This window comes from Microcoleus sp. C2D2 (genome assembly GCF_036702495.1).
Lineage (GTDB): Bacteria > Cyanobacteriota > Cyanobacteriia > Cyanobacteriales > Microcoleaceae > Microcoleus.
Genome location: NZ_JAUBTO010000009.1, coordinates 1 through 111,490, shown reverse-complemented (window position 1 = coordinate 111,490; position 111,490 = coordinate 1). Strand labels below are relative to the sequence as shown.

Genomic DNA, 111,490 nt, shown 5'->3' with positions numbered 1-111,490 from the left:
TGGTTTACCGCTTTGGGTATCTCCACGATGGCTTTCAACTTGAACGGTTTCAACTTCAACCAATCGATTATCGACTCACAAGGTCGCGTCATCAACACTTGGGCTGATGTGATCAACCGCGCTAACTTGGGTATGGAAGTAATGCACGAGCGCAACGCTCACAACTTCCCTCTCGACTTGGCTGCTGGTGAAACAACTCCCGTAGCAATGGTTGCTCCTTCTATCAACGGCTAAGTTTTAGCTTGAGATTGACAAAAAGCGCTCCTAGAAATAGGGGCGCTTTTTGTTTAAAGTATCGCTCCATTATGAGGTCAAGAAGTAAGTAGCTACCAATCGATCAATTGATGGGTGCATCTTGACCCAAACCATAAGATATCTTCTGAATAATATTTGGGTCACTCTCCCACTTGGATTCTATATCTTCAATATTAATTGCTTTGCAAAGCTGAAAGATTTGATGCTCTTGAAATGTGGGTCTGCCTAACTGTTTTTCAAAACTCCTTTTCCTTGCTTTAGGAATAACCGTATAGCAATGAAAATCAGGAGCCTTATATCCAAACAACCCACGTTTTGAACAAAGTGAAAGGTCTGCCATTCGCAGCAAGCCTGAGTAAATACTCGTAGTGCATACCACCTCAAAAGCTGCTTCAATTTGCTGAAATTCTTTGCGGAACCAAATAACATCTATCAGTTGAATAATTTTCTCAGTTTTTTGAGGAAAATCTTGAGGCACTATTAAAGGAAAGGTCTTTGAGCTAAGTTTTCCTAGTTCTTGATTTTTATATTTATTTCGATGGTCATTTCTAGCAATCCATACTGTAAAACCCAAACTTTTTCCCAGCTCAGCTAATATGCCCTGTATTTTTGTGTGCTTAGAAATATTAGCATCTGTAAAATTAAACTCTAGCTGAGTCCAACTGGTGTTTGTTGCTCTCGGTTCAGAGATGGCTAATTTCAGATTTACATTGGTGAGGTAAGCTTCTGTAAAATTCGCCTGTTTTATATATGCTCTTTCAAGATTTGCATCTGTGAGATCCGCTGCTATGAGTTTTGCCCCTTGGAGATTCGCGGATTCAAGATTGGCCTCTGTTAAATCAGCACTACTCAAATCAGCACTACTCAAATCAGCACCGCTTAAATCAGCACTACTCAAATCAGCACCGCTTAAATTAGCACCGCTTAAATCAGCACTACTCAAATCAGCGCCAGATAAATCAGTGTCCGACAAATCAGCACGACATAAGTTAGCACCACTTAAATCAGCACCACATAACCTAGCACCACTCAAATAAGTGACAAACAAATCAGCGCCCGACAAATAAGTGTCCGACAAATCAGCATCACATAAATTAGCACTCCTTAAATTAGAACCAGACAAATCAGTGTCCGACAAATCAGCACCGCTTAAATTAGCACCACTCAAATCAGTGTCCGACAAATTAGCACCGCTTAAATTAGCACAAGTTAAATTAGCACGACTCAAATTAGCACGACTCAAATCGGTATTGCTTAAATTAGCACCGCTTAAATTAGCACGCCTCAAATTAGCACCACTCAAATCGGTATCGCTTAAGTAAATACCAGAGAAATCCCTTTTGCCTGTTTGGTAATGATTTAAAAGTTCATGAGTATCCATATCGTGAGCCTCTACAACCAAATCAAAAATTATCAATATTAACTTAACGTCGGCAGACTTCCAGCAGCGATGGCACTAAATTCTTACAGTTTAGCAGTTGTACGATGCGTCAGGGAAAATAAATCTCCAATTTGAGAACAGGACTTGCCCTGAGGCAGTGTTATCGAACCTTTAGCTAACGATGCCGAGCTTCAATAGCAGAATTAGCCATTTTAACCAGTTTAATCACAAGCTTAGATGTAGGGTGCGTCAAATTGAGATTGATTTTAGATGAAAGAATAATTTTACTTATGACACACCCTACATCTTACAAATGCGATGACCCTACCTCCTCACTGGCTGAAATCCCTGCACAAAACTCACCCAGCGTGGTACTTTATCACCTGTAATATCTAGGATGGGAATGTTGAAACTTCTGAGAGCGGGGCGACCGACTTCACCAGCCGAAAAAGTCACATTCGTAGGTTCCGACTTACCTAAACCATAGGCACTAGCTATTTGATTAGCAAGTCGGCAGGTTATTTCAAAACTTCCCATATTAATCCTGCCACCTCCAGCCGCGTAATTCCAAGTAATACCGGGTGTTAAATTTTCTTGTTGACACATAAAGTGGGTGACTTCAAACATTTTGGCAATGTGAACGTCATATCGCCTTAAGCGTCCTCCATACGCCGATGCTGTGGTATCGCTTTCTGGTACTACAATCGAGCCAAATCCTTCGTCAAAACCAAGCTCCATCGGGAGTGCTGTGGAACTTGCTAGCGGTTGACTCGTTTGGGGTTGTACGCGAGTCGGTGACATCTGTACTGGTTTGACAAATTGACTATTAGCGCGAACGAAACAACCTTGCGCTGCACCAGCAGCGTAGCTTTTTCCTACAAAAAGCCAAGGTAAACCCCTGGTATCGTTGAAAGTACCAGCAGCATTACTAGGAAAGCTTTCAAAACGCTGTCCCTGTTTTAAGACACCAACTAAAGACCAATTAAAAAACTCAAATGGAGTGCGGTTGTCAGCACGCATAAGTTCTTCAAAAGAAGAATTTGTCATGCGACAATTTAACCCATTTGGGTCTGGATCTACTACTTCCCAATAAGTATGATAAGCTCTTCCCATATAATCCCCTTGATTATTAGGAGTAGGGAGAGGTGCAGTAGAACCCAGTGTAGCTGTTCCTAACGCCAGAAGAGTGGAAAGAGTAAGGGTTTTTAATTTTTTTAACATGAGTATCACTTTTCAAACACTACATCTCTTGGCAATCAAATAGCGATCGCACTTCTTCAACAATCTCGACCCCCCCTCACGGGATGAAAAGCCGATTCACACCCATATAGCCATTAATATTAAGCACAATCTCAATTAGACGTTCAACACAAAGTTCTCGATATTCCGAATCATTCATTAATCTATCAGCATTGCCAACCGTAATCACAGGAAGTGAATTAGAAGTATTTTCCTCGCGCATTACTTGTTCCAAGGAATCCTTGCCTTTCATGCTACGATTAGCTGTGAGCAAAATCATCTGATTTTCTTGAGCAAGTCGCCAAACTACCCTGTCATCGCTATCGATTGGCAATTCCATTTGTGCAAAGGTGACAAAACGAATTGGGATGATATCAAGCCAACCTTGATTAGCAATAGAGCCAAAGAAAATTATGGCGTGTCCATTGAGATTATGATCTATCAAAAAAATCATGCTTTAGCCTCACGTTTTGCCTTGGCGGCTCGAAGCTTTTCCCATGCAGCTTCCGTTCCAGGTCTTGGTGGCTGGGCGGCAATTCTGGCAATCAGATCGCGATTTTTTTCTTCGTAGTACAGCCGCAGTTCTTCAGCTTCCTTAAGAACTATTTGATACTCAGCTTCAACAGTAGCGCGATTTTCCTCAATATAAGCTAAAGCTGCGTTAATTTGTTCCTCTGTAAGGTCAAATAATCCTCTGATAAACTTAGGCGGATATTGATCCGTCACATAGTCCATGATGTCGTAGATAGTGATGCGCGTACCTGCGATAGTCAGTCCTCTTTCTGTACGGATAATCGCTGTTTCTTCGTTAGGTATGGTTGTCATGTTTATAGCCTCCTAGAAGGGATGTTTATATTGAATTGGTTGAAAACCCTGCACAAAATTCATCCAGCGCGGGACTTGATTACCTGTAATATCTAAAATTGGGAGAGAACGACTCCTCGATATTGGCGGCCCAGCTTCTTCCTGAGAATATTCGATCGCACTACGCTCTGGTTTGCCTAAACCGTAACTGTTAGCAATATCACCAGCCAACTGACAAGTAATTCAGAATTCCCCCATGCCAATTCTACAATTTCCGGCCCTGTACTGCCAAGTCCTACCGCCAGCGTCAGGTATCTGCATTTTAGGCTTAATTTAACAGCAATGGGTGCAGTGCACACCCTACAGATAGAATGTCTGCTTCCAAGACTTTTTAATTGGGTTGAACCGCCACGAGAATTTGTCCGGCTGTTACCGTTTGCCCCTTTTCACAAAACAACTGGGCAACAGTGCCCGCAACATCAGCAGTAATAGCAATTTCCATTTTCATCGCTTCCAAAATTAACAGGCGATCGCCCTCTGCAACCGCATCTCCAACATTAACCAGCACCTGCCAAACATTGGCCGAAACGTGAGCGACAACTGCCTCACAACCGATCGGCAAAGTAACCTCCGCCGCTGTTTCAGAAGCCACATCCGCCGGGGCTTCTGCGCCAGATTCAGCTTCAAATTCCCCGGATGCGGCCCAGCGATCGCGCTCTGCATTAAATGCGGCCTGCTGCTGCGCTTTAAACTCAGCCGCACTGTTAGCAATAGAATGCAAAAACTCATTGTATTCTCTCAAATTAAAAGTGATTTCCTCAACCTTTAATTTAAACTTCCCTTCGATAAATGCTTCCCGACAGCGGTGCAATTCCTCATGGGAAACCGGATAAAATCGGATTTGGTCAAAAAAGCGCAAAAGCCAAGGTTTACCAGACACGAAATCCGCCGTTTGTTTGAAGCGATTCCACATTTGCACCGTGCGGCCGACAAATTGATAACCTCCCGGCCCTTCCATCCCGTAAACGCACAAATACGCGCCGCCAATGCCAACTGCATTTTCAGGAGTCCAAGTGCGGGCGGGATTGTATTTAGTAGTAACCAAACGGTGGCGCGGATCGAGGGGAGTTGCGACGGGCGCGCCTAAATAAACGTCTCCCAAACCCATCACTAAATAGCTAGCATTAAATACAATTTCTCTGACTTGTTCGATGCTGTCAAGCCCGTTTATGCGGCGAATAAACTCAATATTGCTGGGACACCAAGGTGCATCCGATCGCACAGACTGCATATATTTTTCAATGGCCAACAGCGTCGATTCATCTTCCCAAGATAAAGGCAAGTGCACAATTCGCGCCGGCACTTCCAAATCCTCGATCGCCGGAAGTTCCGCCTCCGCCGCAATCAGCGCCTGCATTAGCTGCTGTTGCGAAATCTGGCGGCCCTCAAAGTGAATTTGGAGCGATCGCATTCCCGGCACTAATTCGATCACACCCGGCAACGGATTTGCTTTCAACTGTGCCATCAATGCGTGCGCCCGAAAACGCAAATTTAAATCCAGCACCAAAGGGCCGTATTCAACTAGAATATATTTATCCCCAGCTTGACGGTAAGTAACAGCAACCTGTCCCGGAGATTCGGGAATTTCGTGCAAAATTGGAGAGGCGGGAACTGCGGGCAATTCCTCCGCATTTTCCCCAAAAACAGACAAACAAAAAATAGTAAGTTGCCTATTTTGTGCTAATTCCCGCTGCAAAGCCTCAGCAAAACTCAAACAGTGAAAGCGAATGCTGTCCCCCGGTTTCAGTTGCCCGATTTTCCACAATTCCGACTGCACAATAGTAGCAGGACACACAAAACCTCCCAAACTCGGGCCGTCAAGACCGAGAATTACAGGCATATCGCCCGTAAAATCGATCGTGCCGATCGCGTAAGCATTATCGTGAATGTTAGACGGGTGCAAACCCGCTTCTCCTCCGTCTTGACGCGCCCAGGTGGGCTTCGGACCGATCAGCCGAATGCCCGTCCGCGTCGAGTTGTAATGCACCTGCCATTCTGTGGAGAAAAACATTTCGATGTCTGACTCAGTAAAGAAATCCGGCGCGCCGTGAGGCCCGTACAAAACGCCGATTTCCCAATTATTGCTGTAGGTGGGAATTAGTTCCGGAGGCAAAGATAATTCCGCTTCCAGAGTGGCAGTTTGAAGCAGTTTAAGCACATCTCCCGGACGCAGCGTGCGGCCCGCGTGTCCGCCAAATTTGCCCAGTACAAAAGTTGATTTGCTGCCCAAATAATCGGGGACATTAAAGCCGTGTTTGACTGCTAAATAAGTGCGGTAGCCGTCGCCTTGAATGGCTTTTAACTTGAGAATGCTGCCAGCTTTTACGGGAATAGCTGTCCAAAACGGCACCGGTTCGCCGTTTAGCGTTCCCTTCATAGTTGCACCAGTCAAACTAATAACTGTATCGGCATTAAAGCGCAGAGTTGGACCTGTAGCTGTGAATTCCAATCCTGCTGTCGATTCGGGATTTCCTACTAAACGATTTGCCGATCGAAATGCCAGATGATCCATCGGCCCAGAAGGCGGCACGCCAACATCCCAATAGCCAATCCGCCCCGGATAATCTTGAATGCTGCTGTAGGTTCCCCCATCCAATACATCGATCGTTAAAGGTGCGTATTCAAAAGAGTTTAAAAAGCGCGTGCTCAGTTCGCCCCGGCTGAATCGGGAATCGTCCAAAATCTGGCGGAGGTAATCTAAATTAGTTTCAATTCCCGCTATTTCACTGGCATCTAAAGCAGCTTTTAGTTTTACGATCGCCTGGGTTCGATTATCCCCGCAAACGATTACTTTGGCTAGCAGCGGATCGTAAAAAGGAGTAACCTCCGTCCCGGTTTCTATCCAACTGTCGCAGCGGACGTTTTCGGGAAACGCAACTTGATTCAGCAACCCGGAACTCGGCTGAAAATTCTTGCCGGCATCTTCCGCATAAATTCGCACCTCAATTGAGTGTCCCTGCGGCCGATAGCGGTACTCTTCCAGGGGGAACAAATCCCCAGAAGCCTGTTTTACCATCCACTCAACGAGGTCGATGTTGTTGACAGCTTCAGTAACGCCGTGTTCGACTTGCAAGCGCGTGTTGACTTCCAAAAAATAAAACTGTTTCGCATCGACATCAAATACAAATTCAACAGTACCGGCTGACTGGTAATTTACGGCTTTTCCCAGCCGCACTGCTGCACCGTACAACAGATTTCGCTGTTCGTCGCTAATAGCAGGGGCGGGGGTTTCTTCAATTACTTTTTGATTGCGCCGCTGCACCGAACAATCTCGCTCGCCCAAGGCTATGACGTTTCCTTTGCCATCTCCAAAAATTTGGACTTCAATGTGCCTGGCTGTTTGAATGTATTTCTCTAAAAAAACGCCGCTTTGTTTAAAATTGCTTTGACTCAAACGCTGTACTTTTTCAAATGCTTCTGCCAAATCTCGATCGCCAAAACAAGCCTGCAAACCAATGCCGCCGCCGCCTGCGGTACTTTTGAGCATCACCGGATAGCCGATCGCCCCAGCCGCTTTTTCCGCATCCTCCAAACTTGCTAAAAGTTCGCTTCCGGGAGTTAGCGGCACTTGATTTGCAGCGGCTATTTCCCGGGCGGTGTGCTTCAATCCGAAGCAGCGCAACTGACTCGGAGTCGGGCCGATAAATGCAATATTTTCGCTTGCACAAGCTTCGGCAAATTCAGCATTTTCGCTCAAAAAGCCGTAACCCGGATGGATAGCTTGAGCTTTTGTTTGGCGCGCAACTTCGAGAATGCGATCGAACCGCAAATAACTCTCGGCTGCGGCGGCTGCACCGATACAAACGGCTTCGCTGGCGGCGAAAACGTGCTTGGCGCGGGCGTCGGCTTCAGAATATACTGCTACCGAAGCAATTCCGAGGCGATCGAGGGTGCGGATAATTCGGCAGGCAATTTCACCGCGATTTGCAATCAAAACTTTGTTAAACATTTGGGTAATTGGGAATTGGGAATTGCATTGGTGTCTGCTTACATCTTGTACTATCCTGAAGAACAGGCAGGATGCCTGTTCCACAAAAAGTGAATTTTCTTGTGGGCCCAACAGGCAGGATGCCTGTTCCACAAAGAGTGAATTTTCTTGTGGGCCCAACAGGCAGGATGCCTGTTCCACAAACATTAAATTTTCTTGTGGGCCGTTGCTCCTAGCCCGCCCCTAAAACTATCCTGAAGAACAGGCAAGATGCCTGTTCCACAAAGAGTGAATTTTCTTGTGGGCCGTTGCTCCTAGCCCGCCCCTAAGCCCCTAAAACTATCCTGAAGAACAGGCAAGATGCCTGTTCCCCAAAGAGTGAATTTTCTTGTGGGCCGTTGCTCCTAGCCCGCCTAAAAAGATTGCGGAGGGAGTGCCCAACCTACATTTACACCGCATCCCAAACAATCAACTGAATCGGCGTAGGATTGTAAGCATTGCAAGGATTGTTCATTTGGGGGCAGTTAGAAATAGCAACCAGTGCGTTCATTTCGGCTCGCAAATCAACTGTACTTCCCGGATCGGAGATGCCGTCAACAATTTCAAGCGTGCCATCTTCGCTAACCGGAACATTCATAAAGAAGTTGATATTGCTGACTAAATCTCGCTTGCCCAAACCGTGGGGAAGAATTGCGGCGAGGAAATTTTCTACACAGGCGTGCTGGTATTTTTTATCTAGCCCAAACCGCACCGAATTGCTCTCGCAGCTACAGGCGCCGCCGGAGGTGTCGTGCCGCCCGCAGGAGTCAGCAATTATGGTCATCATGGCTCGCCCTTCGTTGGAAATGAGTTGGCTGTTTGTAGTGACAAAGATGTTGCCTTGATTGACGATCGTATCGGGGGCGCTGTAGCGTTCGGAAGGGTCATCGGCATTGTAAACTAAAAAATCTACTGCTTGATTTCCGCCTAAATCTACAATACGAAGAATCTGTCCTTTTTTGATGACACGAGACCAGGGATGTCTGGCGGGTAAAACTTCGTTATAAATTGCTGTTTCTGGAGCTAGGATTTGTTGAGTAGTTGCAGTCATGGTTCACTTTTTGTAATGAAATTGCAGAATTTTTACCGCCGATTGGTGCGGACAAGATTGAGTTGTGGAATCGAGTCTATTGCAGGAACAAAGCATCGGTGTTGATGAAGCCGCGCACGGCTTCCGGGTTGGCGGTGCGGCACAGGTCGTCTGGTGCGGGTGCGGGGGTTTTCACAATCTGAATTTGGATGGGTTTGGGGTCGTAAATTGAACCCGGATGCAGGATGTGGGGGCAGTTAGAGATAATGGTCAATACGTTCATTTCGGCTCGCAAATCTATAAAACTACCCGGTTTTTCGCAGCCTTCGCGAAACTCCATCGTGCCGTCTGGTTTGACGGCAATGCGAGTAAATAAGTTGAGGTTGGGCATGATATCTTTTTTGCCCAATCCCCACCGACTTAGGGCTTTGAGGAAGTTGTCGCGGGAGTTTTTCCAGTCTCCTTCGCCGTATTTTTTGGCATTGCTAATGGCGTTGCTGCATCCTCCTAGCAAATCGTGACAGCCGGAGGTGTCTTGGGTGATGGAAAATAGGATGCGTCCCATGTCTGTGTAGATCACCATGCCTTGTTTGAGAAAGGCGTTGAATTGAATTTTGGCGGTGTCTGCTGCGTTGAAACGTTCGATCGCATTGTCGGCGTTGTAGCACAGCATGGAAACGCCGCGAGAGCCTTCTAAATCGGTGATTCGCAGGGTGTTTCCCCGCTTGATGACTCCCGACCAGTACGCGCCGCCCGGTACGGTTTCTTCGATTAATACGAGGCTTGAATCGATTTGTGAGTTTGGGTCGATCGATGATAGTTGCACCATAAGTTCCTCTTGATGTATTTGGGTAGGTCAGCGAAATAAAACAATAGTATTTTGTAGCGGCAAAACCCGCCCTCTCCCAAAGTAATATTTATTTCCACTGATATCTTGCACCATTCTCAAGAACGGGCAAGATGCCCGTTCCACAAAACTCAATTTAATTGTGGAACGGGCATCTTGCCCGTTCCTAAATAGGTAATTGACAATGGTGCAAGATGTTAAGTTTCCACTTACTTAGGTTGGCCGTTGTACTGTTGGCGCGGGTGCAAAAAGTGCAACTATTAACCTATTTTTATTTAAGCAGCCATTGCAACTGCTTCCTGTCCGTTGACATCTTGCACCATTCTCAAGAACGGGCAAGATGCCCGTTCCACAAAAAGTGAGTTTTCTTGTGGGGTGGGCATCCTGCCCGCCCAAAAAGTGCAACTACAAACCTATTTTTATTTAAGCAGCCATTGCAACTGCTTCCTGTCCGTTTACATCTTGCACCATTCTCAACAACGGGCAAGATGCCCGTTCCACAAAGAGTGAGTTTTCTTGTGGGGTGGGCATCCTGCCCGCCCAAAAAGTGCAAATACAAACCTATTTTTATTTAAGCAGCCATTGCAACTGCTTCCTGTCCGTGTTTCCGCATCAAATCCATGAGTTCGTCGCGGTAATCGTGGAATTTGGCGTGCCGTTTAACGCTGGGAGTGCGATCGGGCAAATTAATCGACATTTCCTTTCTCACTGTACCGGGACGAGCGCCCAAAGCATAAATCCGATTGGAAAGAAACACCGCTTCTTCGACATCGTGGGTAATCATAAAGATTGTAATCTGAGTGCGGCGCCACAAATCCAGCATGAATTCGTGCATCGATTCTTTAGTGTGGATATCCAAGGCGCCGAAAGGTTCATCCATTAATAACACTTTAGGTTCAGAAGCGAGGGCGCGGGCGATCGCCACCCGCTGTTTCATCCCGCCCGACAATTCCTTCGGTAGCGACGAAGCAAACTGCGTCAATCCTACCACACTCAAATAATAGCTCGCTTGTTCGCGCCGCTTTTTCTTGGACAGGCCTTGAAGTTTGAGGCCAAACTCGGCATTTTCCTGCACGTTCATCCAAGGATAAAGAGTGTAATGCTGAAATACCATACCTCGATCCGGCCCAGGCGAAACAACTTCCTTGCCGTCAATTTTCACTTCTCCTGCTGTCGGCTTGTCCAATCCCGCAATCTGCCTCAACAGAGTAGATTTGCCCGAACCGGATGCGCCTACCGCGCAGATAAATTCGCCTTGCTTGATGCTCATATTGATGTCCTTGAGGACAACTAATTTACCGTTTTTCGTTTCAAAGTTCTTGTGCAGGTTGTTGATTTGTAGAAACATGAGTTTATCCTCTGTATTGTAGTAAAAACTTGATTTTTTCATTCCCAAAATCTGTAAATTTTAGGACTAAAAACGATATCGATCGTGGGTTTTAATTTGAGGTTGATAGCACTGCCTTCTTCCATCTTCCTTCCATCCGTTACATCCGTTACATAATCCGTTGCCGAACTTCCTTCTTCCTTCAACATCTGCTTACTGTTTCTGGCTTGACCATTTACAAGAAACCCGCAGCAGATATTGAAAAAGCAAGTCAAAAGTCAGTCCGATCGCCCCAATGACAATCAGCCCCACAAAAATTTCATCGGTTCGGAGAAATCGACCGGCGACGCTGATCCGGCGGCCTAAGCCTTCGGTTGCCGCAATCAATTCGGAGACGATTACCAATTGCCAAGCCGCCGCTAGGTTGATGCGGCTAGCATCAAGAATTCCCGGCAAAACGTGGGGAAAAATAACTTGAGTTAGGATTTCCCAGCGATTCCCGCCCAACATATAAGTAGATTCGATCAAGTCTTTGGGAACAAATTTGACTGTATCCATCACCATCAGCGAATTGAAGAAAAAGACGCCGATAAATATCAGCATTATTTTGGGTTCTTCGCCGATTCCCAAGTAGAGAATTAGCAGGGGAATGAACGCTGGTGCGGGCATATATCGCATCAAGCCGAACATGGGTTCCAGCAAGGCGCGAATACTGGGAAAACTGCCCATCAGCACGCCAATTGGTATGGAAAAAACCAAGGCGAACAGAAAGCCCACTCCCACCCGCCACAAACTCGCTACCGTGTCTTTCAAAAGTTCGCGAGTGTTCCACAGCCGACCAAATGCCTCTAAAACTTTGCCGGGGGAAGGCAAAAATTTGGGGTCTACGTTGGCGAAGGTTGTTACTAGCCACCACAGCAGCAGCGGCAGTGCGATCGATGTTACCGTTAAGCCAATATTGAGGGGTTGTGGTATCTCTTCTGCAATCCGCCAGAAAACGGTGGGATTTAGGCTTTTTTGCTTGAGGTGGGATTGGAGCGATCGCGGATCGGGATTTGGTGGCATGATTTAATTGCGGAACGGTTTGTCGAGTAATTGGAGTAGATGTTGGGGATTATAAAAAGTATTTTTTTTAAGGTTTTTTGTGTCTGCACAATCCTAAATTATGCCTTTTAGCTTTTACCTTCGGCATAAGCTTTTATAAAACGATCGTCAAATAATGTGCTGATATCTGGTTGGGTTTTTGCTAAATTTACATCGACGAGAAATTTAGTCATTTCGGCCGCCGCAAATGGCAATGATGTCATGTCATTTCCGGGTTGAAAGGCTTTCAAGTTTTCCTCGACAGTAAATATCTTAGTGCCGTTTTCATATTCTTTGTATTCCTCTACGCTGACTCCGGCGCGGTTTGCTAGAATTTGGTAAGATTTGTCTTGATTTGATTTCATGTATTCCAATGTTGCAAACCATGAATTGACTAGGGATTGCACTCGATCTGGGTGTTCGCCGATAAACTTTCGGGTGAATACCAAATGGTCGGAAATCGCCCCCGGAAAATCTTTGGAACTAAACAGTTCCTTGCTGTTCGAGCGTTTTAATGCCTGCGTGGTAAACGGCGCAAATACTGCCACCGCATCGACTTTTCCTCCGACGAAAGCCGCCGCAGCTTTCCCGGTTTCCAGCGGTACAAATTGAATGTCCCGCACTGATAAACCTGCTTTTCTCAGCCCTAACAGCAATAGAAAGTGATCGACTGTACCTTCCTCGGCAGCCACTTTTTTACCTTTCAAATCGGCAACCGAATTGATGCCTTCAGCGACAATCACTTTGTCATTTCCAGTCGAGTTGTCGTTGACTAAAACGATTACTTGATCGGCACCGCCTGATATAGAGTTTACGGTATCGCCGAGGGTTTGGCTGTTAGCATTTATCTGTCCTGCTGTGAGGGTGCCGATCGATTCTAAGTAGCCGTCAAACCATTTTAAGTCTACAGCAACATTGTTGGCTTCAAATATCTTTTGTTCTTTGGCAATTTGCCAAGGAAACCAGCCGGGCCACGCGCTGAATCCGAGGCTAACGGCATCAGCACTTACTGAAGAAGCTGCTTCGCTTTCTGTCGTCGTTTTGATATAAATTGCCGGGTTGACGCAGCCGACAGCGAAAAACAAAGTGATGAAAAATAGGGCGCAGTAAGATAAGGGCGATCGCGTTATTTTTGGGGAGCAATATCGGATATTCATAGCATATTCTGGTTGCTGGTTAGAGGTGAATATGTCGATCGAGCTTTTGCATCTTCTTTCGCTTCCTTAGCTGCCGCAAACCCCCTTGATATACAAGGATAAAGCCCGAGAGCTAACGAACCGAGTCTTGATGACCGATCGCGTTTCTCCCGGGCTTTTATCCCGCCGTGTAACTGGCTAGTGTTTCCCTCAAATTAATAAAATATTGGGATGACCAGTCTGCTTCTCTCGGACCAGCACTTGAACTTTCTAAGCTGACTTATAAACTGATTCAAATCGGAACCCTAGAAGCGGTTAAATTTTTCGTTTTTTGTCTGTATAAGTCCTGTTTGCAACCCAAGGAGTTATTCGAGACTGTTGGTAACAGCAATGCACTTAGCTTTTTGAAAGGTAAGCATACTGTAGCGTGCAATCCTACTAGATTGCTACGTTTCAAACCGTAACAGCAAACTTGATGCGAAAATGTGTAAAATGTTACAAAAAACCGTTTTTCTCGGATTTGTCAAATTAAAGTTTTGGGAAGATTAAACCGGGCGATGAAACGGGGTGATTGGAAATGGCGAAGTTTCCCTGCACAAAAAGACGAAACCCGCAAGGCCAGGGTTGAATATTTATCGAGAAATACTTCGATCGCCCGCTAACTGGATGCGAGTACGATCGACAATGCGGTAAACTAATTTTCTATTTGTAATAACTGAGATGTTCCACCATTCTCAATAAGCCTTTTATGGGCGGGCTCTCCTGCCCACCCCACAAGAAGAAAGAAATACACTCTTTGTGAAACAGGCATCTTGCCTGTTAAGCGAGAATGGTACTCTTCGGTGAGTAATAACGCTCGCCAAACACAGCCTGTGAAGTCATTTCTTCAATCTGAAATCGAAAATCTAAAATCGAAAGCTCGCCAAACACAGCCTGTGAAGTCATTTCTTCAATCTAAAATCGAAAATCTAAAATCGAAAGCTCGCCAAACACAGCCTGTGAAGTCATTTCTTCAATCTAAAATCTAAAATCGAAAATCTAAAATCGACTGACGGTGCATTATGGCAAAAGTTAACTACAGTCAGAGTCTCGACATTCATTCGCTGCTCGATCGCTACCGCGCCGGCTCGATCGCGCCTGCAGATGCGATCGCGAGCGTGTACGATCGGATCGAACGCTATGCCGATCCGGCAGTATGGATTTATTTAGCACCGCAGGCGGAAACCCTCGAACGCGCTAAAGCTTTGGAAAACCTAGACCCCCAACAATTGCCGCTCTACGGAATACCTTTTGCGCTCAAAGATAATCTCGATTGGGCGGGCGTTCCGACTACCGCGGGATGTCCTGCGTTTGCTCGCACTCCAGCGCGATCGTCCGCAGTCGTAGAGCGCCTGTGCGCGGCAGGTGCGATCGCGATCGGCAAAACAAACATGGATCAGTTTGCCACAGGATTAGTGGGAACCCGCACGCCCTATGGAGTTTGTCGCAATCCGTTCGATCGGCGCTACATCCCGGGCGGATCGAGTTCCGGTTCCGCAGCAGCAGTCTCCGCCGGATTGGTGAGTTTTGCTCTGGGTACCGATACCGCAGGCTCGGGGCGGGTTCCCGCTGCTTTTACCAACATTGTCGGGCTGAAGCCAAGTTGCGGCTCCCTCAGCACTCGCGGCCTGCTGCCGGCGGTGCGATCGCTCGATTGCGTTTCTGTGTTCGCTCTCACCTGTGCCGATGCGGCCTCCGTGCTGCAAGTAGCCAGCGGTTTTGACGCTGAGGATGCGTTTTCTCGTCGCCCAGAAACGAAAGTTTTGCCGGATTTATCCAGCTTGCGGGTGGGAGTTCCCGCAGACGGCGAACTCGAATTTTTCGGGAATGCAGAAGCCGAACAGCGCTACCGAGAGGCTCTGGCGCGCTTGCAATCATTGGGCTGCACGATCGCACCTATTGACTTCAAACCCTTTGCGGACGCTGCCGAACTGCTCTACGGCGGGCCTTGGGTAGCAGAAAGGTTGGCCGCGATCGGCGATTTCCTCGACGCGCACCCAGAGGATATCGATCCGATCGTCTACCAAATTATCAGCGGCGGCAAACGCTACGATGCCGTTGCGGCTTACCGGGCGTCCTATCGGTTGGCAGAGCTCCGCCATTCGGCAGAAATTCAGTGGCAGTCAATGGATGTGTTGGCGGTACCGACGACAGGTACGATTTATACTGTCGCAGAAGTTGCAGCCGAGCCGATCGCGCCGGGCACCAATCTCGGGCGCTACACGAACTTTGCGAATTTGCTCGATTTGTGCGCGATCGCAGTTCCCAGCGGGTTTCAAAGCAGCGGATTGCCCGCAGGATTGACACTAATGGCTCCTGCGTGGCACGATCTATCGCTCTGCAGCCTGGGATCTGCTTTCCACGATCGCTTGGGGGGAACTTTGGGCGCAACCGGCCAGGCGCTGCCAACCCTCCCGGAACCCGCCATCGCAGCCAAACCTTCCTCAGAAGAACGAGTCAAAATAGCCGTAGTTGGCGCTCATTTGAGCGGTGAGCCGCTGAATTATCAACTAATCGAGGGGGGAGGCATTTTAGTTCGCGCCTGCCGTACCAGCCCGATTTACAAGCTGTACGCTTTGACGGGTACTGCTCTGGGCAAGCCGGGATTGGTGCGTCAGATAGAGGGCGGTAGCGCGATCGAGGTGGAAGTTTGGGAGTTGTCGATCTCCGCTTTCGGCGGATTTGTCGCTAAAATTCCCCCGCCGCTGGGAATTGGTACGCTGGTGTTGGAGGACGGCTCGACGGTGCAGGGCTTTTTGTGCGAACCTTATGCTGTGGCGGATGCGATCGATATTTCTCATCTCGGCGGTTGGCAAGCTTATAACTTCCGCTTTTAAGTTAAGTTAGAATTGCAAATTTATACCCATCTTCAGAATCATGCCATCAGCAGTGCCATCTCAACCAATTCCCATCCCAACCCCAACCCCCACCGGCGGTACCACTACCGGAGGGGCTGCTGGCGGCAGGAGGGGCACAAGCGGCCCCGACTCCCTCAGTGGTAGTGGGGGCGCTGACTTGATATTTGGTTTGGGTGGCCCTGACAGCATTTTGGGCTTAGGGGGAAGCGATTCCCTCTACGGCGGTGGCGGCAGCGACAGCGTTTTCGGCAGCGCGGGCGACGATAGTATCTACGGCGGCAAAGGTTCTGACTCGGTAAGCGGCGACGACGGCAATGATAGGCTGTTTGGCGACCAAGACAGCGATTCTTTGTTGGGCGGCGCGGGTAATGACACGCTTTTTGGGGGTAGAGGCGATGACTCGCTGTTTGGTGGCATCGGCGATGACTGTTTATCGGGCGATACAGGCCGAGATACTTTAACTGGCGGCGCCGGAAACGATACTTTTGCGATCGGGAGTTCGGCAGATGGTGATGTGATTACAGACTTTACTGATGGTACGGATCGAATTCGCTTGACTGCCGGCCTCACTTTTAGCAAACTCACCATTTCCGCTGGGACCGGAACTTCGCCGAGTACAATTATTCAGCTTACAACCACCAAGGAAACTTTCGCTACTTTATTCGGAGTAGCCCCCTCTTCTATCAGTTCGGCAGACTTTATTTTTTAATTGGGAATTGTTGACGGTTGACGGTTGACGGTTGACTGTTGACTGTTGACTGATACAAAATCCGGGTTGGCCAACCATTTTATGAGACTCGGTGCTTGAAACCGCTTTTGACCTCAAACTACACAAACTGGGAATTGTTGACGGTTGACGGTTGACTGTTGACTGATACAAAATCCGGGTTGGCTAACCATTTTATGAGACTCGGTGCTTGAAACCGCTTTTGACCTCAAACTACACAAACGAAGTCTGCCTCCGCAGACTAAGATATAGAAAGTTATTTAAGCAGGATTTGGTATGACAAATAACAAATAACAAATAACAAATAACAACTGACTAATGACAACTGACTAATGACAACTGACTAATGACTACTGACTAATGACTACTGACTAATGACTACTGACTAATGACTACTGACGGTTTTCTCAATCTCAACAAACCTGCGGGCATGACATCTCACGACTGCGTGGGGCGAGTGCGCCGGCTATTGAAACTCAAGCGAGTCGGGCACGGAGGAACCCTCGATCCTGCTGTGACCGGCGTTTTACCGATCGCCCTGGGCAAAGCAACCAGACTTCTGCAATATCTCCAACACAACAAAGCTTACCGAGGCACGATTCGGTTTGGCTTAACTACTGCTACTGACGATTTAGAAGGAGAAATTATCCATTCTCGACCGGTGCCAGAGTTGAGTTTGGAAAAAGTGCAAGCTGCCGTGCCCAAATTCCTAGGAAAAATCGAGCAATTTCCGCCGAGTTTTAGTGCGGTTCAAGTGGGAGGAAAACGCCTTTATGAGTTAGCTAGAAAAGGCGAAACTGTGTCCGTTGCTGCTAGAAATGTTGAAGTTTTTCGACTGGAAATCTTGGATTGGCGATCTGGGGATTTTCCGGAATTGGATTTGTCGATCGCCTGCGGGGCGGGTACTTACATACGGGCGATAGCGCGGGATTTGGGCGCTGTGTTGAATGCAGGCGGTACTTTGGCTTGTTTGACTCGCACCGAAAGTAGCGGTTTTTCGCTCGACCAAAGTCTAAGTTTTGAAGAATTAGAACTGCAATTGCAGGAGGATAAATTCTGCCCGCTTTTGCCATCGGCGGTTTTGGGACATTTAGGCGCGATCGTCCTTTCCCCTGAATATACCAAACGCTGGTTTCAAGGACAGCGCCTCCCGATTCCCGAAACGCCGATCGGGCCCTATGAGGAAAGTAGCAACCCCATACCCCAACCTCCGTATCCCTTGCAGGTTTACGATCGAGATGGTAAATTTTTAGGTATCGGTCAAGTAGCGAACTCAGAGACAAGTACCATATTATCTCCTCAAATTGTATTTTAGCTATCTTCGAGGCAACACTGAAAATAGGTACCGGACAAGATTTTGCGATTAATCTAATCCAGCGCTGAGGTAAAAATTATGAAAATATTGCTGATCGGATTAATCCGAGGCTACAAAATGGGTATTTCTCCTTACCTGCCTAACGCCTGTAGATTTCAACCCACTTGTTCGCAATACGCGATCGAAGCAATAGAAAGATTTGGGGCCCGCCGCGGCGGGTCCATGGCAGTTAAGCGGATTTTGCGCTGTCATCCTTTTCATCCTGGGGGTTACGATCCAGTACCTCCCAAAGATAGCCAGCCCAGTTAGTTATTAGTTAGAAGCAGTATTTTAGTTATTAGTTAATAGTGCACGCAGGCCTTGCATCCGAGCGGGCTAAAACTCCCGAGGGGAATCGCTCCCTGAGGGGGTTAAATTCGCAGAATTAGTTGTTTTTAGTGACCCAAATTCAGTAATATTACTGTTTTCTTCCCAAACTCAGCAGCTATAATAGTACAAACAGAGTACAGGGGATGCGAGTTGATATGTCTGCTAGCGCAATCGGATACAAAATGTTGTCTCATACTGTGGCAGTCCTGGGCCAGAAAAAAGCAACGGGGAAATTGGTGTTAGAACAAGGGGAACAACAGTGGCAACTTTACTTTTTTCAGGGTTGTTTGGTTTATGCCACAGGAGGAGCGCACAGATCGAGGCGCTGGTATAGGGCGATCGGGCAACACTGTCGAAATTTTCAAGTGGATCTCAGAGACCTCGATGCTGCAGAACTGTGGGAATATCAACTGCTTCAGCGAGGGCTAGCAGCCAGGGAAATGAGTCTGGAACAAGCTAAGGCGATCGTCCACAGCAGCGTTTCTGAAGTGTTCTTTGCTCTGATCGGTCAATCGGGTTTGCGCCGGGAGTGGCGTCCGTCCCACAAATATTTTTCTACAGTTACCTCTTCTTTGCTGCTGTCTGTCACGGAAGTAGAGAAAATGCTGTGTTCTACAGAACAAATTTGGCAGAAGTGGAAAGAAATGGGTTTGTGGCTGGTAGATCCAGAACAAGCACCGCTTTTAAAAGCGTCGGCCCAGTTGCAGGAAAATCGATTTAGTTCTAATTCTTTGATCGCTTTGGCTAACGTATTTAACGGCGAGAATACTCTTTGGGATATTGCAGATAAGAAAAAGCAGTGCGTGACAATCGCAACTCGCGCTTTAGTTAATTACATGAAACAGGGTTTAGTAAATTTCCGAACAGTACCAGACTTGCCGTCGCCTATAGAACAGTGGCGCCTTGCCTCGGTGAGCGCTGGGCCGGGTCGCCCTTTGATTGCCTGTATCGATGACAGTCCGGCAGTATGCGAATTTTTAGAGCAAATTTTATCGCCCCAGGGGTATCGAGTCCTAAAAATTCAAGACCCCATGCAGGGAGTGGGCACGATCGCCAAACACAAGCCTGCTTTAATTTTTATGGAGGTCTTGATGCCGAAGACAAACGGCTTTGCTTTGTGCCATTTTTTGCGGCAGACACCGGCTTTTCGGGAAACTCCGATCGTGTTTTTGACCAGTCAAGACACTATAATTGACCGCACGCGAGCGAAATTTACAGGTGCTACCGATTTTTTGAGCAAGCCGGTCAATCCCGAACAGGTTGTGGAAATAGCTGACAAGTATGTGAAGGTAAAAGGCGAGGGCCAGCCTGCGGCAAATCGCTCCCATGATGTACTGAATTCACAACAGCTTACCTTGGCAAATTCTTGATACCAAATTATGCTCAAAAAGCCTCGCTTATCGCGTGCGTCAGCCTCCGGGGCACCCGATAAGTATTGTCAAATAAAGACTCAACCGCATTTTACCAATACATCTTGTAGGGCGGGTGCATGGTTTTTCTTGATTTCCAAGCCCGGATTTCCGTAAACCAGCCCAGCGGATATTGATTCTAATACCAGTTCAAAAAAATAAAGCAACTGTAGGCCCGCGATCCCAACCAGACGGTCATCAGTCCTTCCCAATTCTCAAATCTAAAATCTCAAATTTAAAATGGTATAATCCATCAAACTTGATATTAATTATGAGCGATAGAAGCCCACAGGTAAGCGTGGTAATTCCGGCTTACAACTGCGCGGATTACGTGTGCCAAGCAGTAGAGAGCGTGCTGCACCAAACAATTGCTGACTGGGAAATTATTGTAGTAGACGACGGCTCCCGAGACCACACCAGATTAGTTTTAGAGAAATATAGCGATCGAATTCGCTACATTTACCAACAAAATAAAGGAGTTTCGATTGCCCGAAATAGCGGTATCGAACTAGCCCGAGGAGAATTCATCGCCTTTCTTGATGCAGATGACTACTTTTTCCCCGACAAAATAGCTGCACAACTTGCTGTATTTGCAGCGCGACCGCATCTAGGAATAGTCCACAGCGGCTGGCGTCTAGTTAATAGTATAGGCGAACCGCTAAAAGATGTCAAGCCCTGGCAAAACGTCCCTAAATTAGACTTAGAAATGTGGCTGCGGTGGAAACCAGTATTACCCAGCGCGATGGTATTTCGCCGCCATTGGTTAGAGCGCGCCGGCGGATTCGATCCTCGATTTCCACCGGCGGAAGATACAGATTTAGTGCTGCGTTTAGCCTTAATGGGATGCGAAGCAGAGTGGCTGCAGCAAGTAACTGTTTGCTACCGCCAGCACGAACAAAGCGCCATGTACAAAGGTTTACCCCAGGCTAAATCCCTCGCCGCAGTCATGGACAATTTTTTTTCCCGCCCCGAATTGCCGGATAAAATACGTTTGTTGGAAAAGCAAATCAAGTACAGTACCTTAGTTTGGATTGCTTGGTATTTGCACCGCACCGGTCATACTGTTGAGATGGTAGAGTTTTTGCAGCGTTCTTGGAATTATACGCCTTATTTGCCTGTGGAAACAGTAATTAATTGGGTGGAATGTTTTGCCGAATTTTCGCAGGATGCAGGAAATGAATTGGATGCAGATTTATTAGCTCAATCTCCCGAGTGGCAGCAGTTAATGCAGTGGACAATTCTCGGTACACCAGCTTGATTTAAATCTTGAAGAGAGGACTTCAGTCCTCACTACAAACCAGCCTTTGGTGAGGCCTGTTGATGAATCAAATAGGATTGCTATATCAACCGCTTCAGTTTCGCTGCCGTAGCCACGATATGTTCTTGGATAATTTCTTGATGCTTATTGACGGCTTCTTTTGATGTAAACTCGTACCCATGTTTTGCTCCCACCCGCACCCAGGCCTTTCCTTCTGCTTCCAGCCGTCTTAACTCCTCAATTTCTGTAAATGTTCTGCCTTCCATGCTGTATATCTCCTAGTCTTCTTTGTAGCCATATAGGGCTTCTAGGTTTGCTTGGGATAGGGCTGTAGCTACCTATTGTTGCAAAGTGGCATCGCTACTAACGGCTGCAAAAAAATCTGCACAAGCTTGTTGACTCATGATTTTTTCATCCTAATGTATTCGGTCATCATCGGTTTTTAGTAAGGACTTTAGTCCTAATTTACTGATACCAAATCCTACTTAAATACCCCCCTCGATCTCGCTTGTCTGTGCAGGCAGACTTCGTTTGTGCAGTCGCTGTTTCAACCGCCTTCCTAAAGTGGGTAGGGAACTACTTAATCTATTGCTGACTCGCTAGCTGGGAGTCGGTGGCAAACCGCCGCGCCCGGTGATGACAAACCTACTTGCTCTTTGGGCGCTAGTTTAACAACCTCGCGCCGGCGGTCCAAGTCCGGGGATTCCTGGCTGATTTAATCCTTTTACGGGGTAAGTATCGGGAGTTGTGAGTTCGACATAGCCGTCAATTCCTAATGCTGAACTGGCGTCGATATCGGTAGTCTTGACCGGGCTCTTTGAAGGTTTTTTGGACTTTTTCTAAGTCTTTGAGTGTTATCCTAGGGATTATTCCTTTACCGAAAAGGAGTTGCCGCAGCTACAGCTTTGGGCGGCATTGGGATTGTGAAATCGGAAACCTCCGCCCATTAAGTCTTCTGAATAATCCAAGGTGAGCTCATTGAGATATTTTAAGTGCTGGGGGTCGATCGCAACGGAAATTCCCTCCGACTCGCATACAGCGTCTTCTGGGGCTGGCGCATCGTCAAATGCCATTGTATAAGACAAACCCGAGCAGCCGCTCGATTCCACGCCCAGACGAAATAAAGCATTGGGGTTCGGATACTTCGACTTGAGGCGCGTTACTTCTATCGCTGCTGTTTTGCTCAGATGAATCATTATGGGTAATTGGTAATTTGTAATTGGAATGTAGGGTGCGCCGGGCCGCGCACCTTACCCGCAGAATCTAGCGCACTTTACTGAGAATGTAGGGTGCGCCAGGCCGCGCACGTTAATTTGAGTGAGTTACTTTGCCTTTTCTGTACGGGCATAATCGTCTTGAAAGCGGACAATATCATCTTCTCCGAGATATTCGCCATTCTGCACTTCAATTAAAATCAGGGGGATAACTCCTGGATTTTCCAGCCGGTGAGAAATGCACTGAGGAACGTAGGTAGACTGATTTGTAAACAGAACTTCTTCTTTTTCGCCGCAAGTAACTTTTGCAGTACCTGAAACCACGATCCAGTGTTCGCTGCGGTGGTGGTGCATTTGCAGGCTGAGGCGGTGTCCGGACTTAACTTCGATCCGCTTAATTTTATATCCGGGGCCTTCTTCTAGAGTCGTAAATGAACCCCAAGGCCGCAATTCTGTAGCGGATATTCCGTTGGGTGCTGCAGGTGCGTGCAGAGTAGATACTTGAGAAATATCTTGAATCTGAACCATGATTTTCACTCCTTGAGGATTCCTTGCGAATCCTTTGGTAAACGACGTTGGATTGTGATATTAACTAATTTATCCTTAAAACCTAAGTCCGATCGCGCGGACCCGTTAGCGGACTGTAGAGTTTTGCACTTTTGTCTGCTCTGCTCGATCGACCCGCCTTGACCACCATAGCAAAATGATCGCAGCGGTTGTTACCCGATATTTGCGATCGCCCAAATCTACATCAAATCTTCATCTACGGCCGTTGGTGCTTGAATATTGATTAAAAGTGAATTCTCATCCAGCTCTTGAGACTGCTGCTGCAAAACTGCTAGCATCTCTTGATAGAAAGGTAGCCCTTGACCCAGGCTATCGCTGGCGGTTGCTAGGATTTGCAAGGTTTCGATCGGCGAGTATCGGGCCGCATCTACAATAAGATCGAGGAGCGGATGAATCCCAGAACCATGCTGCTGTGCTTCTGCGATCGCATCTAGGTAGGCAGCACGCACCTGGTTAGAGATAATGACAATGGGATATCCCGCCCGCAACAGCAGGAGATTCATCAATAGCCGTCCGGTTCGTCCGTTACCATCCCGAAATGGATGAATCGAAACAAAGCGAAGATGTGCTTCGGCTGCAAACTCTAGCGGATGTAACGATCGGATTTTAGCATCGTTGAGCCATTGGATAAATTCCGGCATCAAACCCGAAAGCAAATAATGAGGCGGATAGAGGTATTCGGTACCGGCGGCTTTGACATCTAACTGCCGATAGCGTCCAGCTTCCTCCGGGGCGATCGCCCTTATAATTAAGTTGTGAATTTGTTTAATTTCCCATTCACCGATCTCCGTGTCCGATCGCATGAGCGTTTCAATGTAGTCTATCGCATCTCGATGTCCGATGACTTCTAGGTGTTCTCGCTTTCGTTTTGCCACCGACAGTGATGCCGGTTTCTAGGACTAATTCGGTTTCGCGCGGAGTCAAGGTATTTCCCTCCAGCGCATTGGAGTGATAAGTGAACCGAACGTCGTAGAGTTTTTTCAATTCTGCAACCAGGGTGGGAGAAAGCGGTCGAAAGCTATCTAACCAGGCTTTGAGTCGATCGACTTTTTGCAATTTTTCAGCAATGTTCATCGTGGATGAGAAGGCAAAATACTGGTGGAGAATGTCACCCAGACGCTGAGGATAAAGTCGCCTTAACAGTGCGATAAACTCATTTCTCAAGAACAGGCAAGATGCCTGTGAAGCGAAGAGTAAATTTTCTTGTGGGGTGGGCATCTTGCCCGCCCTTGAAAAGCTTATTAACAAGGGTGCAAGATGTGAGTTGGTACCGGAATTACTCATCTCTCTTCTCTTCCTCTGCGATCTCTGCGGTCTCTGCGGTTGAATAATTCAAAAGATATAACTTCTCCTCTCGTGGCCAACAAGCTGTTTTTCTGCCTCTTCCAGCAACCTAATAACTTGCTCTTTAGTTACGGTTGGAAATCCATCCAAAAAATCATCAATAGATTCTCCTGCTTTCAGATAATCCAGAAGTGTTTGTACCGGAACCCTAGTACAAGCAAATAGCTGGCAAAAGTATAGTCATTTATAGACATGGGAGGCGTTAAGCCCCTCCCCTTTCACTTTTACTTTGAGCGGATCGACCCGCCTCGGCTGAACTACGCAGCTCCCTATCCCATCGCTGAACGCATTTGGGATTGCTTTTCTGAGGATATTGTACGCTGCATTCACATCGGAATTAATTAGCTGACCAGTCGATGTTTTGTACAAACCCCGCTTAATCCGCTTACCAGTAAACACAGGCTCTTTTTCTGTTTTTCCATAAACAGGCATTGAGTCTAAACCCACAAAACTTGCTCTGGACGTGTAAGATTCTTCCTGCACAATCACTGTGATTCCCACCAACCGAGCTTTGTATTCTAACATCTCAATTAATCGAGAGTGAGGGATACTGACAAAATTTTGGTTAGTTTGTTTACCTAGACCGATATCGGTTTTCCACTGTGCATTTTTGCCGATTACTAGCGTTCCAATTTGTTTCGCTACCAAATGGTCAACAATCACACGACTAGCATGATGCAAGTAATTATCAACTTTTTGATTGCGACAGCGAGTTAAGCGCTGAATCCGGGGTGTGGTTTGACGATTTATTTTTAACTGGGATTGTAGTCGTGCTTTTCGCTTGTTATAGAACTGGTTGATCGATTTCAATGGTCGCCCGTTAACCAACAAAGGGATAAATCCCGGTTGATTTGAAGTTAACGCCACTAAATTATCTAATCCTAAATCAATACTAGCTACAGAGTTGGCATTGCTGATTGTGGACTCCGGTTCACTTCGACTACGCTCAGTACAAGCATCATAAATTACCTCCATTACATAGGAATCACATTTCGGAACCACTCTAACTTGACAAATCTGGTTGGGATTGACTTTAGTTTTGATTAAAAAGTCAGTCCCAGAAAGTTTAATAACTCCCTTCTTCAACTGTTTGCTACTAATCGCTTGAATCGTGTAGACGAGAAGGTTTCGCCCTTTGATCTTATCTTTGTACTTTGGTAGTTTCGGGCGACCAGTGAATTTTGAAGAGTCTGCTTTGTAAGCTTTAACGGCTTCAAAAAACGATTTCCAATTCTTGTCTAGCACCATCAAGATTTGCTGACTGACCTTGGCAGGCAAAGCCTTATATGCTTCGTGAGACTTCATCAAACGATTCATTTCGTTGTAATTGACATAGTTCCATCCATAAATAAAGCTCTGACGAATCACGTAATTAGCGGCATTGTAGAGGTTTTTGGACTTGAAAGCTAGTTCGTCAATCTGGGCGAAACGGTGTTCCGTTGATTTAATGATGTGCCTCTCTGTTAGTTGCATTTGGGACTTCCGCTCTTTGGGCTATGCCTATTCCTTGTTCACCACTCACAACATAATACAATTATTGTTTATAATTGCCTATAAACTCAATGAAGTTTTACAATACTGGGATCCCGCCCATAATCTCAGGAGATACGCTAATAATTGAAGAGTGTTCAAGCATAAATCTTTAACCTCCGGGTTCCATAGTTAATTTATCGGCTTTAACTATTATTTTACTCGGATATAAAAAAATTTGATTTTTTGGTGGATCTACCTAATTGAGTAGATCCACTTATAATACATGATACTAGAGCGATCGTCATCCCATCCTCTACTCTAGATCGAAATCTTTTCACCACTTTGAGAGACACATCAAAATGAACCACAACGGACTGCCACAAAAGCAAGGCCTGTACGATCCGCAGTTCGAGCACGATGCTTGCGGAGTCGGATTTATTGTACACATCAAGGGTAACAAATCCCACGAAATTGTCGAGCAGGCACTGACAATCCTGCTCAACCTCGACCACCGGGGCGCGTGCGGCTGCGAACCCAACACCGGAGACGGGGCGGGCATTTTGATGCAGGTGCCCCACAAGTTTCTGAAAAAAGTAACCGCGGCCCTAAACATCCAACTTCCCGAAGCCGGCGAGTACGGCGTTGGCGCGATTTACTCGTCGCCAAATCAAACTGAACGCGAAAACGGGCAGCGCATTTTTGAGGAAATCGCGGCAGAAGAAGGCCAGGAAGTGCTCGGCTGGCGAGATGTGCCCACGGACAACTCGTCCCTCGGCGACACCGCCAAATCTAGCGAACCCTTCATGCAGCAAGTGTTCCTGCGGCGCGGCACAGGTATGGACGAGGCGGCTTTTGAGCGGAAACTGTACGTCATCCGCAAACGCGCTCACAATGCGATTCGCAGGACGAATGTAGACCCATACTGGTATAATTCCACACTCTCCTGCCGGACGATCGTCTACAAGGGTATGTTAATGCCGGTGCAAGTCGGCGATTACTATCGGGACCTGCACGACCCGGACATGGAAAGCGCTCTAGCCCTGGTTCACTCGCGCTTCAGCACGAATACTTTTCCGAGCTGGGAACGATCGCACCCTTACCGCTACATCGCCCACAACGGCGAAATTAACACGATGCGCGGCAACATTAACTGGATGCACGCGCGGCAATCGCTGTTCGAGTCGGAGTTGTTCGGAGACGATTTGAAGAAAATCCCGAATTTAATCAACATCGAAGGTAGCGACTCGACGATTTTTGACAATGCTTTGGAATTGCTGACTTTGGCTGGGCGTTCTTTGCCGCACGCTGTAATGATGATGATTCCGGAACCTTGGACAGCCCACGAGTCGATGAGTGACGAGAAAAAGGCTTTCTACGAATACCATTCTTGCTTGATGGAACCTTGGGACGGCCCAGCTTCGATCGCCTTTACCGACGGTACTTCGATCGGGGCCGTGCTCGATCGCAACGGTTTGCGCCCTTCCCGCTACTGCGTTACCAAAGACGACTTGGTAATTATGGCATCCGAAGCGGGAGTTTTGCCGATCGCCCCAGAACGGATTGCATCCAACGGCCGCTTGCAACCGGGGCGGATGTTCCTGGTAAATACCGAGGAAGGCCGCATCGTCTCTGACGAGGAAATTAAGACCAAAATCGCCACAGAACACCCGTACCGCCAGTGGATAGACCAGCACATGGTCGAAATCGCCAAACTGAAAGATGCGCCGGCATTGCCAGAATCCGACCCCGAAACATTGATCCAGCGGCAAATGGCTTTCGGCTACACCTTTGAAGAACTGCGGTTGCTGTTAGCGCCGATGGCAAAAGATGGCGTGGAAGCTGTCGGCGCGATGGGTGCGGATACGCCGCTGGCGGTGCTTTCCAACCGCCCAAAACTGCTTTACGAATACTTCCAGCAGTTGTTTGCTCAAGTTACCAATCCGCCCATTGATTCTATCCGCGAAGAAATTGTAACTTCTGCCGAAACTACGATCGGCGCTGAACGCAATTTGCTCAAACCAGAACCGGAAAGCTGTCATTTGATCGAACTGAAAACGCCGATTCTCAGCAATGAAGAATTAGCTAAGCTCAAACACGTAAATGAGGGCAATTTCCGGTCGATTACACTGCCGATTTTGTTTGACCCCAAAAGCGGCGTAAAAGGTCTGGAACAGGCCTTAGAAGAGGTTTTTGCATCAGCAGACAGCGCGATCGCCTCCGGGGTGAATATCATCATTTTGAGCGATCGGGGCATCAGTCCGGACAAAGCCCCAATTCCGGCGCTGCTGGCAGTTGCAGGCCTGCACCACCACTTGATCCGTAAAGGTACGCGCACGCGGGCGGGACTCGTGCTCGAATCCGGCGAACCGAGGGAAGTGCATCACTTTGCGACACTGATTGGATACGGTTGCGGCGCGATTAATCCGTATTTGGCTTTTGAGACGATCGCCGATTCGATCCGCGAAGGATTGCTGCTAAATGTCGAGTACAAAACAGCTTGCAAAAACTACGTTAAAGCGGCAACTAAAGGTGTGACGAAAGTTGCCTCGAAAATTGGGATTTCCACAATTCAAAGTTATCGCGGCGCGCAGATTTTTGAGGCGATCGGCTTAAACAAATCCGTAGTCGATAAATACTTTGCTTGGACAGCCTCGCGGATTGAAGGTGTAGGCCTGGAAGTCCTCGCCCAAGAAGCAATTTTACGCCATACTCACGCTTTCCCCGATCGCCCATCCAGCGGACATACTCTCGATGTCGGCGGCGAATATCAGTGGCGGAAAGAAGGCGAGGCGCATTTGTTTAGTCCGCAGACAATTCACGCGCTGCAAAAGTCGGTGCGCGAGGGCAGTTATACGCTTTTTAAACAGTATTCTGGGCTGGTTAATGAACAAAACCAGCAGCATTTTACCTTGCGGGGTTTGTTGCAATTCAAGCAGCGGGAATCGATACCGATTGAGGAAGTTGAACCGATCCAATCTATTCTCAAACGCTTTAAAACTGGGGCGATGAGTTATGGTTCGATTTCTAAAGAAGCCCACGAATCTCTGGCGATCGCGATGAACCGGATTGGCGGCAAATCGAACACCGGTGAAGGCGGGGAAGACTCGGAACGCTACACTTGGACGAACGATCGGGGCGACTCGAAAAACAGCGCGATCAAACAAGTTGCTTCCGGGCGTTTCGGCGTTACCAGCTTGTACCTTTCCCAAGCGCGGGAACTGCAAATCAAGATGGCGCAAGGCGCAAAACCCGGTGAAGGCGGACAGTTGCCCGGTAAAAAAGTATACCCGTGGATTGCCAAGGTGCGAAACTCGACTCCGGGTGTGGGATTGATTTCGCCTCCTCCTCACCACGACATTTATTCGATCGAAGATTTGGCGGAATTGATCCACGACTTGAAAAATTCCAACCGGGAAGCGCGGATCAGCGTCAAACTCGTGTCGGAAGTTGGAGTCGGGACGATCGCGGCCGGGGTTGCGAAAGCCCACGCCGATGTCGTGTTGATTTCCGGCTACGACGGCGGAACCGGCGCTTCGCCGCAGACTTCGATCAAACACGCCGGTTTACCTTGGGAATTGGGACTGGCGGAAACTCATCAGACTTTGGTACTCAACAATCTCCGCAGCCGGATTGTGGTGGAAACTGACGGTCAAATGAAAACCGGCCGCGATGTAGCAATTGCTGCCTTGCTTGGTGCTGAGGAATTCGGTTTTGCGACCGCGCCGCTGGTGACATTGGGCTGCATCATGATGCGCGTGTGCCACCAGAACACTTGCCCGGTGGGCGTGGCGACGCAAGACCCGCTGCTGCGGAAAAACTTTACCGGCGACCCCGATCACACGGTAAACTTTATGACCTTCGTCGCGCAGGAAGTCCGGGAAATTATGGCGCAGTTGGGCTTCCGCACGCTGAATGAAATGGTGGGGCGGACTGATGTTTTGGAAGCGAAACAAGCTGTGGAACACTGGAAGGCTAAGGGTTTGGATTTCTCGAAAATCCTTTATCAGCCGGAGGTTGGGGCGGATGTCGGGCGCTATTGTCAGATGGCGCAGGATCACGGGTTGTCCAAGTCTCTCGACATGACTGTGTTGTTGGATTTGTGCAAAGGTGCGATCGAAAACGGCGAAAAGGTACAGGCCAAACTGCCGATTACCAATGTCAACCGCGTTGTCGGCACAATTCTCGGCAACGAAATCACCAAACGCAACTGGGAAGGTTTGCCGGATGACACGGTGCACCTGCACTTCCAAGGCAGCGCCGGGCAAAGCTTTGGGGCTTTTGTACCCAAGGGTGTCACCCTGGAGCTCGAAGGCGAAGCTAACGACTATTTGGGCAAGGGGCTCAGCGGCGGCAAGATTATCCTGTATCCGTCGCCAGCTTCTACCTTTGTCGCGGAAGAAAACGTGATTGTCGGTAACGTAGTGCTTTACGGCGCGACATCCGGCGAGGTTTTCATCCGAGGGATTGCGGGCGAACGTTTTGGGGTGCGTAACTCTGGCGTGAATGCGGTAGTTGAAGGTGTGGGCGATCACGGTTGCGAGTACATGACTGGCGGCAAAGTTGTGGTTTTGGGTGCAACCGGGCGCAATTTTGCAGCGGGTATGAGTGGCGGTGTTGCTTACATTTTGGATGAGGCGGGGGATTTTGCTACTCGCTGCAATATGTCGATGGTGGAGTTGGAAAAACTCGAGGATCCTGAGGAAATTAGCGATTTGCGGCAGTTAATTCAAACTCACGTTGATTTGACTGGAAGTGCGAAGGCATCGAAGGTTCTGGCTGCGTGGGATGAGATGGTGCCGGTGTTTGTGAAGGTGATGCCGAGGGATTATAAGCGGGTGTTGCAGGCTATTGAAAGGGCGATCGCATCGGGTTTAAGCGGTGATGATGCGCTGACGGCTGCATTTGAAGAAAACGCTCGCGATGTCGCCCGAATTGGCGGCAGCTAGGGTTTAAAATGAAGTCTAAAAAGGGGTTGAAGCCCCTTTTTAGACTCACACTACCTATGCCGCGTATTCGGTTTTTATAGGTTTAGTGCAATAGACCTCTTGCAAAAATAACTAGGACGGGCAAGATGCCCATCCCACAAGAGTTATTTTTCCTTGTGGGATGGGAATCTTGCCCGTCCAATAAATTTATGAAAAGGACTTTTGCAAGAGGTCTAATACACTCACTGGTAATAGTACGAGCAACTTTGAGAATTCCATGATTAGAATTCCCAGGAACAACAGGGTATTAGCCGAGCGTAAAATTTTGTTAATAGACTTGGATGGAACTTTAACAAATACCGCAGATATCGCATTGAAACCCATGAAAGATGGGCAGCAGCAAACAGATTTATCACGGATTGAAATCTTTGAGGGTGCTAGAGAATTTATTTCCGAAGCAACAGGTCTGGGATTTCAGTGTATTATTGTCTCTGATTCGCATCCCAAATATGTCAATACAATTGTCAAAGAGTATTTTAGTAATGTTTCTGCACTGTCGCTTGCAGATAAACCTAATACCTTAAAGACTCTTAATTTTTTGCGTTCGCAAAACATAGAAATTTCAGATAGCAATTGTTACGTGCTTGGTGACTCTTGGTTAGATATTGAACTGGGTCGAGGACTAGGAGTACCAACAGTATTAACTGCATTCTATGAAGCAACAAATTTAGAGATTAGAGACGGGATTGGTGATTATGTTAAAAACATTAAGAGCGGTTCTACATACTACGCTGAGAGTTATGATGAGATCCTAAATATTCTGAGGAATCCTTTGCAGAATTTACTGTGCTTGGAAGCTCGTTACACGGGTACGGTAAGTTACTTAGCAAGGAAACCGCGTCGTGATGACTTTCTGGCAGGAAGCTTCACTGCTCACAGAATTTTGGCTAGGCAGTCTCAGGGTGAGTGCGATAAATACCATACTACGGAGAAATACTTCGAGTTCAATCGGGCGGATAGAAGCAGAGAGTTATTATATACACTTCGGGATTCTGTCATAACTTATGTAGACCGTATCCTAGAGCAAAGATCCTTTTTATGGGATATATTTACCTATGTGCCGGACAAGCAGACAACGCAACCAGCGAATAAAATGGGGGAATTGTTTGACCTCATTGTTGAACTTGTTGGACAGAAGACAGCCTCGTTGAACTGCCTCAGTATATTTGAGTGGAATGAGGGGGTAGATTCTTCAACTCGCAGACAACCTTCAGCAGGCGATCGGCGGAGGTTCGTGCGTAGTAACCTTATCTTGCAGGATGGAGTGAATGTCAATGGCAAAAATGTCATAATAATTGATGATCAGTACACTACTGGAGCTACAGCAGATGCTCTGGCAGAGAACCTACGTGCTAGAGGAGCAAAGAATATTCTATTTATTGCTTTGTTTCATCTGATAACACCTGTGAACAGTAGTAAACTCTGTCCTAAGTGTGTAGTAAATGGCCTGAATAAACAACTACAAGTAAAGATAAATAGGCAAACTGGTAGTAAGTTTTATTCCTGCGTTTTGCCTAGATATGGTGGCGATGGATGCGGATACACGGAGAACATAGTATGGAACGAAATTCGGAACTAAGCTTGATTATTCTCGCATTCTCTCTTCTCAAGGGAGTCGGGGCTGTATTTGTCAAGAAAAGTCGGGTTACTATACAAAATAGTTACCATTATTGGTCAAGTGCGAATGCTAATGCTAGCCTTACTAAACTTCTAGCATTGGTGGGAAAAAAGTATTCAGCTTTAGAAATCGAAAAAGCTATTTCTCAAGCTGAGGATATACTAGCTGAATGTGAATCTCATGAAATTGGTTTCACTTCTGTTGTAGATGCAAACTATCCTCAGAAGCTTTTGGATTTAAAAGATCCTCCACCGATACTTTTTTTTAGGGGAAACCTATCTTTACTAGATAAAGATGTAGTTACTCTCATTGGGACAAGGAAGCCAAATGAAAATGGCAAAATAATTGCCGAACGAGTGGGTAAATATTTTTCCTCAAGAGGTTGGGTCATCTGTAATGGTTTAGCTGATGGCATAGACACTTTTTCAATTCTAGATCGTGACAACAATTGCTTTGCAGAGGTAATCGGAGTGGTAGGCAGTGGATTAGCTAAACCCTCTTTCCGATCTTTGCCAAAGCAATCGGAAATTAATATTGAACGCATCTTGACAAATGGTGGGCTTGTTGTCTCTGAAATTCCTCCTTTGAAGAAGCAAGATACTTTTTCGGTTGTGAAATCTTGTCGAATTCAAGCAGGGCTTGGAGCAGGTTTGATTCTTATCCAAAGTTCTATTGACGGAGGCTCACGTTTCACTGTGAAAGCTTCTGTTGAGTCTAACAGACCCTTGGGAATCATACATCCTGTGGAAACAGATATGCACCGGGATGATTATAGTGCTAATATAAAAATCATTAAATATGGAATTCAAGGGTTAAATGAGTTTGTAGAGTTAAAAAACAGCAAAAACTCCAGCTCTAAAATTGTTGTTTTATTAACTAAACAGTCATATCCCGTGCTTGAATCCGCTCTAAAAGAGGAGAAGATGTCAAACTTATTGCTCACTATGTAGAAGTAATTTTCAACTAATGCGGTTAACTTATAAGAAACAATTAAACAAATATTCCGACATAGAATTTATGAGTTGTGAATCTGAGGAGGACGAATGTTACATATTGCGTTTGAGGGGCATTTTACCTGTTTGATTACGTTGATTCCAGATTGACAACTTAACAGAGAACGATATAAACTATCAGCTTTATTCAGATGTCATCTTGCTGTGCAACCTTCCAGAAGAAGGACTTTATGCCGACGATATCGGTACAGTTGTGGAAAAGCATCACCTTGAAGGACTAGAAACAGGTTATAGCGTTGAGTTCTTCGATCTGTTGGGAAACACTGTAGCAGTTGTGACGCTACCTGGAAGTTATTTGCGATCGCCAACCAGTGCAGATAGACCTACAGTTAGACTGGTTAATAGTTTTGCTGCGTAAGTAGAGGCAATTGTGCAATGGATAAACTAACTGAGTATCCCAAACTAATTTAATGGAAGTCACCCCTGAATTGCTGTCAACCCACCCGTGCGATATAATGTTGTTAGTGGATTGTAGAATAGCAATCAAAAAAAGGGATAATTATGACCGTCGAACAAGCCATTTTGGAAAATGTGAAGGTCTTATCGCCAGACCAACAACAAGAAGTCTTAGCTTTCATCAAATTCTTGCAGTCCGATAAATGGGAAGATATCTATAAAGGACGCTTCAAAGAACTGCAACAAAAAATTCGTCAAAACACTGATATCGATCCCGATGATGACCCCACTGAAACTGTCATCGAAGGGATTCAGCAAGGCTTCCATGAGGCAATTACCGGACAAACTCTCCCCTTGTCTCAACTGTGGGATGGCATCGATGACAATTGAGCGACAACCGATCCAAATTGAACTCACCCCCCGATTTCAACGAGACTTGCGAACTTTAGGCAAACGCTATCGCAACATTCGCAACGACATTCAGCCTGTAATCGAACAACTTCAAGCGGGGGAACTTCCGGGCGATCGCATTCCGGGAATGGAGTACGAAATTTTCAAAGTCCGAATTAAGAACAGCGACATTCAAAAAGGCAAAAGCGCGGGCTACCGTGCTATTTATTACCTCAAAACTAGCGATTCGATCGTTTTGGTGACGATCTATTCTAAATCAGACCTATCAGACATCGCCGCCGAAACAGTTCGAGAAATTCTAGCCCAATATGAGCAACAATTTCCCGAATCAGAAGAATTATGAACTATCAACTTTATTCAGATGTCATCTTGCTGTGCAACCTTCCAGAAGAAGGACTTTATGCCGGCGATATCGGTACAGTTGTAGAACAACATCACGTTGAGGGACTAGAAACAGGTTATAGCGTTGACTTCTTCGCTCTGTTGGGAAACATTGTAGCAGTTGCGACGCTACGTGGAAGTTATTTGCGATCGCCCACAAGTGCAGACAGAACTACAGTGAGCCTTGTTAACTGATATCATGTATAGAATTAGGGAAATCAACAAGCAAAATGATTCAATCCATACCGAAAATATCCATCAAACCTGGATACCGTCCCCAGTCGGATGATAAAACTCCTGAAGCTGATGCAATTGATTTTTACCTACTGCGGCAACTCACCAATTCCCAACGGTGGCAAATGGGGGCAAAATTAAATCGTTGGGCAAAAACTGTTAGCTTGCGCGGAATGAAAAAAGCTTGTCCCTCAACCTACAAAGAGCGATTTGCTCGATCGATATTAGGTAGCAAGTGGTTGCCAAATTTAACCCCCACCAGTGATCCCTCTATGTGGACGCAAGACCCCAGCGAAATTGCTAAACTGTTGCACCCAATTTTTGAAACATTAGGTGTCTCTTATTATATTACAGGAGGCGTTGCCGCTTCTGTCTATGGCGACCCGAGAACAACACGCGATTTAGATTTAGTAATTGAATTGCTCCGGGACAATATTTTTCAATTAGTTGAAGCACTAGAAACGGCTGGTTTTTACTGCCCTCCGGGTTCGGTAGAAGATATTCAAGAGGGTAGAGGGATGGTGTTGAGCGTCACTCACATGACTTTAGTATTGAATGCTGATATTGTGCTGAATTCTAATACTGAATTCGATCGCTCAAAAATGGCAAGACGACGATTAGAAGCGCTTGACGAAGCTGGTGTAGAACAATTTTGGGTTGCTTCTCCTGAAGATATTGTGTTGGCAAAACTGCTCTGGCGGCAACAGTCTAAGTCTCAAAAACAATGGAATGATGTTTTGGGAATTCTGAAAGTCCAATCTGAGAATTTGGATCGGGGTTACTTAACAGAGTGGGCCCAACAATTGAGGTTGATTGATGATTTGAACCTAGCTTTTACTGAATCTGGGATTTGAGGCGATCGCAATTCGCGCAGGGCGATCGCAAAAAAGGTCGATCGATAGTAGAGAAAATAGTGCAATGGATAAACTAACTGAGTATCCCAAAGTAATAGAGCATATTTTAACCGAGTATCTATAATTGTGCCGCCATCCTCAACCAGACATCGAAACATTCTTAATTACCGACGAACAAAACGGTTATTTATTCTCCAATTCTTCAATCTAAAATCTAAAATCTAAAATCTAAAATCGATAGGCTGTTTACGTTCGGATTCGCGATCGCAAATTTTGGATTGAAGAAGACTGGACAGAAGATGGGATTGCAACGGATTTGGTGCGTGCAGGAGTTCCCAAGGAAGATATCGTGTTGGCATTTCACGAGCCGGGAATGCGGCAATACACAGATTTTGCAGCCGCTTCGTAGCGGTCATTTAACTTAACTCCAGCGACCCATAATTGACAGGCAAACCATCCTGAAATACCAGCAATTCTCCCGGGTGAATTTGCGTCCAAACTTCGTTATCAGTCAGCGGAAAAGTGGCAATAACAGCCACGCGATCGTCCTCATTTGTCAGTTCCCGAAAATCCACCGTCACATCCTCATCGATCGAGTGCGCGCTAGCGAAAGGTGCTTGTCGCACAATATAATGTAGATTAGTAGAACAGTGTGCGAACAAGTGTTCTCCATCAGAAAGTAAATAATTAAAAATTCCGTACTCTGCCAAAGTTTTAGTAACTTCCTCCAGAACCGGGTAAATTTCCCCTAAAGCAGGCTTGCTTTGAGGAAAAGTCGAGCGCAGCTTTTCTAATATCAAACAAAAAGCTTTTTCGCTGTCAGTTTTGCCAACAGGTTTGTAAACGCCGGCACATTGTGGGGAAAAATTTTCGAGATTTCCATTGTGAGCGAACACCCAATAGCGCCCCCAAAGTTCCCGAATAAAAGGGTGGCAGTTTTCCAGAGCAATTGCGCCTTGGGTAGCTTTGCGGATGTGAGCAATCACGTTAGTTGAATGAATGGGATAGCGACGCACTACTTCAGCAACCGGAGAAGCAATCGCAGGTTTAGAGTCTATAAAAAGGCGGCATCCCAAACCTTCAAAGAAAGCAATTCCCCAACCGTCTTGATGAACGTCTGTTCTGCCACCTCTTGCAGAAAAACCCTCAAAAGAAAAGCAAATATCTGTTGGAACATTGCAGTTCATTCCCAGTAATTGGCACATAGCTTTTAAATTTGTCGAGTTTGAATAAATGTCGCAGCTATTGGCCGCTACAGATTGGCGATGATAGTATTATAGTATTAAGGGGTTTAAATAAGTTAAATATATAGCAATCCTTGCAGGAGTTGTAAATTTTTTACCCCACCCCAACCCTCCCCGATGCCTTGGGGAGGGAGTAAGAAATTCACAAATGATGCGAGACTTGCTATACTTAATATTTTTGTTTTGTCAACCGTAATGATACAGAAATTAAAAAAGTTAGCGATGGCTAAAAAAATCGCTCGGCACTTTTTCCCGTGCAGACAGCTAGTATAAAGTGTTAGCCGATATCCGGGAAGGAATTGATAGCACTTTGATGATTTTGCAGCACCGTTTGAAGGCAAATAATAACCGTCCGGCTATTAAACTTATCAAAAATTATGGCTATATTAGTTTGTTTAAATGCTATTAGAACTGAATCCGGTGTTTATGAATGGTCTTGAAAAAGGCGCTCGATGATTTATAAAAAGCTAAGCAAAGGTATATTTTTGCATCGATTACATCCGCACCCAACATCATTACTATTACTACACTATTACTACTTAGTTATATGAGCGAGAGCGAGATATTTGGATTAAAATCAAAGACAATGGCACAGGAGTGTCTGAGGAAATAATATCGCAGATTTTTGACTCTTCATTCACTACAAAATCTGTTGGGAAAGGAACCGGATTGTCAATCAGCCGTCAGATAATGGAAGAAACCCAGGGTGACAGTTTGACTTGTTCGTCGGTTTTGGGAGAAAAAACGGAATTTACGATCGCCCTTCATCTCGCATAGTACGCGCGTGCGTAGCTATCCCGTAGGGAATCCCCCTTTCTCTCACTTTTTTTGCTGTTTACTCACAAAGTAGAATTACTCATGAAAAATCACAAATGCGATCGACAAATTGGGAAAATCCTTAGCAGCTTAATATTAGGATTCGGATTGCAGGCATTATTCAGCATTCCAGCATTAGCAGAAACGACAGATCCTGAAACAACAGCAAATAGTGCAAATTCGGAAGATCGAGTTAATGAATGGTATCAATTACTCGCAGCGACAAACAATTTACCGGATAATTTTGAGGGTACTCCCGATCACAAATCAGTCGAAAATGCTCGCTTTGAGGGTACTCCCGATCGCAAATCAGTCGAAAATGCTCGCAATGTCGATCTAAATTTACCCATTAATCCCACCTCCGAGCAACTTCTACCTATTGTCAGCGAGATAGAAACTAACAGATCCAACGCCAGCGAGACGCAGCCCGCAGAAATACCTCCGTTAGTAGAAGAAAATAAATTAGAAAATCCCCCATTAACTGACCCTGCTGACGACTCAATGGAACAAGTCACATCAGTTTCGCAACTGGACGACGTACAGCCGACAGACTGGGCATTTCAAGCACTACAATCCTTAGTAGAAAGATATGGCTGCATAGCTGGATACCCCGACGGAACCTATCGCGGAAACCGCGCTATAACGCGCTATGAATTTGCAGCCGGAGTAAATGCTTGTTTAGATAAAATCCGCGAGTCCATCGCCAAATCAACTGAAAGTCTAGCTAAGGGAGACGACTTAATAAAACTGCAAAAATTGCAAGAAGAATTTGCAGCAGAAATTGCCACAATCCGAGGCAGAGTGGATGTGCTAGAAGCGCGAACTAGCGAACTAGAAGCCAATCAATTTTCGACCACAACTAAACTGTCGGGATTCACAATTTTTGGAATACAAGGGCGCACGCCGAACCGTGCGGATCGGACTCCCAGAGACGGCAAAAGGGATACCAAAGACCCCGGTACAAATGTCAACTCGATCAACTTCACTCAATTATATTTAACCACTCAATTTAGTCCTCGCAGTAACTTATTAATCGGTTTTTACAACCAGAATGGAAGCAATTCACCACAATTAACCGAAGACACAAACGTTGCTTATAATTTAGGCGAAACTCCTGGATTAACTGTCAGCGACCTCAACTACCGCTTTCTTGTCGGCGACAAATTGGCAGTGTTTGCAGGAACAGCAGGAGTTAACATGATTACCGGTTTTAGAGGGCCGAATCGGGCAGAAAGTGCAGCTTCGGGCCCCCTTTCTGCCTTCGCCCAAAGAAACCCAATTTTGAACACTAGTTTGGGTTTAGGCGGTATCGGCATTGACTGGCAATTTGCGAAGCGAGCCAGTTTCCAAGCAGTTTATTCTACTAACATTCCCGGATTTTTTGTCAGTTCTAATGGGCCTAGAGGACACAATACATTGGGTCTACAACTAACTCTGACACCAGCCGATCCAGTTGATGTTACTGTCTATTATGTTAACGATTATTCGCCGGACGGTAATCTGATTAATTTGGCTGGCGATGGTCAATTAACTGCTATCAATCCCAGCACAAACAAGTCAGCATCTCTGGAAACAAATGCAGTTGGAGCCAGTTTAAATTGGCGCATTTCATCGCGAGTTTCTCTGGGAGGTTGGGCGGGTTATACTAATTCTCGCATTCCGGGTAAATCAGGTACGGTAGCAACTACAAATTATATGGTTTTTGTAAATTTTCCTGATTTGTTTAAAACAGGAAATTTAGGAGGAATTTATATCGGGCAACCGCCTAAAATTGTCAGCAGCAATTTACCTACAGGCAATAACGTACCTGATTTTTTAGATACGGGTTTAGGGCGTGAGGGCGGGCAACCCGGAACGACTACTCATGTAGAGGTATTCTACCGCTGGCAGGTGAATGATAATATCAGCGTCACTCCTGGATTGATCTTGATTTTTCAACCTGGTCACACTCCCGATAGCGACCCGATCGCAGTTGGTGTATTGAGAACATCCTTCTCTTTTTAAGAGTGTAATGCTGTGGGGGCGGGTAAAGTCGATCGCCAATTGCCAACAATTTTGGTGAACCCGCCCCGCAGCAACCGCCCACAATAAAATTTAATTTTGTGGAACGGCCCGAAAGCCTGTTAAGCGAAAATGCTGCAGTGGGCGTCAGCAGACAGTGATTAAAACCCCAGCGGGAGGTTTTAAGATTTTTTCTCAGTAAAAACCCGCTATCTTTACTAAAGCTTTACATTTAGTAGTAATACCTAATCCGGGTTAAATATCCCCTTTATTCTTTAGTCTGCGTCGGCGGACAAAAGCTTGTGTAGACGCGATTTCAATATCATCCTTCATAAAGGGCATATTTAACCCGGATTTAGTAGTAATTTCTCAGTTTATTCTTTATTTACTACATAAAGATACCTAATTATTAAGTAAAAAAAAAATCCGCATAAACACGCTTGAAATAAAAATTTCACTAACTTAATCTATTAGAAGAAGCAGTAGTAATAGTTCTTGAAGTTTAGGTTTAGATAAATATGATGAAATCAACGGGGTATGTTTCGTGTATGGGCTTTGCTGTAATTTCTGCTATGACTGCCTATCCCTGTCAGGCACAAATGACTGTCAAATCGCCGATCAATGTAACTGAAACACAGAATAGCACAAGTACGGAGTCACCAAATGCTGCTAACACTTCTGCCAGCGATGTCGGGAAAAATCCTAACATTTCTAAATCTGTTACCGTCTCTGAATTGAATAGCACACCTCCTAACTCTCCTCCTCTAACAACTCCTCAAAATCAATCTGCACGCACGAATCGCTTAGGATGTCGATTTTTTGATACTACTTCAATGCAGCAATAAATGTTCCTGCATATCTTGATAAATAGAATATCAGGGCTGAATAGAGGGCGATCGTTTTTTAGGATCGCCCTCTATTTGCGCCCTCGTACTTCCTAATAAAATTATATGCAGTAAAAAGGATTGATGAAATTAACTGTAGTTGAGATATTATCGGGGAAAATCTGAAAGTTGTTTGATATTCTTCAAAACTATTTGAGGCTTCCCTTTGTATTGTTCCACCTTCCCACTGACATAAACATATCCCCGTCCCAGGCCCGCATAACGCTTCTCGATTAGCCGCTTCAAGGGAGCTATTTCATCAGTTTCAGCATCCGGTATCCACAGATCTAATTTATGATAAACCGATCCAGCATAAATCAGAGCGCTGCCGCCAATCCATTTATTAATTCCCGCCTGCAAATCGCAGAAAATAGTAATAGATTTAGCTCTCTCAGAAGCCGCTAAGATTTTCGGGTAGTGCAATCTCACAGAAAGCACTCCTGCGGTTGCTTCCGACAACCGAAACTCTTCAACAATCGAGCCTCGCATCGACCACCAAGGCAGTAAATTACCATAGTTGCGAGAGGGAATTTTGGCATTGGTAATCGGATTCCAAATCATCAGATTGTAAGCTTTTGCTGCCGATTCTGCCTCAGTCATTTGTCGGTGATACAATCGGGAGCGCCCGTATTTCACAAAGTAGGGACTCCAGCCTTCTTCAATCAGTTTTAGATTGTAATTTTCTCCATCTTTATGTACGTAACAGAGGAGACGCCCGTAGTTGTCGCGGTGTTTTTGTAAAGCCACTTCAACCGAATCGCCTGTATCAAATTCTATGTCAATTTGAGCAAGTCCGCCGCCATCCGTCGCAAAGTATTTTTTAGCCATTTCCGAAGCTGCTTTCCCCGCCGCAGTTACAGGTTTGGAGCCTCCCGGATGACTTTCTTCTGTATCGACGCAAATCAGTCGCAGAGACTCGGTTTGGCCCTTGAGAGAAATTTTGATGCTGTCGCCATCAACTACTTTAGTTACTTGCAGGTTCGGAATTCTGGTTGCCATATTTTCAACCCTGTTGCACTGGAGATTTCATGCAGGTATCGGTTAAATTATACACGAGTTCGCTATCAATAGCAAGTGTAATTTTTGTTGTTTGTATTAATATTTGTCAACTGTGGCGTATTTTATCAAGTCGGGGAAAAAATCTCGAAAATCTGATTCTAAGCGCTGATAGTTAGCTGTCAAATCTTCTATGCCGCTTGCCAAGTTATTTGTCCGCTTGATTCGGGCAGACATTCTTGTAAGAGTGATGCCGATTTCGGCAATTTCCTGATAAGATGAAAGCAAGTCGCGGGCAATTATTGTTGGCAGCAGGCGCTGGAGAGATTCAGGCAATATATCGCGATTGTCTTGCAGGACTTTATAGACATGGCGAGAAAAATCGGGAAGCGGAATTTCTGAATATTCCAGCCAATTTTTAGCCAAGAAGTGGTCGTAAAACACGTCAATCAAAACTCCCGCAAACCTGCGTCTATCGGCGCAAATAAGGCTTTTACTCGATCGCACTATGGCGTGAGAGTCCGTGTAGCTATCTACTTTGCGGTGCAAATCGATGCCCTTTCTAATTTCCTCGGGATAAAGGTTGAGGGCCGTTCCTTTGACAAAGTCTCCTAAGAGGTTGCCAATCAGGGATTCTGGCGTGCCTTCTGATAAGAATAGATGAGCCAAATAATTCATTAACTACACAACTGCATAACCTGTATGAGATCTGACATCTGCGGGATGAAAACCTAAAACAATGGAATCCTTGGAAATTCCAGCAGCTACAAGTTCTTTCGTCACGCCGTATTCTGTCTCATCTCGCTGTACCCAAATCTTATCATCAATAATATCTATATGAACCAAACAGCCGTGAATTCGTTTGGCTTTATCCCAGCCTAAAGTAACTAGCAGGTAACAATCAGATTTTTCATCAAACACGGCTTTACAAATTATATCGCCATGAGAGTAAGGAATTTTTGTGTAAGGTTCGAGAACTGTTTTAATGGTGGTTCTAAAGTTAGCTAAAGTATCCATTTTACGATCGCCTCTTGATTTGGGTCGAATACAATCAGCTTGAGCTTTTCGTCTTCAATCATTAATTGACCGATCGGTTCTTCAAATAGAGATTCCTAGGTGATATCGCGAACAGCCAGATAAAGCGTATGTTCTGGATAAGTTCTCTGAAGCACAGATCGATAAATAGTAAATTGTCCGATCGCCTCTCTCAAGTCCTGCATCTCTGAATCGCTGACAAAGCTTTTGACTTCCACAGCAATTTTCTGTTCTCCTCGTTCTGCTGCCAGCACCTGTTTTGCTCCCCGATCCACATACATATCTTTTTTTCCCCATTTCAGATGGAGAGGATCGTGAGTAATTATCCACCCATCATTGATGAGAGATTTTTTAACTGTATTGTGGTACAGGTCTAAAGCAGGCATAGAACAACACGAGTAATATTATACTTCACGGTTATATAATAGCAAATTATGATGCAATTATCTTAAACCGCAACTACAAGGAGAAAGAGTAATGGCTGTTCTGGAATGTGTAAAACCTGGTGCTAAACTCGGTCAAATTATTCTTGCCGTCGATCTTACTGTTGCCGGTGCAGTCGATCGCATTTTAGCAAAAATTCAAGACTTGGGATATGACGCAGAAATCCGTCATGTCAACTATCCGTCTGGAGTTCACGTCTTGGCAATTCTCAAAGACGAACAGCATTCAGAAGCAGTCGATGATGACTACTTGTTAGACGAGTGGCTGCAAGTAAGATCGGAAATTAACCCCGATGCGGTTCATTTGTGGCGCGGTAAATAAGCTGTTTTAGTATATCCGTGAATCTTGGATAGCACAAGAGCGATCGCCTAACTGTAGTATGCGGGCGATCGCATCACAAATTTCTTTCAGAAGTAGTGTTGCAGCCTATTGAGAGCTACACTCACCAAATGTTGTCACATACCCCTTAACAGTAACTCCCATATCTAATTCCTCGTGATGAATCAGTAGGTTAGATAATTGGGCAATCAAAAATTCAATCTCGCGACGGTTCTCAAACTGGAGAAAAATACTGCTACCTTCACCCTTAATAATCACCGTTGGAATATCGCTGTCGTCTAACTGTGAATCAATATCTGGGATTATTTGTCTGATTTGCTCTTCAGTCCACATCTGACTCATTCCTCTATCTCCCGTTCAAAAATACAGCGGTATGACTTACCACTCTTATTGAGAATGACACCGCAGAAAGTGCAGCGCCCCTCCCCTCTTAATTCATTATACTCTGCCAACTCACGGCAGCGACGAATAGCAGCTTGCCGATCGCTAGTAGCAACGATTGTGTCTGCATCAAGCCAAACTTTATTTTCAGGGTTTTCTAACATTCCTACACTCTACATTGCCGTAAATATTGCATCATTGTCAATAAACCCAAAGAAACCCGGTTTCTGGCTATTGTGCAAGATTTCAATTGGTGTATCTCATTTTTGCAAATATATTCGTAGTGGCTCTCGCATTCCCGCAGTAAGTCTGTGCTTATAACAAATAAATTATCTCCCGGAATGCGAGAACCCTTACAAAATTGGGATGCACCCGATTTCAATTAGACCGAACAATTAAATCACAGATGAACCCTAATGTAATTATATCTGCGTTCATCCGCGTTAATCAGCTAAAATCTGCGGTTGCATACCCCTACGAACCTCCCCGCAACTTATCCAAAACCGTCCGGTCTTCCAAAGTCGAAGTATCCCCAGAAACCTCCTGTCCCGCAGCCAAAGAACGCAGCAAACGCCGCATAATCTTCCCGCTTCGAGTCTTCGGCAAAGCATCAGTAAATCGAATTTCGCCGGGACGGGCGATCGCCCCAATTTCCTTAACAACGTGCTGCTTCAACTCAGACGCCAATTCATCGCTAGGTTGCTGCGAGTGGTCCAGCGTGACAAAAGCCACAATATCCTCACCTTTAATCTCATCCGGTTTACCAACAACCGCAGCTTCCGCCACCGCTGGATGCGATACCAAAGCTGACTCAACTTCCATTGTGCCGAGTCGGTGTCCGGCCACATTAATTACATCGTCAACGCGGCCCATTACCCAGAAATAACCGTCTTTGTCCTTGTGCGCGCCGTCCCCTGCAAAGTACACAAATTCGCCATCTTTCGGGTGCAAATATTCCCAATAGGTGCGGCGAAAACGGTCGGGATCGTTGTAAAGTGTACGCATCATTCCCGGCCAAGGATGTTTCACCACTAAATAACCGCCACTTTCGTTAGTTACTGGTTCGCCCTCTTGGTCAACAACATCGACCACAATTCCAGGGAACGGTAGGGTTGCAGAACCAGGTTTTGTAGGAATTGCACCGGGCAAAGCGGTAATCATAATTCCCCCGGTTTCTGTTTGCCACCAAGTATCGACGATCGGACAATTCGAGTTACCAATTACGCGCTGATACCACATCCAAGCTTCGGGATTGATCGGTTCGCCGACGGTTCCTAACAATCGTAAAGAGGACAAATTGCGCGCGTTGGGCAAGTGTTCGCCCATTTTCATGAATGTTCTGATCGCAGTGGGTGCAGTGTAGAAAACGGTGACGCCGTATTTTTCGATCACATCCCAAAAACAGCCTGGGTTGGACGCGCGGGGCGCACCTTCGTACATGATTGTGGTGGCGCCGTTGGAAAGCGGGCCGTAAATTATGTAACTGTGGCCTGTAATCCAGCCTACGTCTGCGGTGCACCAGTAGACATCGGTATCTTGGAGGTCGAAGATCCACTTGGTTGTCATGTGGGTGTAAAGGTTGTAGCCACCTGTGGTGTGGACGACTCCTTTGGGTTTGCCGGTACTGCCCGAAGTGTAGAGTACGAACAGCATATCTTCGCTGTCCATCGGTTCGGCGGGGCAGTCGGCGGAGGCGTCTTTTTGCAAGTCGTGCCACCAAAGATCGCGCCCGGGTTCCATGTGCACTTGCTGTTTGGTGCGCTGGACGACGATAACGTTGGTAACGCTGGGTGTGACGTTGTTGGCGAGGGCTTTGTCTACTTGTTCTTTGAGGCCAACTGCTGCATCTTTGCGGAAGCCACCGTCAGCGGTGATGACGAGTTTTGCTTGGCCGTCCTGAAGCCTATCGCGCAAAGCTTCTGCACTAAAACCGCCAAAAACAACGCTGTGTACTGCACCGATTCTGGCGCAGGCTAGCATGGCGATCGCAGCTTCGGGAATCATGGGCATATAAATGCCGACGCGATCGCCTTTTTGGACTCCCAATTGTTTGATGACGTTCGCCATTTGGCAGACTTCGCGGTGGAGTTGCGCGTAGGTGAGGGTGCGGGAGTCTCCGGGTTCGCCTTCCCAAATCAGGGCTGCTTTATTTTTGCGCCAAGTGGTTAAGTGGCGATCGAGACAATTGTAAGAAATGTTAATTTTGCCGTTGACAAACCATTTAGCAAAAGGCGGCTGCCAGTCGAGCACGGTATCCCAGTTTTGGAACCAGTCTAATTCTTGGGAGGCGAGTTCTGCCCAGAAGGCTTGGGGGTCAGCTTTGGCTTTGTCGTAGAGGGCTTGGTATTCTTCTAGGCTTTTGATGTGAGCTTTTTGAGAGAATTCAGCGGGCGGCTGAAATAGGCGTTTTTCATGCAGAATTGATTCGATGGTATCTTGTGACATCGTTCTTAACTTTAATTTCGGTTAGTCTTTTTAACTATTGTTTGCATAAGTTGGGGCAAAAGTATGTTTATTTTCCTTAAGACTTGGGGCAATTTGGTCAATGTTGGAGCTGCATGAGAAATTATAGCACTGGTAAATTGTAAATTCTATCTTCGTACTCATCATCAAATGATGCTTCATAAATCAGAAGCAGTAGTTCAATATTTTGACCTATACTCAGCTTGGAATTCAGGATAAAGATTCCTGGAACATGGCAATTTTGCTCTAAATGCTCTGTTAAATGAACTGGCATAGAGCGGCGGTTGTTGGTAACAAGAATGAAATTATGGATTTCGCACCAAATAAGAATTTCTGGATCGAGAGTCCCTTGAGAAGGTGCTGTTAGTTCTCCCACTGCTAGAACAACCAGATCGGGATTGCGCCTGCGAATTTGGTTAACATACCCAGGATCGACATTTTCATCAAAGAGATACTGGATTGACATCCACTTTTCTCCTTGCATCTCTTTCTGCTTTGAATTTGCGGAGTTTTTCAGTCACTGGAGGAGGATTGCGATGTTGTTCTTCTCGCATTTTATCGCCCCATTCCAACCATTCGGTTATGTACTGACCGACTGCTTCTTTGTTGTGCAGGTAGTACAAAATGGTCGCATAAACTTGTTCGAGGGTGAGCGATGTATAAATGTTGGCAATTTCTTCGGGAGTTCGAGCGCGAAACAGGTATTCATAGAGAATGGTTTCGATGCCGATCCGAGAACCTTTGAGCCGAATATCATCTGGTCTTAGGAAGTTGAAATAGTCTTCAAGTTGCGTGGTTTGGTGGTTAGCTTCATGAGATTGCTTCTCTTTATTAATTTCTGTTACTTCGGGAACCAGCACAATTACTTCGGCTCGGCTGTTGCGATATAACTTGAGCGGTTCACCAACGCACAATTGTCCGCGATCGTCGATCGTTGCCATCACTTTAATTGCTTTCATACAATCTACCCGATTTACAGGAGCGATATCTGGTATGATATCATGTCCGATCGATTGACCATAATATCCCGGCCGGGCGGGTTTTTGAGATTGTCAATTATTGGCAGATATTGTTGGTGAACCCGCCCCTACCTGAGGTCGGGTAATCGAGCGGACATGATATGATTATATCATAACAAATCCGATGGTAATGCTTTTATAATTGACATTAACAGCCGATCGCACAAAAGCCATGACCCAAAATTTAGAAGCAAGCCAACTCTCGCTAAATGACGTTCGCCGCCTTCTCAAACTGGAAGAGCGAGAAGGAGACGCCTTCACCGATTTTTTCTCTTTGGAACCGCTGTCAGAATTAGAACTGCAGGAAATATTAAAAATTAGAACTGACTTTCGACGCTACTTATCCGCCGGAAAAGTTTCAGAAGAACTTGTTAAATTTTTAGTGCTTTCACCGTTAATGAGATTAGCAGGATTTTTTGATATTCCGATCGTGCTGACAATGGAAGATAGCATCCCGATCGAGGTTGAGGATGGGGATACTTTAATTAAAGGGCGCTTGGATATTTTAGCGGTAAATCAGCCGGAGGCAGAGCTCGCGGCGGCACAGTTTTGGATTTTGGTAGTGGAGGCGAAAAATAGTGCGATCGATCCTTGGGCCGGTTTGCCGCAATTGCTGACTTATGCTTATAAAAGTTTGCAGCAGCAATCGTCTGTTTGGGGATTGACAACGAATGGACGTAACTATCAGTTTGTGTATCTGACGCGGGGCAATCCTTGTACTTATCAGATTTTACCAGACTTGAGTTTGACTGACAGGGAGCGATCGCTCTTGTTGGGGCAAGTCTTGAAAGCTATTTGCAAGTTGCAGAATGTGCAGTTGCAGTTGGCTTAACAAGGGCGAGCGCATCCGATGTTATGGTGACGGTGGAGTGGTGTGCTCGATCGGTGGATTTGGCGGTTGTTGGGTATTTTGAGTGCTGATGTACGTTGTTGCTAACGGAATTAGGGCGATCGCGATCGGTACTACAACTTTCTCGATCGACCACTTGATATTTGAATTGTCAGATTTTTTCACTTGCTTTACCTTTTTAGCTGATGTAGTCTTGTTCTGGTACAGCCGTTTTAAAGTTTTCATTTAGTTAATTCCAATCTCTACAATTTCGATAATAAACTAACTTTATTACTATTATTTCGTTGATAAATAAATTCGACAAAGTTGTCAATTGCCGGGGAATTGCCCCTTTTTTTGACAATTGAGTTGAAGGGTTTGTGAAAAAAACTTCACAAATTAGCTGGTGTTTGTCAATTTGTGAAATTAAACAGGCGATTGGGGCTGAAGCTGACAACTGTGGTAAATTAGTAAGAGTGGCAGGTAAAGCGCTAAGGCAGGTATGCGGATGATGGAACGAAAAGACTTTGAGGAAAAGTACGAAAAGCTAAACGATAAACAGGGTCAGGTGCTAAAGCTATTTTTGCAAGGGAAGTCAGAGGAAGCGATCGCTAAATCCTGTGGCGTTAGTAATTCATCAAGTGTCAGACATCATATTTCAAATATCTGCGATTTATTTGGTTTTAAAAATGAACCGGGCGAACGCTTCCGACAGCGCGATCAATTAATCCCGCTATTTGCCAAGTATAAACCTGAATTAGTTAGTGATAAATTAAAAGCAAATTGTGGAATTTCCCATGACAATCCAGAACCAGTTAAATTTTACTATGTAGAGCGCGATTGCGAAGATAAATGTTACGATCAAATTTTAGAAAAGGGAGCGCTCATTCGGATTAAAGCTCCTCAAAAAATGGGCAAGACTTTACTGGTGGATAAAATTCTCGATCGCGCGTCGCAAGAAGGTTACAAAACTGCAATCCTCAGTTTTGAGGAAGCTGACAGTGAAGTTTTGGGGGATTACCGGAAATTATTGCAGTGGTTGTGTGTTACTCTGGGCGACTTACTGGAGTTGGAGAATAAATTAGTGGAACATTGGGATGACACTTTAGGCGGTATTAACCATAACGTCACTAAATATTTAGAAAGGTATTTATTCAAAGATTTTTCTCAACCTTTGGTACTGGTATTAGAGAAAGTAGACTTGGTTTTTGAGCAAGCTACTTTTAATGTTGATTTTTGTCGCTTACTTCGTGGGTGGAATGATGCAGCTAAAAGGAGCGATCGCCGCGGTGCAATCTGGCAAAAAATCAGGTTAATTGTCGTTCACGCTACAGAAGTTTACAGTTCTCTTGATATCAACTCATCCCCTTTGGCGGGTGTTGGGTTGACTGTACCTTTGCCAGATTTTACCCCGGAAAAAGTGCAGCAGTTAGCGCGACAGTATCGACCCAATTGGCTGAGTACAGAGGAGATTCAACAACTTATGAAAATGTTTGGTGGTTATCCTTATCTGGTGCAAACAGCTTTTGCTTACCTGCAAACTCCTCAATCTTCTCTGACTAAGCTTTTAGAAATTTCACCTACTGAAGAAAGTCCCTTTATTAATCACTTGCGAGAACTTTTAGGCAAGCTCAAACTCTGTCCAGAAATCGCAAACGTTTACCGAGAAGTCGTAAGGAAAAATCAACCGATGATGCTGGAAACTCATCAAACATTTAAGTTAGAAAGTATGGGATTGGTGCGAGTGGAACATAATAATTGTTTGCCCCGCTGCGATTTGTACCGTCAATATTTCTCGGTGCGTCTATGACTTATCAATATATAGCTGAATCAACTCTCCCAGAAGATACCCAAACCTATGTAACGCGAGAAGCTGATAGTCAGCTTTATCAAGCGTTGCTGGAAGGTAAACTCTGTTATGTTTTCAATTCTCGCAAAATAGGTAAGTCTAGCTTAGCGCTTCAAACAATCAAGCAACTGCGAACCGCAGGCCTTCGATCGGTTTTTATTGACTTGTCTGGCGACGAGACGAAGTTAGAGCATCCCGAACAGTGGTATGCTAATATACTTGATACTTTGGCTTATGAATTAGACCTTGATGTTAATTTAAAAAACTGGTGGCAGGAACGAAATTGGCTGTCTCCCTTGCGTAGATTTCGGGAGTTTATTGAATCGGTGATGCTGTCGCAGGTTACCGAAAAAATAGTCATCTTTATTGATGAAATAGATAGTGTTCTCAGTTTGAATTTTTCGGCAGACGATCTATTTGCTTTTATCAGAAGCTGCTACAATCGCCGTACCCAAAATGCAGACTACAATCGCATCACTTTTTGTCTGTTGGGCGTCGCAACACCTTCAGATTTGATTCAAGATAAAAAGCGCACGCCCTTTAATATCGGTCAAGCTATTGAATTAAAAGGTTTTACTAAGGAACAAGCTGCACCTTTAGCGAAAGGCTTAGAAGGAAAAGTCGATCGTCCCATTCAGGTTTTAAATGAGATTTTAGACTGGACGGGCGGACAGCCTTTTTTGACTCAAAAACTTTGTAAAATTGTCCTAGAACAAGCAGAAACCAGAAATCCTGATATTGCCGAACTGGTACAAGCTTACATTATTAACAATTGGGAAGAGAACGACGATCCCGAGCACCTCGGAACAATTCGCGATCGCATCCTCAGCAACCAACAGCGTACCAGCCAACTCCTCGGCATCTATCAGCAAATTATTACCCCCCCTAACCCCCCCTTGCTAAGGGGGGGGAAAGATAGCACTAATTCTTCTTTAGTAAGGGCTGGGAAAGATAGCACTAATTCTTCTTTAGTAAGGGGTGAGAAAGATAATTCTAATCCTCCCTTAGCAGAGGAGGAAAAAGACAATCTTACTCCCCCCCGAAGCTTGGGGGGGCTGGGGGGGGTCGCCGCTGATAACAGTCCCGAAATCGAGTTACAGTTATCGGGGTTAGTTGTTAAAAAACACGGTCAACTGCAAGTTTACAACCGTATTTATCCAGAAATATTTAACCTCGATTGGGTACAGCAAGAATTAGCGAAACTCCGCCCCTACCAGGAAAACATCGCCGCTTGGATAGCCTCAAATCGTCAAGATACTTCCCGACTGTTGCGCGGCCAAGCGTTGGATGATGCGTTGCAGTGGAAAGTGGGGAAACGTTTAAGCGATGAGGATAATGATTTTTTAGATGCCAGTCAAGCTGATGAACGGCAAGAACTGAGGACATCTAATAAATTATTAAAAGAAATCCGTAAACAATTCAGGAAAGTTCTCAAAATCGAAGAAGCTGGACGCATGGCGTTAAATCTTTTTCAGTCGAAGGGAAAGCAAATAGAAGCCTTGCGGGCAGCTATCAAAACAGGAGAAGATTTAAAGAAGTGGGTACCAGATAAGCCCCCGCTTTCCGAATATCCCGTTACATATCCTCTGTTAGCTTTGCAGATGATTCTTGCTAAAATCCGCGAACGGCGCCAGTTTGTAGGACATATTGGCAGGATAAATAGTGTCCGTTTTAGCCCCACAGGAGAAGCGCTCGCCACTGCCTCATATGACAAAACAGCCGAATTGTGGGACTTACAAGGCAAACGCTTAGTGAGTTTCATCGGACATAATGACTCGGTAACAAATCTCAGTTTTAGCCCCACAGGAGAGGCAATCGCTACTGCCTCAGTTGACGGCACCGCCAAATTGTGGGACTTGCAGGGCAACTGCTCGGTAACATTCACCGGACATCATAACTTGGTAAATAGTGTGAGTTTTAGCCCGACTGGAAATGCGATCGCTACTGCCTCATCTGACGACACCACCAAATTGTGGGACTTGCAGGGCAACTGCTTGGTAACATTCACCGGACATAATGACTGGGTATGGAGTGTCAGTTTTAGCCCCACAGGAGAAGCGATCGCCACCGCCTCATTTGACAAAACCGCCAAATTGTGGGACTTGCAGGGCAACTGTTTGGTAACATTCACCGGACATAATGACTGGGTATGGAGTGTCAGTTTTAGCCCGAATGGAGATGCAATCGCTACTGCCTCCAATGACGGCACCGCCAAATTGTGGGACTTGCAGGGCAACTGCTTGGTAACATTCACCGAACATCATAATTGGGTCAATAGTGTCAGTTTTAGCCCGACTGGAAATGCGCTCGCTACTGCCGCGTATGACGGCACCGCCAAATTGTGGGATTTGCAGGCCAACTGCTTGGTAACATTCACCGGACATAATGACTCGGTAACAAATCTCAGTTTTAGCCCGACTGGAAATGCGCTCGCTACTGCCTCAGTTGACAAAACAGCCAAATTGTGGGACTTGCAGGACAACTGTTTGGTAACATTTACCGGACATCATGACTCAGTAACAAATGTCAGTTTTAGCCGCACAGAAGATATGTTCGCTACTGCCTCAATTGACAAAACTGCCAAATTGTGGGACTTGCAGGGCAACTGCTTGGTAACATTCACCGGACATAATAACTCGGTAAATTGTGTCAGTTTTAGCCCCACAGGAAATGCGATCGCTACTGCCTCATATGACAAAACTGCGAAATTGTGGGATTGGCAAGGCAACAGCTTGGTAACATTCACCGGACATAATGACTGGGTAACAAGTGTCTGTTTTAGCCCGACTGGAAATGCGATCGCTAGTGCCTCATCTGACAAAACTGCCAAATTGTGGGACTTGCAAGGCAACAGCTTGGTAACATTCACCGGACATAATGAGTGGGTAACAAGTGTCTGTTTTAGCCCCACAGGAGATACGATCGCCACTGCCTCATCTGACAAAACTGCCAAATTGTGGGACTTGCAAGGCAACAGCTTGGTAACATTCACCGGACATAATAACTGGGTAACAAGTGTCTGTTTTAGTCCCACAGGAGATACGATCGCCACTGCCTCAGATGACAACACCGCGAAATTGTGGGACTTGCAGGGCAACTGCTTGGTAACATTCACCGGACATAATGACTCGGTAACAAGTGTCAGTTTTAGCCCCACAGGAGATACGATCACCACTGCGTCAGAAGACGGCACCGCCAAATTGTGGGACTTGCAGGGGAATTTACTTGCAGACTTTAGCGGCTATAAAGGCAATTTGCTCAAAGGTGAGGCTGATTTTGTGGAGTTAACAAGTCCGATTTATAGTGTTTGTTTTAGTCGGGACGGGAAGTTTTTAATAACTGGTTCGCGGGATGGAAAGATGCGGTTTTGCCCGATCGAAAGTTTGGACGAGTTGTTGGCGAGGGGGAGGGAATGGCTGGGTGAGAAAATTTAACCGCCGATCCACGCGGATGATTTGAATTTAGCAACGATTTTACGATTCTTTTTCACTTGTTCAAACTGCTATTAGCTTTACCCACTTTAGACACCAGAATTATTGAATAATTCGGGTATCTAGCAGACTACAAGCCGGAAATTAAAAAGTCAAGATTTATTAAGATTTTACCAAAAAGCGATGACAAATCACAAATCATATATCTAAAATAAGAGACAAATTGACCCGGAAACTGAAGGTAAGAAAATGTCTGAACTTAGACAAAATCTAATTACCAGAGATTGGGTAATCATCGCCACCGAACGGGCGACAAGACCGGATCAATTCGCCAACACCAAAAAGTTGCCAGCATTAGTGCCACCCCACCGTGCCGATTGCCCGTTTTGCGTGGGAAATGAAGAAGACGGAACCTTAGAAACTTGCCGTTTGGGCGATCGCGCCGACTGGAAAGTCAGGGCAATTTGCAACAAATATCCCGCCCTCTCCCCGACAGCAGAATGGATGAGGATATCATCGGGAATTCACCGCACCATGGCGGGAATCGGCATTCACGAAGTAATTGTCGAACACCCGCGACACGATTTGACCACAGCTTTGTTGAGCGTTGAAGAAGTTGCCAACATACTTTTAGTATACCGCCAGCGCTATGTAGAAATTAAAAAAAATCCCTACATAGAAACCATTCTTATCTTCAAAAATCACGGGGAAAGTGCCGGAACTTCTATCGAACACCCCCACTCGCAGTTAGCAGCCACGCCCGTTGTACCAAGCCAATTTCGCAGCCGCATCGAGGAAGCTATTAGATATTTTGACGACACGGGAGAATGTCTGTTTTGCCGGACTTTGGAAGATGAATTAGCCGCGAAAGAAAGACTGATTTGTGAGAGTGAACATTTTGTCGCTTTTATCCCTTACGCTGCACTTTCACCGTTTCACACTTGGATTTTTCCGCGCCGGCATTCCTCTTCCTTTGATGAAATTACCGATGCGGAACTTACCGATCTTGCTTATACTTTGAAAACTGTACTGGCTAAGCTTTATTACGGATTGAACAATCCCGATTACAACTATAATATTCGATCGGTGCCGATCGCCCTACAGGGAACAAAATACTTTCACTGGTATATCGCAATTATTCCCAGAGTCACCAAGCAAGCTGGGTTTGAGTTGGGCAGCGGGATGTTTATCAATACTGCCTTGCCCGAAGAAAGTGGAGCTTTTTTGCGATCGATCCAAATTCCTAGCGACACTAATTTCGGGTTGACCTAGAGTATCCTATAGCGGTTCTCAAGCGTGGCGAGGTATGGGGGCGAGTCCTATGCCTATGCCCACGGAGGCCTATGCCCTATGCCCGCCAGAGCACCTCATGTTACTGAGAAAGGCTATACATCAAAATAGGTCAATTTGTTGTGGAAATGCACCCCGGCACTCTCAGTTGCGAGTCAGTCTTGGGGGAGGAAACAGATACAATTTGAAATTTGAGATTAAAGAATTAGGAATGACAGACTGCATAAGGGTTTGGATCCGGCGCCTACAGTTGCATTCTTTTTTGAAACTGGTAAAATTTACCCTCTCAAGTTATCAAGGTACAAATACTTATGGATTTTACCAAACTCACAATAAAGTTTCGACATACTGCCAGCAGTCGTCGCTACTAAAAGTAGCTCTCAAGATATCTCTAATTTTACCATTGAGCGATAATATCCCCTCCCCAGAATCGCCCTTCTCGCCGCTTTCGCCACTGTCTTCAGACAGATTTTCTTGGAGGTGGGCGAGAGTATCCGCGAAATTAGCCAGAAAATAATGTTCGTGCACCCATGCTGTCGGGTCTGGTATCGCTGCACTGCCAAAAGCTCGATCGACTAAATTTTTTTTGGCAACATCGTCAGTCTGGTTTTTCATCTTGAGTTCGATTTATATAGAGTTTCTAACAGATCCCCATTTTAAGCTTACTTCTCAACAGGATTGCGATCGAGATCGACCATAGCAGTGACAAATTTGTGTCCTTTGTGCGATCGCGATCCTGATTTTTTTGTCCCTCGCGTGTTATCATACCACCTCAAACTCGGTAGCCAATAATTTTCACCTCCGGCAAAATACACTTGGGCATCATTCCGTGAACTCCTTTTTGGGGATTGTTGACAGCCTGCGTAATCCGAAAACTTACCGCGAGGGAACAAAAAACATAAGCATCTTCTTCTTTGAAATCCGCCCAAGTTTGGAGCCAATAAATCGTCTCTTTTACCGCCATCTCAAACGCTTCATCTAATGTTCTACCGAATCCCATAATCACAAAATGAGTTTCCGTTTCAGCAAACGGAAATATCAGAAATAAATCCTTGCGTAAGATGATTTGAATAGTCCCCTTCATCGAAGTTTCCAGGGCAGTACCGTCAACTTCACCGTCTCCTTGTGCCGAATGTCCGTCGCCGATGGACAGTAAACCGCCGCGCATAAAAACAGGTAAAAATAACCGCGTTCCTGGTTGAAGTTCCTGATTGTCCATATTGCCGCCGTAGCGCTCTGGAGGAATAGAAGAACGGTTGATTTCTGCATTGGCAACGCCGATAATTCCAAAAAAAGGATGCAGGGGAATCCGAATGCCGCTAGCTGGGGGAAATTCAGCAATTTTTTGCTCTAAATCTAGCCGAATAAACCGCAATTTAGGTTCGGGGAAATACTCAGGCAAAACTCCCCATCCGGCGCGAATTGCATTAAATCCTACTGGTAAACTCGGGTAAACATCCTCAATGTTAATTTCTAAAACGTCTCCCGGTTCGGCATTGTTAACATAAATCGGGCCTGTCAGCAAGTGGGGCCCCGGGCCAACTTTGCGGTTGGGAGGCAAATTCTGACAAATATCTAAAAATTCGGGGGTGAGAAATTCGCGGGGCGCTTTGTCAGCAACATAATATCCTGAATAGGTTTCGATATCGATGCGATCGCCCGAATCCACGCTTAAAGCAGGTTCGAGCTTCGGAGAAAAACCGCCCAAGTGTACGGTTTTGCAGTTAGCTTTGAGAAGGTGGCGGGTCATGGGATTTTAGATTTTAGATTTTAGATTTTAGATTGAAGGAAGGGTGTTAAGAATGTTATATCGCAAGTCTCAATTATTTTTGAGAAAGATTTTTTAAAAAAATTAACCGCAGAGGGCGCAGAGGGCGCAGAGAAAGAGAATGGAGAGATCGGAAGATGTGAAAAAATGGTTGAAGTTTGTTAGATGTGAGATATTTTACTAATTTTTTAACTTTTTGATAACGTTGGTAGTTTAAAATTTAAAGTTGGCGGGGCGGGTTTATATGTATTTGGGGGGGAGTTCTGTTTAGCTGGTGAAACCCCCCTACAACTAATGACTAATGACTTATGTTAACACCTTTGCCCAATAAAGTAGAAATTTCTCAAGGTTATTCTCGCAATCCCTGGTTTTTTGCTGTTTTGATTTTGATTGTCCTATTGCTAGGTTTCATTATGCCATCTTACCTCAACGAACCTCAACTTTTAACCGATCCGTTTCTGCAACTTCCAACAGCAAACTCGGTGCGAGTTGTCTGGTTTACCGAGTTTGCCGGTACTCGCAACACGGTTGCTTACGGCGAAAATCTGAATGAAATTGCGCCTGCAAATACTACGAAGCTAAGCCGCACTCGCGAAGACAAGGACTCGCGCATTTCCGATGAAATCAAACAAAGCATAATTGACAGCAATCCAATTGTCCGCGACATCTGGCGCCACGAAGCAGAAGTCCCCAATTTAATGCCCGGTGTTCGCATTCCTTATCGAGTCACCAGCGAAAGGAAAGACGGTGCATCTGTCAGCAGCAAAATATTCACTCTTTCTCCGACACCAGCAGCAGGAATTGCGCTCAAAATTCTCCTCACTTCCGACCATCAATTGATGCCTATGACAGCAGCAAATCTCCAGAAAGTAGCCGAAACAATTGGGAGAGTTGACGCGGTTTTTATGGCAGGGGATTTAATTAATATACCCGATCGCGCTTCTGAATGGTTTGACGACTACCAAGGCCGCGCCTTCTTTCCCGCGCTGCAAGGTCGCGCATTTTCCGCACTCGACAAAAACGGCATCAAAACCGTTTACAGCGGCGGCGAACTGATCCAACACGCGCCTTTATTTCCCGCCATTGGCAATCACGAAATTATGGGTAGGTATTCAAATAGCAGCACACTCGGTGACGAATTTAACGATCCTTTTCCCCGCGCCGCTGCCGAGAAAATATACGCTCAACGTGCTGGATCTTTGAATCCCAATAATGACCCTTCAGTGCGCGAAATCTGGCTGAAAAACAATACTTTTAATAGCGATACCTATGACGAAATTTTCAATTTCCCGGGAGGAAAAAATTACTATGCTGTGACTTTTGGGGACGTGCGGTTAGTAACTTTGTATGTTACGAATATCTGGCGGACTCCGAAGTTAGATCCGGGTGCCAGAGGCAGGTATCGCGAACAGGAGGAAAATTTTAATAATCCCGAAAAATGGGGCTACGGACAGCATATTTTTGAGCCTATTGTCAAGGGCAGCGCTCAATATACTTGGCTGCAACAAGAGTTAAAGAGTTCGGAATTCCAGCAGGCAAAATATAAAATTGTGATGTTTCACCACCCGCCGCATTCTCTGGGTGACAATATTGTACCTGCTTATACCGATCCAGTGCAAATAGTCGATCGCGCTCTCGATGGCGAGATTAAAATGGTGCGTTACGAGTATCCGAAACACCAAGATTATCTGATTCGGGATGTAGTGCCGCTACTAGAAACAGCGGGGGTGCAGTTGGTATTTTACGGACATTCGCACTTGTGGAATCGATTTGTAAGTTCCAGCGGAATGCACTTTTTGGAGACTTCTAATGTAGGCAACAGCTACGGTGCTTTTGCGGGGGAAAAGCGCCGATTTGTGCCGCCGGGATATCGGGAAGTTTACAGCGCTATTGGAGACCCGAACGGATTGGAACCTGTGGTGCCGACTGTTGCGCCTTTGTTGGGAGAAGACGGGCGGCCGCTGCCGTATATTGATAGCAATGATATTACGGCTTTTACTATTTTTGATACGGGGGAGGGTACAATTAGCAGCTACTATTTTGATACGCGGAAACCGGAATCGGAAGTGGTGAAGTTTGATGAGTTTAAGTGCGAAAGCTAAGGGCACGCTATTGCCGTGTCCCTACAGATATCTGAGTCAACTGAGATGTTGCACTATTCTCAATTAGCTGTTTAGGAACGGGCTCTGGGGCCCGTTCCACAAAACTCAATTTTATTGTGGAACAGGCATCTTGCCTGTTCTTAACAAAGGTGCAAGATGTAAGATTAAACCTTGTCTTTCGCAGGGGGAACCAAACCAGTTTTATTCAAACCGGCATCAATCTGCCTGAGCAATTTAAAATCGTCTTCGGGTAAGGAATTAACAGGCGAGTGTTTTTCCAGAAATGAGAATGCTTGCCGAAATTCACGCGGCCGGGAGTCGATCGCACTATCGAAGTGACAAGGTACAATCCTTTGAAAATCCCAACTCGCCACTTTATCCACCCAATCGAGAGTTTCCCTCGGGGCGCGGTTGAGAATCAATGTCTGCAAAATCGGCGCCACAAACAACCGCCCTCCTCCCCGCAAAGCCTCAAACGATCGCTCCCAATCTGTTTTCCAATTGAACGGATACAACCCGAAATAAGCTTTCCTAGAGCGTTCTGGCGCTTGGCGCGCGTTGGCTAACACCTGGGACCACGGCGGCACTTCCAGCACGCTGGGGCTAAAATACATGGCAAATAAGGCAATTCTCTGCCACCCTTTGCGCCGATTTTCCTGGGTGTCTGCCACAATGTCCGAGGCGCTTTCTTTGGCGTGAAATAGCAGCGGGTAGGAGTCGAGTTGGACGATCGCGGGCGGATTTTCGGGAATCGAAACCACGGAATCTGTTAACATCAGCGTGCGCGATCGCCTGTGAAATAAGGCAACTTCTGCAAATTTGCCCAAACCGAGGTCGAGGGGGCCGAGAATTGCCCAGTCAAATTGATCGGCTAACGGCGTGTTGCTGCTGTCAAAGGGCAGTACAGAAGTGCGTTTGGCGGGCAAACCCAGCCAACTCAGCGGCAAATTCACCGGGAAACTCCACTGCTGCGGGGCGACAAACACCTGCGCTTGGGGAAAACACCTCGCAAAGGGGCCGACAAAAACTTTGTGCTCGATGCCGGAAACCGTTGTCAGCAGGATGTACTTCACCTCGCCGTGCTCTGCTACTAACTCTTTTACCAAGCGGATGCACTCAGGAGTCGGTGCAACGGGGGCGTAGACGAGAAGGCCTTCGGGTTCTAGTTTAATTACTGTCATCCGAATCGGGACGACTACGTAGAAAATGCCTTGTAGCTGGTCAAAAGTCCAGATTGTGTCCTTGACTATTTCCTTGCGGATGGTGCGCCGCTTGCTGTAGGGATAGAGGGGGACAACTGGCCAAAAAGCCCAAGAATAGTCCCGAGAATCAATCTGTGCTGGTGTTGGTATGCCTTCGCCCTCTGCCACTGCGCGACTCCTTGCCGATTTTTTTGTACGTGGGTGCGATCGAACTGTTTTTATCTTATTTTAATGTTGTTGCGCGGATTCGAGGAGTTGAAAGGCAGCCGCTTGGTGCGCGGCCTGGCTGGATTTTGGCTTTTCGTATCCTGTCCTATACATTGTTTGGGTCCCGTTGCCGAGATTCTATTTGTTGAAATAATTTGACCAAGCTCGACATTTCTAAAAATCAAATGTTTCAGTTCTGTTGCCGGGATTCTATTTGTTGAAACCCAACTACTTTTTCCAATTTTCCTTTAGCTTTGCGCGAAGTTTCAGTTCAACCGCCGGAAATTGCAGCCCTGTGGGAGCAAAAACATTCCAGCGGGGCAGCAAACTTCCAAATACTAATTCCGGCAAAGGGAAAGGCTGACATGACTGAAGTTGCTTGAAACTTGTCGGCGACAGAAACTCTAGTTCGATCGACCTTTGGGGCGGCGACTCTGCTAAAATCTCATAACTGCTAGCTTCCACAACCTCCACCGCTTCCCCCAAACGGCAAGGAATCCCCGTCAAAGCAATGTCTGCGCCGATATCTTGACTCAATCCCCATAGGAAAGGAGCCATCAATTCCGGCCGCAGCAATCCGAATTTGAGATATTTTTGCAGCGGAGATTTTCCCGGTTTCAAAACTAAAGCACCGGGAAAATTCTCCTGTTGGTGCAACTCTTGAGCTAGTTCGGCATTTCCACATCCTATCCAGTGGAAAAATTGAGCGTGAACCGTCCTTCCCAAAGTGTGCGGAAGCTCATCGGTTGCCCGCAGCGGAATATCGAGAATTTGCTTTGCAGTGAATTTTTAAATCGCCCTCCAAATAAATCCATTCCCCAAACACAAAAGAGAAAAGGGGCGCGAGCAGTTTCAGTTTTTCCCGAAGCCGTGGGCGCCCTCAGCAGGACATCTTGGCGGTTGAGAATTTTGTGGATTGTTTCTGCTTGGAATTGTCGGGGTTGAAATCCCGTCAGCGCGCGAAAGTATTCGTTGATGTCGGTATCTGTATACAATGTCTTCACGGGTGAAAATCCAGTTCGCGCGATGGCGTACATAAGCTGATATAATTCTAAGCCGGCAAGAAGTTCTTAGCTTCCCCTCAAAAATCTACAATCAAAACTCCCAAATCGATATGACTCAAAACTACCGCATCACTCTTTTACCAGGAGACGGCATCGGCCCTGAAATTATCGCTGTGGCGGTAGATGTCCTGAAACTTGTCGGTCAGCAATTGGACATCGGCTTTGAATTTCAAGAAGCTTTAATGGGCGGCGCTGCTATTGATGCAACAGGCAATCCGCTACCCGAAGAAACACTGGAAAAATGCCGCAACAGCGATTCAGTATTGTTAGCTGCCATCGGCGGTTACAAGTGGGATAATTTGCCCCGCGAACAGCGCCCGGAAACTGGATTATTAGGACTGCGCGCCGGATTGGGATTGTTTGCAAATTTGCGGCCTGCGACTATTTTACCGCAATTGGTAGATGCTTCTAGTTTGAAACGGGAAGTTGTCGAAGGCGTGGATATTATGGTAATCCGCGAACTCACAGGCGGCATTTATTTCGGCAAACCGAAAGGCATTTTTGAGACGGAAACAGGCGAAAAACGCGGCGTCAATACGATGGCTTACACCGACTCGGAAATTGACAGAATCGGGCGAGTGGCTTTTGAGACGGCCTCTAAGCGGGGGAAAAGGCTGTGTTCCGTTGATAAAGCGAATGTTTTGGACGTTTCGCAACTGTGGCGCGATCGTATTATTGCCCTTTCTTCAGAATACCCTGATGTCGAACTTTCTCACCTCTACGTTGACAACGCAGCCATGCAGTTAATTCGCTGGCCGAAACAGTTCGATACGATTGTCACCGGCAATTTATTCGGCGACATTCTTTCCGATGCGGCGGCGATGCTAACTGGTAGTATTGGAATGCTGCCTTCTGCTAGTTTGGGAGCAAGCGGGCCGGGAGTTTTTGAACCCGTGCACGGTTCCGCACCAGACATCGCCGGACAAGATAAAGCAAATCCCATCGCCCAAGTTTTGAGTGCGGCAATGATGCTGCGCTACGCCTTAAATCAGCCGGAAGCTGCTAATAAAATCGAGCAAGCAGTTGTCGAAGTTTTGGATCGAGGTTATCGCACTGGTGATATCATGTCAGAAGGCATGAAACTCGTCGGCTGTCGGGCAATGGGCGATGCTTTAATTGAAGTTTTGCAAGGTTGATATATTTACCTTTACTCGTTCCCAGGCTCTGCCTGGTAACGCCTTTCAGGAGGCTCAGCCTCCACCAAAACAAGGCAAACGAGACAGAATTTTGGAGGCTGAGCCTCCAGATATTAATTACTAGGCAGAGCCTGGTAACTAGAAACTAGAAATTTCTTACTTGAATGTTCCGCTGTTAAAGATTACTCGTTCCCAGGCAGAGCCTGGGAACGCATTTCAGGAGGCAGAGCCTCCATTAAAACAAGGCAAACGAGACAGAATTTTGGAGGCTGAGCCTCCAGATAAGCTGTTGTGCATTTAAATTGTATATTTCGAGTCCCGATCAAAAATCGTCAAATCCTCTCCCCCTCTCCCCTTCACCCCCTCTCCCTCTCTAATACCATAGGCAATCTAGATGCAACACAGCTTATTAATTACCAGGCAGAGCCTGGTAACTAGATATTTTATACTTTAATGTTCCGCTGTCAAAAGATTGAATTGCTCGGTATCAATGCGATTTGCTTGATACAAAGTTTGAGCAATTTCCGAAAGCGCTAACACTGAATGGGCGCTATAACCATTAACCTGCAATTTATCTTTAACTCCCTGTTCGTGGTCGATCAATACTACAATATCTTCCACATTCAACCCAGCAGATTTTAACTTGCCCGCGCCTTCCATCACGCTTTTGCCGCTAATCAAAATATCATCGACTACGACAATCGTTTCTCCTGGCTGAAAATGCCCCTCAATCAATTTGCCCGCCCCGTAAGTTTTGACTTCCTTGCGCGGGAAAATCATCGGCCGTTCCATCCGCAATGCTAAACCGGTTGCTGTGGGTAAAGAACCGTAGGGAATTCCGGCAATGCGATCGAATTTTAAATCCTTGAGAATGTCTGCATAAGCGCTGACAATTTGGTGGAAAATCTGCGGGATCGAGATAATTTTCCGCAAGTCGATGTAATAGGGAAATACGGCTCCCGATGCTTGTACGTGATCGCCAAAAACTACGCAGCCGATGTCATAAAGTTGCAAGATTAAATCGCGGTAAGGTTCCGGTTGCAAAAAGCAAACATCGGGCAGCCACAATTCGCAAGTGGGACTACCTTCTATTGCCCGCAGCCTCTGTTTATTAATATTATCCCGCAATTTCTCAATTTCTCGGCGCGGCTCTTTCCCCGCTAATAAACTCGGGGGGACTGGCAACAATAAACCTTCACCATTTTTGTTTAAACCAGCGGCCAGCAGTTGTGCGAGGTCGTTTTCTTCTGTAAGGTCATTTTCTGCGGCGATGTCTCCTTCGACTAAAATTAGGCGTTCAGGAGCAGCTTGGCGGATGCGCGCCAACATATCCGGCATTACTCCTACTTCTAAACCGAGTTGTTCTGGAGTTCCCCAAGTTTGAGAGATTCGGACTAATTGCAAGTAAAAAGGGTTTTCTGGCGTCGGGTATTCTTGCAAATCCGCCGCTGAGGCGTTGGCGGTGGCACAGAGGACAAAAACTGTTTTTCGGGCGTATAACAAAAAAGGCGCTACTTGGTCGAATCCGGCATAGGGACTTAAGGTAATAGCGTCAACTTGCCAGTCTTGAAATACAATTTTGGCAAACACTCTGCTGGTATTTAAATCGCAGTGTTTGGCATCTAAAATTACGGGTATCTGAGGAGGAATTATTGTTAAAATTTGTTGCAGCAATTCCCAACCGCGAATACCGAGAGATTGGTAAAAACCGAGGGTGATTTTGCAGGCACAGATTAAATCGGCTGTTTGGTCGATCGCACTTTTGAGCTTTGACAACAAATCTGTTACAAAACTTTTAGTTTCCTCTGCCGTCATGGAAACGAGGGCGGGCAAGGTTTCCGGGTCGGGGTCGAGGGCTAAATACAGCAAACTTTGATTGTTTTCAACAGCCGCTAACAGTTTATCGAAAAAGTTGGTTCGATCCGTCATAGTGTGTTATGGAGGTAAGGGGAAATTAAAAAATTGCCGCTCAAAGTGGGAGGGGTGCTGTGCCGGAAGAAATCGATCGGTGTTGAGGTTGAAATTAAGAATCTTTTAAAATTGTAGAAGGTAAAGAGCAGGAAATCTGTAACTTTGGGAGCAGTTTCATTGGGACTGATTTTCGGGTTGGCTACATCGGTGATTGCAGCTAACGGCGAGCAAGTCAATTTCTTGTGGTAAACTGACCAGTGTGCGGGCGACGATTTGAGCAGCATTCCCCTACGGCACGCGAGTTTAGCAAATGCAGCTTTGAGAGGAGCAAATTTTAGGGAAGCTAATTTATCCGGGGCAATTTTGAGCGGGGCTGCTTGGCGGCAAGCTAATTTACAAGGCGCTAATTTAAGCGAGGCTAATTTAACCAAAGCCGGTTTGACGGGCCTAATCTAAAAAATGCTACCGTTGCAGGTGTTATTTTGGTTGACGGTACTATTAAATATAGAAATCCTTGCAGGAGTCGTAAATTTTTCACCCCACCCCAACCCTCCCCGAAGCCGCGGGGAGCGAGTAAGAAAGTGACAAATGATTTAGGATTGCTATAGAAGCAGAAGTTAAAGCAATGCCCGCCTTATCACATGGATAGTAATAAATGATCGGTACGATCGACTTTAGGATTTGGGACGAGTTGCTGCAACGCTACGTTGACGATTTGGGCCGGGTCAATTATCGGCGCTGGAAAGCTGAGGGGGCGGATGTTTTGAGGGCGTGGCTGGAAAGTTTGGCTGATGTGGATTTGGCGGATTTTACTGATGCGGATGCGCGGCTGGCGCTGTGGCTGAATGCGTACAATGCGATCGCAATTTCTCAAGTTCTGGAAGTATATCCGATCGCGTCCATCCGTCCCAAAGTTTTGGGAATTCCCAACTGGCTGAGTTTTTTGGATTTTTTCACTCGTTCAAATACGATTGTTGGCGGCAAAAAGTACAGTCTCAATCAAATCGAACACGCAATTTTGCGGCCGGAATTTGCGGAACCGCGCATCCATTTTGCATTAGTTTGCGCTGCTGTCGGGTGCCCGCTGCTGCGCCGGGGGGCTTATGTCCCGGAGTCGGTACGCACTCAACTAGAAGCGGATGCGAGCCGTTTTATTCACAATCCTGATAAGGTGCGATATGATGCCCAGAAAAAGACGCTTTATTTGAGCAAGATTTTTGAGTGGTACGGGGAGGATTTTGTAAAGGCGGCGGGTTCGGTGGCTGAGTATGTGGGCGGTTATTTGGGACCGGAGGCGGCTGTGGGTGATGGATGGGCGATCGTTTTTTTGCCTTACGACTGGAATTTGAATCGGGTTGAAGGTTGAGTTTTGCGCCTGTGGGTAGGTGTTTTTTTGAGGGGGTGATTTTTTTCGCCTGTATCTGTTGCGTAGTATGGGTTTAAGGCTCTTTATGAAAAATCCGACGGACGCAAATGCTGTATTGCTTGCTGTGAAAGGTTTTGAGGTTTGTTGAAAATTTTGCCTGTTGACAGGTCGATCTTGAAATGGTACTTTTGATGTGTACAGACGCAAACGAACCTTGAAAACTAAATACAGTGAGAGTTTCAGAAACTAACTGTTGCAATCAACCTAAATCCCTATCAGGGATTGAAACAGTATCGAACTGCTATTGTTATTAGCATCTAGCGCTGTTGTGTTGCAATCAACCTAAATCCCTATCAGGGATTGAAACAACAGCTCCTTCAACCCGAACACAGCCACCTACGGTTGCAATCAACCTAAATCCCTATCAGGGATTGAAACACAAACTTGTCGAATGTTGAAGTTCCTGCCGTGCCAGGTTGCAATCAACCTAAATCCCTATCAGGGATTGAAACGGAATCGGCGATCGCTCTCTGTTTTTTAATTATTGGGTTGCAATCAACCTAAATCCCTATCAGGGATTGAAACGACCATAGTACAAGACTAGGCGAACTGATTCTATGGTTGCAATCAACCTAAATCCCTATCAGGGATTGAAACCCGTTATTACAGAGGTCATAAATATAGACTGCCAGAGTTGCAATCAACCTAAATCCCTATCAGGGATTGAAACGAAACTCTCCGAGGTTGGCTGAGTGACTTGACGCGATGTTGCAATCAACCTAAATCCCTATCAGGGATTGAAACACCATCTTAGAGACTATGCGATTAGTAGAACCCAGTTGCAATCAACCTAAATCCCTATCAGGGATTGAAACAATCAGTTGCTTAGTCCAGGCAACAATTTCATTGAAGTGTTGCAATCAACCTAAATCCCTATCAGGGATTGAAACCCATCAGATAATAGTGCCGTCCGAGGTTACTTCGAGTTGCAATCAACCTAAATCCCTATCAGGGATTGAAACGAGCGCTTCTGTAGTTGCTCCGACTTCTCCCTAGTTGCAATCAACCTAAATCCCTATCAGGGATTGAAACAATGATAACTCGACTGACGTGCAATTTTCAAGCGCTCGTTGCAATCAACCTAAATCCCTATCAGGGATTGAAACGTAATCGTTGTTACCAATTTTCTCTTCGACCGATTCAAGTTGCAATCAACCTAAATCCCTATCAGGGATTGAAACTGGCGTCAATCGGGACAAGATAACGCAGGAAGAAGCGGCCAGGTTGCAATCAACCTAAATCCCTATCAGGGATTGAAACTCAGTAGTGCCGGAAACCCAAAGCCGATGGTGGGATTTGAAGTTGCAATCAACCTAAATCCCTATCAGGGATTGAAACTTCAAAGGTGAAACGATGTCTTATCCTTTTGAAGGTTGCAATCAACCTAAATCCCTATCAGGGATTGAAACTTTGTCTTCAGCATTTAAGCCGAGAATCTGCCTTTGAGGTTGCAATCAACCTAAATCCCTATCAGGGATTGAAACGAAGGTGGCTACATACAATGATGCAGCTAATTTGTTGCAATCAACCTAAATCCCTATCAGGGATTGAAACAGCGGGATTCTCGGTAGGAGTAACTGCTACTACGTTGCAATCAACCTAAATCCCTATCAGGGATTGAAACCTTTACTATACGAGATACACGCACTGGACGCTCTCGGGTTGCAATCAACCTAAATCCCTATCAGGGATTGAAACCTCGGCAAGCTCTTAGCCATTCATCATGTTGAAGCGCTGCAATTAACCTAAATCCCTATCAGGGATTGAAACGCGATTGCAATTCTGCCGCAGACTGACCGCTGCTTTCGCTGCAATTAACCTAAATCCCTATCAGGGATTGAAACTCGTCAGCAAAGATGTTTGTGCGGATAAACTCGCCAAGGCTGCAATTAACCTAAATCCCTATCAGGGATTGAAACCTTCCAGATTGTCAGCGGGACTGTCTTCGACTTCCTCGGCTGCAATTAACCTAAATCCCTATCAGGGATTGAAACATGTAATTTTATGACAATTACTTTTGTGTCTGGCTGCAATTAACCTAAATCCCTATCAGGGATTGAAACGTTTACTTTTGAACCATGAAATATCTTCATAGCTTACTTGAGCTGCAATTAACCTAAATCCCTATCAGGGATTGAAACAAGATATCCTCCGCCTATCCCGACAAAATCTATTTCGTTGCAATCAACCTAAATCCCTATCAGGGATTGAAACGGTCGCAGCACACCCGTTGTTTTGATGCGGTGGGTTGCAATCAACCTAAATCCCTATCAGGGATTGAAACACAAACATTTGTTGCTTGAGTGGAAAGGCTTGCGCCACGGGTTGCAATCAACCTAAATCCCTATCAGGGATTGAAACTCTACCGACAGACCTTGTGGCGGAATTAAACCATCTGTTGCAATCAACCTAAATCCCTATCAGGGATTGAAACACCTCAATTTTTGAGACTTGGCTGGCGATCGCAAAATCGTTGCAATCAACCTAAATCCCTATCAGGGATTGAAACGAGGGGACATAGCAAAAAGTGCAACCCAATGGGCATCCTAGTTGCAATCAACCTAAATCCCTATCAGGGATTGAAACTCATCTTTTAACTCGGACAGAGCACGTTCAATTCTTAAAAGTTGCAATCAACCTAAATCCCTATCAGGGATTGAAACTTGCATTTACCGTAATGCCCTGTAGTTGGCTGACCGTGTTGCAATCAACCTAAATCCCTATCAGGGATTGAAACGAGCACCGCCAGTATTTGGTGATGATGCCGATCAGTTGCAATCAACCTAAATCCCTATCAGGGATTGAAACTGATAAAACTTTGAGGGATCGATCAAAGGTATTGGAGTTGCAATCAACCTAAATCCCTATCAGGGATTGAAACTCATTCGGCATATTCCACGCATATTTTATGCCCCGCAGCCGCAATCAAACTAAACCCCTATTAGGGATTGAAACTAACATCAAAACCCAAAAAAGACTTTTGTGCTAGTTCCGCAGGTGTCCCAGCATCCATCGACGATCGCCCCACAAGTGACATATTAATAGCTATCACAGTTCAAATCCTCTGGAATATTAAAAATGATTTCAGATAAATTTCGGCGCGAGTTGCGGGAAGAAGCCAAACTCTGGCAAGCAGAAGGACTCATCGACACTTCATTCTACCAACAACTTTCGGAACGCTACCAATTCAACACACTCGAAACCGCCTCCCGCAACCGTTTCCTCAGCATTCTGATGAGTCTCGGCGGCATTCTCCTCGGTATAGGAGTCATCACCTTTGTAGCGGCAAACTGGCAAGTTTGGTCGCGAGAAGTGAGAGTCGCACTGCTGCTAAGTCTTTTCGTAGCAGTCAATGCTGCAGGTTTCTATCTGTGGCGAATTCCCCCATCCCGAAGCAAAAACTCCCATCCAAATATGCCCGCAACAAAAGGGCGAAACAAACTCCTAGGTGAAGGATTGTTGCTGTTAGGAGCTCTGATTTTAGGAGCAAATATCGCTTTGATGGCGCAAATGTTCCACATAGGCGGTTCTTCCTACGGACTTTTCCTTGCTTGGGGAATCGGCGTGCTCGGAATGGCTTACAGTTTGCGGTTGACTTCCTTGGGCGTTTTGTCCGCACTTTTAATCGGTTTGGGCTATTGGCTGGCGGTGTTTGATTTCTCTTCCAAAGTCGAGTTTTCTTGGCTGCAAGTTTTGGTGCGGCAAATGCCGATCGCAGCCAGTATAATGTTTGTGCCGCTGGCTTATTGGTGTCGGTCGCGTGCTATTTTTGCCATAGGTGCGATCGTCCTAATTTTCTCCCTACAAGTTTCTATCGTCCAAGGGTTAAATCCAACCTGGGGCACAGCAATTTTTTGTGCTTTACCGCCCGCTTTGCTGTGGGGATACGACGATGCAATGTGGCCGAATATAGACAGCAGGCTGTTTCAACCTACCGCCCGCAGTTTAGCACTCGTGTTTCTCGCCTGTGTTTTTTATATTCTTTCTTTCCACTGGTTTTGGCCGGATGCCCCCAATCCTTACCTCAATCCTGCGCCCCCACAGCCCGATTGGAGTTGGAGTCTTTTTACAACAAATGTAGCTGTTGCGGGCGCTTTAACGGTGTTTGAGTGGCTGCGTTTGGGACGTTTGGAACGGCGGCGACCAAAACAAAAAGGAGTGAATTTGACCACAGGTGCGATCGCACTTTTGATACTCGTCACCGCTTTAATACCGCTTTACCACTTGAATTTTATTCGGATTCCAGAATTAGCGACTTTTCTGTTTAATGTTTTATCATTTCTGCTAGCCGTCGGCTTAATCCGAGAAGGCTTAGCTTTAGGAAACCGCAAGAGTTTTTGGGGAGGCCTGGTATTAATCACCCTACAAATTATCAGCAGAGTATTTGAATATAACACAGAATTGTTGCTCAAATCTTTTGTCTTTGTTTTGTGCGGAATCGGCGTAATTGCTGCTGGTTTGTGGTTCGAGCGCCACTTCGCAAAAATGCCCGATGAATAGAAATTATTCATCTCTCTCTTCTCTCACTCAGCGCCCTCTGCGGTCTCTGTGGTTTAATCATTCCGAAACAACCGCAAACAATACAACCCATACATAACATGAACACAAACAACATTGACTTATTAGTTAAAAATCCAGCAGATACAACAAATCAGTTTCAGCTTCCCCCAGAAGCAAAACGCCTTCCCGCGTGGCGGCTGTGGGTTCCTTTGCTGCTGCAAATCGGACTAATTGCCGCCGTACCAGCTCCCGCAGTTTACACCTTTATTACTGGCAAAACAGTTGTTCTGCAAACAGTACCAGTAGACCCTTACGACTTTTTGCGCGGATATTCCCAAGCTTTGAGCTATAATATTTCCGATCGCACAAATCTCCAAAAACTCCCCGGCTGGAAAGATTTACCTGGCGAAAAAACACCTTGTCCGCCGGGAGATGCTTGTCCACAAAATACACACAATGTCTATCGACAAACCAGTTTTTATGTAATCTTAGAAGCGCCAAAAGCCGCGACTAATCCCGGCCGCCCCCAAGCTTGGAAACCCGTCCGCGTCAGTCTAGAAAATCCCGGCAATTTGCCCGCCAACCAAATCGCAATTAAGGGCAAATATAACGGTTTCCTGATGGAATACGGCTTAGAAACTTATTATATGCCAGAGGATGAAAGGGAAAAAGTCAATCAGGAGATTAGGCAAGCTCAAAGCAGCCAGCGACAATCTTTTTTGGTAGAAGTAAAGGTTGACAAAACAGGCCATGCTGTGCCTGTGAGTTTGTGGGTGCGCGATCGCAATTATCGATTTTAGCCAAAAAGGGCAAAAGGTCGATCGGTCTTTTGCCCTTTTTTTGAGTATTTTGGCTTAGGGATGGAGGCGAGGTTCCGCGATTCCCTACCCGAACCGAAGGCAGGGGCGTTCGGGATAGCTTCGCTCGCGCGGACCTTTCAATTGCCGACAACCCAGGAGAATCTATTAAGATATATAAGACTTGCAAAAATCTTGCCAATTCAAGGGCGCAAGTCATGACTCTACTGGAGCTTCTCATGTTAGCCGAGCTAATCTCAGCCAGACGCATACTCAAGACCAAACTCCTCGACTTTTTAGGACTTCCCCAAAATTGCCAAGACAAAACAGATCACCTCGTCAACCGAATTGTATCCGTGCTGGAAGTAAATCCAGCGGAACAAGAAAGATTTTGGGAGACATTCAAAAGTGAATTAGCCGTCGATCCGGTAGAAGTAGAAGCAATACTCAAGTGTTCGCCAGCAGAACGCCAGCAGTGGATTGAACAAGGCAAACTCCCTATACTAGAATACCGCTCTTTCCGCAAATCAGGAATCCATTTAGAATATCCCGTTCACGAGCGAAGATTCATCTTAAGTCTAACGCCAACCGATATTAATAATTGGCGCCAAGAACCCAAAGGACTGATTCAAAATAATCGCCCAACAGCCTCCCCAATCAATACAGAAAACCCCGCAGAAAACGAACAATCCCGAGTCGCTTTTAGTTCCGAGTGGGAAAAAATCATTGCCGACTGGAAAGAACAAGGTTCAGCGGAAATTTCAGCAACTTTCCAGCTAGCTTACTGGACAGTTTGGGCGTCGCGGTGGGCAAAAGAAAATCAGCTCAACAGCTTTAAAGCAATTAAATATAAGGAAGTCTACGAAACTCACCAGCAAGAATGGTATCAGCGAAAAAATCAAGCTGTCAAGTTACTGATTGAAATGCCCTACGCCATGCTTTACTTCTACCGTCCGGCGGATGCTGACAAATTATATCTCGAACTGTGCGACGACCACCAGGAAATGATGAAAGATGGCTACTATTGGGATAAGTGGGATTTTTTCTATCAGAACCGCAAATTGGTAAATAAGTGCCGCGAATGCGTGTACTCCGAAACCAAAGATTATTACTCGCTTTACTACCTGGAAATCAAGAGCGACAAGTTTCCTGATTTTAGTTTTTCTTTCCACACGCCGTACACAATTGGCCGAAAATTTTTGCCGCATCCAGAAACGCTGCCTTATGTAGACCACGTAGAACAGGACGGCATTTTTCGCTTTGGCCGCCCGCTGCTGGAACAAGAGAAAGTTATTCACACAGAAAAGGATGTATTGCTCAAGTTTGAGGCGGCTTTGGCAGAAGCGAAAAAGTTTGTTTAGTTATTAGTTATTAGTCATTAGTCATTAGTCATTAGTCATTAGTAGACTTATTGCAATTTTTTGGAATTGATAGGGAAACCGCAGATAAACGCAGATAAACGCAGATGCTTTTCCCGGTTGTTTGCAAGGAACGGCAATCTTGTCTACTAATGACTTTTGACTAATGATATCAAATCTGTTAGGAGCGGAATTATTCAGATATCTATTCTCTTTATCTGCGTGAATCAGCGTCAATCCATTGTCATCTGCGGTTCCAGAAATTCTCTTTTTTTGACCGCAGATGAGGGCAGACAAACACAGATTAACGCAGATAAATTAGATCGAGTCCGGTTGTACCGTCGGTGATTGTCCCCACGATGTTACCGGATTTGATATGACTTTTGAACTTGGATTACTTGAATGTTGCCGCCAGCATAAAGTTTTGGTTGCCGATCTTCTTCGGAATTGTACGATCGCCATTCCACTTGGGCCAACAAACTCCCCAAGTCAGTTTCAGTCTCAAACAACCACCAAAATACAGCCAACCCTGCCCAAAAAACCGGATTTGTGGGTTGATAAAAATCTACCAAAATGAATAGACCACCGGGCTCGATCGCGCGGTATACTTCCTGAAAGATTTGTGGCAATTGCGCCGATCGGATGAAGTGCATCGCAACGCTGCTGTGCACTCCTGTGAAACTGAGAGTCGGGAAAAGGCATCGACTCAGCAAAAGCTTCTACATAATTGGCTGATAGTATATTTTTCTGGTGCCAGTTGCAGAAATAATGGCGAAGCGTCAAGTCCTGTGACATCCTGGGAATATTCCACCAGAAATTGCGTAGTTTGACGGCTGCTGCTGCAAAAATCTAAAACTTTAGTTTCCGCGCTGATGGTAAAATTTTCCAAGCGTCGCTGGCCCAAACCAGCCTCAGGGCCTACGCTCACGGGCGGGCCAGACGCGCGATCGCATCAAGGAGACACTGATACCGATAACTTAAATCTCTAAAAAGTGTTGCCACAGTCAAAATTATGTATACCTTGCTATCGACTTAAGATATTATCGGGAAATTGGGTTTAAAACCCCGTCCTTCTAGCACGGCTTTAATTTCTTAAATCCATTCCCAAAAATCAGGGAATTGGTGGCACTTGTGGTATACTACGATAGTCAAGGTTAAAGTCAGGAGCCTCAAGTGAAACAGTTAAGACACACTTTTAGGCACAAACTGTTGGACACCTAGCCGCGAAAACTCGCCATACAGCTAGAGAATCAACGTATTCTCTTTACCAGGAAACAAATATTTGGTTCATTTGTTAAGTAGGGTAGGGCATACCCGAACTCTAGGCTAGATCCTAGTACGCTTTTGGAGACAGACCCTCTGCGGTTGCTGTGAGTTGAACTCGTCAATTAGTGGTATTTTCTACGGTTGAAAGGTTTAAGAATTGCCGCCAGGACATAGCGCTTAAAGGTCAGTCGATGAATTAAGAATCCCCACGCCTTCAGGCCCGGGAGTGTCAAACGATCGAGATAAGTAACAGAACTGAGACGATGGGAGAGCTGTAACCGCTATGGGTCGTGTGGGAGTATTGCTATTAAACTTGGGCGGGCCAGATCAAATCGAGGATGTCCGTCCTTTCCTGTTCAACTTGTTTTCTGACCCGGAAATCATTCGCATCCCGTTTCCGTGGATGCAAAAACCGCTCGCCTGGTTGATTTCGACCCTGCGTTTTCAGAAATCCCAGGAAAACTACCGCCACATCGGGGGCGGCTCTCCTTTGCGGCGGATTACCGAGGAACAAGCCGCTTCGCTGCAAGAAGTATTGCAGTCCAAGGGACAAGATGCTCGAGTATACGTGGGGATGCGCTACTGGCATCCTTTTACCGAAGAGGCCATAGCCAAAATAAAGCGCGATCGCATAGAACATTTGACAATATTGCCGCTGTATCCTCAATTTTCCATCAGCACCAGCGGTTCTAGCTTCCGGCAGCTAGAAGAAATGTGGGGCCTAGATCCAGCGCTCAAGGATATCGAATATACCGCGATTCCTTCTTGGTATAAGCGGCCAGGCTACATTCAGGCAATGTCGGAACTGATAGCCCAAGAACTAGACCACAATCCGAATCCCGATCGAGTTCACATCTTTTTTAGCGCCCACGGCGTCCCCCTGAGCTATGTAGAAGAGGCGGGAGACCCCTATCAGCGCGAGATAGAAGATTGCACTCGTCTGATTATGGAACATTTGGATCGATCGAACGAACACACTCTAGCTTATCAAAGTCGGGTGGGCCCGGTGGAATGGCTCAAGCCTTACACCGAAGACGCCATAACCGAATTGGCAGAAAATGGAGTCCAAGATTTGTTGGTAGTTCCAATTAGTTTCGTTTCCGAACACATCGAGACTCTACAAGAAATTGACATGGAGTATCGAGAATTAGCAGAAGAATCGGGGATTGAGAATTTCTACCGAGTGCCCGCCCTGAATACTCATCCGGTGTTTATTGAAGCCTTGGCCGATTTAGTCATCGAGTCGATAGAATCTCCCAACGTTAAATTCTCTGATGTTATACGCCCTTCCAAGAAAGTTAAGATGTACCCTCAAGAGCAGTGGGAGTGGGGTTTGACCACGGGGGCGGAAGTTTGGAACGGTCGTGTGGCGATGATTGGTTTTGTGGCACTATTGCTGGAGTTAATTACGGGTCAGGGCCCGCTACACTCGATCGGATTGCTTTAAATTGATAGTTGACAGTTGACCGTTGACCGTTGACTGTTGACTGTTGACTGTTGTTACAAATGACTAATGATATCAAATCCGTTGGGATCGTCCTGTATTCATCTCTCTCTTCTCGAACTGTGCGCCAAGAGCGGTCTCTGCGGTTAAATCATTCCGAAACAACCGTAAACGATATGAGTAATCACCAATAACTAATCACTAATTAATTAGGATCGCGCTTGCCGCGGCGGGGATTTCCCCTATCGCCCGGTATTCCCTGACTTCTGTACCAGCGATACCACTCTTTAGAACTGCGAATTGCCAGCCACAGCAGCATCATAGCAACTAACCCTCCCTGCCGCGGGGCGTCAAAGGCAAACAACACCAACGAAATGCACAGAACATCTTGGAGGAAAATCACCCAAATCGGCAAACCCCGCAGCCGGTAAAGCCATCCTGCTTGTACCAGTTGCAGCACTAAAGCCAACAAACCTCCGACAACACCAATAATCCACAGCATCCAAGGGTGAGCAATAATTTCGTCGATCGAACTTACCTGAGCGATCGCAATTCCCATAATTGCTCCTACAATGGGACTGAAAATAATTTGCACAATTTGCAGCACCCGCTGTCCCGCAAAGGTTTTAGAAGCAAATAACTCTAACAGCGACCAACTCACCAAGACGGTGAGCACCACTTGGGGGTGAACCCCAGACAATAAAGGTATTTCCGACCAAAGTTTGTCAACCCGCAGCAAACCAATTAACAGCAGGGGCAGGGCAATTCTCATACCCCCTGCCGCAGACGCAGAGAGCGCGGCTAGGAGTCCAACCATAATAATAATTGAGTGGATAACGTCAGCTAAAGCCTCGATCTATTTCAGAATTTAATTCCCCTGATAGCTGGCACTGATTTGAACTCGCGAACTCAAATGGCGGCTTGAGCTTAAATATCACCCTCTATTGTAAGTGTATCTCCTTAATCGGTACTTGGCACTGCTCGAAAAGTCGATCGACACAAAATAGTTTGTGGACAGTTGACTGTTGAGAGTTGACAGAATTAAACCTGGATTGTGATTAAATTAAAATGTATAGGAAAACCAGTAGGTCAGCCGAGATACTTAAATTTAAGATGTCAGCTATTCTTCCTTCTTCCCTTTCCCTCGGACTTCAAAATCTGACGGACACTCAATAATTAATCCGGGTATCCGTGTCAAAATTCTTCTCCTGTCTTTCTTCTTACCTCGAACCTCTTCCTTCATCTTATTATGTCTGATTCATTATTTGCCGATGCCAGTCGCCGATTAGAACGAGCCTTAAAATATGTGTCGCTTTCCGAGGATACGATTGAACGGCTGAAATATCCCAAATCCAGTTTAATTGTATCGATTCCCGTGCGGATGGACGACGGTTCCCTGCGAATTTTCCAAGGTTATCGGGTGCGCTACGACAATACCAGAGGCCCCTCTAAAGGAGGAGTGCGCTATCATCCGGAAGTATCCCTTGATGAAGTGCAATCCTTAGCATTTTGGATGACGTTTAAATGTGCAGTTTTGAACTTGCCCTTTGGAGGAGCCAAGGGCGGAATTACTCTCAATCCCAAGGAATTGTCCAAACTGGAATTGGAACGGTTGAGCCGGGGCTATGTCGATGCGATCGCAGATTTCATCGGCCCGGATGTCGATATTCCCGCGCCGGATGTCTACACCAATCCCATGATTATGGGTTGGATGATGGATCAATACAATATTATTAAGCGGCAGCTTTCTCCAGCGGTGGTGACTGGTAAACCAGTGACAATTGGTGGCAGTTTGGGCAGAGATACCGCCACAGCAATGGGTGCTTTTTTTGTAGTACAAACTATTTTACCCAAATTTGAGCTAAATCCTCAAGATACAACTGTAGCAGTACAAGGTTTTGGTAATGCCGGTGCAGAAATAGCAGAACTGCTCTGGAAAGTAGGTTATAAAGTTGTTGCTGTCAGCGATTCCCAAGGGGCAATTTATGCTAAACAAGGGCTGGATATCCCGAGTATTCGAGGCTTTAAAAACTCTAACAAAGGTATCAAAGCTCTTTACTGTGAAGGTTCAGTTTGCAATATTATCGAACACGAAATCTTGACAAATGACCAACTTTTAGCATTAGATGTAGACGTGCTGGTTCCAGCAGCTTTGGAGAATCAAATAACGGAAGCCAATGTTAATGATGTTAAGGCTAAGTTTATTTTTGAAGTAGCTAACGGCCCGATTGATTCTGCTGCTGATTTGATTTTAGAAGCGAGGGGAATTCAGGTAATCCCTGATATTTTAGTTAATGCCGGAGGCGTAACGGTTAGTTATTTTGAGTGGGTGCAAAACCGCAGCGGACTTTATTGGACGCTGGAGGAAGTCAACCAGCGGTTGAAGCATAAAATGGTCGAAGAAACTGAGGCAATTTGGAAAAAATCTCAGGAATTGTCAGTTTCCATGAGAACTGCTGCTTACGTGTACGGGTTAAATCGACTCGGAGAAGCGATGAATGCGAAGGGAACGCGGGATTATTACATAAACGGTTGAGAAAAGTGCGGTAAGATTGCCCGATCGTACAATCTTACCGCAGCTATTTGAAAAAAGTGCAGTCTACGAAACAACATGGCAAAACTTGGCTTTGAATTGGGGAATTTTAGGTTTGCACGCAGCAGTTTATTTGACCGCAACTTTGCTATTGCAGAAGCGGAAAGATATTTTTAAATAAACGTTGTTTTTTCCTAATCCGCCTCCGCAGACTTTTTTTGACAAGAAGCGATTGGAAATCGCCAAGCGCAAGAGGGTAAGAGTGTAAAGAGCTAGGCAGTCCACGCAGCCACACACGCCACTCGAAAACCAATGCCCCTGTTGACATCCTCCGGCGCACAGTGGTGACGATTAGCCGATCGGCAATCACACGGCTTGCTGTACCACGAACCGCCGCGCAGCAGCCGATCATTGTTTGTTCCTGTTTTCCAAGAACTTCCGTCAGTCGGTGCACCATCATAATTGTCATGCCATTTATCGCTGCACCATTCCCAAACATTCCCGTGCATATCGTACAACCCAAAAGCATTGGGGGGAAAACTCCCCACAGTTGTGGAATAGTTTAGGTCATAGTTGACTAATTCTAGAGAACTAGTTTCCCCAAGATGGAATGGGGTTGTTGTACCCGCACGGCAGGCGTATTCCCATTCGGCTTCACTCAGTAAGCGATATGTTTTCCCAGTTGTTTGCGACAGTTTCTCACAAAATTTGACAGCATCATGCCAGGATACTTGTTCTACAGGACGTTTTTTACTACCTTTACAGTTACAGTACGATGGGTTGTTTCTCATGACTGCTTCCCACTGTGCTTGGGTGATGGCGTATTTCCCTGCATAAAATGTCGGTACTGTGACTCGATGCTGCGGAATTCGATCGCTACTTCTAACTCCTTCGTTGTCAGGGGGACCCATCGTAAATGTGCCGCCGGGAATCTGTACCATTTCTAAGCTGACACCGCGCCCTAGGTTTTCACTAAAGTATTCGGCTTGTCGCTGTTCTGTTTTGATGGTGTTTCCCCAGTGGTAGAGTGTGATGACTTGGAATTGAAAGGTCTCTGTGGGACTTAGTTTTGCGTCGGCCATGATTTTCTTTGATCTTGGTGGTTGTGCAGCAACACACGCAACCCGAAAACCCATGAAGAGGGAGCAATCGATCGGCGGATCGTAGCTACGAACAGCCGATCGGCAATCCCTCGGATCGTTGCCCCACGAACCGCCGCGCCCCATCCGATTATTGTTTCCTGATTCCCAAGAACTTCCGTCAGTCGGTGCACCATTATAATTGTCAAGCCATTTATCGCTGCACCATTCCCAAACATTCCCGTGCATATCGTACAACCCAAAAGCATTGGGGGGAAAACTCCCCACATCTGTGGATTCGTTTCCGTTATAGTTGACTAATTCTGGGGTAATCGTTTCCCCAAAATGAAATGGGGTTGTTGTACCCGCACGACAGGCGTATTCCCATTCGGCTTCACTCAGTAAGCGATATGTTTTCCCAGTTGTTTCCGACAGTTTCTCACAAAATTCGACAGCATCATACCAGCATACATCTTCTACAGGACGTTTTTCACCTTTAAAGTACGATGGGTTAATGTTTCCCATGACTGCTTCCCACTGTGCTTGGGTGATGGGGTATTTCCCTACATAAAAAGCTGGTACTGTGACTTGATGCTGCGGGCTTTCGCGATCCTCTCGTCCTGCTTCGTCGTTGGGGGAACCCATCATAAATGTGCCGCCGGGAATGTAAACCATTTCCAGTATAATTCCGTGTCCTAAGTCTTCCGGAAAAAAGCTAGCAAATGACTTACGACGGCTGCTTTCTTGTCCATACGAATCGACTGTGATGACATCAAATTCAAATGTAGGAAGATAGTCTTGGGGGAAATTGGGTTTAATCTTTAAGTCATCTCTATCTTTCAGCAGTGCATAGGCAGCAAATTTTACCGGGATTGACTCATCCCGCAATGCTTTAATTATCAAATTTAACCCTGCTTCTCCATATTTCAGCGCTTCGGAGAGTGCGGCGATTCTAGCTTCGATCGCGGGCGAGGCTAAGCGGCTTTTAAGGCCGGGGATGCCTCCGAGTACCGCAGCATTGACAGGAATTAAATTTTGGGCGCCGAGGACGGCATCGTATTCTCTAGGCTCATTTTGGTGGTTTGACATGATTTCAACCAGGGACTTTTGCTAGTTGATCCGGCTGCAATGGAGGCATCGCCAGCAACTCATCAACTGAGAAAGGCTGGGGCTGAGGAATTGCAGCTTCAGCGTCCATGAGTTCTTTTATTTTATCAAAAATCAAAACAGCTTCTGCTTCTGAGTCAGTTAGTTTTTCGTAAAAATAAGCTATGGAGAACCAATACTCAAAAGCAATCTCTAACAAACCGTTAGTTGCTAATTGCACTTGCCAGTACCGAGAATATCTGGCATCCACTATCTCAAATAACGGGGCCCGATTGTGTATGGGATAATAAGTATACCGCTCGTCGCAAATATAATATGATAAATTACCTTGCCATTCAGAGATAGCATAGACAATATACTCTTTACCTACTATCAGTTTAAAATCAGTTTATGTGGTGATGTCTAACGGTGGATTTAAATGGTTTTCCGGTAGATAAGCTTCTTTGGTGGCAATGCAGCGAATCTTCATAGTATACTAACATTACTGGTTTTTATGTAAATTAGTAGGAATTTAATCGTAAATTGCACCTCTGATCGTGTTGCTATTAGTTACCCCAATTAAAAAAAATTAATCTACCAAATCGTCTAAGGACAGCTTCAGGAGCTCGCACAATGCTTTCGTCTGTTCGAGATAGAGTTTTGGAATATGTCTGCCTGCTTCCCAATTTTTCACAGTGGTTACAGTCACGCCCAATACATCCGCAACTTGCTGCTGCGTCAAAGACAGCGATTGGCGTCGCTGTTTGAGTTTTTCCCCCACACTACTCATTCACTGCACCGATTTCAGAATTCCTATGGTTAACTTGACTTAACCAAAAATTGTCCGTAGTATCAGAGGAGAACATCACGTTCGTCAGAAAGCCAGTGCGTCCCGGCTACCAACCTATCAGCACTGGCTCTGGCTCCCATACGTATGGAGACAAGTTAATTATGCCTTACAAAGAACGACTTTACCCTTGGGTGCTGGTTCGTTTGCTGCCCAAAATGCAGCGGTTGACAGTTGGTCAGTTCCGCACTCGATCGGATGCGGACGGTCATCTAGAGATTCTCCGTCGCTTGGTTCCTGGCGGGAACTTCGCGGTGATATTTAACCCCGACCTGCTGGAGTCCCAGCAAGCTGACAGTTGCTACAGAACATCCGATCGGTAATTTTCAACTAAAACAGCAGGAGTCCCGCAGTCTAACGGTACTCAGTTGAGTGACGGGAGGAATGCGCGTGAGGCGTACCCGCTGAACAAATTATCTATAAACGCAACAGAATTTATTCAATACGTGATACAATCTTGTCATGAAACAAGTCCTGACAGTATCTTGCAAGCTCCAAGTAACGCCTGAGCAGTCCATCAAAATTGATGCAACCCTTCAGGCGTTTGCTAATGCTTGTGAATATGTGAATCAAACTGTGCCGCCAACTCTGACAAATGAATTGGCGATGCAATCCTTGGTATATCACAATGTCAGAGATATGTTTGGACTTTCGGCGCAGTTGGCAATCCATGCTATTAGACGGGTTTCTGGCAACAGAAAAACAGCTAAAAAAGATGGTTCGCCAGTCATCCGCTTTGCTCCTACTAGCGTCACTTACGATACCCGTATCTTTTCTTTTAGGGAAAAAGATTGGACAGTAAGTTTGACTACTACTGGTGGTAGGGAACGGTTTGTACTGGCTATCGGGAACTACCAACTTGGATTGTTAAAAGGTCAAAACCCCAAGACTGCTACTTTGTGCAAACGCAAAGATGGTAGTTACTATCTCAATATTCAGCTTGAATCTCAACCAGCCGAGCCTCCACCAAGCGATCGCGTTTTGGGCTGTGATTTGGGTAGGACTGATATTGCAGTTACTTCTGATGGAGATACATTTAACGGTAAACAAATTGCCCAAGTTAGAAATCATTATGCCAAGTTGAGAGCAAATATCCAGCGAAAAGCCACGAAAGGCACACGGAGCACTCGGCGTAGATGTCGAGAACTGTTGAAACGGTTGTCGGGCAAGGAAAAGCGCTTTCAGACATGGGTAAATCACACTATCAGTCACCGTATCTTAACTAACGCTCAAAACAAAAATCAACTTGTCGCTTTGGAAGATTTGACTGGAATTAGGGATCGTACAAATCAGCAGCCACGCTCGAAAAAAGAGCGGAGACTTAGCAATAGCTGGGCATTCTTCCAGTTGCGCCAATTTATAATCTACAAAGCTATAAAGCATAGCGTAAAGATTTTGTTTGTTGAGCCTAGATACACTAGCCAAATGTGCCACAAGTGCAATCATATTCACCCTGTAAAGGGTAAGTCTTATAGGAATGGCAAAAAGTTCGCTTGTGGTCATTGTGGCTGGAAAGGTGACGCCGACTTAAACGGGAGCAAGAATATTGCTGCTATTGGGGCTTTCGTAAATAAGCCCGAAGGTTCGAGATTGTTTTGCAATGTGCAAGATCATTTCAGGGCTATTGAAAGCCCACACTGTACCTGTACTCAGGTCAGTGCTGGGTAATTTACAGAACCCCTTCCCGGACACGGGGAGGGAGTGACAATTTTTTGTTTATCTGCCATTAAACATAAAAAAATCCCCCAAACGGGGGATTTCCTTCAAGGCTATTACATAGCCTTAGTCTCCGGCATCAAACACTTATCAGAATCGCAGCCCGCCGGCCCCGAATCCATCATTTCACCCAAGTCATAGCGACTTAGTGCCGCATGAAAAACATCTATTTGGCGGCGCGCTAAAGTCTCTTCCACCATCTTGGTGTAAATTTCCTTGCTCACCGGTTCAAAGGGCAAACGCGGGAAAGTTTCAAGAGCATCAAACCTAGCCAAAAGCGCTGCGGAAATATAGCCTTCATCATCGCGAATGGCTTCATAAATCCGAGTGCCCAAACTTTCCACTTCATTTTCGCGCAGTTCAATCGTCGCCGAAGTGTTATGTCTGACATAGAACTTTTGCACCTGCATATAAAAGTCCATTTGTGCCGCCGCTGAGAACTTGTTAATGTCAATTTCATCAGCACCGGGCAAGTCAGCCCAACTTACCGCAACAGGTATTTCTACCAGCCATTCTGTACAGCGTTCGTCGAAGGGATTGTTCAGCAAATTACCGTTTTCATCTTTGTCAGATTGAGACGGAATCACGTTGTATCCGTAGTCGATGCAGGCGAGGGCTACGGGGTCGTTTTTGCCGAAAGTGATTCGGCGAATGAAACGCTGGGCTTTCGGCGGATGCCAGCCGGGAGAAGCACCTGTCAGCAGAGATTTAGTACCCGATGGTTGAACCGTTGTGCAGCGATTTGGGCGTTTTAAGGAATGGCGATCGCAATAATCCCAAACTACCTCATTGACTATCTCGCGCCAACCAGTCAAATACTCTTCTTCCCGCTGTTTAAAAGCAATTCCTTGGGGAGTTTGCGGGCGGCCTTCCCCCCACCAGCGCAGCCACTCAACGCCAAAAGCGTGAACGAAGAAATCGAACAATCCCGTAAAAGATACGCCGACAATCGGGTCTAGTTCGCGGCTGTATTGATAGCGGGGTTCAAGAAATTTGTGATTGAGAAGTACCGCCACAGATAGAGCCGCCGCCTTGAAAGCTTCCTCCTGTTCTTTGAAATTGTAAGGGTCAATTTGATTGAGGTGAACCTCAGAAAGATTACAGTTTCCAGCTAGGGTATTGCCGAAAACTCCCTTATGAAACTCTGGTTCGTTGAAGCAGTAAGTATCGTGCAATCCTGGTAATTCTTCGACACTTCTGACCACTTGCCATTTACCTTTGTGTTTAGCATGCGTCCCTTTGCTCACATCTAACCGCTGACAAGGAATTTCACCACAGTCAGTAATTTGCAAGTAATACAAATCCAGACTTCGGACACCGTAATTAGTAATTGACCCTTGATGAGCGCAAAGATTTAGCGACGAACGAATACCACATTTGGTCAAAAGTAACTGAACTCTAAAAGCGCGATCGCGGTCAGAAATATAAATTCTGATACCATTACTGTGGGTATTCGAGCCGTCAGTATCGGCTAATCCAGCAATAAAATGTAAAATTGCTTGCCGATTCCAGCTCGCAATTACATTTAGTGCTTCTGGGTTAACTTTCAAACTTTTCAGCAACTCTCCAGAAAAGCTCAAGTTAGTTACATCGGTAAAAGCAGGTAAATAGTCATAGCTTCTTTCAGGAGACTTATTTCCTGCTACTGATAATGCCATTTTGTGTTCGTAAAGTCGAACTTTCGCCTTGTCATTTTTGTCGGTAGTTCCATCTCCTACAGCCACTCCCAAAGTGTAAGCATAACTTGAATCGATATTCAAGCCATCTTCATACTGAATTGTAAAAGGTTCAGTATGAATGCTATACCGACTTGTATCCATCAAGTCTTTGGTTTGAACTTCTCTGTAAACTTTATCAAAGCGATCCTTGACAAAAAAGCGATGATATTCTGTGGCATCCAGATAAGTACCATCACCAAACTTTACACGATAAAGTTTGCGTCGCCCGCCACAATTATCACTCGCTGTCTTAAATGGTGTGACGCAGCTCCATCTTTTACCATTCCAAATCTCAATTTCAGTTCCAAGAACGTCCTTTATTTTATGCAGTCCGTCTCTAGTAATTAGCAGAGTGTCGCCACTGACACAATGAAAATTAGAGCCGATGATTTCACCACACGGGTTTAAGCCCACACGGACTAACCGATGCTCTAACTCGCCAGCAGTCATATTAGGATGGCGTTCCTGCAACCACTCTTTAGCTTTTCCTTCGTCGTAAGCTTTCAAAAACTCACTTCTAAGACTCGGTGTTGAAAGTAAATCAACGTTAGATCGAGCTACAGCTTCCCCGGCCCATTGAATCGCACCTTCACCGCTGTAATACTGTTTGCGGACAGCATCAATACATTCTTCTAGTGTAGGTTTGGTATGGAAAACTCGCGTATGGTTGGCCATCCGAAGGGCATCGCGTTCTGGATCTATTCTCCAGTTGCCGCTTTCATCTTGTTGCCACAAATTATTTTTAGCATTTGCCCCCAGTTCGTCATCAGAATCAAACTGACGCATTCCGGCCGATCTTCTAATATTGCCAGCAACAATTGTGACCGCAGCTTCATCAATCAACACGCAGCATTCAACTGAATTTAACTGCCGCCCTAAAGCTTTATTCAAAATTGCGGCGCAGCGCTGATAAAGGTCGGGCAATTTCACCGGATTTGCTACTCCGCCAAAACCTTTTAAAGGTTCTCCCACGGGGCGAACGTCGCTCAAATCGATAAATACTTGAACTTCTCCTGCAAATCTTTCATCTGTGGATAATTCCAGCAAAGTTTGATAGGATTTTACCCAACCTTGGCGAGAATCTCCGACATAAATAGTTGCAGTTTTTTCTGCTATTTTTATTTCGGTTGCTTGACGGCGCAACTGGGCGGGTGTAGAGCCGATTTCGCCTTGCATGGTTAGGGTTAAGCGGTTGCGAATCGGCGGCAGTTGGTTGATATATTGTGGTTCCAAGACTGCCCCAGTGCCGCAGCCCATCATGGCCAAATCCATCAACAAACCAAAGGAACGCCAGTCGAGAATATTTGTTGAGGAGCAATTATATGCGCCGGAAAAATTCTCTGGTTGCTCGATCCATTTGCTGCCACCTACCCACAGCCAGCGGCCTGAAGCGAGGGTTTTGAGCTGGTTTTGCATCCGGTGCAGCAGTTGTGTTTCTTCGGGGGTGAGGTTTCCCAGCTTTTGCAGCCCCTTGACTGTTCTCGCGCACACTTCCTCCCAAGTCTCCCTTCCCGTCTCGGTACGGCGGCTGTAAGTCCTGAAAAATACTGGATTGGCTGCGGGTGCTGTTTCGGGGAAATCGGACAGGTTGCGTTTCTCGCTGGCACTCGATCGCTCTAATTCTCGAACCATAGGTTGTGTACTGACGTGTCGGAATAAATCAACAGACTACGAATATACAACAGGATTCAGATTTAGGGTGAAACCTTGAAAAATTTGACAATTTGCACTAAATATGGGGCTTCGGACTCGGGAAGGTCGATCGGGCGATCGCTACAGCCATTACACGGTGTAAGTTCCGTTTAAGGCGAGGCGATCGATAACGCTATTTTGAATCTCATCCGAGAATTCGGGAAACGGCTTTATCGCATGACTACTCTCTTTGCTTCCGCGCTTGAAAATGGAAATTATAATTCGAGAGTTAATCACTTATCACTTATCACTTATTAGACATCTTCAAAAAAGGCTGTGAAGAACAGGCTGGACGGCCTGTTCCACAATAATTATGGGAGATGTCTATTACTTATTATTACTTTATCAATCAGCGTGTCCGGTTAGTATCAAGACTAATAGTGTAAACCACCAAACGATCGGTCTGATTAATATTGATATCGGCACGATTAGAAGGAAACCTGCAAATCTCGACCCAACCCTGGGTGTTTGCATAAAGTGCAAACCGAGTGCCGCTGCAATTAGAATGGCTACTACCCAAGTCAAAATAGGTATTATATTATCCCAATCAATTTCGGTAATATTTCCGAAGAGATTGGCTAATGGATTGGTTAAAAAAAGCCAAATTCGATCGAAGTCTGTTAAGCCCAGAGAATTTTCTATCCAGAGATCGGCTTGACCGGGTTTGTGGCGGTAGTCATTAGAACCGCCGCATTGAAACGATTGTCCGCTGTATCTAATATTACACTGCGGTACTTTAAAGGGTTCTACCTTAAATTCAATCTCAAGCGATCGACCTTTCAGGTTCGTTCTACATCGATTGATGTTATTGGAGGCATCTTTCCAATCGCATGAAAAAGAATGTCCGGACACGATCGTCATTCGATGACCTTCACGAAGGGCTAACTCAGAGCTAGACCCTTCGCCAATTCTCAATTCTGCAACTGCTCCAGCTACAGAACTCGGCCCGCCCCAAAACATGATGCCGATCGCAATAATTAGGCAATAAGCGGCGATCGCAAAGGGAGAGTGTGGCAACCTTTTTTTTAGATTCATGATTCGAGTTCAATTTTAAGGAAAATAACTTTAATGAGTTGTTAAAAACTCAATATTTGGCAACAGGGGGTCTTGAACAACCCCCACACCGTTAAATCCCCAACGTTCGAGCAGCTTTTTGACAGAAGAACCAGAAATCGATTCTACCCCGAATCGATCGGCAACATCAGCAGCGTGGGCATTGAGATAACTCAAAGCGTCATAGTCTTCGCGGAACATCAGCAGGTAACTCACCGCCGAATCTGGATTGGGACAAGCGCTGATATATTTGCCGTCAGCACGAGAACGCAGCAAGTAAAAAACTTGGGATAACATTTTATCTTTTTCGTCAAAATAATAGATTAACTCAAATTGGGAATCGGGAATCGGGAATCGGGAATGGGGAATTGGGAATGGGGAATTGGGAATTGCAGTGCGAACTTCTAGCTCGCACTGCAATTGCACTGGGAAATAATTATAACTGCTCAACCGGACTCGATCGTCGCTCGGACTCGACAATCTAAATCAAAGTTAGCGCTAAACCTTTAATCCCTCGCCCGTCACCAATTTGACCGAGGATCGAAGCTTGACCGGTCGTCAAATTGATATTGTACAGGCCGGAAACTCCGCCAACCTCGATCGCAGCCAAAGCCCTCTCGTTACCGCCAACACTCCTGACATCAAAGCCGAGAACGGTACCAGCATCAATTCCCAAAGACCCGATCGAATTTAACACTCCATTATTCGGCGGATCTTGCCGCACCAAAACGTCTAAATTGGTGTCAATTACAAACAGCGTTGTCGAAGTTGCCCCGGCAAAGTTATTCACATAGGCAGCCCCCACACCCGCCGGAAGATTGCCAAAATTGCGATCGCCCGCAGCATAAGCCAAATTCGCGTCGAGTTGAATTCCCCCCGTCAGCGTGTCAAAATCGACAATTGCCCCCGTATCCGGGTTGAGGCGGGCGTTTTGACCGGCTTGATTGACAAACCGAATTCGATCGACCGTCGGATTGAAGTCAAAACCAGCAGCCCCCGGAGTTAGGGGAACAGCAAACTGCCCGTTACCGACTGCTGTTGCAGCCCCAGTCACCGGATCTATCGCGTACAAGCGATTGCTAGAACCCACACCGTAAAGCAAACCGTTAGCGGGGCGAAAATCAATTCCCAGCAAACTTTCTCCCGGCTGCAACCCCGTCACTGCCGCGTCGCTGAGAATCGCCTGCGGTGCGGCCTCGTTAAAACCGACAATTGTTTCGGCGCCATTTCTGACAGTTAAGGCGTAAGCTGTAGGCAAAGGCAAAGCCAAACCGTTAATCTCTCTCCCGTCGGCAATTTGACCGACAAAGGAAGCTTGACCGCTACTTAAATTGATATTGTACAAGCCCGAAACGCCCCCAACTTCCAGTGCCGCCACCGCGACATCGCGGCCGCCAACACTCCTGACATCAAAGCCGAGAACGGTACCAGCATCAACTCCCAAAGATCCGATCGTATTCAACACTCCATTATTCGGCGGATCTTGTCGCACCAAAACGTCTAAATTGCTGTCAATTACAAACAAAGTTGTCGAAGTTCCCCCGGCAAAGTTGTTCACATACGCAGCCCCTGCTGCTGCGGTCGAACTTCCAAAATTGCGATCGCCCGCCCGGTAAGCCAAATTCGCGTCGAGTTGAATTCCCCCCGCCAGCGTGTCAAAATCGACAATTGCCCCGGTATCCGGGTTGAGGCGGGCGTTTTGACCGGCTTGATTGACAAACCGAATTCGATCGACCGTCGGATTGAAATCAAAACCCGCAGCCCCCGGAGTTAGGGGAACAGCAAATTGCCCGCTACCGACTTGACTTGCTTCTCCGGTTCTCGGATTGAGAGTATACAAGCGATTGCTAGAACCCACAGCGTAAAGCAAACCGTTAGCCGGTCGATAATCAATTCCCAGCAAACTTTCTCCCTGCTGCAATCCAGTCACGGGCAAATCTGTGATGACACTTCCCGGATTGGAAAGGCTAAAACCGACAATCCGATTAGTAGGAGTTAAACCATAAGCCGTTGTCAGCGGTGGAGGCGGGGGATTGGGAACAACGCTGCCAATATTATTCGTGAAACTTGCCTGGTTAATCGCACTTTGTCTCACCCCTCTGAGAGTAGCGAGAAATTCTCCTGTTACCCGGTCTTGAATAACAGTATCGTTTCCAGCTTCCAGAATATTTAAGTCGCTAAAATTGAGATCTCCCCCCAAACCGATTAAATCTGTACCGGGTGCAAAATCGGCGATCGCGTCCGCACTTGCCAAACTAACACCGCCGCTGGTACGGTTCGGGTCAGCCTCAGCGTAGCGCCTCAAAACAAATAGGTCTGCCCCGTCTCCGCCTACCAGGATATCAGTATCTCGATCGCCCGACAAAACATCATTGCCGGAGTTTCCCGAGATAGAATCGCTGCCTTTTCCGCCCACTAAAAAATCGTTACCTTCTCCGCCGTTAATAGTGTCGTTATCTAAATCTCCAAAAATCGAATCTTGGCCTAAATTGCCATCAATTAAATCGCTTTGCTTCCCTCCAAAAATGCTGTCATTACCCGAGTTTCCCGCAATGGTGTCATTGCCCATCAAACCAAAAATCAGGTCATCTTCTGAAGTTCCTGCTAGCAAGTTTGCTTGTGCGGTGTCTCTAATTTCGGCCATGCTCTCATCACCCTATATATTTAATACTTCCGTTGCCTAACGGCGGCGGTATTCTCTGTTCAAAATATCACAATTTCGCACTTTTAGGATAGTTTTTCTTATTTTCTGCTGTAGGGGCTGGTTGCAATAAAAGTATTACACGCAGCTAAAATGATATATAAACCCGCCCCCCGATTCAAATAAACCCACTCCTCAATACAGATCGCTTAGCCGTATTTTATAGTTAGGTGTTTAGCTAGCGGGCGATCGCAGCTCAACTGCAAACAGGCAAGCTGAAATTTTTATCTGTGCGAACTTACAGCGTATCCCAGGTTTATGAAGTGCAGCTTTAGACAAAGCCCAGGCTAAGTCCCTACGGGGATTTATCGATAGCCTGGTCTACTGCATAAACCGGCAATCTGCTGTATAAAATTTTGTACTGCGTTCATATAGTAATATACGCTGAATCTCTAATTTTGGATCTGTACAGTCAGAAATTATTTTTAAACTTTAATCTTAAAGCCTGCGAAGGTGGGCTTTGTGTGTGTAGCGGCGACAACCATCGCTCAATATAAAGTGGATTATAAACGCGGAATTGGCATAATAAGTGGAACAGTCGTCTGAAGAGGAATTAAGCTTTCAGGCAGGGGTTTAAGCCCCTGCCTGAATCGGAGTTTCACGTTCGATCTCTTCCCCTGCTTTTTCAAGCTTTCAGCAGTGCTTTAGAAGCTGATTCCCCTGCGAGTTTGAGTTGCGATCGCAATTTGAGATTCAACAACACCAAGACACTCCACTGACTCAGCATGGAGATAAAAATCGTATTTCCTGACGCTGCCAGAGACGACAAAGACCAAAAGCCACCAAATGTTGAAGACAACCAGAGAATAGGAGCTTTTTCTGGGGTTAGCAATAGCATAGATAAAATCAGAGGCGGCAACAAGAGAGCGCTGCCGACTGTGCAGGCGGCCCAAATTTCCTGATTTCGGGTTTTGGTAAATAGGAATAGTTGGGTGATAGCTGCGTAAATTAGGATGAGATTCAGGCAGAAAATTACACCCCCAAATCCATTATTCTCACTTTTTTCCAACAGCGCCCAAGGTGTTAAAATTATTACTGAGCTGAGGAAATTGATCGCGATCGCAACTACAGCCGGACTTTTATCGCTCCAAATTAAATCGAGTAGTGGGTAGCGCCGCCACAGCTTCTGATTGCTGGGAACGATTTGTTTCCGATACCTTGCCCAATCGTACAATGATTGTCTGTCAGATGTTAAAGCTGCAATTAAAGCTAAGAACATCACCAAATTCAAGATAAGTAAAAAGATGAGATTACTGTTGCCTGCTGGGGGGGCTGATTGGAGTGCAAACCCTAAAAATATTACCTGACAGCAGATAACTAGCAAATAACTTTGCCGCTTGCTCAAAACTGTAGCACTGGGATTTGGAAAGCGGCGCTGCCATCCCTGCCACATCCAGTAGGTTCCTGTACCACAAACCAAGAGACACAAAGCAAGGCCAATCGCAATATTTGTACCCACTGGCAAGTAAAACCATTGCAACTTGTCTAAGTTTTCAACTAACGAATCGAAATCACCTTTATCAACTAGAAAAAGCTGATATCTCACGATAGCAAGGGGAGACAAAAAATGTAACACATCCAAAGCACCTCGCGTGAGCGGGAGCCAAGAAATCCCAAACACAACAAAAGCCATAGCGCTAGCCAACCAACGTTGAAATCCTCCCAACCAACTGGTTGTCAATCCAAATAGCATCGCAGTGCTGTAAAACAAAGCACAGCTAGCTGCAACCGCTATGTAGAAACATAAAATTTCATTCAGGGGTATTTGAGCAGCTAATCCAGCGTACAGGTGCAGGGGTACGGCCAGAATTGTTGCTAAATAAAGTAAAATTGGTACGCCAAGAATTTTGCCCACAAAAATTGTTTTAGCAGACTGGGGACTGAGGCGAATAAAGTTGAGCGTCCCGCGGCGTTCCTCCTTGTCTAAGTCGCTGACTAGCATATAAGTCCCTGCTACTAATAAAGCTAAGACGCTCAATATGCTCAGCAAAATGAATATCTCTAGCCACCACATCGGCCAGTTAATCACAAAGTTGCCCAAGGCATCTATGACGCACTTTGTATCATAGGAATTGCCAGTCTCTAAACCGCAAAATCTGTGAGAGATGGGGTAAGTGTACTCCCCATTAGGAGGGGTAACGGGTATCTGGGCGCTGTAATACATCAATAGCAGCAGTTGAGCGCTTAGGGAAAAGGCCGAGGCGATCGCCATATTGCCAATATTCAAGCGGCCTTTGATTTCTCGAAATAACTGGGGATTCCAGTTGCCTATTTTGTCTGGTAAGTGGAGTGTCATTGGTTATCCGCGATTAGGAATGGGTAATGAGGTAGTTATAACTCACTGTTCATCTTGGTAACGAGAGAAAAAGCAAATTAGGATGCTTGCTGGTGTCCCATCTTGAGGAAGATGGTTTCTAAGTCTTCTTGAGTGCAGTGGAATTCGGTTAGGGGAATGTTGGCCGCGACGAGTTCGCGTAATAAATTTGCGGCATCTTCCGGGCTTCCTGAAAAATCTACGCACACCTGTTGAGTTTCCGGGATTATTGCCCAATTTTCCACCCAAGGAAAGTTTTTTAATGCCGATATTAGCGCTGCTAATTTATTTCCTAAAACCGACATGAAAATTTGCTGGCGGCTGAGGCGTTTGTAAAGTTCTTGTAAAGGTGCGCTTTCGACCAGATATCCGAGTTCCATGATACCAACCCAGGTACAAAGTTCGGCTAAGTCGCTGAGGACGTGAGATGATATGACTACCGTCATGCCGGCTTCTCGCAAAGCTTTGATAATTTCGCGGAACTGCATTCGGGCGATCGGATCTAAGCCAGAAACTGGTTCGTCTAACAACAACAATAGCGGTTCGTGGATAATAGTTCTCCCCAAACTCAGGCGCTGTTTCATCCCCCGCGAAAGGGTGGAAATTAAGCTGTTGCGCTTGTTGGTTAGTTGCACGAGTTCTAACACGGAATTGATTCGCTCTCGGCGGCGCGGTTGCTGGAGGTTGTAGAGTCGGGCAAAATAGTCTAAATAATCCCAAACTGTCAAGTCGTCGTAGAGGGGAAAGTCATCGGGAAGAAAGCCGATGCGCTGTTTGAGAATCGGGTGCGATCGATCGCGCAATAACCTATCCCCGTTGATGTAAATTTCCCCTACAGTCGGTTCCTCAGCAGCCGCCAACATTCGCAGCAAAGTAGTTTTGCCGGCACCGTTGGGGCCGATCAGTCCGCATACTTCGCCTGCTGCTACTTGCAAATCGATGTCATTGACGGCTGTATGGCGATCGAATTGTTTCGTCAGTCCGCGAGTTTCTATTGCTAGTTGTTTTGCCATGTTTGGAGGGTGAATGAAGTTTTATCGGTGCATTCCTGGCATAAACAGTCTTAGACGCATCGCAACCAAAGAAACCTGGTTTTTTCTCGTTTTCACGCGGTTTAACTAAGTATTCTCGAAAAAAACCCGGTTTCAGGGCACCCGTGCGTAAATCCCGATCGAAATAGATGCCTACAGCTAGCCTAGCTCGTTCTTCCAGGAATTGTCATCTCGTTTCTGAAATTAAAACAAGGACATTCTCGATCGCTGAAATCCTTGCTACTATAAACTCTTCCTTCTTCCTTCTTCCCTCTTCCTTCTTCCTTCTGCTATATCAAGTCTGCACGGAAAATTCCTCTGGATCGATATCCCAATTTACCCAGCGAATTGCCTCCCTAGCTGATATCAGGTTAGGTGGAACTCTCAAAGCGTGAATGAATCCCGTACTCGGACAAGTCATTTTTAACAAATAAATCGGCTCGACATCAGCATTATCTATTTGTAATAGTGCATATTCCTGCCAACTATCTATTTGTTTTGCTGACAATTCTTGAATGATGCGAGCGTATCCAATTCCTTGAATTAACACTCGCCTCAGCTCGGCATTCTCTTCTGCTAAAAGCCATTGGGATTGCCATTTATTTGGGTGGAATTTGCCGTATTCTTCAGGCAATCTGACGCCGTGATAATAGTAAAAATTCCATCCGTCCGCAAACTCAATGGCAGGTTCTCCTTCCGCGTGCAAGCGGTTTTGACTGTCAAAGCGCAGGTGGCGGGGGCGATCGCACACAAAGCAAGTTTTTTCAAAGGGAAATATAAAACCGCAATGCTCGAAAAGCAGCTTTTGGCAGCGAAGTATTTCTTGTGCCTTTTGTGAAATATTGACGCCTAATGAAGATATATACCATTGGGTTAAATAAATTTCTTTAAACAAAGTCGTGGGGGTTTCAGGAAGTATCAGGTCGAACAAATAATCGGGAAAAACATTCCCCTTCGTTTGTTCCGATCGCACATAGCTGTCAACCAATTCGTACACTAGCGAAATCAGTGTGCTGTCTGCTTCGGGCTCGATCGTCATGCAAGAGAGCTCATACTTCCACACGGCCTGATTTGCAAACTCTCTCACAATAGATTGGGACATCGTTTCCCAGTTTAGCTTTTTCCCCAATCTATTGCTGTCCCATTCGTCTGAGCAGTTTTGTAAATGGTCGTGTTTGCGCAAGTTGAATATTTGGAGATAAGCGTCGCGGGGACTGGTGCAAATAATAACGGAGGGTTCTTCTAGGCCAATAGCTGCATAGGCAAGTTTGACTGCTTCTGTGGCTTTTTGACCATCAATTGGTCTAGTCGAGAGAGTAAGACGTTTCTGTGCGATTTCGCCGCCTAACACGCACAGAGCGGTAATTTCATGGTACCAGATCTCGAGTGTTGTCAGATTGGTGAGCTTGCGCAAGGCGCTGATATCGCTAATTTGATTGTCCCCGAGATGCAGTGTTGTCAGATTGGTGAGGTTGCGCAAGGCGCTGATATCGGTAATTTGATTGGCCCCGAGATACAGTGTTGTCAGATTGGTGAGCGAGCCGAGGAAGCTGATGTCGGTAATTTTATTCCTGTCGAGATACAGTGTTGTCAGATTGGTGAGCGAACCGAGGAAGCTGATGTCGGTAATTTGATTGTCGAAGAGAGTCAGTGTTTTCAGATTGGTGAGCCATCGCAAGGCGCTGATGTCGGTAATTTGATTGTCGAAGAGCTCGAGTGTGGTCAGATTGGTGAGCCATCGCAAGGCGCTGATGTCGGTAATTCTATTGTAGCTGAGCTCGAGTGTGGTCAGATTGGTGAGCGAGCCGAGGAAGCTGATGTCCGTAATTCTATTGTAGCTGAGAATCAGTTGTGTCAGATTGGTGAGAGAGCCGAGGAAGCTGATGTCCGTAATTTGATTGTAGCTGAGAATCAGTTGTGTCAGATTGGTGAGAGAGCCGAGGAAGCTGATGTCCGTAATTTGACTGTGGCAGAGAATCAGTTTTTTCAGATTGGTGAGCGAGCCGAGGATGCTGAAGTCGGTAATTTGATTGAAGTGGAGATACAGTTTTGTCAGATTCGTGAGCGAGCCGAGGATGCTGATGTCGGTAATTTGATTGCTGTTGAGATACAGTTTTGTCAGATTGGTGAGCGAGCCGAGGATGCTGATGTCGGTAATTTGATTGCTGTAGAGATTCAGTGTTGTCAGATTGGTGAGCGAGCCGAGGAAGCTAATGTCGGTAATTTGATTGCTTTGGAGATTCAGTTTTGTCAGATTCGTGAGCGAGCCGAGGAAGCTGAAGTCGGTAATTGGATTGTTGTTGAGATACAGTTTTGTCAGATTGGTGAGCCACCGCAAGGCGCTGATGTCGGTAATTTGAGTTTCGTCGAGATTCAGTGTGGTCAGATTGGTGAGCGAGCCTAGGAAGCTGATGTCGGTAATTATATTGTGGTACAGATTCAGTGTGGTCAGATTGGTGAGCGAGCCGAGGAAGCTGAAGTCGGTAATTCTATTCCAGCTGAGATTCAGTATTGTCAGATTGGTGAGCGAGCCGAGGGAGCTGATGTCGGTAATTTGATTGTAGCTGAGATTCAGTATTGTCAGATTGGTGAGAGAGCCGAGGAAGCTGATGTCGGTAATTCGATTGTCGTAGAGAATCAGTGTTGTCAGATTGGTGAGCGAGCCGAGAGAGCTGATGTCGGTAATTTCCTTGTAGCCCAGATCCAGTTCTGTCATGGTTGAAAGTATCTGCTCCGCTTCTTCAGGGTCATCAGTGCCAGCCTTTTTTAACAACACTTCAACTGTGTGCCTTGCCGATTCTGAAAGACTGTCAATATGCCTGCACCAGTCGTCAAAGCGGCTAAAACTTATTGGCTCGTTTGGTTGTTCTTCTGACATAAAACACTCCGAGATTGGTAATGGGGTCGGGGGCCTAGGGCATGGGTAATGGGAATACTGATGACTGTTGACTGATGACTGATGACTGTTGACTGTTGACTATTACAAATCGCCCTTGCGTACCTCATATTACTGAGTTAAGTCTACTATTTCAAATCTTCCAGCTTAATCCTCGGCTCGACAGCTTCCAGCAGCAAATCCGCCAAAGAATTCCCAACAATCAACATTGTCGCACCCATCATCAAACTTGCCATTACTAAATACAAATCTTGATTGTTCACCGCATCCAGAGTCAGCGAACCCAAACCCGGCTAATTAAAGAAATATTCGGCAATAAACGTACCGCTCAACAAACTAGCTTGCCTCAAAACCCAACAGCGTAACCAACGGATTAACAGCATTCCGCAAAGCATGAATGTAAATTACTCGATCGCCCCGCAAATCGGCGAGCCCCTGCGGTTCGGATATAATCTTGACGCAGCACGTCCAACCATTGTCCGCGCCTCAATCTTTGCTTCCCAGCAAAACCAGTAAGGCTCAAAGCGACAGTTGGCAAAATTAAGTGCCAGCCGTAATCGAGGATTTGGCCCCACATTCGGTAAGTCTGCGCGATCGATACAAGTCATTCCTCCGACGGGAAACAGAGGCTTCGTATTCTGAGCAAAAAATATTAGCAGCAACGCTGTTATAAAGCTCGGAAATCCTTGTCCGGTGTACCTGACTTTGTAGAAATCCATCGCCGCAACTAGATCAAGTCTGCACGGAAAATTCCTCGGGATCAATATCCCAATTTACCCAGCCAATTGCCTCCCTCGCTGATGTCAGGTTAGGCGGCACTCTCAAAGCGTGAATGAATCCCGTACTCGGACAAGTCATTTTTAACAAACAAATCGGCTCGACATCGGCATTATCTATTTGTAATAGTGCATATTCCTGCCAACTATCTATTTGTTTTGCTTCTAATTCTTGAATTAGGCGATCGTAACCAATTCCTTGAATTAACACTCGCCGAACTTCGGCATTCTCTTCTGCTAAAAGCCATTGGGATTGCCATTGATTGGGGTGGAGTTGACCGTATTCTTCAGGCAATCTGACGCCGTGATAAAAGTAAATTTTCCATCCATCCGCAAACTCAATCGCAGGTTCTCCTTCCGCGTGCAAGCGGTTTTGACTGTCAAAGCGCAGGTGGCGCGGGCGATCGCACACCACGCAAGTCTTTTCACAGGGAAATATAAAACCGCAATGCTCGAAAAGCAGCTTTTGGGAGCGAAGTATTTCTTGTGCCTTTTGGGAGAGATTGAGGCCTAATGAAGAGATATACAATTGGGTCAAATAGATTTCTTTACACAAACTCGTGGGGGTTTCAGGGTCTTTCAGGAAGAACAAATGAGTGGGCCAAACCTTCCCCCTGATTCCTTTTGATTTCGCATAGCTGTTAATCAATTCGTACATTAGCACAGTCAGTGTGCGGTCGGCTTCAGGCTCGATCGTCATGCTATCGAGATCGTACTGCCACACCCCCGGACTTGCGAATTCTCCCACAATCAATGGGGACCTCAATTTCCCGTCTAGCCTTTCCCCCGGTCTATTCCTGTCCCATTCGTTTGAGCAGTTTTGTGAATGGTCGCGTTTGCGCAAATTGAATTGGAGATAAGCGTCGCGGGGACTGGTGCAAATAATAACTTCGGGTTCTTCTAAGCCCATAGCGGCATAGGCAACTTTGACTGCTTCTGTGGCTTTTTGAGCATCAATTAGCGTAGTTGAGAGAGTAAGACGTTTCTGTGCGAGGAGGCCTAACACTCTGATATCGGTAATTTGATTGTCGTAGAGATCCAGTTTTGTCAGATTGGTGAGCTTGCGCAAGGCGCTGATATCGGTAATTTGATTGAAGTTGAGATCCAGTGTTGTCAGATTGGTGAGCTTGCGCAAGGCGCTGATATCGGTAATTTGATTGAAGTTGAGATACAGAGTTGTCAGATTGGTGAGCAAGCCGAGGAAGCTGATATCGGTAATTTGATTGTTGTTGAGATTGAGTGTTGTCAGATTGGTGAGCGAGCCCAGGAAGCTGATGTCGGTAATTTGATTGTTGTAGAGATACAGTTTTGTCAGATTGGTGAGCGAGCCCAGGAAGCTGATATCGGTAATTTGATTGTAGCTGAGATTGAGTGTTGTCAGATTGGTGAGCGAGCCGAGGAAGCTGATGTCCGTAATTCTATTGTTGTTGAGATGCAGTCTTGTCAGATTGGTGAGCGAGCCGAGAAAGCTGATGTCGGTAATTTGATTGTAGCCCAGATGCAGTGTTGTCAGATTGGTGAACGAGCCGAGGAAGCTGATATCGGTAATTTGATTGTAGCTGAGATTGAGTGCTGTCAGATTGGTGAGCGAGCCGAGGAAGCTGAAGTCGGTAATTCTATTGTTGTTGAGATCCAGTCTTGTCAGATTGGTGAGCGAGCCGAGAAAGCTGATGTCGGTAATTTGATTGTAGCCCAGATTCAGTGTTGTCAGATTGGTGAGCGAGCCGAGGAAGCTGATATCGGTAATTTGATTGTTGTAGAGATCCAGTTCTGTCAGATTGGTGAGCGAGCCGAGGAAGCTGATATCGGTAATTTGATTGTTGCCCAGATACAGTTCTGTCAGATTGGTCAGCGAGCCGAGAAAGCTGATGTCGGTAATTTGATTGTTGCCCAGATACAGTTTTGTCAGATTGGTGAGCGAGCCGAGAAAGCTGATGTCGGTAATTTGATTGCGGTCGAGATTCAGTGTTGTCAGATTGGTGAGCGAGCCGAGGAAGCTGAAGTCGGTAATTTGATTGCTGCACAGGTTCAGTGTTGTCAGATTGGTCAGCGAGCCGAGAAAGCTGATGTCGCTAATTCCAGTGTTGCACAGATCCAATTCGGTCATGCTTGAAAGTATCCGCTCCGCTGCTTCAGGGTCATCAGTGCCAGCGTTTTTTAACAACACTTTAACTGTGTGCCTTGCCTCTTCTGAAAGACTGTCAATATGCCTGCACCAGTCGGCAGAGCTGCTAAAACTCATTGGCTGGTTTGGTTTTTTTTCTGACATAAAACACTCCGAGATGGGTAATGGGGCATGGGGCATGGGGCATGGATAAGGGGAATACTGTTGACTGTTGACTATTACAAATCGCCCTTGCGTACCTTCTGTTACTGAATTAAGTCTACTATTTCAAATCTTCCAGCTTAATCCGAGGATCGACAGCTTTGAGCAGCAAATCTGCCAACAAATTCCCCACAATCAACATGGTCGCACCCATCATCAAACTTGCCATTACTAAATACAAATCTTGATTGTTCACCGCCTCCAGAGTCAGCTTTCCCAAACCCGGCCAATTAAAGAAATATTCGGCAATAAACGCACCGCTCAACAAACTAGCAAACTCAAAACCCAATAGCGTAATTAACGGATTAACAGCATTCCGCAAAGCGTGAACGTAAATTACTCGATCGTCCGGCAAACCTTTAGCGCGTGCTGTTCGGATGTAATCTTGACGCAGCACGTCCAACAATTGTCCGCGCATCAATCTTTGCAAACCAGCAAAACCAGTAAGACTCAGGGCGACAGTTGGCAAAATTAAGTGCCAGCCGTAATCGAGGATTTGGCCCCACCAAGGTAAGTCTGCGTGGTCGATACTTGTCATTCCTCCGACGGGAAACAGAGGCGAAGTATTCTGAGCAAAAAATAGCAGCAGCAACGCTGTGATAAAGCTGGGAAATCCTTGTCCGGTGTAGCTGACTACTTGCAGAACTCGATCGACTGTGCGGTTTTGATTGACCGCGGCGACAATTCCCAAAGGAATCGCGATCGCCCAAGTTACAATCAAAGATGCGATCGCCATCAATAACGTCGCCTGTACCCGTTCCCACAGCAGCGAAGCTACGGATCGCTGATACACAAAACTCGTGCCAAAATTCCCCCGCGTCACAATTTGTTGCAGCCACCGCCAATACTGCACAATAGCTGGTTTATCTAAGCCGAACTGCTGTTCTAGTTGCTTGAGAGTCTCCGGCGAAATCTTGGGATTTTGGCTCAAAGTATCCAAGTAATTTCCCGGTGCTAGCTCAATAATTGCAAAACAAAGAGCCGATGCCAAAAATAGGGTTAAAAGTGCCTGCAACAGTCGCTTGAAAACATAAGTAAATGTCTCGCTGCCAAACAGAGAACTCAACCCTCGCCAATTTTGATTCAATTTAATAGAAGTCATAGGATTTTAGATTTTAGGTTTTAGATTTTAGATTGAGTAATTGTGAATCACTCATAAATACCAGGGTGGGAAACACGGGCTTACATTTGCATTCTTTTTTCTAACTGGTATCATTAGTTCATGCTTATACCAATCCTAAATCATTTGTGAATTTCTTACTCCCGAGCGAGCGGGTTCGGGGAGGGTTGGGGGGGGTAAAAAGTTTACCACTCCTGCAAGGATTGCTATATATGCAAATCCGGTTATAGCAACCGCCAAGACGGTTAGCACGTTGTTAATGGCTGAAACGATTGATTTTATTGGTTCTTCCTTCTTCCTTCTTCCTTCTTCCTTCTTCCTTCTTCCTTCTTCCTTCTGCTATACATCGGAATTATACTCTCGAAGCTGAGTGGAACGATCGCACTGCACTCCGAAAATTATTATTCCGATGCAAAGGTCAACAATATTATTTGTCAGTAGTTTTTATTCCGCAGTCAACAGCCAACAGTTAACAGCCAACAGTTAACTGACTAATACTCCACTAGCGTAACAATTGGCACATCCGGCAATTTCTGCCTGCCGCCCAAAGCCTGCAATTCGATGATAAAAGCAAAACCGACAAGCTTGCAACCAGCTTGCTCCAACAATTTAGCCGTCGCCGCCGCTGTTCCGCCAGTCGCGATTAAATCGTCCACAATCAGCACTCGGCTACCGGATGTCATCGCATCTCGGTGCATCTCCAGCCGATCGACACCGTACTCCAACTCGTACTCAGCAAAATGAACCGCACCTGGCAGTTTCCCAGGTTTGCGGACAGGAATAAAACCTATTCCCATTTTATAAGCCAAAGGCGCGCCAAAGATAAAGCCCCGCGATTCCATGCCCACCACATAGTCAACAGACAGTTCTGAGCATTTTTCGGCTAAGCTGTCAATGGTGTAGCTCAGCCCTTGGGGGTTGCGCAGCAAAGTTGTAATGTCTCGAAACATAATTCCCGGCTTCGGGAAATCAGGAATGTCGCGAATTAGAGATTTGAGATCCATAAGCTTGCAGATCCGGGTTGAAGGTAACGAGGCATCAAAAATGCTACAATAATAACGTCAAAATTTAAAATATTAAAAATAAAAATTTAAACTAAAAGGTTCTTTAATTTTTATTCTTTAATTGCTTAATCCTTTACCTACTATGTAAACAAATGTCATAATTCCCTAACAACAGGGTTGAATATCAAGATTTGTCACCCTAAGATCTAAAGTCAAAAATCTAATATCTAAAATCCAATGATCAAGTTGGCAGCACGAGTGGGTGAGGTTCCTCCTTCCATAACCTTGGCGATCGCAGCTAAGGCTAAAGCCATGAAGGCCGAAGGGATTGATATCTGTAGTTTGAGTACGGGAGAACCAGACTTTGATACCCCCGAACACATTAAAGCAGCGGCAAAACAAGCTTTAGACGCGGGGAAGACTAAGTACGGCCCTGTGCCTGGGGAACCGCAGTTAAAAGCTGCGATCGCCCGCAAACTCCAATCCGACAACAATCTCAACTATCAACCGGAAAATATCCTTGTCACCAACGGCGGCAAGCATTCGCTCTACAATCTGATGATGGCTCTGATCGAGCCTGGAGATGAAGTAATTATTCCGGCTCCCTACTGGCTGAGCTACCCAGAAATGGTGAAACTCGCCAGCGGCAAGCCAGTAATTGTACGGACAGATGCTTCTACAGGATATAAAATTACACCGGAACAACTGACTCGAGCGATTACTCCCAAAACCAAGTTATTTGTGCTGAATTCGCCTTCTAACCCGACGGGAATGGTGTACAATCGGGCCGAACTCCAAGCATTGGCCGAGGTGATAGTCGATCGAGATATTTTAGTCGTTGCTGACGAGATTTACGAAAAAATTATATATGACGGCGCCCAACACGTCAGCATCGGTTCCCTAGGCAAAGAAATCTTCGATCGCACCCTGATCAGCAGCGGTTTTGCCAAAGCTTACTCAATGACAGGCTGGCGAGTCGGTTATTTGGCCGGGCCGATCGAATTAATCAAAGCCAGCAGCACCATTCAAGGTCACAGTACCTCAAATGTGTGTACCTTTGCACAGTACGGCGCGCTCTCCGCTTTAGAAAGCAGCCAAGAGTCTGTCGAAAAAATGCGTCAAGCTTTTGCCCAAAGGCGTCAGGTAATATTTGAATTACTCGATGCTGTCCCCGGAATTAGCTGCATCAAACCAGACGGTGCTTTCTATATGTTTGTCAACATCAGCAAAACTGGAATGAATTCTCTGGAATTTTGCGACGCTTTCTTAGAACAGCAGCAAGTAGCAGTTATTCCGGGGATTGCTTTTGGTGCAGACGACCACATTCGCTTGTCTTACGCCACCGATTTAGGCACAATTAAAAAAGCCCTAGAAAGACTCGATAAATTTGTCCGCAGCATCTAAAAATTAGTTAGTAGTCATTAGTCATTAGTCATTAGTCATTAGTCATTTGCTATTTGTTCTTGGTAGCAACTGACTAATTACCGATCGCTGTTGACTATTGACTGTTGACTGACTACTGCTGACTGTTGACTAATACCCATTTTAAAAAGTCTTGCTACAGTAATTGTCTTATATAAATTATCGTTCATTCCCTCTCACCACCGGCAGGACACGGCAGTGCCGTTTCCCTACAGACGATAGCTGATAATTTATATCTAGCACTACTTTTCAGAATTGGTATAACTACTGCTGACCAATGACTGCTGACTGCTGACTAATGACCAATGACCAATGACTAATAACTAAAGCTGTTTTGTCATAATTTCCTTCAGCAAATCCAGCCCCTTCTTAACTCGCCGAGAAACAGTCACCGCACTGATACCCAAGCGTTCGGCCGTTTCCTTCTGCGTCAAATCGTAGAGAAAAACAAACTCCAATATCTCGCGAGTCCGTTTTTCCAACATAGCCAAAGCTTGCTGTAGGCGGATTTGATCCTCTTGCGCCAACAGAAAACTCCGATACTTGCTATCGGGAACCAATTCTCCCAGACAAGTAGCCCCCTCATCTTCATCTTGCACCGGCGCGTCCAAACTCAGAGGCGATCTGTTGAGATGGGCCAACTTAATTTCTTGCCATTCTTCTACAGAAACCTCAAGCACTGCTGCTACTTCAGCATCCGTAGGTTTGCGGTTGAACTGCACCTGCAAATCCTTGATTGCTGCTACAGATTTGCGTTCCAGGGACAGCCAGTGGCGGGGAACTCGCACAGAAGGGCTTTTGTCCCGCAAGTAGTGTTGAATTTCGCCCCGAATGTAGGGAATTGCAAAGGAACTAAAAGCGTGTCCCTTCGACAAATCAAATCGCTCGATCGCCCTGATCAACCCAATACACCCTACTTGCAGCAAATCGTCGTAGCTTTCACCGCACTGGTTGACCCAGTGGTAAACTTCTTTTCTCACCAGTCCAATATTCAGTTTAACTAACTGATTGCGGATTTCATTCGATCCAGAAAGTTGGTACTCGCGCAACAATTGCAAATTTTCGCTTTTTAGCTCGTTCGGCACTGTGGTAGACATAGTGGCATAAGGGTTGGTAGAGCAGAGGACTGATTTTGCTTCAGATCTAGTTTCCAATCTAGTCTAAAAAAATTCATCTAAAAAATTTGGTAAGTGGGTTCCGAGCGCGTCTTTAGACCGCTCGTGGGAAAGGACGCGGGGATTTCAATAAGCGAGTGAATCTTTCCATTACCGGGGGATTGCTAGATTCGGTGTACTTTTATAGTGTACTTTCACTCTTGACAATTACCATCTCAAATTTTGCAGCGGGCGATCGCATAATGATTTTGCTCTTTCTCGCCTCTATCTGAGGGATAATGTTAGCTTGCGCCTTAATTAACGGCCGGTACTATATCTAAGACACTGACTTAACCCGATAACTCTGTTTAATCCTAAATTTCGCGATTCAAGGAACTATGCCAAGCATACCCTGCTAGGTCTTTAACTCTTAGCGTTAATGTAGTACACGAGGTACTGAGTCTAGTCAACTGTAGTTTAAGCCAAAGGCACGAAGCAAGCGTATCTTTAGACCTGTGTCGTTGACCTTGATTGTAGTGTAATCCTAGCACGCGAACAAAGCTGACGGTCAACCGAGTACCGTTAGACCCCAGGCTTCTTTTTCCCTCGACGCAAGGGCTGTTTTGAGTGACCCAGAACCACCGTCACTTTCTTCATTACTGTTTGCACCTACCACAAAGTACATTCACTCATCACGATGCTCCCGAAATATAATTCGCCCGATCGCCCACAAAGAAGACCGCCACCCCGAGAGATCGAGAGGCGTGGATTCGGGGTACGAAGGTTCCCCAAGCGCCTCCTTTAACTCCCCTTTAAATACACGCCTTGCACGAACCGGCTTCGCGCTATAGGTGTGATAGCGGACACACCCGTTTAACTTTGGGAAGGTGTACCCGATCTAGGGGGATTATCCGAAGGTCTTCGGCAAAAGGCAGAATTTTAGCAGGTATTCGGCAATCGGCACAATCCAGAATTTAACCGGGATTTTTTAACACTAAATTATAATCTGAAAGCGCTTTGAATACAATACTTTAATTAATTAAAAATCCCCACTTAATAACTTGCGACTGACCAGAATGCAATCATAAATTTAGTCATTAGTCAACAGTCTTAAGTTATATGGCTCAAGACTGTTGGCTAATGAAGGGCGAGCAGTAGCTTTAGGGCAAAAAACTGCTCAAGTTCGATCGATCCAGAAAGGGAATTTTACGATACAGAAGGCTCAATGCGAGCGTAAAACAAACCCCGAATTTTCACATCCAGAGCGGGTCTAGCTCCCAAATCAGTATCAGAAGGCTGCGTGCTCTCAAAAATCCCGCCGATTTCGCCAGTGCCGCTATTGACTTTAGCAACTTGGAGAGAAATTTTGCCCGCCTTGGCGCGAGTGTCAGCTACCTTAACATTAGCCCGCACGCGTTTGGAATTGTCAGAAGCCGGAAGCGCTACAGCATTGTCATAGCCAGTCGCTACCCCGCGACCTTTAGGGTCTAAAAAGCCTGCGCTGCGGTAAGAAGGAACGTTAAACTCGCCTTTCAAATCGGTCGAAGTATTGATAGCAACCACTCCGGGCTCGGAACTGGCTACCAACTCTTTAATAGTGAACAAGAAAGGTACTTGCTCTCCGCCCGGTAATTGAATCGTAATTGCTTGAAAGTCCAAGCCGTCCTCTTCTTTGAAAGTCAGAGTCCCGTCATTACCCACCTTGAGCGTACCTTGAACTTGGTCAATGCTCGAGGTGAACCGCGTCAGCAATTTACCAGGCACAAATTCCGCCTCTTGGCGTTTGTTTGCTGGTTCTTCCTTCACAAAATAAGTTGTGGGCTGCAAACACAAACCAGTCAGTTTATAGGTGGCGCCCGCTTCGATGGGGATCGAGCCCCGAGAAGTTTCTGCCAAGCTAGGGCAGTTATTAGCCAATCCAGTACCTCTAATCTCGTCGTAGGTGAGCAACTCGGTAGTCGCCACCGTCGTGTCAGCAGGAGCAGAAGAACAAGCAACCAGCGCACTCATGCAAAATGCTAAAAGTGCAACTATTAAAGCACGATATTTCATAAAAAAATTCGGTAAGTGGGTTCCGAGCGCGTCTTTAGACGCTGAGAGAGAAACGGGTCGGCGGTTTCAACCGCCGTGAATCTTTCCATTACACGGGGATTGCTAGAAAAGGTGTAATGAATTTAGTGTACTTTCACTCTTGACAATTACCACCTCAAAGGTCGCAACCCGCTCACGCATAATGTTTGCTCTTTCGAGCCTAATTGAGAGGGGTGATGTTAGCTTGCCCCGCGAGTTAACGGCCGATACTATATTTAGGACACTGACTTAACCCCATAAATCTGTTTAATCCTAAATTTCGCGCTTCAAGGAACTATGCAAAGCATCCCCTAGTAGGTCTTTAACTCTTACCGTTAACGTAGTACGCAGGTACTGAGTCTGGTCAACTGTGAGTCAAGCCAAAAGCCCGAAGCCAGCGTGTCTTTAGACCAAAGTCGTTGACTGCCAACCTCAATATCCAACATCGGATTATAGTGAACAAACCTGACGGTCAACCGAGTACCGTTCGACGGCAGGCTTCTTTTTCCCTGGAGGCAAGGGCTTTTTTGAGTGACGTAGAACCACCGCCACCTTCTTCATTACTGTTTCAAGGTGCCAGAAAGTACATTCACTCATCACGATGCTCCCGAAATATAATTGGCCAGATTCCCAACAAAGGACCGCCACCCCGAGAGATCGAGAGGCGTTGATTAGGGGTAAGTAAGGCCGGGGCGCCTCTTTTAACTCCCCTCTAAATACACGCCTTGGGCGAACCGGCCCAGAGTTAAGAAAAAGCCCTACTTCGAGCAAAATATAATTGCCCACCTGCAGGCACAGCCAGCGCTTTGGGCAGCATTTAGATCCCGATCGCTCGCTTCACCGACACCGGCATTGACTCACAAAATCAAGCTAGTGAGAGTGAAAATAAGCAAGAACTTATGATTTCTCAATCATGTTCGGATCGCAGCCCAATACACATGGTACGACGGGTTGTGCTCTTTTCCTGACTTGGACTGCAAATTAATATTGCTTAAGTCAACCTACTTAAGTTACTTTGCTTATGGCCCCGAATGGCGATCGCGACTAGCTCGATTAGTCGGCTGACCAAAAGGCTGGGGACAAACGCCTTGTAGATTTCAAAGGAAGCAGCGGTATGGACAACGGCAAAGATTTAGAGTCAGAAAAGTTGCAGTCTCAAATGCAATCGCTGACAGAGGCGATTCGGACTTTAGCCGAAAGTTGTCAGGGAGACAGTCTGCTGCTTTTGGCCCTGCTGCGGACGCTGGAAGCTTCGCACCGGGAAATTCGGGACGGTTTATTTCAAGCGTCTTTTCCCGACAACCGCCAAGCACTTTACAAACTACTCAAGAATATTGAAGCCAATGGCGGCTGGCCTTACATCCACCGCATGAAACTTCGATCGCTCTTGGGGTACACCCAACAATTATCTCCCCTAGAAGATTCTCCAGCCGAGTCGCCACAAGACTCGGCCGAGCCTCCGCAAGGTCTTAAATAGTTTTGAGTTTTGAGTTTTGAGTGCATGGCGTGCATGAGTTTTCAGATACATTTAACCCGGTAAATCTAGGAATTCAGCTAAATCTACTGTGTATGGCAGATCGGGCATCGGTTTGAGCGATGCCTGATAGGGAGGTATCTCTCAAAGCTTTCAACAAAATATTGAAAGCGCTATTCAATGCGTTACGTTTTTGGCTCCCGATCCGTTACGCTTACTACGAAACTTTTTCGCTTAGTCCGATGCTGAGCGCGCGCTGGTTTTAAACGGTAGCCTATCCGATTATATACTGCCAATGTCTACCCTGATCTTCTAGGAGAACACAAGAATTTGTTTACTATACGAAAACAGTTGCGAGTTAATTCACTCACTCGCAACTGGCGTGTCAGGAGCGAATCGATTAGGATTCGTCAAGAATTTGTTCACTATACGAAAACAGTTGCGAGTTAATTCACTCACTCGCAACTGGCGTGTCAGGAGCTTGCTCGATCGCGCCTAGAACCCAGATGTAGGAGGTAAGGGTATCAGGTTCGGCACCGCCGTCGGGGATATCGGCGTCAGCCCGGGCATTGGCAATAGTCCTGAAGCCGGCGCGGGGGCGATCGAACTAAGTGACAGCAGGGGCGAATCAGGCACGGTAATTGTCGGCGGATTCGGAATCCTCGAAGCTGTCGGCGTCGGAGTTGGAGCCGGAGTTGGAGTCGGAGTCGGAGTCGGAGTCGGAGTCGGCGTCGGTGCTGCTGTGGGAGTCGGCGTCGGAGTCGGCGTCGGAGTCGGTGCTTCTGTGGGAGTCGGAGTTGGAGTCGGAGTCGGAGTTGGTGCTTCTGCGGGAGTCGGCGTCGGAGTCGGAGTCGGAGTTGGAGTCGGAGTCGGAGTCGGAGTCGGAGTTGGACTCGGAGTTGGAGCCGGAGTTGGAGCCGGAGTTGGAGCCGGAGTTGGAGTCGTTATATCTGTAGTTGTGGTTGTAACTGTGGTTGTAACTGTAGTCGTAGTTGGTCTGGTGGTACCCGTCCCAGTCACAGCGATAAAATCATTCGCCTCGATCAGCGCCGCCGGAGTGTCGGTCAAAATTGCTAAAAGCTTGCCGTCGAGCGTCGTAATTACTGTATCCCTGACATTTGCACCGTTACCTTGCCGAACTTGCAGTTGAGCGAAAGATAAATTGCTCGGCAGTCCAAAGAAATCCTCTGTGTCATTGTAATCAGTAATTAAAGCCACACTGCCAGGTCCGGCTCCCAATCCAAAGACATCGCTGCCGCTGCCGCCAGTCAGAGTATCCGAGCCCTCACCTCCGATCAGAGAATCATTACCCTCTGCTCCAAATAAATTGTCATTGCCGAAACTGCCCAAAATTGTATCGTCGCCGATACCTCCGGCCAAGGAGTCATCGCCAAAACCGCCGTCGAGACCATCATTAGCTTTGCCACCAAACAGGAAGTCATTACCTTCATCTCCCAGTACCGAGTCGTCGCCTTCATCGCCGCGAAGGGTATCGGAACCGCTGCCGCCAAAAGCTGTATCGTTAGCCTTGCCGCCGAATATCTGGTCATTACCAGCGTCTCCGAAGAGCGAATCGTTGTCGGCATTGCCGTACAAAGAGTCGTCGCCCTCGTCGGCGGTCAAGTAATCGTTGCCGCTACCGCCCAACATTTGATCCCTGCCACTACCGCCGTTGAGAGAATCGTTCCCCAAATCCCCGTAGAGATAGTCGTCATCAGCATTCCCGAACACGGAATCGTCGCCGTCAGCCCCTGTGAGGGTGTCGTTGCCAGTACCGCCGGCAATCACATCCGAGCCTGCGTTGCCAAAAACTAAGTCGTCCCCTGCGTCTCCCACCACGCTGTCTATCCCGTCGTTGCCTTCGAGGATATCGTTGCCCAAACCGCCGCGGATCGAGTCGTCGCCGTTGCCGCCGAGAGCAGAATCGCGGCCTTGGTTGCCAATGAGTTCGTCATTTCCTTCACCGCCAACCAGCGAATCTGCTCCGTCAGCTCCAAGAAGCTGGTCGTTGCCGGCGTCGCCCTCTAGGGTGTCATCTGCTCCCGCACCCAGGAGCGTGTCATCGCCATCTAAGGCGCGAATTCGATCGCTCAGCGGAGTTCCTAGAAGAAAGTCGTTGCTGTCTGTGCCGATCAGGTTTGCCATACGGGATACACCGGTCCTCTATAAAATAAATTGTTTGAAATTATGTTAATCACCTTCGTGACAAGGGATTGCTGCTTGCCTAGGTTAGCATAGTTGAGATTTTGGTAATCTGGTCTTGGGCGCGGTTCGTTTTGCCCCTGTCCGGAGTGGCGATCGGGCTGGTATAATGCCCTATTAGTCATCAGTCATTAGTCATTAGTCATTAGTCATTAGTCATCAGTCATCAGTCATTAGTCATCAGTCATTAGTCAACAATGCCGACGGTGCAACCGGAATCGATATTATTCAGTAACAGGTAACACTATCTCAAATTCAGTTCCCTCTCCCTGATGGGAATTCACCTCAATTGTTCCGCCGTGGGTCTCGACTACAATCTGGCGCGCGATCGCCAATCCTAACCCCGTACCTTTTCCTACTGCCTTCGTTGTGAACAGATGGTCAAAAATCCGCTGTTTCACGGCTTCTGTCATGCCCGCACCGTTATCGGCAATCTGAATTTTGATGTGCCGATCGCCCGACAGACTGGTACGAATTGTGATACAGTAGGGAGTTGCTTTAATCGCCTCGAAACTGCGTCCTTGGTTTGATTCTTCTAAGGCATCGATCGCGTTAGCAAGCAGGTTCATAAAGACTTGGTTCAGTTGACCGGGAAAGCATTCGATTTGCGGGAGATTGCCGTAGTCTGTGACGACTTCGATCGCGGGATGGTGTTCGTTGGCTTTCAGCCGGTGTTTCAAAATTAAGATGGTGCTGTCAATCCCCTCATGGATATTAAACGGAACTTTGTAGTCTTTATCGGCTCTGGAGAAGGTGCGGAGGCTGGTGCTAATGCCGCGAATGCGATCGCATCCCACTTTCATCGACAACAGCATTTTTGGCAAATCTTCTAAGGCATACTCTAAATCAATATCCTCCGCATCTTCTTCGATTTCCTCCCCGGGATTTGGCAGTTTTTCTTGATATAATTTTAAGTGGGAAATCACATCTTTGATCGTGCTGGTTGCTTCCTCAATATTGCCGCTAATAAAGCCGACAGGATTATTGATTTCGTGGGCTATTCCTGTGACAAGATTGCCCAAGGCGGACATTTTTTCGCTTTGCACGATCTGTAACTGTGCTTGCTGCAGATCGAGGAGCGAGCGCTCTAATTCTTGTGCATAAGCTTGAGATTGTTGGTACAAGCGGGCATTTTCTAGAGAGATAGCCGCTTGGGTACACAAAAGTTGGATGACTTCCGTGCGATCGTGGGTAAATGCACCAATTGTCAAGTTATTTTCTAGATAGAGCAACCCGATTAATTTACCCTGATTTAACATCGGCGCGCACAGCACACTTTTGGGCTTTTCCTGCATGAAATACGGCTCGGCAATAAAATCGTTTTGTACTGCTGCATTATCCAAAACCACAGTTTTCCAAGTCCGCTTAACATAGTTGACCACAGCAGCGGGAACCTCGTCGCTGCCTGACAGCGGTACAGATATTGAGATGACATCTTGATGGAAGGAGGCTACAGCTTCGATCGCGAGATTCCCATCCTTAAGCAAGAGGAGAACTGCTTTTTTTGCCCCGGCATTTTCCATCACCACACACATCAGTGCAGCCAGCAATTTTTCTAATTGAATTTCACTGGATAGAGTTTGGGAGGCTTTGAGAATAGTCGCAAAATCGAGGGCTTCGTAAATATTGTTGCTGCTAGATAGAGTTGTTTGGAAGGTTTGATGTAAAACTGACGATTTATTTATTGTGTGGAGGCGAGTTTCGCTGATTTCCGAACGATTTTCTCTTGCCTGCAATATGGGAGCAAGAAGTTGGGGATAGTGTTTTTCTAAGTCATCGATTTTGGCTTTAGCACCCCAGCGAGCATAACAGTAGTAGGCTTCTTGCATATAAGCTTGCGCCACTTTTTCTTTGCCCCAGTCGAGGTAGAATTTAGCTGCTAGTTCGTTAGCGAGAGCTTCTTCTTGGATGTATTCGTTTTCTTTCGCTGCGACGATCGCGCGATCGTACATTTCAATAGCTTCTGCCCTCTGTCTGGCAACTCGGTATTTCTCTGCTTCTACCAACTGCCACTTATGCAAATAATTCATGGGGGCGTGTTCTGCCCAATGCTGCAACTTCCTTTGATTTTCCTGAACTCGTTGCAACTGCGTTTCTAACTTAGTCTCGGACTCAGGAGTGGCAAGGGCTATGAGTGAGTCATAGAAATATAGAACAGCTTCGGAAGTAATTCCTGCGCTTCCGGCTATATACTGTCTTGCTCGATCGACATCTAAGTCGGCCCGAGCAATGTCTCCCAGCAGGAATCTCAACGTCGCCCTGTACAGATAGAAGATGCAGAGTCGGTACAAATCGTTAGAGGCAAGCGACTGAGAAACCAGCTTCTCCTCATAGCCTTCCTGTTCAAAGGAAATCTCCAAGTTGTTTGGATTACCCAATAAAAACAGCGTTGTTTCCCAATAAATCGAACAATAATTTGCCGTCGTTACTTGGTTGAGGTCGAGTAATTGCTGACGGTATGCTCGAATTTGGGGCTCAAGTTCTGCCAAAGGTTGACTGCAGCAGTAGGCATTTAGACAAAATCCATGCCCATTATGCCC

Annotated in this window: 90 protein-coding genes, 7 pseudogenes, 1 CRISPR repeat array and 1 riboswitch; of the genes and pseudogenes, 38 read left to right on the top strand and 59 right to left on the bottom strand. The window is 46.1% G+C overall.

From position 1 onward, the window contains the following. Positions 1-234 (top strand): annotated as a pseudogene (locus QUB61_RS05570) (photosystem II q(b) protein); the annotation flags it as partial. A 103-nt stretch (positions 235-337) separates the two neighbouring features. On the opposite strand, the gene QUB61_RS05565 reads toward QUB61_RS05570, so the two are convergent. The 12 genes from QUB61_RS05565 to QUB61_RS05510 form a co-directional block, all read right to left on the bottom strand. Further along, positions 338-1,636: a pentapeptide repeat-containing protein gene (locus QUB61_RS05565; RefSeq protein WP_333136424.1), complete on the bottom strand. Its 1,299-nt coding sequence runs from the start codon at positions 1,634-1,636 to the stop codon at positions 338-340. 324 nt (positions 1,637-1,960) lie between these two features. Beyond that, the gene (locus QUB61_RS05560) at positions 1,961-2,857 is read right to left on the bottom strand and encodes a hypothetical protein (protein ID WP_333136421.1); all 897 of its coding nucleotides are present in this window, start codon (positions 2,855-2,857) and stop codon (positions 1,961-1,963) included. Between the two features lie 76 nt (positions 2,858-2,933). Further along, entirely contained in the window at positions 2,934-3,329 is a 396-nt protein-coding gene (locus tag QUB61_RS05555; RefSeq protein WP_333136419.1) for an ACP S-malonyltransferase, read from the bottom strand. Beyond that, positions 3,326-3,700, bottom strand: a complete 375-nt coding sequence (locus tag QUB61_RS05550; protein ID WP_333136417.1) for a DUF433 domain-containing protein — start codon at positions 3,698-3,700, stop codon at positions 3,326-3,328. Before QUB61_RS05550 ends, QUB61_RS05555 begins: the two co-directional genes overlap by 4 nt. A 12-nt stretch (positions 3,701-3,712) precedes the next feature. Next, positions 3,713-3,910: a hypothetical protein gene (locus tag QUB61_RS05545; RefSeq protein WP_333136415.1), complete on the bottom strand. Its 198-nt coding sequence runs from the start codon at positions 3,908-3,910 to the stop codon at positions 3,713-3,715. A gap of 160 nt (positions 3,911-4,070) precedes the next feature. Further along, positions 4,071-7,688 carry an urea carboxylase gene (gene uca, locus QUB61_RS05540; protein WP_333189863.1) on the bottom strand — a complete coding sequence of 1,206 codons (3,618 nt, stop codon included), beginning with the start codon at positions 7,686-7,688 and terminating at the stop codon, positions 4,071-4,073. A gap of 427 nt (positions 7,689-8,115) precedes the next feature. Then, positions 8,116-8,757 (bottom strand): urea amidolyase associated protein UAAP2, encoded by a 642-nt coding sequence (locus tag QUB61_RS05535; RefSeq protein ID WP_333126431.1) that lies wholly within the window; start codon positions 8,755-8,757, stop codon positions 8,116-8,118. Between the two features lie 76 nt (positions 8,758-8,833). Then, on the bottom strand, positions 8,834-9,565 hold the full coding sequence (locus QUB61_RS05530; protein WP_333126427.1) for an urea amidolyase associated protein UAAP1: 732 nt from the start codon (positions 9,563-9,565) through the stop codon (positions 8,834-8,836). A gap of 589 nt (positions 9,566-10,154) precedes the next feature. Then, a complete protein-coding gene (locus QUB61_RS05525; RefSeq protein WP_333126449.1) occupies positions 10,155-10,931 on the bottom strand; it encodes an ABC transporter ATP-binding protein in 777 nt (258 codons plus the stop codon). A gap of 38 nt (positions 10,932-10,969) precedes the next feature. Beyond that, positions 10,970-11,119, bottom strand: coding sequence for a hypothetical protein (locus QUB61_RS05520; RefSeq protein ID WP_333126424.1), 150 nt, complete (start codon positions 11,117-11,119; stop codon positions 10,970-10,972). A gap of 4 nt (positions 11,120-11,123) precedes the next feature. Further along, positions 11,124-11,975 (bottom strand): ABC transporter permease, encoded by an 852-nt coding sequence (locus QUB61_RS05515; protein ID WP_333126421.1) that lies wholly within the window; start codon positions 11,973-11,975, stop codon positions 11,124-11,126. 107 nt (positions 11,976-12,082) lie between these two features. Beyond that, positions 12,083-13,150, bottom strand: a complete 1,068-nt coding sequence (locus tag QUB61_RS05510; protein ID WP_333126418.1) for an ABC transporter substrate-binding protein — start codon at positions 13,148-13,150, stop codon at positions 12,083-12,085. 144 nt (positions 13,151-13,294) lie between these two features. Next, positions 13,295-13,449: riboswitch (guanidine-I (ykkC/yxkD leader) on the bottom strand. Positions 13,450-14,190: 741 nt separating this feature from the next. On the opposite strand from QUB61_RS05510, the gene atzF reads away from it, so the two are divergent. The 6 genes from atzF (at position 14,191) to QUB61_RS05480 (ending at position 21,104) form a co-directional block, all read left to right on the top strand. Next, a complete protein-coding gene (atzF, locus tag QUB61_RS05505) occupies positions 14,191-16,005 on the top strand; it encodes an allophanate hydrolase (RefSeq protein WP_333126415.1) in 1,815 nt (604 codons plus the stop codon). Between the two features lie 40 nt (positions 16,006-16,045). Further along, positions 16,046-16,735 carry a calcium-binding protein gene (locus QUB61_RS05500; RefSeq protein ID WP_333126412.1) on the top strand — a complete coding sequence of 230 codons (690 nt, stop codon included), beginning with the start codon at positions 16,046-16,048 and terminating at the stop codon, positions 16,733-16,735. A 406-nt stretch (positions 16,736-17,141) separates the two neighbouring features. Further along, positions 17,142-18,068, top strand: a complete 927-nt coding sequence (gene truB / locus QUB61_RS05495) for a tRNA pseudouridine(55) synthase TruB (protein ID WP_333126409.1) — start codon at positions 17,142-17,144, stop codon at positions 18,066-18,068. Positions 18,069-18,146: 78 nt separating this feature from the next. Beyond that, the gene (yidD, locus tag QUB61_RS05490; RefSeq protein WP_333126405.1) at positions 18,147-18,377 is read left to right on the top strand and encodes a membrane protein insertion efficiency factor YidD; all 231 of its coding nucleotides are present in this window, start codon (positions 18,147-18,149) and stop codon (positions 18,375-18,377) included. A gap of 215 nt (positions 18,378-18,592) precedes the next feature. Next, a complete protein-coding gene (locus tag QUB61_RS05485; protein ID WP_333126402.1) occupies positions 18,593-19,807 on the top strand; it encodes a response regulator in 1,215 nt (404 codons plus the stop codon). 310 nt (positions 19,808-20,117) lie between these two features. Next, positions 20,118-21,104, top strand: a complete 987-nt coding sequence (locus QUB61_RS05480; protein WP_333126399.1) for a glycosyltransferase — start codon at positions 20,118-20,120, stop codon at positions 21,102-21,104. 80 nt (positions 21,105-21,184) lie between these two features. On the opposite strand, the gene QUB61_RS05475 is transcribed toward QUB61_RS05480, so the two are convergent. From QUB61_RS05475 to QUB61_RS05445, 7 genes and pseudogenes are all read right to left on the bottom strand, one after another. Further along, a complete protein-coding gene (locus QUB61_RS05475; protein ID WP_333126396.1) occupies positions 21,185-21,370 on the bottom strand; it encodes a hypothetical protein in 186 nt (61 codons plus the stop codon). A 600-nt stretch (positions 21,371-21,970) separates the two neighbouring features. Then, positions 21,971-22,300, bottom strand: coding sequence for an iron-sulfur cluster assembly accessory protein (locus tag QUB61_RS05470; RefSeq protein ID WP_333126390.1), 330 nt, complete (start codon positions 22,298-22,300; stop codon positions 21,971-21,973). 126 nt (positions 22,301-22,426) lie between these two features. Beyond that, entirely contained in the window at positions 22,427-22,846 is a 420-nt protein-coding gene (locus tag QUB61_RS05465) for a cupin domain-containing protein (protein ID WP_333126386.1), read from the bottom strand. A gap of 218 nt (positions 22,847-23,064) precedes the next feature. Further along, positions 23,065-23,760 (bottom strand): Fic family protein, encoded by a 696-nt coding sequence (locus QUB61_RS05460; protein ID WP_333126383.1) that lies wholly within the window; start codon positions 23,758-23,760, stop codon positions 23,065-23,067. Next, the gene (locus QUB61_RS05455; protein WP_333126380.1) at positions 23,696-24,103 is read right to left on the bottom strand and encodes a hypothetical protein; all 408 of its coding nucleotides are present in this window, start codon (positions 24,101-24,103) and stop codon (positions 23,696-23,698) included. The genes QUB61_RS05460 and QUB61_RS05455 overlap by 65 nt, the downstream gene beginning before the upstream one ends. A 114-nt stretch (positions 24,104-24,217) precedes the next feature. Further along, positions 24,218-24,373, bottom strand: a pseudogene (locus tag QUB61_RS05450) (DUF433 domain-containing protein); the annotation flags it as partial. Positions 24,374-24,409: 36 nt separating this feature from the next. Beyond that, positions 24,410-25,702, bottom strand: coding sequence for a transposase (locus tag QUB61_RS05445; RefSeq protein WP_333126377.1), 1,293 nt, complete (start codon positions 25,700-25,702; stop codon positions 24,410-24,412). Positions 25,703-26,061: 359 nt separating this feature from the next. On the opposite strand from QUB61_RS05445, the gene gltB reads away from it, so the two are divergent. From gltB to QUB61_RS05400, 9 genes are all read left to right on the top strand, one after another. Further along, the gene (gene gltB / locus QUB61_RS05440; protein ID WP_333126373.1) at positions 26,062-30,648 is read left to right on the top strand and encodes a glutamate synthase large subunit; all 4,587 of its coding nucleotides are present in this window, start codon (positions 26,062-26,064) and stop codon (positions 30,646-30,648) included. A gap of 256 nt (positions 30,649-30,904) precedes the next feature. Continuing rightward, a complete protein-coding gene (locus tag QUB61_RS05435; protein ID WP_333126370.1) occupies positions 30,905-32,266 on the top strand; it encodes a hypothetical protein in 1,362 nt (453 codons plus the stop codon). Next, on the top strand, positions 32,245-33,255 hold the full coding sequence (locus tag QUB61_RS05430; RefSeq protein ID WP_333126367.1) for a DNA-processing protein DprA: 1,011 nt from the start codon (positions 32,245-32,247) through the stop codon (positions 33,253-33,255). Before QUB61_RS05435 ends, QUB61_RS05430 begins: the two co-directional genes overlap by 22 nt. 148 nt (positions 33,256-33,403) lie before the next feature. Then, positions 33,404-33,676, top strand: a complete 273-nt coding sequence (locus QUB61_RS05425) for a DUF4926 domain-containing protein (RefSeq protein WP_333126446.1) — start codon at positions 33,404-33,406, stop codon at positions 33,674-33,676. Between the two features lie 143 nt (positions 33,677-33,819). Next, the gene (locus tag QUB61_RS05420) at positions 33,820-34,104 is read left to right on the top strand and encodes a DUF2281 domain-containing protein (protein ID WP_228049972.1); all 285 of its coding nucleotides are present in this window, start codon (positions 33,820-33,822) and stop codon (positions 34,102-34,104) included. After that, positions 34,094-34,468 carry a type II toxin-antitoxin system RelE/ParE family toxin gene (locus QUB61_RS05415; protein WP_333026343.1) on the top strand — a complete coding sequence of 125 codons (375 nt, stop codon included), beginning with the start codon at positions 34,094-34,096 and terminating at the stop codon, positions 34,466-34,468. Before QUB61_RS05420 ends, QUB61_RS05415 begins: the two co-directional genes overlap by 11 nt. Beyond that, complete coding sequence (locus QUB61_RS05410) at positions 34,465-34,701, top strand: DUF4926 domain-containing protein (RefSeq protein WP_333126363.1); 237 nt, start codon at positions 34,465-34,467, stop codon at positions 34,699-34,701. Before QUB61_RS05415 ends, QUB61_RS05410 begins: the two co-directional genes overlap by 4 nt. A 35-nt stretch (positions 34,702-34,736) precedes the next feature. Then, positions 34,737-35,594 carry a hypothetical protein gene (locus QUB61_RS05405; RefSeq protein ID WP_333126360.1) on the top strand — a complete coding sequence of 286 codons (858 nt, stop codon included), beginning with the start codon at positions 34,737-34,739 and terminating at the stop codon, positions 35,592-35,594. Between the two features lie 256 nt (positions 35,595-35,850). Beyond that, positions 35,851-36,003, top strand: a complete 153-nt coding sequence (locus QUB61_RS05400; RefSeq protein WP_333126443.1) for an element excision factor XisI family protein — start codon at positions 35,851-35,853, stop codon at positions 36,001-36,003. A gap of 7 nt (positions 36,004-36,010) precedes the next feature. On the opposite strand, the gene QUB61_RS05395 is transcribed toward QUB61_RS05400, so the two are convergent. Then, positions 36,011-36,799 carry a class II glutamine amidotransferase gene (locus QUB61_RS05395; RefSeq protein ID WP_333126357.1) on the bottom strand — a complete coding sequence of 263 codons (789 nt, stop codon included), beginning with the start codon at positions 36,797-36,799 and terminating at the stop codon, positions 36,011-36,013. Between the two features lie 636 nt (positions 36,800-37,435). Between QUB61_RS05395 and QUB61_RS05390 the strand changes: the two genes are divergently transcribed. The 3 genes from QUB61_RS05390 (at position 37,436) to QUB61_RS05380 (ending at position 40,500) form a co-directional block, all read left to right on the top strand. Further along, the gene (locus QUB61_RS05390; protein WP_445300182.1) at positions 37,436-37,615 is read left to right on the top strand and encodes an ATP-binding protein; all 180 of its coding nucleotides are present in this window, start codon (positions 37,436-37,438) and stop codon (positions 37,613-37,615) included. Between the two features lie 81 nt (positions 37,616-37,696). Beyond that, positions 37,697-39,658, top strand: a complete 1,962-nt coding sequence (locus QUB61_RS05385; protein WP_333126354.1) for an iron uptake porin — start codon at positions 37,697-37,699, stop codon at positions 39,656-39,658. Between the two features lie 569 nt (positions 39,659-40,227). Continuing rightward, entirely contained in the window at positions 40,228-40,500 is a 273-nt protein-coding gene (locus tag QUB61_RS05380) for a hypothetical protein (protein WP_333126350.1), read from the top strand. A gap of 147 nt (positions 40,501-40,647) precedes the next feature. Here the strand turns inward: QUB61_RS05380 and QUB61_RS05375 are convergent, their stop codons facing one another. The 4 genes from QUB61_RS05375 to QUB61_RS05360 all read right to left on the bottom strand — a co-directional run bounded on the left by QUB61_RS05375 (position 40,648) and on the right by QUB61_RS05360 (position 42,956). Further along, a complete protein-coding gene (locus QUB61_RS05375) occupies positions 40,648-41,538 on the bottom strand; it encodes a thermonuclease family protein (RefSeq protein WP_333126343.1) in 891 nt (296 codons plus the stop codon). A 96-nt stretch (positions 41,539-41,634) separates the two neighbouring features. Continuing rightward, on the bottom strand, positions 41,635-42,213 hold the full coding sequence (locus QUB61_RS05370) for an ACP phosphodiesterase (RefSeq protein ID WP_333126340.1): 579 nt from the start codon (positions 42,211-42,213) through the stop codon (positions 41,635-41,637). Positions 42,214-42,216: 3 nt separating this feature from the next. After that, the gene (locus tag QUB61_RS05365) at positions 42,217-42,552 is read right to left on the bottom strand and encodes a XisI protein (protein ID WP_333126337.1); all 336 of its coding nucleotides are present in this window, start codon (positions 42,550-42,552) and stop codon (positions 42,217-42,219) included. Between the two features lie 95 nt (positions 42,553-42,647). Further along, positions 42,648-42,956 (bottom strand): element excision factor XisH family protein, encoded by a 309-nt coding sequence (locus QUB61_RS05360; protein WP_333126334.1) that lies wholly within the window; start codon positions 42,954-42,956, stop codon positions 42,648-42,650. A 91-nt stretch (positions 42,957-43,047) separates the two neighbouring features. On the opposite strand from QUB61_RS05360, the gene QUB61_RS05355 reads away from it, so the two are divergent. Beyond that, positions 43,048-43,335 carry a hypothetical protein gene (locus QUB61_RS05355; protein WP_333126331.1) on the top strand — a complete coding sequence of 96 codons (288 nt, stop codon included), beginning with the start codon at positions 43,048-43,050 and terminating at the stop codon, positions 43,333-43,335. A 105-nt stretch (positions 43,336-43,440) separates the two neighbouring features. Here QUB61_RS05355 and QUB61_RS05350 read toward each other — a convergent pair whose 3' ends face one another. The 5 genes from QUB61_RS05350 to QUB61_RS05330 form a co-directional block, all read right to left on the bottom strand. Then, the gene (locus QUB61_RS05350; RefSeq protein WP_333126327.1) at positions 43,441-43,695 is read right to left on the bottom strand and encodes a hypothetical protein; all 255 of its coding nucleotides are present in this window, start codon (positions 43,693-43,695) and stop codon (positions 43,441-43,443) included. Then, positions 43,692-43,898 carry a hypothetical protein gene (locus QUB61_RS05345; protein ID WP_333104262.1) on the bottom strand — a complete coding sequence of 69 codons (207 nt, stop codon included), beginning with the start codon at positions 43,896-43,898 and terminating at the stop codon, positions 43,692-43,694. The genes QUB61_RS05350 and QUB61_RS05345 overlap by 4 nt, the downstream gene beginning before the upstream one ends. Positions 43,899-44,208: 310 nt before the next feature. Beyond that, positions 44,209-46,179 (bottom strand): acetate--CoA ligase, encoded by a 1,971-nt coding sequence (acs, locus tag QUB61_RS05340; protein WP_333126323.1) that lies wholly within the window; start codon positions 46,177-46,179, stop codon positions 44,209-44,211. A gap of 121 nt (positions 46,180-46,300) precedes the next feature. Then, positions 46,301-46,663, bottom strand: coding sequence for a DUF5615 family PIN-like protein (locus tag QUB61_RS05335; protein ID WP_333126319.1), 363 nt, complete (start codon positions 46,661-46,663; stop codon positions 46,301-46,303). Continuing rightward, positions 46,641-47,156: a DUF433 domain-containing protein gene (locus QUB61_RS05330; RefSeq protein ID WP_445300183.1), complete on the bottom strand. Its 516-nt coding sequence runs from the start codon at positions 47,154-47,156 to the stop codon at positions 46,641-46,643. The genes QUB61_RS05335 and QUB61_RS05330 overlap by 23 nt, the downstream gene beginning before the upstream one ends. Positions 47,157-47,388: 232 nt before the next feature. Here QUB61_RS05330 and QUB61_RS05325 point away from each other — a divergent pair, with 232 nt between their 5' ends. After that, positions 47,389-48,048: a restriction endonuclease subunit R gene (locus QUB61_RS05325; protein ID WP_333126316.1), complete on the top strand. Its 660-nt coding sequence runs from the start codon at positions 47,389-47,391 to the stop codon at positions 48,046-48,048. A 21-nt stretch (positions 48,049-48,069) separates the two neighbouring features. Here the strand turns inward: QUB61_RS05325 and QUB61_RS05320 are convergent, their stop codons facing one another. Further along, a complete protein-coding gene (locus tag QUB61_RS05320) occupies positions 48,070-48,291 on the bottom strand; it encodes a hypothetical protein (RefSeq protein WP_333126313.1) in 222 nt (73 codons plus the stop codon). Positions 48,292-48,553: 262 nt separating this feature from the next. On the opposite strand from QUB61_RS05320, the gene QUB61_RS05315 reads away from it, so the two are divergent. The 3 genes from QUB61_RS05315 (at position 48,554) to galT (ending at position 54,597) form a co-directional block, all read left to right on the top strand. After that, the gene (locus tag QUB61_RS05315; RefSeq protein ID WP_333126310.1) at positions 48,554-49,855 is read left to right on the top strand and encodes an AAA-like domain-containing protein; all 1,302 of its coding nucleotides are present in this window, start codon (positions 48,554-48,556) and stop codon (positions 49,853-49,855) included. Further along, positions 49,852-53,328: a WD40 domain-containing protein gene (locus tag QUB61_RS05310; protein ID WP_333189859.1), complete on the top strand. Its 3,477-nt coding sequence runs from the start codon at positions 49,852-49,854 to the stop codon at positions 53,326-53,328. The genes QUB61_RS05315 and QUB61_RS05310 overlap by 4 nt, the downstream gene beginning before the upstream one ends. 246 nt (positions 53,329-53,574) lie before the next feature. Continuing rightward, positions 53,575-54,597: a galactose-1-phosphate uridylyltransferase gene (gene galT, locus QUB61_RS05305; protein WP_333126304.1), complete on the top strand. Its 1,023-nt coding sequence runs from the start codon at positions 53,575-53,577 to the stop codon at positions 54,595-54,597. Between the two features lie 345 nt (positions 54,598-54,942). On the opposite strand, the gene QUB61_RS05300 is transcribed toward galT, so the two are convergent. Together QUB61_RS05300 and QUB61_RS05295 are read right to left on the bottom strand one after the other, a co-directional pair. Next, on the bottom strand, positions 54,943-55,230 hold the full coding sequence (locus QUB61_RS05300; RefSeq protein WP_333126301.1) for a hypothetical protein: 288 nt from the start codon (positions 55,228-55,230) through the stop codon (positions 54,943-54,945). A gap of 157 nt (positions 55,231-55,387) precedes the next feature. Then, the gene (locus QUB61_RS05295; RefSeq protein WP_333126298.1) at positions 55,388-56,365 is read right to left on the bottom strand and encodes an acetamidase/formamidase family protein; all 978 of its coding nucleotides are present in this window, start codon (positions 56,363-56,365) and stop codon (positions 55,388-55,390) included. 326 nt (positions 56,366-56,691) lie between these two features. Between QUB61_RS05295 and QUB61_RS05290 the strand changes: the two genes are divergently transcribed. Next, positions 56,692-58,485 carry a metallophosphoesterase gene (locus tag QUB61_RS05290; protein ID WP_333126295.1) on the top strand — a complete coding sequence of 598 codons (1,794 nt, stop codon included), beginning with the start codon at positions 56,692-56,694 and terminating at the stop codon, positions 58,483-58,485. A 164-nt stretch (positions 58,486-58,649) separates the two neighbouring features. Here the strand turns inward: QUB61_RS05290 and QUB61_RS05285 are convergent, their stop codons facing one another. From QUB61_RS05285 to QUB61_RS05275, 3 genes are all read right to left on the bottom strand, one after another. Next, positions 58,650-59,855 (bottom strand): DUF4336 domain-containing protein, encoded by a 1,206-nt coding sequence (locus QUB61_RS05285; protein ID WP_333126292.1) that lies wholly within the window; start codon positions 59,853-59,855, stop codon positions 58,650-58,652. 267 nt (positions 59,856-60,122) lie between these two features. Next, entirely contained in the window at positions 60,123-60,620 is a 498-nt protein-coding gene (gene cas6 / locus QUB61_RS05280; RefSeq protein ID WP_333126288.1) for a CRISPR system precrRNA processing endoribonuclease RAMP protein Cas6, read from the bottom strand. After that, positions 60,581-60,898 carry a DEAD/DEAH box helicase gene (locus tag QUB61_RS05275; protein ID WP_333126284.1) on the bottom strand — a complete coding sequence of 106 codons (318 nt, stop codon included), beginning with the start codon at positions 60,896-60,898 and terminating at the stop codon, positions 60,581-60,583. The genes cas6 and QUB61_RS05275 overlap by 40 nt, the downstream gene beginning before the upstream one ends. Positions 60,899-61,008: 110 nt before the next feature. On the opposite strand from QUB61_RS05275, the gene leuB reads away from it, so the two are divergent. Next, positions 61,009-62,094, top strand: coding sequence for a 3-isopropylmalate dehydrogenase (leuB, locus tag QUB61_RS05270; protein WP_333126280.1), 1,086 nt, complete (start codon positions 61,009-61,011; stop codon positions 62,092-62,094). Between the two features lie 450 nt (positions 62,095-62,544). Here leuB and QUB61_RS05265 read toward each other — a convergent pair whose 3' ends face one another. Then, positions 62,545-64,023, bottom strand: coding sequence for a bifunctional orotidine-5'-phosphate decarboxylase/orotate phosphoribosyltransferase (locus QUB61_RS05265; RefSeq protein ID WP_333126276.1), 1,479 nt, complete (start codon positions 64,021-64,023; stop codon positions 62,545-62,547). 255 nt (positions 64,024-64,278) lie between these two features. On the opposite strand from QUB61_RS05265, the gene QUB61_RS05260 reads away from it, so the two are divergent. The 5 genes from QUB61_RS05260 (at position 64,279) to QUB61_RS05240 (ending at position 72,089) form a co-directional block, all read left to right on the top strand. After that, positions 64,279-64,461 (top strand): pentapeptide repeat-containing protein, encoded by a 183-nt coding sequence (locus QUB61_RS05260; RefSeq protein WP_445300184.1) that lies wholly within the window; start codon positions 64,279-64,281, stop codon positions 64,459-64,461. Positions 64,462-64,660: 199 nt separating this feature from the next. Then, on the top strand, positions 64,661-65,371 hold the full coding sequence (locus QUB61_RS05255) for a DUF547 domain-containing protein (protein WP_333126273.1): 711 nt from the start codon (positions 64,661-64,663) through the stop codon (positions 65,369-65,371). A 252-nt stretch (positions 65,372-65,623) separates the two neighbouring features. Continuing rightward, positions 65,624-68,386: a CRISPR direct-repeat array (repeat unit 37 nt; unit sequence GTTGCAATCAACCTAAATCCCTATCAGGGATTGAAAC). Positions 68,387-68,509: 123 nt separating this feature from the next. Further along, positions 68,510-69,931, top strand: coding sequence for a DUF2157 domain-containing protein (locus QUB61_RS05250; protein ID WP_333126271.1), 1,422 nt, complete (start codon positions 68,510-68,512; stop codon positions 69,929-69,931). A 98-nt stretch (positions 69,932-70,029) separates the two neighbouring features. Then, positions 70,030-70,731, top strand: a complete 702-nt coding sequence (locus tag QUB61_RS05245; RefSeq protein ID WP_333126268.1) for a GDYXXLXY domain-containing protein — start codon at positions 70,030-70,032, stop codon at positions 70,729-70,731. A 236-nt stretch (positions 70,732-70,967) separates the two neighbouring features. Next, positions 70,968-72,089, top strand: coding sequence for a hypothetical protein (locus tag QUB61_RS05240; RefSeq protein ID WP_333126265.1), 1,122 nt, complete (start codon positions 70,968-70,970; stop codon positions 72,087-72,089). A gap of 359 nt (positions 72,090-72,448) precedes the next feature. Here the strand turns inward: QUB61_RS05240 and QUB61_RS05235 are convergent, their stop codons facing one another. Further along, positions 72,449-72,757, bottom strand: coding sequence for a hypothetical protein (locus QUB61_RS05235; protein ID WP_333126261.1), 309 nt, complete (start codon positions 72,755-72,757; stop codon positions 72,449-72,451). 35 nt (positions 72,758-72,792) lie between these two features. Next, the gene (locus QUB61_RS05230; RefSeq protein WP_333126258.1) at positions 72,793-73,014 is read right to left on the bottom strand and encodes a hypothetical protein; all 222 of its coding nucleotides are present in this window, start codon (positions 73,012-73,014) and stop codon (positions 72,793-72,795) included. Between the two features lie 621 nt (positions 73,015-73,635). Between QUB61_RS05230 and hemH the strand changes: the two genes are divergently transcribed. Then, on the top strand, positions 73,636-74,799 hold the full coding sequence (hemH, locus tag QUB61_RS05225) for a ferrochelatase (RefSeq protein ID WP_333126255.1): 1,164 nt from the start codon (positions 73,636-73,638) through the stop codon (positions 74,797-74,799). Positions 74,800-75,001: 202 nt separating this feature from the next. Here the strand turns inward: hemH and QUB61_RS05220 are convergent, their stop codons facing one another. Then, positions 75,002-75,613 (bottom strand): DUF4126 domain-containing protein, encoded by a 612-nt coding sequence (locus tag QUB61_RS05220; protein ID WP_333126252.1) that lies wholly within the window; start codon positions 75,611-75,613, stop codon positions 75,002-75,004. Between the two features lie 432 nt (positions 75,614-76,045). Here QUB61_RS05220 and QUB61_RS05215 point away from each other — a divergent pair, with 432 nt between their 5' ends. Continuing rightward, positions 76,046-77,332, top strand: coding sequence for a Glu/Leu/Phe/Val dehydrogenase (locus QUB61_RS05215; protein ID WP_333126249.1), 1,287 nt, complete (start codon positions 76,046-76,048; stop codon positions 77,330-77,332). 16 nt (positions 77,333-77,348) lie between these two features. Continuing rightward, complete coding sequence (locus QUB61_RS05210) at positions 77,349-77,510, top strand: hypothetical protein (protein ID WP_333126247.1); 162 nt, start codon at positions 77,349-77,351, stop codon at positions 77,508-77,510. A 91-nt stretch (positions 77,511-77,601) separates the two neighbouring features. Here the strand turns inward: QUB61_RS05210 and QUB61_RS05205 are convergent, their stop codons facing one another. The 3 genes from QUB61_RS05205 to QUB61_RS05195 all read right to left on the bottom strand — a co-directional run bounded on the left by QUB61_RS05205 (position 77,602) and on the right by QUB61_RS05195 (position 80,284). Continuing rightward, the gene (locus QUB61_RS05205) at positions 77,602-79,497 is read right to left on the bottom strand and encodes a formylglycine-generating enzyme family protein (protein WP_333126244.1); all 1,896 of its coding nucleotides are present in this window, start codon (positions 79,495-79,497) and stop codon (positions 77,602-77,604) included. Between the two features lie 4 nt (positions 79,498-79,501). Then, positions 79,502-79,765, bottom strand: a complete 264-nt coding sequence (locus QUB61_RS05200; RefSeq protein WP_333126241.1) for a hypothetical protein — start codon at positions 79,763-79,765, stop codon at positions 79,502-79,504. Positions 79,766-80,083: 318 nt separating this feature from the next. After that, positions 80,084-80,284, bottom strand: coding sequence for a helix-turn-helix transcriptional regulator (locus tag QUB61_RS05195; protein ID WP_333126238.1), 201 nt, complete (start codon positions 80,282-80,284; stop codon positions 80,084-80,086). Between the two features lie 161 nt (positions 80,285-80,445). Between QUB61_RS05195 and QUB61_RS05190 the strand changes: the two genes are divergently transcribed. Next, a complete protein-coding gene (locus QUB61_RS05190; RefSeq protein WP_333126235.1) occupies positions 80,446-80,664 on the top strand; it encodes a hypothetical protein in 219 nt (72 codons plus the stop codon). A 139-nt stretch (positions 80,665-80,803) separates the two neighbouring features. Beyond that, positions 80,804-82,009, top strand: coding sequence for a transposase (locus QUB61_RS05185; RefSeq protein ID WP_333126233.1), 1,206 nt, complete (start codon positions 80,804-80,806; stop codon positions 82,007-82,009). A 104-nt stretch (positions 82,010-82,113) separates the two neighbouring features. Here QUB61_RS05185 and nrdJ read toward each other — a convergent pair whose 3' ends face one another. The 13 genes and pseudogenes from nrdJ to QUB61_RS05130 form a co-directional block, all read right to left on the bottom strand. Next, positions 82,114-85,407, bottom strand: coding sequence for a ribonucleoside-triphosphate reductase, adenosylcobalamin-dependent (gene nrdJ / locus QUB61_RS05180; RefSeq protein ID WP_333126231.1), 3,294 nt, complete (start codon positions 85,405-85,407; stop codon positions 82,114-82,116). A 405-nt stretch (positions 85,408-85,812) separates the two neighbouring features. Further along, on the bottom strand, positions 85,813-86,502 hold the full coding sequence (locus tag QUB61_RS05175) for a hypothetical protein (protein ID WP_333126229.1): 690 nt from the start codon (positions 86,500-86,502) through the stop codon (positions 85,813-85,815). A gap of 30 nt (positions 86,503-86,532) precedes the next feature. Then, positions 86,533-87,000 carry a hypothetical protein gene (locus tag QUB61_RS39785; RefSeq protein WP_445300185.1) on the bottom strand — a complete coding sequence of 156 codons (468 nt, stop codon included), beginning with the start codon at positions 86,998-87,000 and terminating at the stop codon, positions 86,533-86,535. Between the two features lies 1 nt (position 87,001). Continuing rightward, the gene (locus QUB61_RS05165; protein WP_333126227.1) at positions 87,002-89,164 is read right to left on the bottom strand and encodes a DUF4394 domain-containing protein; all 2,163 of its coding nucleotides are present in this window, start codon (positions 89,162-89,164) and stop codon (positions 87,002-87,004) included. A 682-nt stretch (positions 89,165-89,846) separates the two neighbouring features. Next, the gene (locus QUB61_RS05160) at positions 89,847-91,517 is read right to left on the bottom strand and encodes a hypothetical protein (RefSeq protein ID WP_333189855.1); all 1,671 of its coding nucleotides are present in this window, start codon (positions 91,515-91,517) and stop codon (positions 89,847-89,849) included. 77 nt (positions 91,518-91,594) lie between these two features. Then, positions 91,595-92,548 carry an ABC transporter ATP-binding protein gene (locus QUB61_RS05155; RefSeq protein WP_333133898.1) on the bottom strand — a complete coding sequence of 318 codons (954 nt, stop codon included), beginning with the start codon at positions 92,546-92,548 and terminating at the stop codon, positions 91,595-91,597. A 313-nt stretch (positions 92,549-92,861) separates the two neighbouring features. After that, a pseudogene (locus QUB61_RS39780) lies at positions 92,862-93,428 on the bottom strand (DUF6745 domain-containing protein); the annotation flags it as partial. Positions 93,429-93,935: 507 nt separating this feature from the next. After that, positions 93,936-95,282: pseudogene (locus QUB61_RS39775) on the bottom strand (leucine-rich repeat domain-containing protein); the annotation flags it as partial. 308 nt (positions 95,283-95,590) lie between these two features. Next, positions 95,591-96,166: pseudogene (locus tag QUB61_RS05145) on the bottom strand (ABC transporter permease); the annotation flags it as partial. 28 nt (positions 96,167-96,194) lie between these two features. Then, positions 96,195-96,692: pseudogene (locus QUB61_RS39770) on the bottom strand (DUF6745 domain-containing protein); the annotation flags it as partial. A 558-nt stretch (positions 96,693-97,250) separates the two neighbouring features. Next, positions 97,251-98,345: pseudogene (locus QUB61_RS39765) on the bottom strand (leucine-rich repeat domain-containing protein); the annotation flags it as partial. Positions 98,346-98,625: 280 nt separating this feature from the next. Beyond that, a complete protein-coding gene (locus QUB61_RS05135; protein WP_333133894.1) occupies positions 98,626-99,666 on the bottom strand; it encodes an ABC transporter permease in 1,041 nt (346 codons plus the stop codon). Positions 99,667-100,175: 509 nt separating this feature from the next. Continuing rightward, the gene (locus QUB61_RS05130; RefSeq protein WP_333133893.1) at positions 100,176-100,688 is read right to left on the bottom strand and encodes an adenine phosphoribosyltransferase; all 513 of its coding nucleotides are present in this window, start codon (positions 100,686-100,688) and stop codon (positions 100,176-100,178) included. A 237-nt stretch (positions 100,689-100,925) separates the two neighbouring features. Here QUB61_RS05130 and QUB61_RS05125 point away from each other — a divergent pair, with 237 nt between their 5' ends. Then, on the top strand, positions 100,926-102,092 hold the full coding sequence (locus QUB61_RS05125; protein ID WP_333133892.1) for a pyridoxal phosphate-dependent aminotransferase: 1,167 nt from the start codon (positions 100,926-100,928) through the stop codon (positions 102,090-102,092). A 341-nt stretch (positions 102,093-102,433) separates the two neighbouring features. Here QUB61_RS05125 and QUB61_RS05120 read toward each other — a convergent pair whose 3' ends face one another. Both QUB61_RS05120 and QUB61_RS05115 read right to left on the bottom strand, forming a co-directional pair. Continuing rightward, positions 102,434-103,207, bottom strand: a complete 774-nt coding sequence (locus QUB61_RS05120) for an RNA polymerase sigma factor SigF (protein WP_333133899.1) — start codon at positions 103,205-103,207, stop codon at positions 102,434-102,436. Between the two features lie 1,203 nt (positions 103,208-104,410). Further along, positions 104,411-105,256: a photosystem II manganese-stabilizing polypeptide gene (locus QUB61_RS05115; RefSeq protein WP_333133891.1), complete on the bottom strand. Its 846-nt coding sequence runs from the start codon at positions 105,254-105,256 to the stop codon at positions 104,411-104,413. A 1,132-nt stretch (positions 105,257-106,388) separates the two neighbouring features. Between QUB61_RS05115 and QUB61_RS05110 the strand changes: the two genes are divergently transcribed. Continuing rightward, complete coding sequence (locus QUB61_RS05110; protein ID WP_333133890.1) at positions 106,389-106,751, top strand: hypothetical protein; 363 nt, start codon at positions 106,389-106,391, stop codon at positions 106,749-106,751. 492 nt (positions 106,752-107,243) lie between these two features. Here QUB61_RS05110 and QUB61_RS05105 read toward each other — a convergent pair whose 3' ends face one another. Together QUB61_RS05105 and QUB61_RS05100 are read right to left on the bottom strand one after the other, a co-directional pair. After that, entirely contained in the window at positions 107,244-108,893 is a 1,650-nt protein-coding gene (locus QUB61_RS05105) for a calcium-binding protein (protein ID WP_333133889.1), read from the bottom strand. A 281-nt stretch (positions 108,894-109,174) separates the two neighbouring features. Next, positions 109,175-111,490 (bottom strand): ATP-binding protein (locus QUB61_RS05100; protein WP_333133888.1); only part of this gene is annotated, 2,316 nt, incomplete at its 5' end.

Bases quoted from the DNA above. Each gene is read 5' to 3' on its own strand.
- QUB61_RS05565 (WP_333136424.1), bottom strand. From the start codon at position 1,636: ATGGATACTCATGAACTTTTAAATCATTACCAAACAGGCAAAAGGGAT.
- QUB61_RS05560 (WP_333136421.1), bottom strand. From the start codon at position 2,857: ATGTTAAAAAAATTAAAAACCCTTACTCTTTCCACTCTTCTGGCGTTA.
- QUB61_RS05555 (WP_333136419.1), bottom strand. From the start codon at position 3,329: ATGATTTTTTTGATAGATCATAATCTCAATGGACACGCCATAATTTTC.
- QUB61_RS05550 (WP_333136417.1), bottom strand. From the start codon at position 3,700: ATGACAACCATACCTAACGAAGAAACAGCGATTATCCGTACAGAAAGA.
- uca (WP_333189863.1), bottom strand. From the start codon at position 7,688: ATGTTTAACAAAGTTTTGATTGCAAATCGCGGTGAAATTGCCTGCCGA.
- QUB61_RS05535 (WP_333126431.1), bottom strand. From the start codon at position 8,757: ATGACTGCAACTACTCAACAAATCCTAGCTCCAGAAACAGCAATTTAT.
- QUB61_RS05530 (WP_333126427.1), bottom strand. From the start codon at position 9,565: ATGGTGCAACTATCATCGATCGACCCAAACTCACAAATCGATTCAAGC.
- QUB61_RS05525 (WP_333126449.1), bottom strand. From the start codon at position 10,931: ATGTTTCTACAAATCAACAACCTGCACAAGAACTTTGAAACGAAAAAC.
- QUB61_RS05520 (WP_333126424.1), bottom strand. From the start codon at position 11,119: ATGTTGAAGGAAGAAGGAAGTTCGGCAACGGATTATGTAACGGATGTA.
- QUB61_RS05515 (WP_333126421.1), bottom strand. From the start codon at position 11,975: ATGCCACCAAATCCCGATCCGCGATCGCTCCAATCCCACCTCAAGCAA.
- QUB61_RS05510 (WP_333126418.1), bottom strand. From the start codon at position 13,150: ATGAATATCCGATATTGCTCCCCAAAAATAACGCGATCGCCCTTATCT.
- atzF (WP_333126415.1), top strand. From the start codon at position 14,191: ATGGCAAAAGTTAACTACAGTCAGAGTCTCGACATTCATTCGCTGCTC.
- QUB61_RS05500 (WP_333126412.1), top strand. From the start codon at position 16,046: ATGCCATCAGCAGTGCCATCTCAACCAATTCCCATCCCAACCCCAACC.
- truB (WP_333126409.1), top strand. From the start codon at position 17,142: ATGACTACTGACGGTTTTCTCAATCTCAACAAACCTGCGGGCATGACA.
- yidD (WP_333126405.1), top strand. From the start codon at position 18,147: ATGAAAATATTGCTGATCGGATTAATCCGAGGCTACAAAATGGGTATT.
- QUB61_RS05485 (WP_333126402.1), top strand. From the start codon at position 18,593: ATGTCTGCTAGCGCAATCGGATACAAAATGTTGTCTCATACTGTGGCA.
- QUB61_RS05480 (WP_333126399.1), top strand. From the start codon at position 20,118: ATGAGCGATAGAAGCCCACAGGTAAGCGTGGTAATTCCGGCTTACAAC.
- QUB61_RS05475 (WP_333126396.1), bottom strand. From the start codon at position 21,370: ATGGAAGGCAGAACATTTACAGAAATTGAGGAGTTAAGACGGCTGGAA.
- QUB61_RS05470 (WP_333126390.1), bottom strand. From the start codon at position 22,300: ATGATTCATCTGAGCAAAACAGCAGCGATAGAAGTAACGCGCCTCAAG.
- QUB61_RS05465 (WP_333126386.1), bottom strand. From the start codon at position 22,846: ATGGTTCAGATTCAAGATATTTCTCAAGTATCTACTCTGCACGCACCT.
- QUB61_RS05455 (WP_333126380.1), bottom strand. From the start codon at position 24,103: ATGCCCACCCCACAAGAAAATTTACTCTTCGCTTCACAGGCATCTTGC.
- QUB61_RS05445 (WP_333126377.1), bottom strand. From the start codon at position 25,702: ATGCAACTAACAGAGAGGCACATCATTAAATCAACGGAACACCGTTTC.
- gltB (WP_333126373.1), top strand. From the start codon at position 26,062: ATGAACCACAACGGACTGCCACAAAAGCAAGGCCTGTACGATCCGCAG.
- QUB61_RS05435 (WP_333126370.1), top strand. From the start codon at position 30,905: ATGATTAGAATTCCCAGGAACAACAGGGTATTAGCCGAGCGTAAAATT.
- QUB61_RS05430 (WP_333126367.1), top strand. From the start codon at position 32,245: ATGGAACGAAATTCGGAACTAAGCTTGATTATTCTCGCATTCTCTCTT.
- QUB61_RS05420 (WP_228049972.1), top strand. From the start codon at position 33,820: ATGACCGTCGAACAAGCCATTTTGGAAAATGTGAAGGTCTTATCGCCA.
- QUB61_RS05415 (WP_333026343.1), top strand. From the start codon at position 34,094: ATGACAATTGAGCGACAACCGATCCAAATTGAACTCACCCCCCGATTT.
- QUB61_RS05410 (WP_333126363.1), top strand. From the start codon at position 34,465: ATGAACTATCAACTTTATTCAGATGTCATCTTGCTGTGCAACCTTCCA.
- QUB61_RS05405 (WP_333126360.1), top strand. From the start codon at position 34,737: ATGATTCAATCCATACCGAAAATATCCATCAAACCTGGATACCGTCCC.
- QUB61_RS05395 (WP_333126357.1), bottom strand. From the start codon at position 36,799: ATGTGCCAATTACTGGGAATGAACTGCAATGTTCCAACAGATATTTGC.
- QUB61_RS05385 (WP_333126354.1), top strand. From the start codon at position 37,697: ATGAAAAATCACAAATGCGATCGACAAATTGGGAAAATCCTTAGCAGC.
- QUB61_RS05380 (WP_333126350.1), top strand. From the start codon at position 40,228: ATGACTGCCTATCCCTGTCAGGCACAAATGACTGTCAAATCGCCGATC.
- QUB61_RS05375 (WP_333126343.1), bottom strand. From the start codon at position 41,538: ATGGCAACCAGAATTCCGAACCTGCAAGTAACTAAAGTAGTTGATGGC.
- QUB61_RS05370 (WP_333126340.1), bottom strand. From the start codon at position 42,213: ATGAATTATTTGGCTCATCTATTCTTATCAGAAGGCACGCCAGAATCC.
- QUB61_RS05365 (WP_333126337.1), bottom strand. From the start codon at position 42,552: ATGGATACTTTAGCTAACTTTAGAACCACCATTAAAACAGTTCTCGAA.
- QUB61_RS05360 (WP_333126334.1), bottom strand. From the start codon at position 42,956: ATGCCTGCTTTAGACCTGTACCACAATACAGTTAAAAAATCTCTCATC.
- QUB61_RS05355 (WP_333126331.1), top strand. From the start codon at position 43,048: ATGGCTGTTCTGGAATGTGTAAAACCTGGTGCTAAACTCGGTCAAATT.
- QUB61_RS05350 (WP_333126327.1), bottom strand. From the start codon at position 43,695: ATGAGTCAGATGTGGACTGAAGAGCAAATCAGACAAATAATCCCAGAT.
- QUB61_RS05345 (WP_333104262.1), bottom strand. From the start codon at position 43,898: ATGTTAGAAAACCCTGAAAATAAAGTTTGGCTTGATGCAGACACAATC.
- acs (WP_333126323.1), bottom strand. From the start codon at position 46,179: ATGTCACAAGATACCATCGAATCAATTCTGCATGAAAAACGCCTATTT.
- QUB61_RS05335 (WP_333126319.1), bottom strand. From the start codon at position 46,663: ATGTCAATCCAGTATCTCTTTGATGAAAATGTCGATCCTGGGTATGTT.
- QUB61_RS05330 (WP_445300183.1), bottom strand. From the start codon at position 47,156: ATGAAAGCAATTAAAGTGATGGCAACGATCGACGATCGCGGACAATTG.
- QUB61_RS05325 (WP_333126316.1), top strand. From the start codon at position 47,389: ATGACCCAAAATTTAGAAGCAAGCCAACTCTCGCTAAATGACGTTCGC.
- QUB61_RS05320 (WP_333126313.1), bottom strand. From the start codon at position 48,291: ATGAAAACTTTAAAACGGCTGTACCAGAACAAGACTACATCAGCTAAA.
- QUB61_RS05315 (WP_333126310.1), top strand. From the start codon at position 48,554: ATGATGGAACGAAAAGACTTTGAGGAAAAGTACGAAAAGCTAAACGAT.
- QUB61_RS05310 (WP_333189859.1), top strand. From the start codon at position 49,852: ATGACTTATCAATATATAGCTGAATCAACTCTCCCAGAAGATACCCAA.
- galT (WP_333126304.1), top strand. From the start codon at position 53,575: ATGTCTGAACTTAGACAAAATCTAATTACCAGAGATTGGGTAATCATC.
- QUB61_RS05300 (WP_333126301.1), bottom strand. From the start codon at position 55,230: ATGAAAAACCAGACTGACGATGTTGCCAAAAAAAATTTAGTCGATCGA.
- QUB61_RS05295 (WP_333126298.1), bottom strand. From the start codon at position 56,365: ATGACCCGCCACCTTCTCAAAGCTAACTGCAAAACCGTACACTTGGGC.
- QUB61_RS05290 (WP_333126295.1), top strand. From the start codon at position 56,692: ATGTTAACACCTTTGCCCAATAAAGTAGAAATTTCTCAAGGTTATTCT.
- leuB (WP_333126280.1), top strand. From the start codon at position 61,009: ATGACTCAAAACTACCGCATCACTCTTTTACCAGGAGACGGCATCGGC.
- QUB61_RS05265 (WP_333126276.1), bottom strand. From the start codon at position 64,023: ATGACGGATCGAACCAACTTTTTCGATAAACTGTTAGCGGCTGTTGAA.
- QUB61_RS05255 (WP_333126273.1), top strand. From the start codon at position 64,661: ATGATCGGTACGATCGACTTTAGGATTTGGGACGAGTTGCTGCAACGC.
- QUB61_RS05250 (WP_333126271.1), top strand. From the start codon at position 68,510: ATGATTTCAGATAAATTTCGGCGCGAGTTGCGGGAAGAAGCCAAACTC.
- QUB61_RS05245 (WP_333126268.1), top strand. From the start codon at position 70,030: ATGAACACAAACAACATTGACTTATTAGTTAAAAATCCAGCAGATACA.
- QUB61_RS05240 (WP_333126265.1), top strand. From the start codon at position 70,968: ATGTTAGCCGAGCTAATCTCAGCCAGACGCATACTCAAGACCAAACTC.
- hemH (WP_333126255.1), top strand. From the start codon at position 73,636: ATGGGTCGTGTGGGAGTATTGCTATTAAACTTGGGCGGGCCAGATCAA.
- QUB61_RS05220 (WP_333126252.1), bottom strand. From the start codon at position 75,613: ATGGTTGGACTCCTAGCCGCGCTCTCTGCGTCTGCGGCAGGGGGTATG.
- QUB61_RS05215 (WP_333126249.1), top strand. From the start codon at position 76,046: ATGTCTGATTCATTATTTGCCGATGCCAGTCGCCGATTAGAACGAGCC.
- QUB61_RS05205 (WP_333126244.1), bottom strand. From the start codon at position 79,497: ATGTCAAACCACCAAAATGAGCCTAGAGAATACGATGCCGTCCTCGGC.
- QUB61_RS05195 (WP_333126238.1), bottom strand. From the start codon at position 80,284: ATGAGTAGTGTGGGGGAAAAACTCAAACAGCGACGCCAATCGCTGTCT.
- QUB61_RS05190 (WP_333126235.1), top strand. From the start codon at position 80,446: ATGCCTTACAAAGAACGACTTTACCCTTGGGTGCTGGTTCGTTTGCTG.
- QUB61_RS05185 (WP_333126233.1), top strand. From the start codon at position 80,804: ATGAAACAAGTCCTGACAGTATCTTGCAAGCTCCAAGTAACGCCTGAG.
- nrdJ (WP_333126231.1), bottom strand. From the start codon at position 85,407: ATGGTTCGAGAATTAGAGCGATCGAGTGCCAGCGAGAAACGCAACCTG.
- QUB61_RS05175 (WP_333126229.1), bottom strand. From the start codon at position 86,502: ATGAATCTAAAAAAAAGGTTGCCACACTCTCCCTTTGCGATCGCCGCT.
- QUB61_RS05165 (WP_333126227.1), bottom strand. From the start codon at position 89,164: ATGGCCGAAATTAGAGACACCGCACAAGCAAACTTGCTAGCAGGAACT.
- QUB61_RS05160 (WP_333189855.1), bottom strand. From the start codon at position 91,517: ATGACACTCCACTTACCAGACAAAATAGGCAACTGGAATCCCCAGTTA.
- QUB61_RS05155 (WP_333133898.1), bottom strand. From the start codon at position 92,548: ATGGCAAAACAACTAGCAATAGAAACTCGCGGACTGACGAAACAATTC.
- QUB61_RS05135 (WP_333133894.1), bottom strand. From the start codon at position 99,666: ATGACTTCTATTAAATTGAATCAAAATTGGCGAGGGTTGAGTTCTCTG.
- QUB61_RS05130 (WP_333133893.1), bottom strand. From the start codon at position 100,688: ATGGATCTCAAATCTCTAATTCGCGACATTCCTGATTTCCCGAAGCCG.
- QUB61_RS05125 (WP_333133892.1), top strand. From the start codon at position 100,926: ATGATCAAGTTGGCAGCACGAGTGGGTGAGGTTCCTCCTTCCATAACC.
- QUB61_RS05120 (WP_333133899.1), bottom strand. From the start codon at position 103,207: ATGTCTACCACAGTGCCGAACGAGCTAAAAAGCGAAAATTTGCAATTG.
- QUB61_RS05115 (WP_333133891.1), bottom strand. From the start codon at position 105,256: ATGAAATATCGTGCTTTAATAGTTGCACTTTTAGCATTTTGCATGAGT.
- QUB61_RS05110 (WP_333133890.1), top strand. From the start codon at position 106,389: ATGGACAACGGCAAAGATTTAGAGTCAGAAAAGTTGCAGTCTCAAATG.
- QUB61_RS05105 (WP_333133889.1), bottom strand. From the start codon at position 108,893: ATGGCAAACCTGATCGGCACAGACAGCAACGACTTTCTTCTAGGAACT.